Origin of the sequence: Cellulosimicrobium sp. 22598, from assembly GCF_052044445.1 — a bacterium.
In the GTDB taxonomy this organism is placed as follows: domain Bacteria; phylum Actinomycetota; class Actinomycetes; order Actinomycetales; family Cellulomonadaceae; genus Cellulosimicrobium; species Cellulosimicrobium cellulans_G.
The window spans coordinates 339318-452259 of record NZ_JBQEMZ010000001.1 but is presented as its reverse complement, the minus strand read 5'-3'; the positions used below and the strand labels follow the sequence as shown (position 1 = coordinate 452259).

Annotated in this window: 108 protein-coding genes, 7 tRNA genes and 1 riboswitch (2 of these 116 only partly in view); of the genes, 75 read left to right on the top strand and 40 right to left on the bottom strand. The window is 74.5% G+C overall.

What is annotated here, in order from left to right:
- A protein-coding gene (locus ACTJIY_RS02105; RefSeq protein ID WP_440672976.1) for a dihydrofolate reductase family protein crosses the window boundary here: on the bottom strand, positions 1-329 show its beginning. Its footprint begins 550 nt before the window's first position; only the first 329 of its 879 coding nucleotides appear in the window; the start codon lies at positions 327-329; the stop codon falls past the left edge of the window.
- A gap of 124 nt (positions 330-453) precedes the next feature.
- Here ACTJIY_RS02105 and zapE point away from each other — a divergent pair, with 124 nt between their 5' ends.
- On the top strand, positions 454-1494 hold the full coding sequence (gene zapE / locus ACTJIY_RS02100; RefSeq protein ID WP_440673202.1) for a cell division protein ZapE: 1041 nt from the start codon (positions 454-456) through the stop codon (positions 1492-1494).
- A gap of 37 nt (positions 1495-1531) precedes the next feature.
- On the opposite strand, the gene ACTJIY_RS02095 is transcribed toward zapE, so the two are convergent.
- The 4 genes from ACTJIY_RS02095 to glgX form a co-directional block, all read right to left on the bottom strand.
- Complete coding sequence (locus ACTJIY_RS02095; RefSeq protein ID WP_440672977.1) at positions 1532-2452, bottom strand: PPK2 family polyphosphate kinase; 921 nt, start codon at positions 2450-2452, stop codon at positions 1532-1534.
- Between the two features lie 14 nt (positions 2453-2466).
- Complete coding sequence (gene treZ, locus ACTJIY_RS02090; protein ID WP_440673203.1) at positions 2467-4296, bottom strand: malto-oligosyltrehalose trehalohydrolase; 1830 nt, start codon at positions 4294-4296, stop codon at positions 2467-2469.
- A 77-nt stretch (positions 4297-4373) separates the two neighbouring features.
- Positions 4374-7010 (bottom strand): malto-oligosyltrehalose synthase, encoded by a 2637-nt coding sequence (treY, locus tag ACTJIY_RS02085; protein ID WP_440672978.1) that lies wholly within the window; start codon positions 7008-7010, stop codon positions 4374-4376.
- On the bottom strand, positions 7007-9202 hold the full coding sequence (gene glgX / locus ACTJIY_RS02080) for a glycogen debranching protein GlgX (protein WP_440672979.1): 2196 nt from the start codon (positions 9200-9202) through the stop codon (positions 7007-7009). The genes treY and glgX overlap by 4 nt, the downstream gene beginning before the upstream one ends.
- A 218-nt stretch (positions 9203-9420) precedes the next feature.
- Here glgX and ACTJIY_RS02075 point away from each other — a divergent pair, with 218 nt between their 5' ends.
- Positions 9421-9636: a hypothetical protein gene (locus ACTJIY_RS02075; protein ID WP_087471935.1), complete on the top strand. Its 216-nt coding sequence runs from the start codon at positions 9421-9423 to the stop codon at positions 9634-9636.
- A gap of 68 nt (positions 9637-9704) precedes the next feature.
- Here the strand turns inward: ACTJIY_RS02075 and ACTJIY_RS02070 are convergent, their stop codons facing one another.
- The 9 genes from ACTJIY_RS02070 to ACTJIY_RS02030 all read right to left on the bottom strand — a co-directional run bounded on the left by ACTJIY_RS02070 (position 9705) and on the right by ACTJIY_RS02030 (position 12164).
- A complete protein-coding gene (locus tag ACTJIY_RS02070) occupies positions 9705-10022 on the bottom strand; it encodes a hypothetical protein (RefSeq protein WP_253049208.1) in 318 nt (105 codons plus the stop codon).
- Between the two features lie 87 nt (positions 10023-10109).
- Positions 10110-10433, bottom strand: coding sequence for a DUF2277 domain-containing protein (locus ACTJIY_RS02065; protein WP_253049210.1), 324 nt, complete (start codon positions 10431-10433; stop codon positions 10110-10112).
- A 47-nt stretch (positions 10434-10480) separates the two neighbouring features.
- Entirely contained in the window at positions 10481-11374 is an 894-nt protein-coding gene (locus ACTJIY_RS02060) for a hypothetical protein (protein WP_440672980.1), read from the bottom strand.
- A 60-nt stretch (positions 11375-11434) separates the two neighbouring features.
- Positions 11435-11506, bottom strand: a tRNA-Val gene (locus ACTJIY_RS02055).
- A gap of 19 nt (positions 11507-11525) precedes the next feature.
- A tRNA-Cys gene (locus ACTJIY_RS02050) sits at positions 11526-11596 on the bottom strand.
- A gap of 54 nt (positions 11597-11650) precedes the next feature.
- A tRNA-Gly gene (locus ACTJIY_RS02045) sits at positions 11651-11723 on the bottom strand.
- Between the two features lie 159 nt (positions 11724-11882).
- Positions 11883-11954 (bottom strand) — tRNA-Val (locus tag ACTJIY_RS02040).
- A gap of 19 nt (positions 11955-11973) precedes the next feature.
- A tRNA-Cys gene (locus ACTJIY_RS02035) sits at positions 11974-12044 on the bottom strand.
- 47 nt (positions 12045-12091) lie between these two features.
- A tRNA-Gly gene (locus ACTJIY_RS02030) sits at positions 12092-12164 on the bottom strand.
- Positions 12165-12339: 175 nt separating this feature from the next.
- Between ACTJIY_RS02030 and ACTJIY_RS02025 the strand changes: the two genes are divergently transcribed.
- From ACTJIY_RS02025 to ACTJIY_RS01995, 7 genes are all read left to right on the top strand, one after another.
- Positions 12340-13437: an anthranilate synthase component I family protein gene (locus tag ACTJIY_RS02025; RefSeq protein WP_440672981.1), complete on the top strand. Its 1098-nt coding sequence runs from the start codon at positions 12340-12342 to the stop codon at positions 13435-13437.
- Entirely contained in the window at positions 13434-14354 is a 921-nt protein-coding gene (locus tag ACTJIY_RS02020; RefSeq protein ID WP_440672982.1) for an aminotransferase class IV, read from the top strand. Before ACTJIY_RS02025 ends, ACTJIY_RS02020 begins: the two co-directional genes overlap by 4 nt.
- Positions 14355-14408: 54 nt before the next feature.
- Positions 14409-14480: transfer RNA gene (locus ACTJIY_RS02015), tRNA-Val, on the top strand.
- Positions 14481-14596: 116 nt separating this feature from the next.
- Positions 14597-14755: a hypothetical protein gene (locus tag ACTJIY_RS02010; protein ID WP_440672983.1), complete on the top strand. Its 159-nt coding sequence runs from the start codon at positions 14597-14599 to the stop codon at positions 14753-14755.
- Positions 14756-14882: 127 nt separating this feature from the next.
- Positions 14883-15977 (top strand): ABC transporter permease, encoded by a 1095-nt coding sequence (locus ACTJIY_RS02005; RefSeq protein ID WP_440673204.1) that lies wholly within the window; start codon positions 14883-14885, stop codon positions 15975-15977.
- Positions 15974-17785 (top strand): ATP-binding cassette domain-containing protein, encoded by a 1812-nt coding sequence (locus ACTJIY_RS02000; protein WP_440672984.1) that lies wholly within the window; start codon positions 15974-15976, stop codon positions 17783-17785. The genes ACTJIY_RS02005 and ACTJIY_RS02000 overlap by 4 nt, the downstream gene beginning before the upstream one ends.
- Positions 17782-18444, top strand: a complete 663-nt coding sequence (locus ACTJIY_RS01995; protein ID WP_440672985.1) for a TetR/AcrR family transcriptional regulator — start codon at positions 17782-17784, stop codon at positions 18442-18444. The genes ACTJIY_RS02000 and ACTJIY_RS01995 overlap by 4 nt, the downstream gene beginning before the upstream one ends.
- A 93-nt stretch (positions 18445-18537) precedes the next feature.
- Here ACTJIY_RS01995 and ACTJIY_RS01990 read toward each other — a convergent pair whose 3' ends face one another.
- From ACTJIY_RS01990 to ACTJIY_RS01980, 3 genes are read right to left on the bottom strand one after another with little or no spacing between them, the layout of a single operon-like run.
- A complete protein-coding gene (locus ACTJIY_RS01990; RefSeq protein ID WP_440672986.1) occupies positions 18538-19626 on the bottom strand; it encodes a hypothetical protein in 1089 nt (362 codons plus the stop codon).
- The gene (locus tag ACTJIY_RS01985; RefSeq protein WP_440672987.1) at positions 19623-20027 is read right to left on the bottom strand and encodes a hypothetical protein; all 405 of its coding nucleotides are present in this window, start codon (positions 20025-20027) and stop codon (positions 19623-19625) included. Before ACTJIY_RS01985 ends, ACTJIY_RS01990 begins: the two co-directional genes overlap by 4 nt.
- Positions 20020-20463 carry a hypothetical protein gene (locus ACTJIY_RS01980; RefSeq protein ID WP_440672988.1) on the bottom strand — a complete coding sequence of 148 codons (444 nt, stop codon included), beginning with the start codon at positions 20461-20463 and terminating at the stop codon, positions 20020-20022. The genes ACTJIY_RS01985 and ACTJIY_RS01980 overlap by 8 nt, the downstream gene beginning before the upstream one ends.
- Positions 20464-20648: 185 nt before the next feature.
- Here ACTJIY_RS01980 and ACTJIY_RS01975 point away from each other — a divergent pair, with 185 nt between their 5' ends.
- The 9 genes from ACTJIY_RS01975 (at position 20649) to ACTJIY_RS01935 (ending at position 28858) form a co-directional block, all read left to right on the top strand.
- Positions 20649-20828, top strand: coding sequence for a hypothetical protein (locus ACTJIY_RS01975; RefSeq protein ID WP_440672989.1), 180 nt, complete (start codon positions 20649-20651; stop codon positions 20826-20828).
- Positions 20829-20960: 132 nt separating this feature from the next.
- Positions 20961-22991 (top strand): threonine--tRNA ligase, encoded by a 2031-nt coding sequence (thrS, locus tag ACTJIY_RS01970; RefSeq protein ID WP_439158452.1) that lies wholly within the window; start codon positions 20961-20963, stop codon positions 22989-22991.
- A gap of 87 nt (positions 22992-23078) precedes the next feature.
- Positions 23079-23621, top strand: a complete 543-nt coding sequence (locus tag ACTJIY_RS01965) for an HIT family protein (protein WP_440697218.1) — start codon at positions 23079-23081, stop codon at positions 23619-23621.
- Positions 23621-24283, top strand: coding sequence for a phosphatidylinositol phosphate synthase (gene pgsA / locus ACTJIY_RS01960; RefSeq protein WP_253049269.1), 663 nt, complete (start codon positions 23621-23623; stop codon positions 24281-24283). The genes ACTJIY_RS01965 and pgsA overlap by 1 nt, the downstream gene beginning before the upstream one ends.
- Positions 24283-25257, top strand: a complete 975-nt coding sequence (locus tag ACTJIY_RS01955) for a phosphatidylinositol mannoside acyltransferase (RefSeq protein WP_253049271.1) — start codon at positions 24283-24285, stop codon at positions 25255-25257. The genes pgsA and ACTJIY_RS01955 overlap by 1 nt, the downstream gene beginning before the upstream one ends.
- A gap of 2 nt (positions 25258-25259) precedes the next feature.
- The gene (locus ACTJIY_RS01950) at positions 25260-26465 is read left to right on the top strand and encodes a glycosyltransferase family 4 protein (RefSeq protein WP_353709532.1); all 1206 of its coding nucleotides are present in this window, start codon (positions 25260-25262) and stop codon (positions 26463-26465) included.
- Complete coding sequence (locus tag ACTJIY_RS01945) at positions 26462-27112, top strand: hypothetical protein (RefSeq protein ID WP_253049272.1); 651 nt, start codon at positions 26462-26464, stop codon at positions 27110-27112. Before ACTJIY_RS01950 ends, ACTJIY_RS01945 begins: the two co-directional genes overlap by 4 nt.
- Before the next feature lie 178 nt (positions 27113-27290).
- Positions 27291-28232, top strand: coding sequence for a pyridoxal 5'-phosphate synthase lyase subunit PdxS (gene pdxS / locus ACTJIY_RS01940; protein ID WP_308202263.1), 942 nt, complete (start codon positions 27291-27293; stop codon positions 28230-28232).
- A gap of 62 nt (positions 28233-28294) precedes the next feature.
- Positions 28295-28858: an NUDIX hydrolase gene (locus ACTJIY_RS01935; protein WP_440672991.1), complete on the top strand. Its 564-nt coding sequence runs from the start codon at positions 28295-28297 to the stop codon at positions 28856-28858.
- Between the two features lie 52 nt (positions 28859-28910).
- Here the strand turns inward: ACTJIY_RS01935 and ACTJIY_RS01930 are convergent, their stop codons facing one another.
- Complete coding sequence (locus tag ACTJIY_RS01930) at positions 28911-29462, bottom strand: hypothetical protein (protein ID WP_253049275.1); 552 nt, start codon at positions 29460-29462, stop codon at positions 28911-28913.
- 201 nt (positions 29463-29663) lie between these two features.
- On the opposite strand from ACTJIY_RS01930, the gene pdxT reads away from it, so the two are divergent.
- The 14 genes from pdxT (at position 29664) to ACTJIY_RS01860 (ending at position 45151) form a co-directional block, all read left to right on the top strand.
- Entirely contained in the window at positions 29664-30314 is a 651-nt protein-coding gene (gene pdxT / locus ACTJIY_RS01925; RefSeq protein ID WP_253049276.1) for a pyridoxal 5'-phosphate synthase glutaminase subunit PdxT, read from the top strand.
- 6 nt (positions 30315-30320) lie between these two features.
- Positions 30321-31082 (top strand): YebC/PmpR family DNA-binding transcriptional regulator, encoded by a 762-nt coding sequence (locus ACTJIY_RS01920; protein WP_253049278.1) that lies wholly within the window; start codon positions 30321-30323, stop codon positions 31080-31082.
- A gap of 210 nt (positions 31083-31292) precedes the next feature.
- Positions 31293-31862 carry a crossover junction endodeoxyribonuclease RuvC gene (ruvC, locus tag ACTJIY_RS01915; RefSeq protein ID WP_253049280.1) on the top strand — a complete coding sequence of 190 codons (570 nt, stop codon included), beginning with the start codon at positions 31293-31295 and terminating at the stop codon, positions 31860-31862.
- A gap of 155 nt (positions 31863-32017) precedes the next feature.
- Positions 32018-32656, top strand: a complete 639-nt coding sequence (ruvA, locus tag ACTJIY_RS01910) for a Holliday junction branch migration protein RuvA (protein ID WP_253049282.1) — start codon at positions 32018-32020, stop codon at positions 32654-32656.
- 26 nt (positions 32657-32682) lie between these two features.
- Positions 32683-33735, top strand: coding sequence for a Holliday junction branch migration DNA helicase RuvB (gene ruvB / locus ACTJIY_RS01905; protein ID WP_440673205.1), 1053 nt, complete (start codon positions 32683-32685; stop codon positions 33733-33735).
- Positions 33736-33944: 209 nt separating this feature from the next.
- Positions 33945-34394, top strand: coding sequence for a preprotein translocase subunit YajC (yajC, locus tag ACTJIY_RS01900; RefSeq protein ID WP_253049286.1), 450 nt, complete (start codon positions 33945-33947; stop codon positions 34392-34394).
- A gap of 78 nt (positions 34395-34472) precedes the next feature.
- Complete coding sequence (gene secD, locus ACTJIY_RS01895) at positions 34473-36497, top strand: protein translocase subunit SecD (protein WP_253049288.1); 2025 nt, start codon at positions 34473-34475, stop codon at positions 36495-36497.
- Positions 36497-37612 (top strand): protein translocase subunit SecF, encoded by a 1116-nt coding sequence (gene secF / locus ACTJIY_RS01890; RefSeq protein ID WP_253049290.1) that lies wholly within the window; start codon positions 36497-36499, stop codon positions 37610-37612. The genes secD and secF overlap by 1 nt, the downstream gene beginning before the upstream one ends.
- The gene (locus ACTJIY_RS01885) at positions 37609-38214 is read left to right on the top strand and encodes an adenine phosphoribosyltransferase (RefSeq protein ID WP_253049292.1); all 606 of its coding nucleotides are present in this window, start codon (positions 37609-37611) and stop codon (positions 38212-38214) included. The genes secF and ACTJIY_RS01885 overlap by 4 nt, the downstream gene beginning before the upstream one ends.
- 74 nt (positions 38215-38288) lie before the next feature.
- Positions 38289-40634 (top strand): RelA/SpoT family protein, encoded by a 2346-nt coding sequence (locus tag ACTJIY_RS01880; protein WP_440672992.1) that lies wholly within the window; start codon positions 38289-38291, stop codon positions 40632-40634.
- A gap of 94 nt (positions 40635-40728) precedes the next feature.
- Positions 40729-41835, top strand: a complete 1107-nt coding sequence (locus tag ACTJIY_RS01875; RefSeq protein ID WP_253049295.1) for an ATP-dependent DNA ligase — start codon at positions 40729-40731, stop codon at positions 41833-41835.
- Between the two features lie 285 nt (positions 41836-42120).
- Positions 42121-42795 carry a hypothetical protein gene (locus tag ACTJIY_RS01870; protein WP_440672993.1) on the top strand — a complete coding sequence of 225 codons (675 nt, stop codon included), beginning with the start codon at positions 42121-42123 and terminating at the stop codon, positions 42793-42795.
- Positions 42792-44021, top strand: coding sequence for a tyrosine-type recombinase/integrase (locus tag ACTJIY_RS01865; RefSeq protein WP_440672994.1), 1230 nt, complete (start codon positions 42792-42794; stop codon positions 44019-44021). Before ACTJIY_RS01870 ends, ACTJIY_RS01865 begins: the two co-directional genes overlap by 4 nt.
- Before the next feature lie 38 nt (positions 44022-44059).
- Positions 44060-45151, top strand: a complete 1092-nt coding sequence (locus ACTJIY_RS01860) for a helix-turn-helix domain-containing protein (protein WP_440672995.1) — start codon at positions 44060-44062, stop codon at positions 45149-45151.
- A 1090-nt stretch (positions 45152-46241) separates the two neighbouring features.
- Here the strand turns inward: ACTJIY_RS01860 and ACTJIY_RS01855 are convergent.
- The 12 genes from ACTJIY_RS01855 to ACTJIY_RS01800 form a co-directional block, all read right to left on the bottom strand.
- Positions 46242-46727 (bottom strand): hypothetical protein, encoded by a 486-nt coding sequence (locus ACTJIY_RS01855; protein ID WP_440672996.1) that lies wholly within the window; start codon positions 46725-46727, stop codon positions 46242-46244.
- A 210-nt stretch (positions 46728-46937) separates the two neighbouring features.
- Positions 46938-48044, bottom strand: a complete 1107-nt coding sequence (locus ACTJIY_RS01850) for an AAA family ATPase (protein WP_440672997.1) — start codon at positions 48042-48044, stop codon at positions 46938-46940.
- Positions 48045-48171: 127 nt separating this feature from the next.
- A complete protein-coding gene (locus ACTJIY_RS01845) occupies positions 48172-48306 on the bottom strand; it encodes a hypothetical protein (RefSeq protein ID WP_277512948.1) in 135 nt (44 codons plus the stop codon).
- A gap of 124 nt (positions 48307-48430) precedes the next feature.
- Positions 48431-49081: a hypothetical protein gene (locus tag ACTJIY_RS01840; protein ID WP_440672998.1), complete on the bottom strand. Its 651-nt coding sequence runs from the start codon at positions 49079-49081 to the stop codon at positions 48431-48433.
- Positions 49082-49120: 39 nt separating this feature from the next.
- The gene (locus ACTJIY_RS01835) at positions 49121-49315 is read right to left on the bottom strand and encodes a hypothetical protein (RefSeq protein ID WP_440672999.1); all 195 of its coding nucleotides are present in this window, start codon (positions 49313-49315) and stop codon (positions 49121-49123) included.
- Between the two features lies 1 nt (position 49316).
- The gene (locus tag ACTJIY_RS01830) at positions 49317-50489 is read right to left on the bottom strand and encodes a hypothetical protein (RefSeq protein ID WP_440673000.1); all 1173 of its coding nucleotides are present in this window, start codon (positions 50487-50489) and stop codon (positions 49317-49319) included.
- A 2-nt stretch (positions 50490-50491) separates the two neighbouring features.
- A complete protein-coding gene (locus tag ACTJIY_RS01825; protein ID WP_440673001.1) occupies positions 50492-50812 on the bottom strand; it encodes a hypothetical protein in 321 nt (106 codons plus the stop codon).
- Between the two features lie 607 nt (positions 50813-51419).
- Positions 51420-52313 carry a tyrosine-type recombinase/integrase gene (locus ACTJIY_RS01820; protein ID WP_440673002.1) on the bottom strand — a complete coding sequence of 298 codons (894 nt, stop codon included), beginning with the start codon at positions 52311-52313 and terminating at the stop codon, positions 51420-51422.
- 58 nt (positions 52314-52371) lie between these two features.
- Positions 52372-53451, bottom strand: coding sequence for a non-homologous end-joining DNA ligase (gene ligD / locus ACTJIY_RS01815; RefSeq protein WP_440673003.1), 1080 nt, complete (start codon positions 53449-53451; stop codon positions 52372-52374).
- A 10-nt stretch (positions 53452-53461) separates the two neighbouring features.
- Complete coding sequence (locus tag ACTJIY_RS01810; protein WP_440673004.1) at positions 53462-54094, bottom strand: hypothetical protein; 633 nt, start codon at positions 54092-54094, stop codon at positions 53462-53464.
- A 101-nt stretch (positions 54095-54195) separates the two neighbouring features.
- Positions 54196-55992 carry a DUF349 domain-containing protein gene (locus tag ACTJIY_RS01805; RefSeq protein WP_440673206.1) on the bottom strand — a complete coding sequence of 599 codons (1797 nt, stop codon included), beginning with the start codon at positions 55990-55992 and terminating at the stop codon, positions 54196-54198.
- A gap of 179 nt (positions 55993-56171) precedes the next feature.
- A complete protein-coding gene (locus ACTJIY_RS01800) occupies positions 56172-56930 on the bottom strand; it encodes a peptidylprolyl isomerase (protein WP_440673005.1) in 759 nt (252 codons plus the stop codon).
- Positions 56931-57140: 210 nt separating this feature from the next.
- Between ACTJIY_RS01800 and ACTJIY_RS01795 the strand changes: the two genes are divergently transcribed.
- From ACTJIY_RS01795 to ACTJIY_RS01785, 3 genes are all read left to right on the top strand, one after another.
- Complete coding sequence (locus tag ACTJIY_RS01795; RefSeq protein ID WP_440673006.1) at positions 57141-57950, top strand: MBL fold metallo-hydrolase; 810 nt, start codon at positions 57141-57143, stop codon at positions 57948-57950.
- 73 nt (positions 57951-58023) lie between these two features.
- Complete coding sequence (gene hisS / locus ACTJIY_RS01790) at positions 58024-59418, top strand: histidine--tRNA ligase (protein ID WP_440673007.1); 1395 nt, start codon at positions 58024-58026, stop codon at positions 59416-59418.
- A 44-nt stretch (positions 59419-59462) separates the two neighbouring features.
- Positions 59463-60131: a M23 family metallopeptidase gene (locus ACTJIY_RS01785; RefSeq protein ID WP_440673008.1), complete on the top strand. Its 669-nt coding sequence runs from the start codon at positions 59463-59465 to the stop codon at positions 60129-60131.
- A gap of 50 nt (positions 60132-60181) precedes the next feature.
- Here ACTJIY_RS01785 and ACTJIY_RS01780 read toward each other — a convergent pair whose 3' ends face one another.
- Genes ACTJIY_RS01780 through ACTJIY_RS01770 form a run of 3 tightly spaced genes read right to left on the bottom strand, consistent with a single transcriptional unit; the run spans position 60182 to position 63517 of the window.
- A complete protein-coding gene (locus tag ACTJIY_RS01780) occupies positions 60182-60970 on the bottom strand; it encodes an energy-coupling factor transporter transmembrane component T family protein (protein ID WP_440673009.1) in 789 nt (262 codons plus the stop codon).
- The gene (locus tag ACTJIY_RS01775) at positions 60967-62799 is read right to left on the bottom strand and encodes an ABC transporter ATP-binding protein (protein WP_440673010.1); all 1833 of its coding nucleotides are present in this window, start codon (positions 62797-62799) and stop codon (positions 60967-60969) included. Before ACTJIY_RS01775 ends, ACTJIY_RS01780 begins: the two co-directional genes overlap by 4 nt.
- Positions 62792-63517 carry an ECF transporter S component gene (locus ACTJIY_RS01770; protein ID WP_440673011.1) on the bottom strand — a complete coding sequence of 242 codons (726 nt, stop codon included), beginning with the start codon at positions 63515-63517 and terminating at the stop codon, positions 62792-62794. Before ACTJIY_RS01770 ends, ACTJIY_RS01775 begins: the two co-directional genes overlap by 8 nt.
- Before the next feature lie 111 nt (positions 63518-63628).
- A riboswitch (TPP riboswitch) is annotated at positions 63629-63748 on the bottom strand.
- A gap of 183 nt (positions 63749-63931) precedes the next feature.
- Here ACTJIY_RS01770 and ACTJIY_RS01765 point away from each other — a divergent pair.
- Positions 63932-65593 (top strand): Rv2578c family radical SAM protein, encoded by a 1662-nt coding sequence (locus tag ACTJIY_RS01765; protein WP_440673012.1) that lies wholly within the window; start codon positions 63932-63934, stop codon positions 65591-65593.
- A 61-nt stretch (positions 65594-65654) separates the two neighbouring features.
- On the opposite strand, the gene ACTJIY_RS01760 is transcribed toward ACTJIY_RS01765, so the two are convergent.
- Entirely contained in the window at positions 65655-65969 is a 315-nt protein-coding gene (locus ACTJIY_RS01760; RefSeq protein WP_353709327.1) for a DUF1330 domain-containing protein, read from the bottom strand.
- Positions 65970-66004: 35 nt separating this feature from the next.
- Positions 66005-66472, bottom strand: a complete 468-nt coding sequence (locus ACTJIY_RS01755) for a PPOX class F420-dependent oxidoreductase (RefSeq protein WP_353709326.1) — start codon at positions 66470-66472, stop codon at positions 66005-66007.
- A gap of 205 nt (positions 66473-66677) precedes the next feature.
- Between ACTJIY_RS01755 and aspS the strand changes: the two genes are divergently transcribed.
- Both aspS and ACTJIY_RS01745 read left to right on the top strand, forming a co-directional pair.
- Entirely contained in the window at positions 66678-68474 is a 1797-nt protein-coding gene (gene aspS, locus ACTJIY_RS01750; RefSeq protein WP_253049323.1) for an aspartate--tRNA ligase, read from the top strand.
- On the top strand, positions 68471-69241 hold the full coding sequence (locus ACTJIY_RS01745; RefSeq protein WP_440697216.1) for a GNAT family N-acetyltransferase: 771 nt from the start codon (positions 68471-68473) through the stop codon (positions 69239-69241). The genes aspS and ACTJIY_RS01745 overlap by 4 nt, the downstream gene beginning before the upstream one ends.
- Before the next feature lie 34 nt (positions 69242-69275).
- On the opposite strand, the gene ACTJIY_RS01740 is transcribed toward ACTJIY_RS01745, so the two are convergent.
- On the bottom strand, positions 69276-71534 hold the full coding sequence (locus tag ACTJIY_RS01740; protein ID WP_440673014.1) for an MMPL family transporter: 2259 nt from the start codon (positions 71532-71534) through the stop codon (positions 69276-69278).
- 114 nt (positions 71535-71648) lie between these two features.
- On the opposite strand from ACTJIY_RS01740, the gene ACTJIY_RS01735 reads away from it, so the two are divergent.
- The 8 genes from ACTJIY_RS01735 to ACTJIY_RS01700 all read left to right on the top strand — a co-directional run bounded on the left by ACTJIY_RS01735 (position 71649) and on the right by ACTJIY_RS01700 (position 80257).
- Positions 71649-73115, top strand: a complete 1467-nt coding sequence (locus ACTJIY_RS01735; RefSeq protein WP_440673015.1) for a replication-associated recombination protein A — start codon at positions 71649-71651, stop codon at positions 73113-73115.
- A 195-nt stretch (positions 73116-73310) separates the two neighbouring features.
- Complete coding sequence (gene rpsD, locus ACTJIY_RS01730) at positions 73311-73937, top strand: 30S ribosomal protein S4 (protein WP_047234514.1); 627 nt, start codon at positions 73311-73313, stop codon at positions 73935-73937.
- 249 nt (positions 73938-74186) lie between these two features.
- Positions 74187-74582: a DUF948 domain-containing protein gene (locus ACTJIY_RS01725; RefSeq protein ID WP_253049331.1), complete on the top strand. Its 396-nt coding sequence runs from the start codon at positions 74187-74189 to the stop codon at positions 74580-74582.
- On the top strand, positions 74582-74941 hold the full coding sequence (locus ACTJIY_RS01720) for a hypothetical protein (protein ID WP_389270531.1): 360 nt from the start codon (positions 74582-74584) through the stop codon (positions 74939-74941). The genes ACTJIY_RS01725 and ACTJIY_RS01720 overlap by 1 nt, the downstream gene beginning before the upstream one ends.
- 72 nt (positions 74942-75013) lie before the next feature.
- Positions 75014-77701, top strand: a complete 2688-nt coding sequence (alaS, locus tag ACTJIY_RS01715) for an alanine--tRNA ligase (protein WP_440673016.1) — start codon at positions 75014-75016, stop codon at positions 77699-77701.
- Positions 77698-78234: a Holliday junction resolvase RuvX gene (gene ruvX / locus ACTJIY_RS01710; protein ID WP_440673017.1), complete on the top strand. Its 537-nt coding sequence runs from the start codon at positions 77698-77700 to the stop codon at positions 78232-78234. Before alaS ends, ruvX begins: the two co-directional genes overlap by 4 nt.
- Positions 78231-79385, top strand: a complete 1155-nt coding sequence (gene mltG / locus ACTJIY_RS01705) for an endolytic transglycosylase MltG (protein WP_440673018.1) — start codon at positions 78231-78233, stop codon at positions 79383-79385. Before ruvX ends, mltG begins: the two co-directional genes overlap by 4 nt.
- Complete coding sequence (locus ACTJIY_RS01700) at positions 79382-80257, top strand: shikimate dehydrogenase (protein ID WP_440673019.1); 876 nt, start codon at positions 79382-79384, stop codon at positions 80255-80257. Before mltG ends, ACTJIY_RS01700 begins: the two co-directional genes overlap by 4 nt.
- A 49-nt stretch (positions 80258-80306) precedes the next feature.
- Here the strand turns inward: ACTJIY_RS01700 and ACTJIY_RS01695 are convergent, their stop codons facing one another.
- On the bottom strand, positions 80307-81002 hold the full coding sequence (locus tag ACTJIY_RS01695; protein WP_440673020.1) for a prepilin peptidase: 696 nt from the start codon (positions 81000-81002) through the stop codon (positions 80307-80309).
- 177 nt (positions 81003-81179) lie between these two features.
- Here ACTJIY_RS01695 and aroC point away from each other — a divergent pair, with 177 nt between their 5' ends.
- The 3 genes from aroC to aroB all read left to right on the top strand — a co-directional run bounded on the left by aroC (position 81180) and on the right by aroB (position 84222).
- Complete coding sequence (gene aroC / locus ACTJIY_RS01690) at positions 81180-82397, top strand: chorismate synthase (RefSeq protein ID WP_253049342.1); 1218 nt, start codon at positions 81180-81182, stop codon at positions 82395-82397.
- On the top strand, positions 82397-83002 hold the full coding sequence (locus ACTJIY_RS01685; protein WP_253049344.1) for a shikimate kinase: 606 nt from the start codon (positions 82397-82399) through the stop codon (positions 83000-83002). Before aroC ends, ACTJIY_RS01685 begins: the two co-directional genes overlap by 1 nt.
- Before the next feature lie 101 nt (positions 83003-83103).
- A complete protein-coding gene (gene aroB, locus ACTJIY_RS01680) occupies positions 83104-84222 on the top strand; it encodes a 3-dehydroquinate synthase (RefSeq protein ID WP_253050698.1) in 1119 nt (372 codons plus the stop codon).
- 39 nt (positions 84223-84261) lie between these two features.
- Here aroB and ACTJIY_RS01675 read toward each other — a convergent pair whose 3' ends face one another.
- Positions 84262-85044 (bottom strand): glycerophosphodiester phosphodiesterase family protein, encoded by a 783-nt coding sequence (locus tag ACTJIY_RS01675; RefSeq protein WP_253049346.1) that lies wholly within the window; start codon positions 85042-85044, stop codon positions 84262-84264.
- Positions 85041-86063 carry an alpha/beta hydrolase gene (locus ACTJIY_RS01670; protein ID WP_440673021.1) on the bottom strand — a complete coding sequence of 341 codons (1023 nt, stop codon included), beginning with the start codon at positions 86061-86063 and terminating at the stop codon, positions 85041-85043. The genes ACTJIY_RS01675 and ACTJIY_RS01670 overlap by 4 nt, the downstream gene beginning before the upstream one ends.
- 122 nt (positions 86064-86185) lie before the next feature.
- Here ACTJIY_RS01670 and ACTJIY_RS01665 point away from each other — a divergent pair, with 122 nt between their 5' ends.
- The 25 genes from ACTJIY_RS01665 (at position 86186) to ACTJIY_RS01545 (ending at position 111761) form a co-directional block, all read left to right on the top strand.
- Positions 86186-86632: a type II 3-dehydroquinate dehydratase gene (locus ACTJIY_RS01665; protein WP_439157395.1), complete on the top strand. Its 447-nt coding sequence runs from the start codon at positions 86186-86188 to the stop codon at positions 86630-86632.
- 93 nt (positions 86633-86725) lie between these two features.
- Positions 86726-87376, top strand: coding sequence for a hypothetical protein (locus tag ACTJIY_RS01660; RefSeq protein WP_440673022.1), 651 nt, complete (start codon positions 86726-86728; stop codon positions 87374-87376).
- Positions 87373-87864, top strand: a complete 492-nt coding sequence (locus ACTJIY_RS01655; protein ID WP_439157393.1) for a hypothetical protein — start codon at positions 87373-87375, stop codon at positions 87862-87864. The genes ACTJIY_RS01660 and ACTJIY_RS01655 overlap by 4 nt, the downstream gene beginning before the upstream one ends.
- 110 nt (positions 87865-87974) lie before the next feature.
- Positions 87975-88538, top strand: a complete 564-nt coding sequence (gene efp / locus ACTJIY_RS01650) for an elongation factor P (protein WP_021482610.1) — start codon at positions 87975-87977, stop codon at positions 88536-88538.
- Between the two features lie 28 nt (positions 88539-88566).
- On the top strand, positions 88567-88986 hold the full coding sequence (gene nusB, locus ACTJIY_RS01645; protein WP_253049354.1) for a transcription antitermination factor NusB: 420 nt from the start codon (positions 88567-88569) through the stop codon (positions 88984-88986).
- 184 nt (positions 88987-89170) lie between these two features.
- The gene (gene pyrR, locus ACTJIY_RS01640) at positions 89171-89830 is read left to right on the top strand and encodes a bifunctional pyr operon transcriptional regulator/uracil phosphoribosyltransferase PyrR (RefSeq protein WP_440673023.1); all 660 of its coding nucleotides are present in this window, start codon (positions 89171-89173) and stop codon (positions 89828-89830) included.
- Complete coding sequence (locus ACTJIY_RS01635) at positions 89827-90918, top strand: aspartate carbamoyltransferase catalytic subunit (protein WP_353709311.1); 1092 nt, start codon at positions 89827-89829, stop codon at positions 90916-90918. The genes pyrR and ACTJIY_RS01635 overlap by 4 nt, the downstream gene beginning before the upstream one ends.
- Positions 90915-92279 (top strand): dihydroorotase, encoded by a 1365-nt coding sequence (locus ACTJIY_RS01630; RefSeq protein ID WP_440673024.1) that lies wholly within the window; start codon positions 90915-90917, stop codon positions 92277-92279. The genes ACTJIY_RS01635 and ACTJIY_RS01630 overlap by 4 nt, the downstream gene beginning before the upstream one ends.
- Positions 92276-92980 carry a PH-like domain-containing protein gene (locus ACTJIY_RS01625; protein WP_253049362.1) on the top strand — a complete coding sequence of 235 codons (705 nt, stop codon included), beginning with the start codon at positions 92276-92278 and terminating at the stop codon, positions 92978-92980. The genes ACTJIY_RS01630 and ACTJIY_RS01625 overlap by 4 nt, the downstream gene beginning before the upstream one ends.
- A complete protein-coding gene (gene carA / locus ACTJIY_RS01620; RefSeq protein WP_374613774.1) occupies positions 92977-94236 on the top strand; it encodes a glutamine-hydrolyzing carbamoyl-phosphate synthase small subunit in 1260 nt (419 codons plus the stop codon). The genes ACTJIY_RS01625 and carA overlap by 4 nt, the downstream gene beginning before the upstream one ends.
- A gap of 2 nt (positions 94237-94238) precedes the next feature.
- The gene (gene carB, locus ACTJIY_RS01615) at positions 94239-97607 is read left to right on the top strand and encodes a carbamoyl-phosphate synthase large subunit (protein WP_253049364.1); all 3369 of its coding nucleotides are present in this window, start codon (positions 94239-94241) and stop codon (positions 97605-97607) included.
- Positions 97604-98473, top strand: coding sequence for an orotidine-5'-phosphate decarboxylase (pyrF, locus tag ACTJIY_RS01610; RefSeq protein ID WP_440673025.1), 870 nt, complete (start codon positions 97604-97606; stop codon positions 98471-98473). The genes carB and pyrF overlap by 4 nt, the downstream gene beginning before the upstream one ends.
- 119 nt (positions 98474-98592) lie before the next feature.
- On the top strand, positions 98593-99483 hold the full coding sequence (locus ACTJIY_RS01605) for a tyrosine-protein phosphatase (RefSeq protein ID WP_440673026.1): 891 nt from the start codon (positions 98593-98595) through the stop codon (positions 99481-99483).
- Between the two features lie 222 nt (positions 99484-99705).
- Entirely contained in the window at positions 99706-100017 is a 312-nt protein-coding gene (gene mihF, locus ACTJIY_RS01600; RefSeq protein ID WP_021482878.1) for an integration host factor, actinobacterial type, read from the top strand.
- 61 nt (positions 100018-100078) lie between these two features.
- Entirely contained in the window at positions 100079-100741 is a 663-nt protein-coding gene (gene gmk, locus ACTJIY_RS01595) for a guanylate kinase (RefSeq protein WP_440673207.1), read from the top strand.
- 176 nt (positions 100742-100917) lie between these two features.
- Positions 100918-101196 (top strand): DNA-directed RNA polymerase subunit omega, encoded by a 279-nt coding sequence (gene rpoZ, locus ACTJIY_RS01590; protein ID WP_047234226.1) that lies wholly within the window; start codon positions 100918-100920, stop codon positions 101194-101196.
- Positions 101197-101303: 107 nt separating this feature from the next.
- Positions 101304-102593 (top strand): bifunctional phosphopantothenoylcysteine decarboxylase/phosphopantothenate--cysteine ligase CoaBC, encoded by a 1290-nt coding sequence (gene coaBC / locus ACTJIY_RS01585; RefSeq protein WP_440673027.1) that lies wholly within the window; start codon positions 101304-101306, stop codon positions 102591-102593.
- Positions 102594-102657: 64 nt separating this feature from the next.
- Complete coding sequence (gene metK, locus ACTJIY_RS01580) at positions 102658-103854, top strand: methionine adenosyltransferase (RefSeq protein WP_440673028.1); 1197 nt, start codon at positions 102658-102660, stop codon at positions 103852-103854.
- Positions 103855-103990: 136 nt separating this feature from the next.
- On the top strand, positions 103991-106315 hold the full coding sequence (locus ACTJIY_RS01575; RefSeq protein ID WP_440673029.1) for a primosomal protein N': 2325 nt from the start codon (positions 103991-103993) through the stop codon (positions 106313-106315).
- The gene (locus ACTJIY_RS01570; protein WP_353709302.1) at positions 106312-106962 is read left to right on the top strand and encodes an HAD family hydrolase; all 651 of its coding nucleotides are present in this window, start codon (positions 106312-106314) and stop codon (positions 106960-106962) included. The genes ACTJIY_RS01575 and ACTJIY_RS01570 overlap by 4 nt, the downstream gene beginning before the upstream one ends.
- Positions 106963-107085: 123 nt before the next feature.
- Entirely contained in the window at positions 107086-107457 is a 372-nt protein-coding gene (locus ACTJIY_RS01565) for a hypothetical protein (RefSeq protein ID WP_253049381.1), read from the top strand.
- Positions 107458-107509: 52 nt separating this feature from the next.
- A complete protein-coding gene (gene fmt / locus ACTJIY_RS01560; RefSeq protein WP_353709301.1) occupies positions 107510-108463 on the top strand; it encodes a methionyl-tRNA formyltransferase in 954 nt (317 codons plus the stop codon).
- Positions 108460-110178 (top strand): RsmB/NOP family class I SAM-dependent RNA methyltransferase, encoded by a 1719-nt coding sequence (locus tag ACTJIY_RS01555; protein WP_440673030.1) that lies wholly within the window; start codon positions 108460-108462, stop codon positions 110176-110178. Before fmt ends, ACTJIY_RS01555 begins: the two co-directional genes overlap by 4 nt.
- Positions 110179-110265: 87 nt before the next feature.
- Positions 110266-110493 (top strand): helix-turn-helix domain-containing protein, encoded by a 228-nt coding sequence (locus ACTJIY_RS01550; RefSeq protein ID WP_253049387.1) that lies wholly within the window; start codon positions 110266-110268, stop codon positions 110491-110493.
- Positions 110490-111761 carry a type II toxin-antitoxin system HipA family toxin gene (locus ACTJIY_RS01545; RefSeq protein ID WP_374613780.1) on the top strand — a complete coding sequence of 424 codons (1272 nt, stop codon included), beginning with the start codon at positions 110490-110492 and terminating at the stop codon, positions 111759-111761. The genes ACTJIY_RS01550 and ACTJIY_RS01545 overlap by 4 nt, the downstream gene beginning before the upstream one ends.
- 97 nt (positions 111762-111858) lie before the next feature.
- Here the strand turns inward: ACTJIY_RS01545 and ACTJIY_RS01540 are convergent, their stop codons facing one another.
- Complete coding sequence (locus ACTJIY_RS01540) at positions 111859-112464, bottom strand: GNAT family N-acetyltransferase (protein WP_353709298.1); 606 nt, start codon at positions 112462-112464, stop codon at positions 111859-111861.
- A gap of 52 nt (positions 112465-112516) precedes the next feature.
- On the opposite strand from ACTJIY_RS01540, the gene rpe reads away from it, so the two are divergent.
- A protein-coding gene (gene rpe / locus ACTJIY_RS01535) for a ribulose-phosphate 3-epimerase (protein ID WP_353709297.1) crosses the window boundary here: on the top strand, positions 112517-112942 show its 5' portion. 243 nt of this gene lie beyond the right edge of the window; 426 of the gene's 669 nt are visible here — the first part of the coding sequence; its start codon is at positions 112517-112519; its stop codon lies beyond the right edge, outside the window.

Below are 112942 nucleotides of genomic sequence, written 5' to 3'. Positions count from 1 at the left end.
TCGGCACGGGCGGTCCCCGCGCCGACGAGCACGACGTCGGCGAGCGCGCGCAGCACCCGGAAGACGCGCCAGTCCGCGTCGTCGTTGATCGACCCCGAGCGGTGGTCCGGACCCCACGCCGCGCCGTCGACGCTCGCGACCATGTTGGCGCGCACGACGTGCGCCCCGCGCGCGGGCGGGCCGTACGCGTAGAGCGCCGCGAGGCGTTCCTCGCGCGGGTCGGGCGGCAGGTGCTCCGCGGCGGGCAGGAGCACGTCGAGCGGGGGCAGGTCGGTGCGTCCCGCGGGTGCCGCAGGGGGCTCGTCGGAGGGCGCCGTGGTGGAGGTCACAGCGGCCAGGCTAGCCGCAGGCGTAGGCTGGATCCTCGTGACTGCGCCCGTCGCCGGTGGCGCCTCGGCCCCGGCAGCCCTCCCCGGCACCGCCCGCGCGTCGGCCTCCGACGCGGCTCCCGCCGTGCCCGGACGTGCGCGTGCCCTTGCCGACGTCCGCCCGTCCGTCCCGCCCGCACGGCTCCTGGCCGACCTCCTGCCGCCGCGGCACTTCGCTGACGCACGCTTCTCGACCTACCGCGCGAACCCCGCCTACCCGAGCCAGGCGCGCACCGTCGCGCGGCTCGAGGAGGTCGCGGCCGCCGTCGCCAAGCCCGCGCGCAAGGGGCTCTTCGGCACCCGGAAGCAGACCGCGCCCGCGGTCTACATGGACGGCGGCTTCGGCGTCGGCAAGACCCACCTCCTCACGTCGCTCGCGCACGCCGTGGGCCTCGACGTGAGCGCCTACGGCACGTTCGTCGAGTACACGAACCTGGTGGGCGCGCTCGGGTTCCAGGCGACGGTGGACGCGCTCGCGACGAAGAAGCTCGTGTGCATCGACGAGTTCGAGCTCGACGACCCGGGCGACACCGTGCTCATGTCGCGCCTCCTGCGCGAGCTCGCCGACCGCGGCGTCGCGCTCGCGGCGACGTCGAACACGCTGCCCGAGGCGCTCGGCGAGGGCCGCTTCGCGGCCGAGGACTTCCTGCGCGAGATCCAGGCGCTCGCGGCCCGGTTCGAGGTGCTGCGCGTCGACGGCGAGGACTACCGCCACCGTGCGGTCGTCACCGACTCGGCCCCGCTGCCCGAGGACGCCGTGCGGGCCGCCGTTGCGGGCCGGCCCGGTGCCACGCTGGACGCGTTCGACGACCTGCTGGCGCACCTCTCGCACGTGCACCCCAGCCGTTACCGCGCGCTGCTCGACGGCGTCGAGGTCGTCGCGCTCACCGGCGTGCACACCGTGGCCGAGCAGTCCGCCGCCCTGCGCCTCGTCGTCCTCGTCGACCGCCTCTACGACCGCGACGTGCCCGTGCTGCTCGCCGGGTCGGGCGACTACACGGGGGAGCGGAGCCTGTTCACGGAGGAGATGCTGCGCGGCGGGTACCGCAAGAAGTACTACCGCGCGCTCTCGCGCCTCGGCGCGCTCGCCGAGGACGGCCGCGCGGTCGCGCGCGCCTCCGCCTGACGGCCGGCCCGAGCGGGCACGTCGCCGCCCGGGCGGCTCATGTCGCGGCGAGGCGCTTCTTCTCGACCTCGATGTCGAAGTCGGCCGGGGGCCAGCCGAGGTCGAGGCGGCGCAGCGCGTCGAGCAGGAGCTCGCTCACCGCGAGGCGCGCGAACCACTTGCGGTCGGCCGGGACGACGTGCCACGGCGCGACCTCGGTGCTCGTCCGGTCGAGGACGGCCTGGTAGGCCTCCTGGTACGCGGGCCACTTCTGGCGCGAGTCGACGTCGTTCGGGTTGTACTTCCAGTACTTGTCCGGCCGCTCGAGGCGCTCCATGAGCCGCGCCCGCTGCTCCTCGTAGGAAACGAGCAGCGCGACCTTGACGATGGTCGTGCCCGCCGCGACGACCTCCTCCTCGAACCGGTTGATCTCGTCGTACCGCGCCTCCCAGACCTCCGGGGGCACGAGCTCGTCGACGCGCGCGACGAGCACGTCCTCGTAGTGCGAGCGGTCGAAGACGCCGATGTACCCGGGCGCGGGCAGCGCCCTGCGGATCCGCCACAGGTAGTCGTGCTCGCGCTCCTCGGGCGTCGGGACGCCGAACGACCGGTGGGCGACGCCCTGCGGGTCGACGAGCCCGACGACGTGCCGCACGATGCCGCCCTTGCCCGCGGTGTCCATGCCCTGCAGCACGAGCAGGACCGAGCGCGACCCGCCCGAGCGGCCCTCGGCGAACAGGCGCTCCTGCAGCTCGGAGAGCTCGTCCGCGTGCCGCGCGACGAGCGCCTTGCCGGCCGCCTTGTCGCCGGCGAACCCCGGCGTGGACCCGCGGTCGAACGCCGCGAGGTCGAAGCCGGCGGGCACGCGCAACGACTTCGTGGGGGCGACCTCCCAGTCGGCGTCGAGCGCCGGCACGGATCCTGAGCCGGACCGAGCGCCCTTGCCGTGCTTCTTCTTCGGCTTCTTCGTCGTCGACATGGGCGTGAGCGTAGTCACACCCAGGACAGGACGGCGACCGAACGCGCGGGCAGGTCCACGTGGCGCCGGTGCACGGTCGTCTCCGGGTCCCACGCCGCGAGCAGGCGCGGCGTGCCGCCGAGCGCGAGCCGGAGCCGACGGCGCTCCTCGCCGAGGTTGACCGCGACCGCGACGGTCCGACGGTCCACGACGAACGCGGGACCGCCGCGCGGCGCCGACGCCGACGCCGTCTCCTCGCCCGAGGCGTCGTCGTCCACGCCCCCGGGGCCGTGCACGCGCACGACCGAGAGGTCGCCCGAGCGGACGTCCGGTCGCGACCGCAGCGCCACCAGCGTCCGGTACCAGGCGAGCAGCCGTGCGTGCTCGCCGCGGTCGCGCTCGGACCAGTCGAGGACGCTCGCGTCGCGGGTCGCCGGGTCCTGCGGGTCGGGCACGGGCGCGCCGTCGCCCCACCCGTGGTCGGCGAACTCCGCGGCCCGCCCGCGCCGGACCGCCTCGGCGAGCTCCGGCTCGGCGTGGTCGGTGAAGAACTGCCACGGCGTCGACGCGCCCCACTCCTCGCCCATGAAGAGCAGCGGGGTGAAGGGCGAGACCAGGACGAGCGCGGCGGCCACGGCGAGCCCGCCGCCGTCGAGCGTGGCCGACGTCCGGTCCCCGGACGCGCGGTTGCCGACCTGGTCGTGGTTCTGGGAGCTCACGACGAACGCGTGCCCGTCGGTCCCCGCCGGGACCGGGTGGCCCCACGTGCGGGCGCGGAAGGTGGAGTACGTGCCGTCGTGCACGAACGCGCCCGTGAGCGCCTTGCGCAGCACCGCGACGGAGCCGAAGTCGACGTAGTAGCCCTGCCGCTCGCCCGTGAGGAGCGCGTGCACGGCGTGGTGGACGTCGTCGGCCCACTGGGCGCGCATGCCGCGACCGCCCTGCTCCACGCCCGTCACGGTCGCCGGGTCGTTCTCGTCCGACTCGGCGACGAGCGTGAGCGGGCGCCCCAGCTCCTGCTCCACGCGGTCCACGCGTCGCGCGAGCTCCGCGAGCAGGTGCGTGGGGGAGTCGTCGACGAGGGCGTGCACGGCGTCGAGGCGCAGCGCGTCGACGTGGAACTCGACGAACCACCGCTCGGCGTTGTCGATCACCCACTCGCGCACCTCCCGGCTTCCCGGCCGGTCGAGGTTCACCGCCGCGCCCCAGGGGGTCGTGTGCGCGTCGGTGAAGTACGGGCCGAACTCCGGCAGGTAGTTCCCCGACGGCCCGAGGTGGTTGTAGACGACGTCGAGCACGACCGCGAGGCCCCGGGCGTGGGCGGCGTCCACGAACCGCTGCAGGGCGCGGGGGCCCCCGTACGGCTCGTGCACCGCGTACAGGTGCACGCCGTCGTAGCCCCAGCCCCGCTCGCCGCCGAACGCCGCGACCGGCAGGAGCTCGACCGCGCCGACGCCCAGGTCGACGAGGTGGTCGAGCCGGTCGATCGCGGCGTCGAGCGTGCCCTGCGGCGTGAACGTGCCCACGTGCAGCTCGTAGACGACCTCGCCCCCCACGTCGCGGCCCGTCCACGCGTCGTCGGTCCAGGCGTACGTCGCGTCGAACGTGCGGCTCGGACCGTGCACGCCGTACGGCTGCCACGGGCTGCGGGGGTCGGGCCGGCCTGGTCCGCCGTCGACCGCGTAACCGTAGTCCGTGCCCCACGGCAGCTCGTGGTCGTAGCCCCACCACCCGGGCACGTGCGCGCCCACGAGGCGCAGCGGGAGCCGCTGCGCGCCCTCGAACGTCCCGGAGCCCGGCTCGGGCAGGAGCAGCTCGACGCTGCGCGCCGTCGGCGCCCACACGACCGGCCGCGGCCCGGGCACCGAGAGCACGGGGGTCGACCGAGGCGGGGGGACGCGGGGAGGCGGGATCCCGGGCGCCTGGCTCGTCGGGTCGGTCGTCACGGCGCGTCCCCCGCGGGCTCCCGGGCCTCGCCCGGGCTCGCGACGGCGACGGCCGCCGCGTCGTCCTGGTCGACGAGGAGCGCGACCGGCAGGTCGGCGAGCAGGTCGGCCACGCGCACCGTGCCGGACGCGTGCTCCCGCCCGGTGAGCACGTCGACCCACGCCCCCGTGCCCGGGGGGAGCGCGACGACGTGGTCGCGCCACCCGCCCAGCCGGTCGACCGTGCCGGCCAGCCGCGTGGCGACGGTCACGACGCGCGCGACGTCCGCCTCGCCGCGGCCCCGCGCGGTGCGCGCGAACGCGAGCGCGCACGGCGTCGACGACGCGACGGGCGCGTACCCGGCGCCGTCGCCGACGAACGCGCCGGCCAGGGCGCGGCGCAGCCGCAGCGCGCGCGCCGTGACGAGCAGCTTCTCGTCCGCGAGCGTGCGTGCGGGGGCCCCGCCGTCGAGCCGCGCGAGCCGCTCGGTCAGCGCGCCGATGTCCACCGGGCGGCGGTTGTCGGGGTCCACGAGGGTCGGCGCGTACGACTCCGCGCCCTGGTACACGTCCGCGACGCCGGGCGCCGTGAGCCGCACGAGCGTGATCCCGAGGCTCGCGGCGCGCAGCTCCTCGCGGTGGTCGCGGGACCACCGGGCGAACGCGCGGGTCACCGCGGGGTCGGCGAGCGCGCGCCGCGCGAGGTCCGCGACGGCCTCCTCGTAGGCGTCGTCCGGGCTCGTCCACGACGTCGCGACCTTCGCCTCGCGCAGCGCCTTGCGCAGGTAGTCGACGAGGCGGTCGGGCGCGATCGACGCGCCGGACGGGCCGTCCGACGCGCCGTCGGCCGGGTCGGCCCCGGCGCCCGCGTCGGGCAGCCACGTCCCCGCGACCGTCTGCCACAGCAGGTTCTCCGCGAGGCCGTCCACGAGCGCCCCGCGGTACGGGGCCGTCGCCGCGCGGACCTCGTCGACGAGCCGCGACCAGCCCGCCGCGTCCTCGGACAGCACCCCGAGCGCCGCGCGCGTGTCCTCACCGCGCTTGGTGTCGTGCGTCGACCCCGCCGTGAGGGCGTGCGGGGTGAGCGCGGCGAACCGCTGCGCGAACGCGTGCCAGTCGTGCACGCCGAGGCTGAACCGGTCCGGCTCGCCCCCCACCTCGCACAGGCTCACGAGCTCGGTCCACCGGTAGAACGCGGTGTCCTCCACCCCCTTCGCCGTCACCGCGCCGCAGACCTGCTGGAACCGCACCACGAGCTCGTCGCGGCGCGCCTCGCGGCGCCGACCCGCGCTCCCGACCTCCCGGCCCAGCACGAGGTCGACCACCACGTCGAGCGTCTCCGCGCGCTGCGGGTCGAGGCGGGCCCGGGCGCGCGCGGCGGCGTCCTCGACCGCACGGACCGCCTCGTGCCGTGGCGGGGTGCCCGGCACCACGTAGGCCCGGTACCGGTCGAACGCGACGAGCAGCTCGCGCAGGCACTGGTGCAGTCCGCGCCACGTGTGGTCGCGCAGGCGCGGGTCGTCGTGACAGACGGCGGCCGCGAGGTCGGTCAGGCGGTGCAGCTCCGCGTAGAGCGGGCCCGCGACGACCTCGCGCTTCGCCTCCTCGACGAGCGCCCCCAGCCCGCCCGGCACGGCGCCCGTGAGGCGGGTCATCACCGCGTCCAGACCGGACCGGCCGCCGGGGTCGACGAAGAGCTGCTGCAGCCGCCACGCGACGTCGTAGCCCGTCGTCCCGACCGTCGCCCAGTCCGGGGGCACCTGCTCCTCGCCCGCGAGGATCTTCTCCACGACGACCCACGCGCCGTCGGTACGGTCGGCGAGACGCCGGAGGTACTGCGCCGGGTCGGCGAGGCCGTCCGGGTGGTCGATGCGCAGGCCGTCGACCGTGCCGTCCGTGACGAGGCCGAGCACGAGCGCGTGCGTCGCGTCGAACACCTCCTCGTCCTCGACCCGGACTGCGACGAGCGACCCGACGTCGAAGAAGCGCCGGTAGTTGAGCTCCTCGTCGCCCACGCGCCAGTACGCGAGGCGGTAGTGCTGACGCTCCACCAGCTCGGTGAGCGGCAGGTCCTCGGTGCCTGCCCGCACCGGGAAGACGTGGTCGTAGTACCGCAGCACGGGCCGCGGCTCCGGCGACCCGGGGACCTCGACCTCGTCGACCGTGATCTCGCCCGCCGCGAGCACGTCGCCCAGGCGCGCGCCGAGGACCGGCATGAGCACCGCGCCCTCGCCCGCCGACCAGTCGACGTCGAACCACCGGGCGTACGGCGAGTCGGCGCCGTCCTCGAGGACCGACCACAGCGCGTGGTTGTGCCACGCGGGCGTCGGCACCGCCATGTGGTTCGGCACGACGTCGAGCACCAGACCCAGGCCCGCCGCCCGGGCGCTCGCGGCCAGGCGCCCCAGGCCCTCGCGCCCGCCGAGCTCCGCGCTCACGCGCGTGTGGTCGACGACGTCGTAGCCGTGGGTCGAGCCGGGCGCGGCCTGGAGCACGGGGGAGAGGTAGAGGTGCGTGACCCCGAGGGACGCGAGGTACGGCACCTGGCGCGCGGCGTCGTCGAACGTGAGGCCGGGGCCGAGCTGCAGGCGGTACGTCGAGACGGGGACGCGGGGCGGCGCGCCGGGCGTGCCGACGTCGGGCGTGGCCGTCATCGCAGCGGGGGCCGGGTCAGGACGATGACGCTGCGGCCCGTCACGGAGACCGTGTCGCCCGGGCGCAGGGCGTCGCCGACGTCCACCGTGCCGTCGGTGTCCAGCACGACGTCCCAGCCCTCGCCGTACCGCGCGGGCGGCACGGTGAACTCGAGCGCGTCGGAGTGGGCGTTGAGCAGCAGGAGGAACGAGTCGTCGACGATCGGCTCGCCGCGCCGGTCCTTCTCGGGGATCGCGTCGCCGTTGAGGAACACCATGACGGTGCGCGCGTAGGCGTGGTCCCAGTCCTGCTGGTCCATGCGCGAGCCGGTGATGTCGAGCCACTCGATGTCCGGCAGCTCGTCGTCGACGGTCCCGGAGCCGCCGCGGCCCAGGAAGAAGCGCCGCCGGTGCAGCACGGGGTGGTCGCGCCGCAGCCACACCACGCGGCGGGCGAAGTCGAGCAGCGCGGCCCGCTCGTCGTCGAGGCCCTCCTCGCCGCCCCAGTCCATCCACGTGATCGCGTTGTCCTGGCAGTAGCCGTTGTTGTTGCCGCCCTGCGTGCGCGCGATCTCGTCGCCGTGCGCGAGCATGGGCACGCCCTGGGAGAGCAGGAGGGTCGCGAGGAAGTTGCGGCGCTGGCGCGCGCGGAGCGCCCGCACCTCGGGGTCGTCGGTCGGCCCCTCCGCCCCGCAGTTCCAGGACCGGTTGTGGCTCTCGCCGTCGTTGTTGCCCTCGCCGTTGGCCTCGTTGTGCTTCTCGTCGTAGGACACGAGGTCGTTGAGCGTGAAGCCGTCGTGCGCGGTGACGAAGTTGATCGACGCGATGGGCTTGCGACCGCTGTGCTCGTAGAGGTCGGACGAGCCGGTGAGGCGGCTCGCGAGCTCGGGCAGCGTGGAGGGCTCGCCGCGCCAGAAGTCGCGCACGGTGTCCCGGTACTGCCCGTTCCACTCGGTCCACAGCGGCGGGAAGCCGCCCACCTGGTAGCCGCCGTCGCCGAGGTCCCACGGCTCGGCGATGAGCTTGACCTGGGAGATCACCGGGTCCTGCTGGACGATGTCGAAGAAGGCCGAGAGGCGGTCGACCTCGTGGAACTGCCGGGCCAGGGTCGCCGCGAGGTCGAAGCGGAACCCGTCCACGTGCATCTCGGTCACCCAGTACCGCAGCGAGTCCATGATGAGCTGGAGCACGTGCGGCGAGCGCATGAGCAGCGAGTTGCCCGTGCCCGTGGTGTCGAAGTAGTGCGCCTCGTCGCCGTCGACCAGGCGGTAGTACGCCTTGTTGTCGATGCCGCGGAAGCTCAGCGTCGGGCCGAGGTGGTTGCCCTCCGCGGTGTGGTTGTAGACGACGTCGAGGATGACCTCGATGCCCGCCTCGTGCAGGGCCTTGACCATGGTCTTGAACTCCATGACCTGCTGCCCGCGCGTGCCGTACGCCGCGTACCCGTTGTGGGGCGCGAAGAAGCCGATGGTGTTGTAGCCCCAGTAGTTCGACAGGCCCTTCTCGACGAGCGTGGGGTCGTTGACGAACTGGTGCACCGGCATGAGCTCGACCGCCGTGACGCCGAGCGTCACGAGGTGCTCGACGACGGCCGGGTGGGCCATGCCGGCGTACGTGCCGCGCAGGTCGTCCGGCACGTCCGGGTGGAGCATCGTCATGCCCTTGACGTGCGCCTCGTAGATGACGCTGTCGTGGTAGTCCCGGTTCGGCGGGCGGTCGTGACCCCAGTCGAAGTACGGGTTGATGACGACCGAGACCATCGTGTGCCCGGCCGAGTCGTCGTCGTTGAGCGGGGGAGCGGGCGGGGGCGCGTCGTCCGCGTCGGCGCCCTCGGGTGCCTCGTCCGCCGGTGCCGCGTCGCCGGCGTCGGCGAAGCGGTAGGAGAACAGCGCCTCGTCGCCGTCGACCTGCCCCTCGATCGCCTTCGCGTACGGGTCGAGGAGCAGCTTGGCCGGGTTGCACCGGTGACCGTTCGCCGGGTCGTAGGGCCCGTGCACGCGGTAGCCGTAGCGCGTGCCGGGGCCCTTCCCGGGCAGGTAGACGTGCCAGACGTGCGCGTCCACCTCCTCGAGGTCGACGCGCGTCTCGGTGCCGTCGTCGCCGAGGAGGCAGAGCTCCACGCGCTCCGCGACCTCGGAGAACAGGGCGAAGTTCGTCCCCGTCCCGTCGTAGGTGGCGCCGAGCGGGTAGGGGTGGCCGGGCCAGGTCTGCATGCCCCTGAGGATTCCACGCACCCCGGGTCGCTGTCGTCGCAGACGACGCCCGACGCCGGGTGACGACGGACACTCGCCATCAAATAGTGTGCCAAGCGCCCATAGGTCCCGCGGCTCGGCCCGCGCTCGTCTCACCGCCCCAGCCCGGAACGGGTCTCCACGACGACGCGGCCGCGGACGGTCGTGCATCGGGGCGTCGGACCTGGTAGACCCGTGCCATGAGCACCCACGCAGACCACCGCGACGACCTCAACGAGTCGGACGTCGCCTCCGCACGACTGTCCCCGCGCCGCGAGGAGGAGGGGGAGGCCGTGGGCGACGTGCTGACCGGTGGGGACGCGACCAAGGCCCCGCAGTCGCTGTCGGAGAACGAGCGCCGGCCGATCGACGGTGCGTCGTCGGGCACGTCCTGGGACGACCCCGACGAGCTCTGAGCGTCACTGGTGGACCGTAGGTCTAGACAGGCGTGGAAACGTCTTGTCTGCACCCCGGTGCTGCCGGGTCAGTCGACGCGCGGCAGCCGGTCGGCGTCGACCGGGATGAGGCGGGGCATCCCGGCGGGGGCGACCGCGCTGAGCGCGAGGTAGCGGGCCTCCGCCCGATGGAGGCGGATGTGCTCGTCGACGGTCCAGTCCGGGCCGTTCGTGAGCGACATGCCGCACGAGCAGTCGATCGCCACCCGCCCGGCCCCCTCCTCGCGGACCTGCCCGATCGTGACGTGCGCGGACCGCGCGTCCGCCTTCGCGCGGCGCATGCTCGCGCTGACGGGTTCGGGGCGCGTGGCCTCCGGCGACGGGTTCGGGGCGGGTGCGGCACTCACAGGTCCCGAGCCTAGACGGCCTCGTCGCGCTGCCGCGCACGCACGGTCGCCGCGCTCCGACCGTGCGGGCGCCGGACCTGCTCCCGCTCAGTGGGTGTGCGCGATCCCCAGGGCGTGCGCCCGCTCGTGCTCCCGCTCGGCGGCCTCGCGCGCGGCGATGCGCGCCCGGACCTCCTCGCGACGGAGCGGAGGCACGGTCGACGGCGGGTTGCGGCGCTCCGGCAGCTCGCCGAGCAGCCGCGCGACGACGGCCGTGACCTCGTCGACCGCGCGCTCGAACGGCTCCTGGGTCGCGGCGCTGGTCCGCTGGATCCCGGTGACCTTCCGGACGAACTGGCGTGCGGCCGCCTCGATCTCCTCGTCCGTGGCAGGGGGCTCGAGGCCGCGCAGGGTCGTGATGTTCCGGCACATGCCCTCGACGCTACGTGCGAGCGAGGAGCATCACAAGGGCGGCCCCGTCAGGCGAAGCGTGCGGTGACGGCAAGCGTCTCCCCGACGTCGACGCGGACGTCCGCGAGCCGCACGCCCGGGGGCAGGTCGGACACGAGGTCGACCCGGTGCCCCTCCGCCTTGGCGAGCTCGCCGCGCGCGGCCAGGAGCAGCGCCGCGACGACGGGGTTGCGGCTCGACAGCTCGAGGTCCCGGACGGTGAGCACCATGTGCGCGTCGACCTCGGCGGTCCCTGCCGCGCGCACGCTCGCGGAGAGGATGCCCTTGCGGACCCGGGCGAACCCGCGGAGCGTCACGCTGCGAGGCCCCGCGGACTCGAGGTCGACGTCGAGCGACGCCAGCGTGAGGCCGAGGTTCTGGAGCTCCGTCGCCACGAGGCGCCGGGCGGTCTCGACGAGGGCGTCGCGGGGTGCGGCGACGCGGACGTGGCCGCTGAGATGCGCGGCGTCGTCCGGCTCGACGGGCTCGATCCCCAGACCGCCGGCGGTGTCCTCGACCCAGCGGAACCGCAGGCCCTCGGCCTCCGCGACGACGTCGACCGGTACGTCCTCGACGAGGAGGGGGTGCGCGTCGACGCGCACCCGGCGCAGGACCGCGTCCTCGCGCGCCCGCACGTCCTCGACGTCGCGGGTCTCGTGCCCGTCGGTCGAGGCGCGCTCCGCGCCCGGAGCGGTTCCCTGGCCTCCGACGCGCACGCGGACCCCTGTCAGGTCGACGTCGAGCCGGGAGACGTCGGGGCCGTCGAGCTCGGCGTCGAGGCGGGCCCGGTCGGCACCCTCGACGGTCGGCCCGAGCAGGTCGAGCAGGGCGGGGCGCAGCCGGGCGCGGAGGTCGACGGAGGTCGTGGGTCGCGGGGCGGCGCCGAACGGCAGCACGTCGTGGGCGGGGCTCAGGTCGGGCATGGGCCGAGGGTAGTGGACGACGAAGGCCGCCCCGGGGAACCGGGGCGGCCTTCGAGCCGGTGGGCGATACTGGGATCGAACCAGTGACCTCTTCCGTGTCAGGGAAGCGCGCTACCGCTGCGCCAATCGCCCGGGGTGCTGCACTGCTGCGAGGTGGAGATGGGATTCGAACCCACGTATACGGCTTTGCAGGCCGCTGCCTCGCCTCTCGGCCACTCCACCTTGAGACGCGTCCTCTCACGCTCCCGGAGGAGCAGGCCAGAGAGTGGGCCTCCGAGCGGATGACGGGACTCGAACCCGCGACCCTCACCTTGGCAAGGTGATGCTCTACCAACTGAGCCACATCCGCGCGCCCGGTCCTGCGAGAGCTCTCGCGAGCCCTCCGGTGTTCCGGCGCGAAGCACATACTAGCCGACTTCCGACCTGAACCGTGCATCCGGTCCGGGAGGCGGTCGGCACGCGAGAGGCCGCTCCGGACGGTGCCGGGGCGGCCTCTCGCAGGTGCTCGTGGGCGATACTGGGATCGAACCAGTGACCTCTTCCGTGTCAGGGAAGCGCGCTACCGCTGCGCCAATCGCCCAAAGGGTGGTGCTGTTGCGAGGTGGAGATGGGATTCGAACCCACGTATACGGCTTTGCAGGCCGCTGCCTCGCCTCTCGGCCACTCCACCGCGACCTGCCCTCCGCCGCCGCGAGGCGGACGGAGAGTGGGCCTCCGAGCGGATGACGGGACTCGAACCCGCGACCCTCACCTTGGCAAGGTGATGCTCTACCAACTGAGCCACATCCGCGCGGCCGGTCCCTGGAAGGTGGCGAGGAATCGGTTCCTGCTGCCCTCCGGCGTTCCGGCGCGTCCCAGACATTAGTCCACGTTCGCGCCCGGCGTCCAACCGGCGCCGTCCCGTGCGCGTCGAGGTCGTCCGGGCGCCGGGCGAGCGGCGCGCTGGCGGTCGGTAGCGTGGTCCCGTGCCAGGACCTGGGAGAACGTCGTCGAGGCCGGGGCTCGCCCTCTTCGCGGACCGCGCCGCCACCGGCGCCGTGGAGGTCGTCGACCTGTGGCGCGAGCCGGAGCGGCTCGCCGACGACGGGCCGTGGTTCGTCGTGGCGGACTTCGACGCGCCGGCCCGCGGCGGGCGGGCGCGCGCGTGGCGGTTCGCCGAGCGCGTCGACCCGGCCGCGCTCTCCCGGGAGGGCGGGGGCGCGTGGCGCGGACCCGCGCCGTCGGGCTGGACGAGCTCGATGGACCGGGCCGCGTACGAGGCCGCGGTCGCCCGGGTGCGCGACGAGGTCCGCGAGGGCGAGGTCTACCAGGCCAACGTCTGCCGGGTGCTGTCCGCCCCGCTCGTCGGCCCGGACGCGGGCGAGCCGGACGCCCTGGCCCTCGGCCGGCGTCTGGCCCGGGGGAACCCGGCGCCGTACGGGGGCGTCCTGCACGTCCCGGCCGGCTCCGGCGTCGACCCGGCGTGGGTCGTGACGGCGTCGCCCGAGCTCTTCCTCCGCGTCGCGGGCGGGACGGTCACCTCCGGCCCCATCAAGGGGACGGCGCCCGCCCCGGACGGGCTCACCGCCAAGGACCGGGCCGAGAACGTCATGATCACCGACCTCGTGCGCAACGACCTCCAGCGCGTGTGCGACCCGGGGACCGTCGAGGTCACGGACCTGCTCGCGGTCGAACCCCACCCGGGCCTGGTGCACCTCGTGAGCACGGTCACCGGCCGCCTGCGTCCCGGGCTGCGCTCCGGCCCGTCGCTGTGGCCGGCGCTGCTCGACGCCACGTTCCCGCCCGCGTCCGTGTCCGGCGCCCCGAAGTCGTCGGCGCTCCGGATCATCGACGCGCTCGAGCCCGTTCCGCGCGGCCCGTACTGCGGCGCGGTCGGCTGGGTCGACGGCGACGAGGCGGTGCTCGCGGTCGGGATCCGGACCTTCTGGTGGGCCGACGGCGTGCTCCGGTTCGGCACGGGGGCCGGGATCACGTGGGGGAGCGACCCGGCGCGGGAGTGGGAGGAGACCGAGCTCAAGGCGCGGCGCCTCGTCGGCCTCGCCTCCGGCACACTGGACCCATGAGCTCCGCTGCCGCCACGACGCCGACGTCCGACCGCCCGTCCGAGAACCTCGTGATCTGGGCCGACGGACGTCTCGTCCGCCCGGGCGAGGAGGCGCTGAGCGCCGTGGACCACGGCCTGACGGTCGGGGACGGCGTGTTCGAGACGTGCGCCGTGTTCGAGGGGCGGGCCTTCGCGCTCACCCGCCACCTGCGCCGGCTCGCGCGGTCCGCCGCGGGTCTGGGCCTCGACGCGCCGGACGAGCAGCGCGTGCTGGACGGCGTGGCGGCCGTCCTCGCCGAGGCCGACGCCCGGACGCGCGCGGGGGCGGGTGACGTCGGCCGCCTGCGCATCACCGTGACCGCGGGCGTCGGCCCGCTCGGGTCCGGCCGGACTCCCGGCGCGCAGACGGTCGTCGTCGCCGCGGGACCCGCGACCCTCAGCCCCACCGGGCGAGCCGTGCGCTCGCCGTGGACGCGCAACGAGCGGTCGGCCGTCGCCGGGCTCAAGACGACGTCGTACGCCGAGAACGTCGTCGCGCTCGCCGACGCCGTCGCGCGGGGCGGAGACGAGGCGCTCCTCGCCAACACCGCGGGCGACCTGTGCGAGGGCACGGGCGCGAACGTGTTCGTCGAGCGCGGGGGCGAGCTCGTCACGCCGCTCCTGGCGTCGGGGTGCCTCGCCGGTATCACGCGCGAGCTGCTGCTCGAGTGGGCCGCGGAGGACGGGCTGCCCGTGCGCGAGGCCCGCCCCGGAGAGCTGCCGTTCGCGGTGCTCGACGAGGTGACCGCGGGGGACGCCGCGCTGCTCCTCACCGGCTCGGTCCGCAACGTCCAGCCCGTGACCTGGCTCGACGGCGTCGACGTGGCGGCCGGGGAGCTGTCGCTCGCCGCGCGCGAGCTCTTCGAGCGGCGCCGTCGCGACCGTCTCGACCCCTGATCCGGGCCGGTTTTTCGATCCGGTCCGTTTCAGGCTAGTATCGACCACGCACTCGGGCGATTGGCGCAGTGGTAGCGCGCTTCGTTCACACCGAAGAGGTCACTGGTTCGAACCCAGTATCGCCCACCGAGATCGAGGCCCGGAACCGCATGGTTCCGGGCCTTTGTCGTGTCGGGGACGCGCGTCTGGGCGGCCGGTGGACGTCCCGGCACGGTTGCTGGGGACACCTGGTCGTCCCGCCGTTGTGGGTCGCGTACGACGCCAACATCAGCATCCTCCTGCGCACGCGCGACGCCGTGGGGGCGCGTCTCGCCGCGCCGAGCACACCGCACCACCGGCGGACCCTCGCCGTCGGCGACGCGGGCAGCCTCGTGCTGGAGCGCCTGGCGGGCCTCGCCTGACGGGCGGGCAGGCCGGTCGTCGGCCGTTGACCTCGCGCGAGTCCGGTTCTAGCGTGGAGTTCAACAGTCGTTGAATTCCGTCCCAGGACTCTGGGCGGTCGCCCCTGGGGAGGTCGCCGTGCGCGCCATGGTCGTCAAGGAGTTCCGCGAGCTGCGCCGGGACCGGCGCACGGTCGCGATGCTCGTCGGGATGCCGCTGCTCCTGCTCGTCGTGTTCGGGTTCGCGGCGAACTTCACGGTCGAGACGCTGACCGTCACGGCCGTGGGCCCGGGCGCGGAGCAGGCGGTCGCCGCGATCGAGGCGAACCCGGCCGCCGCGGACGCGCTCGACGTCGTGAGCGTCGACCCCGCGGGGACCGACGCCGACGCCCGCGCCGCGCTGCGCGACGACCGCAGCGACGTCGCGGTCGTCGCGCCCGCACCGGGGGACGACCGCCCGACCGTCTACGTCGACGGGTCCAACCTCTTCGCCGCGCAGTCGGCGAAGGTGCTCGTCGCGTCCCTCGGCGACGCCGTGGACTCGGAGATCCTCTTCAACCCCGACCGCGACACCTCGTGGGTGATGGTGCCCGCGCTGATCGGCCTCATCCTCACGTTCATCGGGACGATCATCACGTCGATCGGGCTCGTCAAGGAGCGCGAGGCGGGGACGTTCGAGCAGCTCGCGGTGATGCCGCTCGGCCCCGCCGCGGTGATCCTCGGCAAGATCACGCCCTACTTCCTGCTCGCCTGCCTCGACATGGTCGCGGTGACGCTGCTCGGCATGTGGATCTTCGACGTGCCGTTCGCCGGACCGGTGGCCCCGTTCGTGGTGGGAGCCGCGCTGTTCCTCTTCGTCGTGCTCGGCATCGGCGCGCTCATCTCCACCGTGTCGCAGACCACCGGGCAGGCGGTGCAGGTCGCGCTCATGACGATGCTCCCGCAGGTGCTGCTCTCGGGCATGATCTTCCCGCTCGACGCGATGGCGGCCGGGGTGCGCTGGATCGGGTACCTCCTGCCCCTCACGTGGTTCACCGAGGTCTCGCAGGGCGTGATGGTCCGCGGGGCGTCGTGGTCCGCGCTGTGGCTGCCGCTCGCGGTGCTCGCGGTGATGGCCGTGGTCGTGTTCGGGATGGCCGTCCTGCGGCTCTCGCGCGAGCTCTCGCCCGCACGGGAGCACCGCCGACGCCGCGCCGACGCGCCCGCGGCCGTCGCACCCACGACGAGCGGAGCGGTCCGGTGACCTGGGGCGCACGCGGTCTCGACGTCACCTTCCGCCCCGGGCGCGGGCACGTGGTCCGCGCCCTCGCGGGCGTGGACCTCGACCTCCCGCGCGGACAGGTCACCTCGGTCGTGGGCGGCGACGGCGCCGGCAAGACCACGCTGGTGCGCGCGCTGCTCGGGCAGGTGCCGGTCGCCGGCGGCACCGTGGACGTCCCGGCGCGCGAACGGGTCGGCTACCAGCCGTCGTCGAGCGGCGTGTGGCCCGGGCTGACCGTGGCGGAGAACGTCGAGCTCGTCGGCGACGCGTACCGCATGCCGGCCGCGCGCCGGGACCGGCGCGCGGACGAGCTGCTCGAGCGCGCGGGGCTCGCCGAGGCGCGGGACCGGCTCGGGTCGCAGCTCTCCGGGGGGATGCGGCAGAAGCTCGGCGTGTGTCTCGCGATGCTGCACGAGCCGGAGGTCCTGCTCCTCGACGAGCCGAGCACCGGCGTCGACCCGGTGAGCCGCGTCGAGCTGTGGCGGCTCGTGGCCGAGTCGGCGGCGTCCGGCGCAGCCGTCCTCGTCACGACGACCTACCTCGACGAGGCCGAGCGGGCGGCCGACGTCGTCGTCCTCGACGCGGGCACGGTCCTCGCCGCGGGGACGCCCGACGACGTGCGCGCCGCCGCCCCCGGCCGGATCACCGTCGCGTCCGTCGCGCCCGCGGGCGCGGCCGACCGGTCGTGGCGACGCGGCCGGACCGTCCGCACCTGGTGGCCCGACGGCTCGTCCTCGCCGACCGGGGGTCCCGTGGACGCCGACCTGGAGGATGCCGTCGTGGCCCTCACGCTCGGTCGCGGCGCGCACGGCACGGCCGGCGCGGAAGAGGCGCACGGCACGGACGACGCCGCCCGCGACGCGGTGGGCCCGGCGCCGCACGGCCCGGGCTGGCTCGCCGCCGGGGCGGACGCTCCCCTCGTGCGGGTCGACGGCGCCGAGCGGCGGTTCGGGGACGTCGCGGCCGTCGACGACGTCTCGCTCGTCGTGCGCCCCGGCGAGGTGGTGGGCCTGCTCGGCGCGAACGGCGCGGGCAAGACGACGCTCCTGCGCATGGTCCTCGGCCTCGACCGGCTCGACGGCGGGCGGGTCGAGGTCCTCGGCGCACCGCCGGACCGCGCGGGCCGCCGGGCGGTCGGCTACGTCCCGCAGGGCCTCGGGCTCTCCGGCGAGCTGAGCGTCGAGGAGAACGTCGAGTTCGTGGCGGCGGTGTACGGGGTGCGGGACGTGCCGACGCTGCCGCCGGCGCTCGCGGCCGTCCGCCGTCGGCCCGTGGTGGAGATCGGGCTGGGGCGCCGGCGCCAGCTCGCGTTCCACTGCGCCCTGCTGCACGCGCCACGCCTGCTGGTCCTCGACGAGCCGACGTCCGGCGTCGACCCGCTCGCGCGGGCGCGCGCGTGGGACGCGATCCACGCGCAGGCGGACGCGGGCGTCGGGGTCCTGGTGACGACGCACTACCTCCAGGAGGCCGAGCAGTGCGACCGCCTGCACGTCCTCTCGCGCGGACGCTCCGTGGCGTCGGGGACCGTCGTCGACGTCGTCGGTGGGCGCGAGGCGGTCGGCGTGCGGTCCCGGGAGTGGCAGGCGGCGTTCGCGGCGCTCGACGCCGCGGGCCTGCCCGTCATGCTCGACGGCCGGGCCGCGCGCGTCGCGGGGACGACGCTCGCGACGGTCCGGGACGCGCTCGCCGCGGCGGGCGTGGTCGCGACCTGCGACGTCGTCCCGGCGACGCTCGAGGAGACCATGGTGCTCGTGGACCGCGCGGCCACGACCCGGGCGGGAGCGGCGTGACGGGCCGGCGGGGGCGGCGCCCGGGCAGGTCCGACACGCGGTCCGACGTCCTGTCCGCCGCGCGGGACGCGTTCGCGGAGCACGGCTACGACCGTGCGACCGTCCGCGACATCGCGGCCCGGGCGGGCGTGGACGCCGCCATGGTGCACCACTGGTTCGGGACGAAGGAGAAGCTCTTCCAGGCAGCCGTCGACGTGCCCTTCGACCCGCAGGAGCTCCTGCTCGACGGTGCGCCCGAGGACACGGCGCGACTGGGGGAGCACGTCGTGCGCACGCTGCTGCGCGCCTGGGACTCCCCGCGCGGCCGGGTCGCCCTCGCGCTCCTGCGCTCGGCCACGAGCTCCGAGCGGGCGGCGCGCATGCTGCGCGAGTTCGTGCTGGCCCGGGTCGTGCGGCCGACCGTCGCGCGGAGCGAGGCGGACCCGCACCGGGCCGCGTGGCGCGGCGCGCTCATGGCGAGCCAGCTCGCAGGGCTCGTCGTGGCGCGGTACGTGCTCCGGGTCGAGCCGCTCGCGGGGTCTCCCGCGGAGACCGTGGTGCGGGCGGTCGGGCCCACGATCCAGGGCTACCTCACCGGTCCGCTCCCGGGCGTCGTCGCCGAGACCGCTCGTGGCACCGGGAACGTTGAGATTTCAACTGAGAGGCATGTTGCGCCGTAGGTGGTCTGTCTGTAGGTTGAGGCCCGCCGGCCGAGGCTCGGCGCGGGGCCAAGCGCGCAGGGGGAGCTTGGCGTCGAGCCACGGCGGCCCGTCTCAGACGCCCACGAGGACGCGGGTCGTCCCCTCCCGGTTCGTCCGGTCGCGCAGCGCACGACCCAGCCGGCGGAGCGCGTCGTCGTCGGCGAGGAGCCCGGACCAGTCGTCCGGGTCGTCGCTCGGGGCGTCACCCCGGGTCTTGCGGATCGCGGCGACCTGGAGCTGGTAGGCGAGGATCACCTCGCGCGGGCTCCCGGGCACGGCGATCCGGACGTGGTCCACGTCGTCGCGGCGCGAGTGGAGCGCGAGCGTGGTGAGCCCGTCGAAGATCTCGATGGTCCGGTGGTACTCGTCCACCGCGGCGCTCGAGCCGCGCAGGCCGCCGTCGCCCACGACGGCGCGGAGGAACGTGTGGAGGTAGCCGAGGTCGCGTCGGCGCTCGCGCGCGAACGCGGCGGACGACGCGAGCTGGCCCACGATGCCGGCGGTGAGCAGGATCGTGGCGGCGAGCACGAGGTACCGCGTCCGTAGGCCGAGGACCAGGTACGGCTCGGTGCTGCCCGGCTCGTGCTGCACCATCGCCACGAAGCTGACGACGGCCCACACGACGGCGACGACCGCGCCCGCCCCCGCCACGTCCATGCCCCAGCGCAGCCGCAGCGGCCGGTCCGAGCGCGTGCGCAGGCAGGAGACGGCGAAGGTCGCGGTCGCCGTCAGGAACGTCCCGTAGTAGAGCGCCCAGTAGCCCCACATGAGGGGGCGGTCGTGGACCTGCGCGTCGAGGTCGTGGGTGGCCCACGGTCCGCTCGCCGCCGCGAGGGCGACCAGGGCGGTCCCCACGGCGACGGCCGCGAGCGCCACGTGCCGGGTGCGCGGAGCCCGGCCGGTGGTCGCGCTGTAGGCCCACACGCCGACGAAGAGACAGCCGATGACGAGCGCGACGTGCTTGGCGACCTCGTGCGTCCCTCCGGGGGCGTGCTCCTTGAGGAGGTCGGCCACGACCGGCGCCCGCAGCGCGTTCGCGACCGCGACGAAGCCCAGGCCGAGGGGGAGGGCCGCGTCGGCGCGCGTGCGCGCGCGCAGGCCGGTCCACACGGCCGCGGTGGCGAAGAGCGCGACGGCGAGGACGTCGAGGGCGTGGTTCACCGGTACAGCTCCAGGGACGTGAGCCGGGTCCCCGAGCTGCCGTGGGACGCGATCGAGATCATGAGCTCGCTCGCGAGGCGCTCGACGCGCAGCTCGTCGGGGTCGTCGTACCCGTCGCGGCACGCGCCGACGCGGGGGGCGCCCGCCGTGGCGGCCGCGTCGAGGACGTGCACGAGCTCGTGCGCGACGACGTGGTCGCGGTGCGGGCCGGGCAGGGTCTGGCGCGCGTCGACGAGCACGAGGTCGCGCTCGGGGAATGCGAGCCAGAGCCCGCTCACGCCGGGGCCGAGGTCGCCCTCGACGACCTCGAGGGGCCGGCCGCGTACCGCCGCGACCAGACGGCAGGCCTCCTCGAGGCTGCGTGCGCGGTCGAGTCCCGCGGCGCGCAGGAGGTCATCCACGGCCGTCGTCCGACGCGGGCGGTGTCACGGGAGGCAGCTGCTCCAGGCGTCGCACGCGGTCGACGATCTCGATGATCGCCCGGACGTTCTCGGGCGACAGGCCCTGGGCGCGCAGCGCGAACTGCTCGACGCCCTCGTCGGCGAGCGCGGCCCGGAGGCGGTCGTCGGGGTTCTCCTCGGGGTCGACGAGGCTGCCCGTGCTCACGTGGAAGAACGCGGCGATACCCTCGACGACGCGCAGGCTGGGCGAGGTGCGGTGCCCGCCGCGCAGCGCGCTGAGGTACGCCTCGTTGATCGAGTACCCGCGCTCCGTCATCCACTGAGCGGCCTCGCGGTTGGTCACGGGCCGTCCGCTGCGCCCGCGGGCGAAGAGCTCGTTGAGCCGCCGGCGGAAGACCCGCGCCGTCCGCTCGCCGGGTGCCACGTCGTCGTCCATGGCGACGATTGTGACAGGCCGCGGCACGTGGCGGCACGGGCGCGGTGCGGGTGCACGGTGCGGGCGGCCGACGTCGCGGCTCCCGTCGCGGGGCGCCGCGGGCGCGGGTAGCCTTCCGGACGGGCGCGGGACGGTCCGACGCCCGGGCGCGGGACGCGCGCACCACCACCCTCGAGGGAGCCGACATGAGCGAGCAGACACCGAAGGACGAGGGGGGCCTCGGCGACCTTCTCGGCAAGGCGAAGGAGTTCCTCACCGACGACCGGATCGACGACGTGGCGGAGAAGATCAAGTCCGTCGCCCCGGACTCGGTCGACCAGCACATCGACACCCTGGCCGAGAAGGCCAAGGAGGCGAACGACTGACCTGCGGGTCGGTACGATCGAGGGGCGCCGTCCACGACGGCGCCCTTCGTGCTGTCGGGCAGGGCCCGCCGGCCGCAGGACCTCGACCGGGCGCGCGCCGCGCGCCTCCCGCCAGCAGATCGGAGCACGGACGTGTCTGACGTCGTCTCGTCACCCCTCACCATCACCCTCGACGCCGAGGAGACCACGGTGACGACGGGCACGACGGGGACGGACCTGTTCGCCGCTCGTCGCGACGTCGTCGTGATCCGCGTCAACGGCGTCCTCAAGGACCTCGACACGCCGGTCGCCGACGGCGACGTGGTCGAGGGCGTGACCGTCGACTCGCCGGACGGGCTCGCGGTGCTGCGCCACTCGGCGGCGCACGTGCTCGCCCAGGCGGTCCAGCAGGTCAACCCGGACGCGAAGCTGGGCATCGGCCCGCCGATCACGGACGGCTTCTACTACGACTTCGACGTCGAGACGCCGTTCACGCCGGAGGACCTCAAGGCCCTCGACAAGGCGATGTCGCGGATCGTCAAGGAGGGCCAGACCTTCCGCCGCCGCGTCGTGACCGAGGACGAGGCGCGGGCAGAGCTCGCGCACGAGCCGTACAAGCTGGAGCTCATCGGGCTCAAGGGCTCCGGCACCGCGGACGACACCGAGGGCGCGAGCGTCGAGGTCGGTGGCGGCGAGCTGACGATCTACGACAACGTGCGCGGCGCCGGGCGCGAGAGCGAGACGGTGGTCTGGAAGGACCTGTGCCGCGGCCCGCACCTGCCGAGCACGCGCCTGATCGGCAACGGCTACCAGCTCATGCGCTCGGCCGCGGCCTACTGGCGCGGCAGCGAGAAGAACCCGCAGCTCCAGCGCATCTACGGCACGGCGTGGCCGACGAAGGACGAGCTCAAGGCGTACCTCGAGCGGCTCGCGGAGGCGGAGCGGCGCGACCACCGCCGGCTCGGCAACGAGCTCGACCTGTTCTCCTTCCCGGAGGAGATCGGCTCGGGCCTGCCGGTGTTCCACCCCAACGGCGCGACGATCCGCATGGAGATGGAGGAGTACTCGCGCAAGCGGCACGTCGAGGCCGGCTACTCGTTCGTCAGCACGCCGCACATCACCAAGGCGAACCTGTTCCAGACGTCGCGCCACCTCGACTGGTACGCGGACGGGATGTACCCGCCGATGCACCTCGACGAGGAGCTGGACGACGAGGGCAACGTCAAGCGCGCCGGCCAGGACTACTACCTCAAGCCCATGAACTGCCCGATGCACAACCTCGTGTACCGCTCGCGCGGGCGGTCGTACCGCGAGCTGCCGCTGCGCCTGTTCGAGTTCGGCACGGTGTACCGCTACGAGAAGTCGGGCGTCGTGCACGGGCTCACGCGGGCCCGCGGCTTCACGCAGGACGACGCGCACATCTACACGACGCGCGAGCAGATGCGCGACGAGCTGAGCTCGCTCCTGTCGTTCGTGCTCGACCTGCTGCGCGACTACGGGCTCGACGACTTCTACCTGGAGCTGTCGACGCGCGACCCGGAGAAGTCGGTGGGCGACGACGCGACGTGGGAGGAGGCGACCGAGGTCCTGCGCCAGGTCGCCACGGAGTCGGGCCTCGAGCTCGTCGCGGACCCGGGCGGTGCGGCGTTCTACGGCCCGAAGATCTCGGTCCAGGCGAAGGACGCGATCGGCCGCACGTGGCAGCTCTCGACGATCCAGCTCGACTTCTTCGAGCCGGAGCTGTTCGAGCTCGAGTACACGGCGTCCGACGGCACGCGCCAGCGCCCGGTCATGATCCACCGCGCGCTGTTCGGCTCGATCGAGCGGTTCTTCGGCATCCTCGTCGAGCACTACGCGGGCGCGTTCCCGGCGTGGCTCGCGCCCGTCCAGGTCGTCGCCGTCCCGGTCGCGGAGCCGTTCAACGACTACGTGGCCGACGTCGTCGCGCAGCTCCGGGCCCAGGGGATCCGCGCGGAGGTCGACTACTCCGACGACCGCTTCGGCAAGAAGATCCGCAACGCGAGCACGCGCAAGGTGCCGTTCGTCCTCATCGCGGGCGGCGAGGACGCCGAGGCGGGCGCCGTGTCGTTCCGCTACCGCGACGGCCGGCAGGACAACGGCGTGCCCGTCGCCGAGGCGGTCGAGCGCATCGTCGCCGCCGTCCGCGACCGGGTCCAGGTCTGACGGCGCGTGAGCGACGAGCGCACGGGGGCGCCCGGCACAGGCGCGACGGTCGAGACGCCGGACGCCCACCCGCGGTTCGACGACGGCCTGGACCGGCTCTGGACGCCGCACCGCATGGTGTACATCGGCGGGCAGGACAAGCCGGCGGACGACTCCCGCGGGCAGTGCCCGTTCTGTCGCATCCCGGACCGCTCCGACGCGGACGGGCTGATCGTCGCGCGCGGCGAGACCGCGTACGTCGTGCTCAACCTCTACCCGTACAACCCCGGCCACCTCATGGTCGTGCCCTACCGCCACGTGTCGGACTACACGGACCTCACGGAGGCGGAGACGGTCGAGGTCGCGCACCTCACGCAGACCGCGATGCGCGTCGTGCGCGAGGTGTCGGGACCGGACGGGTTCAACCTGGGCATGAACCAGGGCGCCGTCGCCGGGGCCGGCATCGCCGCGCACCTGCACCAGCACGTGGTGCCGCGCTGGGCGGGCGACGCCAACTTCCTGCCGATCGTCGCGCAGACCAAGGCCGTGCCCGAGCTCCTCGGCGACACCCGGGCGCGTCTCGCCGCCGCCTGGCCGGACCTCGCGGGGCCGGGCGGAGCGGGTGGCCCCGCGGACGGGGAGGGTGCCTGATGTTCGGACGCCTGCGCGCGCTCACGACCCGTCTGTTCACGCCGCTCGCCGCGCTCCTGCTCCGCCTGGGCGTGAGCCCGGACGCGGTGACGGTCGCCGGGACCCTCGGCGTCGTCGTCGGCGCCCTCTGGCTCTTCCCGACCGGACACCTCTTCGCCGGGGTGATGGTCGTCATGGTCTGCGCCTTCGCCGACGTGCTCGACGGCGTCATGGCGCGCCGCGCGGGCCGGTCCGGCCCGTGGGGCGCGTTCCTCGACTCGACGCTCGACCGGCTCGCGGACGCGGCCGTGTTCGTCGGCCTCACCCTGTGGTTCGTCCGGGCGGACGACCCGCGCCTGACCCCCGACCTCGCTGCCTGGGGGACCGGCGTCGCGCTCGCGTGCCTCGCGCTCGGCGCGGTCGTGCCCTACGCCCGCGCCCGGGCCGAGAGCGTCGGCATGACGGCGCAGGTCGGGATCGCGGAGCGTGCCGACCGGCTCGTCGCCGCGCTCGTCGCCGCCGGCATCGTGGGCCTGGGCGTCCCGCCCGTCGTGCTCGTCGTCGTCCTCGGGCTGCTCGCGCTCGCGAGCGCGGTCACCGTCGTGCAGCGGGTCGCCACCGTGCGCCGCCAGGCCCTCGCGCTGGTGGCCGCACGCCCCGAGGAGAAGGAGGACGGTCGCTGATGGCCCTCGACGCCGGCAAGGCGTTCACGTTCGCCTGGCGCAACGCGCGCAAGGTCCCCGAACCGGTCCTGCGCGGGCTGTTCACCGCGATCGCCGACGTGACGTGGCTCCTGCGCGGCGGGGGAGTGCGCCAGCTCGAGCGCAACCTCGCGCGCGTGCGCCCCGAGCTCGCGCCGCGGGCCCTGCGCCGGCTCTCGCGCGCCGGGATGCGCTCGTACATGCGCTACTACCGCGAGGCGTTCACGCTGCCCGCCTGGGGCCCCGAGCTCGTCCGGGCCCGGGTGCGGGTGGTCGGGCTCGACAACCTCGCGCCGCACCTCGACGGCGACCGGAGCCCGGTGCTCGCGCTGTCCCACCAGGGCAACTGGGACCTGGCGGGTGCGTACGCGACGCCGAACATCGCGCCCGTGCTCACGGTCGCGGAGCGGCTCGAGCCGGAGGAGCTGTTCGAGGAGTTCCTCGCGTTCCGGAACTCGATCGGCCTCGAGATCCTCGCCCTCGGCGACGGCGACGTCTTCCGCGACCTCGTCCGCGGGGCGAGCAGGCCGGGACGGATCATCCCGCTGCTCGCGGACCGCGACCTCACCCACCGTGGCGTCGAGGTCGACCTGTTCGGCCACCGCGCGCGCGTCGCCGCCGGCCCCGCGGCGCTCGCCGTGACGACCGGCACGCCGCTCGTCCCCGCGGGCATCTACTACGAGCGCCTCCACGGTGCGCGCCGACGCGCCGCGCGGTCGCCCTGGGGCCTCGTCATCCGCTTCTTCCCGCGGGTCGAGGTCGCGCAGGACGTCCCCCGCGCCGAGCGGGTGGCCGCCGCGACCCAGGGCTGGGTCGACGCGCTGAGCGTCGCGATCCGCGAGCACCCCGAGGACTGGCACATGCTCCAGAAGGTGTTCGTCGACGACCTCGACCCCGAGCGGTACGCCCGGACCCGGGTCGCGGCGGGCGAGCAGGACGCGGAGCGCGCCGCATGAGCCTGCGCGTGGGGATCGTGTGCCCCTACTCCTTCGACGCGCCCGGCGGGGTCCAGTTCCACGTCCGCGACCTCGCCGAGGCGCTCATGGCCCAGGGTCACGAGGTCTCCGTCCTCGCTCCCGCGGACGACGACACCCCGGTCCCCGAGTACGTGACGCCCGCCGGAGGCGCGGTCCCGGTCCGGTACAACGGCTCGGTCGCGCGCGTGACGTTCGGGCCGCGCACCGCCGGCCGGGTCCGCCGCTGGCTCGAGGCGGGCCGCTTCGACGTGCTCCACATCCACGAGCCGGTGAACCCCTCGCTGAGCATGGTCGCGCTGTGGATCGCGCAGGGCCCGATCGTCGGGACGTTCCACACCTCCATCGTGCGCTCGCGCGCCCTCCAGGTCGCCTACCCGCTCGTCCGGCAGAGCCTGGAGAAGATCGACGCCCGCATCGCGGTCTCGGAGGACGCGCGCCGCACGCTCGTCGACCACCTCGGCGGGGACGCCGTCGTCATCCCCAACGGGGTGTACGTCGACACGTTCGCGTCCGCGACCGCGAACCCCGCGTGGCAGGGGACGCCCGACGCGCCCACCATCGGGTTCCTCGGACGCCTCGACGAGCCGCGCAAGGGCCTGCCCGTGCTCGCGGCGGCGATCCCGGCGATCCTCGAGAAGGTCCCGGGCGCACGCTTCCTCGTCGCCGGACGCGGGGACGACGGCCGTGAGGCCGCGATCGAGGCGCTGGGGGCGCACGCCGCGTCCGTCGAGTTCCTCGGCGGCGTGAGCGACGAGGACAAGGCGAGCATGCTCGCATCCGTCGACCTGTACATCGCGCCGCAGACCGGCGGGGAGAGCTTCGGCATCGTGCTCGTCGAGGCGATGAGCGCCGGCGCGTGCGTCGTCGCGAGCGACCTCGGCGCGTTCCGCCGCGTGCTCGACGACGGCGCCGCGGGCGCGCTGTTCGCGGTGGGCGACCCGGACGCGCTCGCCGCCGCGGTGCTCGACGTGCTCGCCGACCCGCCGCGGCGCGACGCCTACCGCGCCCGGGCGAGCGAGTTCGTCCGGCGCTTCGACTGGTCCGCCGTGACCGCGCAGGTGCTCGCCGTCTACGAGACGGTGCTCGCGGCGTCCGAGGCGGTCATCCCGGTCCACGAGGACCCGCGTTCGCGCCGGGGCGGTCGCCTCCTGGGCCGGGCGCGCGACGACGAAGGGGCTCGCCCGTGACCTGGTCCGAGATCACCGTCCTCGTCCTCGTGGTCGCCGCGCTCGTGGCGTGGGTCCTGTGGGTCGCCGCGTCTCGGCTCGACCGGCTCCACCGCAAGGTGATGGCCTCGCGCCTGGCGCTCGACGCGCAGCTCGTGCGGCGTGCCTCGGCCGCCGTCGACCTGGCGGCCTCCGGCGAGCTCGACCCGGCCAGCTCGATGCTCGTCGCCGAGGCCGCGCACGCCGTCCTGGACGACGACGACGACACGCGCCGGCTCGCGGACCAGGTGCCCGGCCTGGCGGGCGGCGAGGGACCCCGGCCCCGACGCCTCCTCGGCGGCATGGCCGAGTCCCGCGCCCTCGCCGAGAGCGACCTCACGGCCACGCTGCGCTCGGCCCTCGAGGACGCCGACGACGTCGCCGAGCTCCGGTCGGGTCCCGTCGGCGACGAGCTCCTCGGCACGCTCTCCGCGGCCTGGTACCGCGCGCAGCTCGCGCGGCGGTTCCACAACGAGGCCGTCGCGCAGGCCGAGCGGGTGCGGCGCAAGTGGTGGGTGCGCCTGTTCCACCTCGCCGGGCACGCCCCGATGCCGGCGACCGTCGAGCTCGACGACGCCGCACCCGACGCCCTCGTGCGCCCGGCCGCGTCCGCCACGACGCCGGACTGACCCCGTGCCGGCGGGTGTCAGCGCGCTCCGCGCGAGCCCCGGCGGCCCGGTCGGGTGGACGCCCCGGCGATAGGATGGGAGCGCGTGGGAGCATGTGCCGTCGAGCCTGTTCGACGGCGTCCGCGCGCGTGCGCGCGACGTTCCCCTGACCTGAAGGTGTGAGGTACCGGTGACCAACGTGGCCGACCAGAACGTCCCTGCCGAGAGCGCCCCGGGCGCCGCGACCGCGGAGGGCGCCGGCGCCGTCGGCACCGCCAAGGTCAAGCGCGGGATGGCCGAGATGCTCAAGGGCGGCGTCATCATGGACGTCGTCACGCCCGAGCAGGCGAAGATCGCCGAGGACGCCGGCGCGGTCGCGGTCATGGCCCTCGAGCGCGTCCCCGCGGACATCCGTGCGCAGGGCGGGGTCTCGCGCATGTCCGACCCCGACATGATCGACGGCATCATCGAGGCCGTCTCGATCCCGGTCATGGCGAAGGCCCGCATCGGCCACTTCGTCGAGGCGCAGGTCCTCCAGTCGCTCGGCGTGGACTACGTCGACGAGTCCGAGGTGCTCACGCCCGCCGACTACACCCACCACATCGACAAGTGGCAGTTCACGGTCCCCTTCGTGTGCGGGGCGACGAACCTCGGCGAGGCGCTGCGCCGCATCGCCGAGGGCGCGGCGATGATCCGCTCGAAGGGCGAGGCGGGCACCGGCGACGTCTCCAACGCGACGACGCACATGCGCACCATCCGCGCCGAGATCCGCCGCCTCGCCTCGCTCCCCGAGGACGAGCTGTTCGTCGCGGCGAAGGAGCTCCAGGCGCCGTACGACCTCGTCCAGGAGGTCGCCGCCACGGGCAAGCTGCCCGTCGTCATGTTCACCGCGGGCGGCATCGCGACGCCGGCGGACGCCGCGATGATGATGCAGCTCGGCGCCGAGGGTGTCTTCGTCGGCTCCGGCATCTTCAAGTCCGGCAACCCGGAGCAGCGTGCCGCCGCGATCGTCAAGGCGACGACGTTCTACGACGACCCGGACGTCGTCGCGAAGGTCTCGCGCGGTCTGGGCGAGGCGATGGTCGGCCTCAACGTCGACGAGCCGGCGCGGTCGATCCAGTTCGCCGAGCGCGGCTGGTGACGGAGCGCGCCACGGGCCATCCGTCCGTCGCCGTGCCGGCGACGGACGGCTGACGCGCGCGCATGGCCGAGGCCGCCGGAGCGCCGTCGTCCCTGGGACCCGACTGGGTTCTCGGGGACGACGGGCTCTACTTCCGTCGGGGCGCCCGCGTCCTGCTCCTCGACGACGCCGACCGGATCCTCTTGGCCCGCGGGCACGACGTGGACCAGCCCGAGCGCTCGTGGTGGTTCACCATCGGCGGGGGCGTCGACCCCGGTGAGAGCGACCGCGACGCGGCGCTGCGCGAGGTCCACGAGGAGACCGGGATCCGGCTCGACCCGGACGCGCTCGTGGGTCCGGTCTACACGCGCAGCGCGATCTTCGACTTCTACCGCCGGCACTGCCGCCAGGACGAGGTGCTCTACCTCGCGCGCACGGACGGCGCCACCGCCCGCGGCGAGCTGAGCCGGGACGGGTGGACCGACGTCGAGCACGACGTCGTCGACGAGATGCGCTGGTGGCCGCTCGACGACCTGCGCGGCGTCGAGATCGAGGTGTTCCCCGAGGGCCTGGCCGACCTCGTCGCGCCGCTGCTGCGCGGGTGGGACGGCGTCACGCACCACCTCGGGACCGCTCGCGAGGACTGAGGTCCGGGCCGACGCGGCAGTCCCGCCGCGGCGCGCGAGTGCCTGCCCGGTGCTACGGACGACGGGCGACGACCCGCCACACGATCCCGCCGACGAGGAGCCCCAGACCGAGGACCGCCCCGCCGATCGCGACGAACCACAGCAGGATCGTGCCGCCGACCGTCGCGAAGAACTCGCCGAACTGCCAGCCCTCGGTGACGACGAAGGTCGCCCCGGGGGACGCGTCGCCCTGGGCGACGGCCACGGTGCACGTCTGGGCCGACGGCGAGGTCACCTCGGCGACGGTCGTCGCCTCGTGCGAGCCGAAGCCGGAGCTCCCCGAGACGGAGGGGTGCCGCACGTCGAGGTCGCCGTCGGGGCAGGTCACGGTGACGTCGTCCGCGTCGAATCCCTCGGCGCCGATCGGCACGACCGCCCACACGCTGTACGGTCGACCGCCCGAGAGCGCGACGTCCGCCTCGCCCGGGACGTCGCCGGAGGCGAGCGCGGCCGAGCCGGGGGCGCCCGTGCTGTCGACGACGCCCGTCGGCAGCGCCCGCAGGAAGGTCGTGGCGCCCAGGACGCCGGCGACGAGCGCGACCACCAGCAGGACCGCGCCGACCACGATCAGGACCGTCGCGCCGCGCGTGCTCCGCGGCGGACGGGGCGGGAGACCGGGGTACGGGACCGAAGGACCGGGATACCCGGACGGCGGCTGGGCAGGATACGGCGGTGTCGGTCCGGGGCCGGTCGGAGTGGTCACGACGGCGAGGCTAGCAACCGGCGTGGCGGGGTGCGGGCGGCGACGGACGTATCATTCCCGTTCGTGACGATCACGATCGGAGTCCTGGCGCTGCAGGGCGACGTGCGCGAGCACCGCGCCGCGCTCGAGGCCGCCGGCGCGCGCACGGTCGGCGTGCGGCGCCCCGAGGAGCTCGCCGCGGTCGACGGGCTCGTGCTCCCCGGGGGCGAGTCGACCACCATCGAGAAGCTCCTGCGGATCTTCGAGCTCGACGAGCCGCTGCGCGCACGCATCGCCGAGGGCCTGCCGGTCTACGGCTCGTGCGCCGGCATGATCCTGCTCGCGGACCGCATCCTCGGCGGCACGGCCGACCAGCGGACCATCGGCGGGCTCGACGTGACGGTCCGGCGCAACGCGTTCGGCCGGCAGGTCGACTCGTTCGAGACCGACCTCGCGTTCGCCGGCATCGCCCCCCAGGACGGCGGTCGCGCCGGGGCCGAGGGGGCGGGCACCGTGCACGCGGTGTTCATCCGCGCGCCGTGGGTCGAGGAGGTCGGCCCTGGCGTCGACGTGCTCGCCCGCATCCCCGATCACGAGGCGCCCGGCATCCCCGCGGCCGCCGCCGGTAGGATCGTCGCAGTCCAGCAGGGATCGCTGCTCGCCACCTCGTTCCACCCGGAGATCTCCGGGGACGCGCGCGTGCACGAGCTGTTCGTCAGAATCGCGAAGGGGTAGGAACGCATGTCAGGGCACTCCAAGTGGGCCACGACCAAGCACAAGAAGGCGGCCATCGACGCCAAGCGCGGCAAGCTCTTCGCGAAGCTCATCAAGAACATCGAGGTCGCGGCGCGCACGGGCGGCGGCGACCCCGCGGGCAACCCGACGCTGTTCGACGCCATCCAGAAGGCGAAGAAGTCGTCGGTCCCCAACGACAACATCGACCGCGCCGTCAAGCGCGGGTCCGGCACGGGCGCCGACGCCGTCGACTACCAGACGATCATGTACGAGGGCTACGGCCCCAACGGCATCGCCGTGCTGGTGGAGTGCCTCACGGACAACAAGAACCGTGCGGCCTCCGAGGTGCGCCTCGCCTTCAGCCGCAACGGCGGGAACCTCGCCGACCCCGGCTCGGTGTCGTACCTGTTCTCGCGCAAGGGCCTCGTCGTCGTGCCGAAGTCGGACGGCGTGACCGAGGACGACGTCATGCTCGCCGCGCTCGAGGCGGGCGCCGAGGAGGTCACCGACTCCGGCGAGGTCATCGAGGTCCTGTGCGAGGCGAGCGACCTCGTCGCCGTGCGCACGGCGATCCAGGAGGCGGGGCTCGAGTACGACTCCGCCGACTCGATCTGGCACCCGTCCATGGAGGTCGAGGTCGACGCCGACGGCGCGCGCAAGATCCTGCGCCTCATCGACGCGCTCGAGGACAGCGACGACGTGCAGAACGTCTACGCGAACTTCGACGCGTCGGACGAGGTCATGGCGGAGCTCGAGAACGACGACTGACCGCTGGGTTCGCCCGAGGTGAGATCTGGTCGCCCTGGGTGCGGGGTGGGTGGGACGGGCGCGGTCTACCATCCGCCGCTCGTCCCTCGCGGCTCCCGCCAGGCCCGCCACGACCGCGCGCGTCCCACCCACCCCGCCGGTGTCGGCTCACCTCGGTGCGTGCCCGCGAGGCGGCGAGGTTCCGTCGTCGGCTCGTGGGAGGGTAGCGGGGTGCGCGTTCTCGGTGTGGATCCTGGGCTGACCCGGTGCGGTGTCGGGGTGGTGGACTCCGCCCGGGGGCGGCGGGCCGAGCTCGTGGCTGTCGGCGTGATCCGGACGGACCCGGACCTCAGCGTGGACCTGCGGCTGCTGCGGATCGCGGAGCGGCTCGACGCGTGGTTCGAGGAGCACGTTCCGGACGTCGTCGCGGTCGAGCGCGTATTCGCCCAGCACAACGTCGGGACCGTGATGGGCACGGCCCAGGCCGCAGGTCTCGCGATGGTCGGCGCGGCAAAGCGGGGCGTCCCCGTCGCGCTGCACACGCCGTCCGAGGTCAAGGCCGCGGTCACGGGGAGCGGGCGCGCGGGCAAGGAGCAGGTCCAGCGCATGGTCGCGAGCATCCTGGGGCTCGCGGAGCCGCCGAGGCCCGCGGACGCCGCCGACGCGCTCGCGCTCGCGATCTGCCACCTGTGGCGACCCTCGGGCGCGCTCCAGGGCGGCGAGCGGCACGAGCTGACGCCGGCGCAGCGCGCCTGGGCCGCGGCCGAGCACGCGGCGAAGGCCCGGCGGGCACCGCGCTGACGGCGCCCGTGTCGGTCGGCCCGGGCGTGGGCGCACCTTGCTAGAGTGACCGCGGTCGTACGGGTGTTCGACACACCTTCTCGGCGCCGTCCGCGGTCGTCGCGCCGGCGGACCATCGGACCAGGTCGGCGGAGCCGACCGGGAGAGGAGCCTGGGTGATCGCGTCGCTGAGCGGAGTCGTGGCGAGCGTCCAGCTCGACCGCGCCGTGCTCGAGGTCGGGGGAGTGGGCTACCTCGTGCACGCCACGCCGGCGACCCTCGCGGGCCTGCGCGTGGGCGAGGACGCTCGGCTCGCGACGAGCCTCGTGGTCCGCGAGGACTCCTTCACCCTCTACGGGTTCGCCGACGACGACGAGCGGACCGTCTTCGAGACCGTCCAGACCGTCAGCGGCGTCGGGCCGCGGCTCGCGCTCGCGATGCTCGCGGTGCACACGCCCGACGCCCTGCGACGCGCCGTGGGAGGTGGCGACATCGCCGCCCTGGTGCGTGTCCCCGGCATCGGTACCAAGGGCGCGCAGCGGATCGCGCTCGAGCTGGGCGACAAGCTCGGGCCGCCCACCGGGGCCGACGCCCCCGAGGCGGGCGCGCCGGCCACCGGGACCGGCCCGCGCCCGGTCGACGACCGTCGGGACCAGGTGGTCGAGGCGCTCGTCGGGCTCGGCTGGAACCTCAAGGCCGCGGACGACGCCGTCTCCACCGTCCTCGCCGAGGCCGGTGTCGACGTCGTCGAGGCGCCCGACGTGGCCGGCGCGCTGCGTGCCGCGCTGCGCGTCCTCGGCGGACCGAGGGGCTGACCGTGGCGAACTTCGACCAGGTGGGCGTGGACGGCTTCGGCGAGGACGGCACGTTCTCGTCCGAGCGGATCGTCGCGGCGGGAGCGGACGACCTCGAGCGCGCCGCCGAGGCGGCGCTGCGCCCCCGCAGGCTCGAGGAGTTCGTCGGGCAGGCCGTCGTGCGCGACCAGCTCTCGCTCGTGCTCCAGGCCGCGCTCGCCCGCGGGAGCTCGCCGGACCACGTGCTGCTGTCCGGGCCACCCGGGCTCGGGAAGACGACGCTCGCCATGATCATCGCGGCGGAGCTCGGGACGTCGCTGCGCGTCACGTCCGGGCCGGCGATCCAGCACGCCGGGGACCTCGCGGCCGTCCTGTCCTCGCTCGAGGAGGGCGAGGTGCTCTTCATCGACGAGATCCACCGCCTCGCGCGCCCCGCGGAGGAGCTCCTCTACATGGCGATGGAGGACTTCCGGGTCGACGTCGTCGTGGGCAAGGGCGCGGGCGCGAGCGCGATCCCGCTCTCGCTGCCGCCCTTCACCGCCGTCGGCGCCACGACGCGCGCGGGCCTGCTGCCCGCGCCGCTGCGCGACCGGTTCGGGTTCACCGGGCACCTCGACTTCTACTCGAGCGAGGAGCTCGAGCGCGTGCTCTCCCGGTCCGCCGGGCTGCTCGGCGTCGTGCTCGACCCGGACGCCGCGCGCGAGATCGCCGGTCGCTCGCGGGGCACGCCCCGCATCGCCAACCGCCTGCTGCGGCGCGTGCGCGACTGGGCGCAGGTCCGCGGCGACGGGAGCATGGACCTCGCGGCCGCGCGCGCAGCGCTCGAGGTCTACGAGGTGGACCCCATCGGCCTGGACCGCCTCGACCGGGCGGTCCTGACGGCCCTGTGCACGCGCTTCAACGGCGGCCCGGTCGGGCTGACGACGCTCGCCGTGACGGTCGGCGAGGAGGCGGAGACGGTCGAGACGGTCGCCGAGCCGTACCTGGTGCGCGAAGGTCTGATCGGACGGACTCCCCGGGGCCGGGTCGCGACGCCCGCCGCCTGGGCGCACTTGGGGCTCACGCCGCCGCGCGAGGGCGGCACCCTGTTCGACGCCTGACGGCGGTCCCGTCGGGAGCCCGGAGGCGAGCCCGTCCGCGCGTCCGGCGCGCGTCCCGTGACGACGGTCACAGGTGCGCCGAACGTGGTCCTAGAATGGGTGGGGCCCGAGCGGGCGGAACTCCCCGGCGGGACGGCTCGTTGGTGAACCGTGCGCGCACGCCTAGACTGCGCGCAGATCCCGCACAGAACAGGACACGAGACTCCGTCATGGATATCAGCTTCATCCTCATCCTCGCCCTCGCGGCGGGCGCGATGTTCCTCATGACCAGCCGCACCCGCAAGCAGCAGCGCGAGGCCCAGAACTTCCGGGCGAACCTCGCCCCCGGGCAGGAGGTGATGACGGGTTCCGGCATGTTCGGCACGATCGTCGACGTCGACGAGGACGCCGACGTCATCACGATCGAGTCGACGCCGGGCAACCAGTCCCGGTGGCTCCGGGCCGCCATCGCGAAGCTCGTCGACCCGCCGGTCGAGCCCGAGGAGGAGGAGTCGGCGTCCGACGAGGCGACCGACGGCGACGCGCTCTACGGCAGCGCGCCGTCCGGGTCCAAGGAGGACGTCGACGACCTCGTCGTCCCCGACGACCTGTCCGGCCTGACCGGCGGGCCCACGGACAAGGACCGTGACCGTCGCGACGAAGGCACCGAGAGCAAGTGACCGTGCGCCGGTCGCCCCGAGCGACCGGCGCCTGACCTGGTCGGCCTCCCGGCCGACCGCACGAGAAGAGACAGACAGTTGGCCAACTCCAGCACGCGCCGTTCCCGGCCCGTCCGGACGATCGTCCTGTTCCTGCTCCTGAGCGTCGTCCTATTCGGCGTGCTCTTCGCAGGGACCAAGACGGACGGCCGCTCGGCGGACAACCCGGGAGGCGCCTCCTTCGCCCCTGCGCTCGCGCTCGACCTCGAGGGCGGGACGCAGATCGTCCTGCAGCCCGTGACGGAGGACGCGTCCGCAGTCACCCCCGAGACGATCAACCAGGCGATCAACGTCATCCGCCAGCGCATCGACGCGCAGGGCGTCTCCGAGACGGAGATCACGAGCCAGGGGCGCGACAAGATCGTCGTCGGCATCCCGGGCCAGCCGTCCCAGGAGACGATCGACCTCGTCAGCGCCTCGGCGCAGATGCGGTTCCGGCCGGTCCTCGCGGTCGGCATGCCGACCGCGACGCCCGCCGAGGACGCGACGGGCGACGAGGCGGCGACGGAGGAGAGCGCGGACCCCGCGACCGAGTCCGCGGACCCCGCGACCGACGAGGCGACGGACCCCGCGGCGGACGAGGCCACGGACCCGGCTGCTGACGAGGCCACCGATCCCGCGGCGGACGAGGCGACGGACGCCCCCGCCGACGACGCGACGACCGGGACCGACACGGAGGCGACCCGCCCGGAGAACCCCAGCGACCTGGCGCAGATCACGCCGGAGCTGCAGGCGGAGTTCGACGCGCTCGACTGCACCCTGCCGGAGAACCAGGTCGGCGGCGACAGCGGCCCGACCGACTCCGCGTTCGTCTCGTGCGCCGACGACGGCTCGGCCAAGTACATCCTCGGCCCGGTCGAGATCGAGGGCACCGACATCTCGAACGCGAACTCCGGCCTGCGCGTCGGGCAGAACGGCGTCGTCACGAACGAGTGGGTCGTCAACCTCGAGTTCGACTCCGAGGGCACCAAGGAGTTCCGCGAGGTCACCACGCGCCTCACGTCGCTGCCGGCCCCGCAGAACCAGTTCGCGATGGTCCTCGACGGGCTCGTCATCTCCGCCCCGGTCTCCCAGGCCGTCATCCCCGACGGCAAGGCGGAGATCTCCGGCAGCTTCACGCGCGACTCGGCCGCGACGCTCGCCAACCAGCTCAACTTCGGCGCCCTCCCGCTGACGTTCGAGGTGCAGAGCCAGGAGCAGATCTCGGCGACGCTCGGCAGCGAGCAGCTCCAGAAGGGCCTCATCGCCGGAGTCATCGGTCTGCTGCTGGTGTTCATCTACTCGCTCTTCCAGTACCGGATGCTCGGGTTCCTCACCATCGCGTCGCTCATCGTGGCGGGCGTGGTCACCTACCTGACCATCGCGCTCATGTCGTGGGGGATCGGCTACCGGCTCTCCCTGGCGGGCGTCGCGGGCCTCATCGTCGCGATCGGCTTCACCGCGGACTCGTTCATCGTGTACTTCGAACGTATCCGCGACGAGCTGCGCGACGGGCGCACGCTCCAGCAGGCGGTCTCCAAGGGCTGGGGGCGTGCCCGCCGCACGATCCTCGCCGCGAAGGCCGTCAACCTCATCTCCGCGATCGTGCTCTACTTCCTCGCGGTGGGTGGCGTCCAGGGCTTCGCCGTCACGCTCGGTCTCACGACGATCATCGACGTCGCCGTCGTCTTCTGGTTCACGCACCCGGTGATGGAGCTCGTCGCGCGCGTCCCGTTCTTCCGGGACGGGCACAAGTGGTCGGGCCTCTCGCCGGACCGGCTCCAGACCCGCGGACCGCGCTACGTGGGCGCGGGGAAGGTGGTCGGGCCGGGTCAGCCCGCCGACCGTCGCACCCCCACGGCCGCGCAGGAGCCCACCGGTGCGAAGGGCGAGGACGAGCTCGTCCTCGCCGGCTCCGCCCCGCGGACGCCGGCGCGCACCGAGGACGGACGACGACTGACGATCGCCGAGCGGCGCGCGGCCGAGCGTCGCGCGGCCGCCCAGGAACCGGCACCCGGTGGAACGGACGGGCCGGCGGACGCCGCGCCGTCCGCCATCGACGGTGAGAACGAGGAGAACCGCTGATGGCCGCCCGTAGCTTCGCGCAGTGGGGCAACGACCTCTACACGGGGCGCAAGTCCTACCCGATCGTCCAGCAGCGCAAGCGCTGGTTCATCGTCGTGGGCGTCCTCAGCCTGCTGTCCGTCATCGTGATCGCCGTCCAGGGGCTCAACCTGGGTCTCGACTTCCGCGGCGGCTCGGAGTTCACGGTCACGAGCATCACGGACAAGTCGCAGGAGCCGGCCGTCGACGCCGTGCACTCGGTCGCGCCCGACGCCGAGCCGCGCGTGTCGAGCGTCGGCGAGAGCGCGCTCCGCGTCCAGACCGCCGAGCTCGCCGACGAGGACCAGGTCAACGCGGTGCGCCAGGCGCTGGCGGACGCCTACGGCGTCGACGTGAACGAGGTCGCGAGCGCGTTCGTCGGCCCGACCTGGGGCGCCGACGTGTCGTCGCGCGCGCTGTGGGGCGTCGTCGTGTTCATCGGCCTGGTCGCGGTCTTCATGGCGATCTACTTCCGCGCCTGGCGCATGTCGCTCGCCGCGATCATCGCGCTGCTCGCCGACCTGCTCATCTCCGCGGGCGTCTACGCCGCGGTGGGGTGGGAGGTCACGCCGTCGACGATCATCGGGTTCCTCACGATCCTGGGCTACTCGCTGTACGACAAGGTCGTGGTCTTCGACAAGGTCCGCGAGAACACGGCGGGCATCCTCGACCAGACCCGCAGCACCTACGCCGAGCGGGCCAACCTCGGTGTGAACCAGACGCTCGTCCGGTCGATCAACACCGGTGTGGTCGCGCTGCTCCCGGTCGCGGGCATCCTCTTCATCGGTGCCTTCGCCCTCGGTGCGGGGACGCTGCGGGACATCTCGCTCTCGCTCTTCGTCGGCATCGCCGTGGGCACCGCGTCGTCGATCTTCCTCGCGACGCCGCTCGAGGTCTGGCTCCGCACGCGGGAGCCGGCGATCGCCGCGCACACGCGCAAGGTCGAGGCGCTGCGCGCCGAGCGGCTCGCGGACGCGGGCGAGGAGTCGGACGACGACGCCGTGCTCGCCGCGGCGGGCGTGGCGGGTCACCGTCAGCTCCAGCCGGGCGAGCACCTGGGCAACAAGGCGCAGCCGCGTCGCCGTCGTCCCCGATGACGGACCTGCACCACACGCCGACCGGCGAGGTGGACGGCCTGCGGGCCGTCGGCCTCGCCGGTCTCGGCGCACAGCGGGCCTCCCGCGTGCTCGAGCTCGTCCGCGCCGTGCCCGACTACCCCGGGCCCGGCATCACGTTCCGCGACATCACCGGGCTCCTCGCCGACGGCGCCGCCTTCGGGCACGTCGTCGAGGCGCTCGGGGACGTGGCCCGCGCGGCGGGCGGCATCGACCTCGTCGCGGGCATGGAGGCGCGGGGCTTCCTGATCGGAGCCCCGCTCGCGACGCACCTGGGCGTCGGCTTCGTGCCGCTGCGCAAGGCCGGCAAGCTGCCGCCGCCGACGGACGCCGTGACCTACGACCTCGAGTACGGCACCGCGACGATCGAGCTCCGGTCGGGAACACTGCCGCCCGGTGCGCGTGTTCTGGTGGTGGACGACGTGCTCGCGACCGGGGGCACGGCGGCCGCGGGCGCCGAGCTCGTCGAGCGCGGGGGAGGCGTCGTCGTCGGCCTCGCGTTCCTCCTGGAGCTCGAGGGACTGGGTGGTCGGGAGCGGCTCGCGGGCCGCGACGTGACCACGCTGGTCCACGTCGAGTCGTAGGATTGCCACTCCGGTCGTCTCGGCTGGTCGCCGACACGGTGTCGGCGATCGCCGGCCTGCGGAAGGAGGCGCGCATGAGCGAGAACACCCGGACGTCGCGCGCCCCGGAGAAGGCGGGCGCGCAGCCCGCTCCCGGCGCGGGCGGTTCCGGCGGTCGCGGGGTGCGGTCGCGCCTCGTCCGCTTCGGTGCCCGACCGAACGCGGGCAGCCCCGCGCTCGAGCCCGTGCTCCAGGCCGTCCGCACCAACCACCCCCGGACCGACCTCACGGTCATCGAGCGCGCCTACGAGACCGCGGAGCGCGCGCACCGGGGGCAGCTGCGCAAGAGCGGCGACCCGTACATCACGCACCCGGTCGCCGTCGCGACGATCCTGGCCGAGCTCGGCTTCGACGGGTCGACGCTCGCCGCCGCGCTGCTGCACGACACGGTGGAGGACACCGACTACTCCCTCGCGCAGCTCACCGAGGAGTACGGCGAGGAGATCGCCATGCTCGTCGACGGCGTGACCAAGCTCGACAAGGTGACGTACGGGGACGCCGCGCAGGCCGAGACGGTGCGCAAGATGGTCGTCGCCATGGCGCGCGACATCCGCGTGCTCGTCATCAAGCTCGCCGACCGTCTGCACAACGCGCGCACCTGGAAGTACGTCTCGTCGTCGTCGGCGGGCCGCAAGGCGCGCGAGACGCTCGAGATCTATGCGCCGCTGGCGCACCGCCTCGGCATGAACACGATCAAGTGGGAGCTCGAGGACCTGTCCTTCCAGGCCCTGTACCCCAAGGTCTACGACGAGATCGTGCACCTCGTGGCGGAGCGGGCGCCGGCGCGCGAGGAGTACCTGGCCGTCGTGCGGGAGCAGGTCACGGCGGACCTGCGCAGCGCGAAGATCAAGGCGACGGTCACCGGCCGACCCAAGCACTACTACTCGATCTACCAGAAGATGATCGTGCGCGGGCACGACTTCGCGGAGATCTACGACCTCGTCGGTGCGCGCGTCCTCGTGGACAGCGTCCGGGACTGCTACGCGGCGCTCGGCGCGCTGCACGCGCGGTGGAACCCCGTGCCCGGGCGGTTCAAGGACTACATCGCGATGCCGAAGTTCAACATGTACCAGTCGCTGCACACGACGGTCATCGGCCCCGGCGGCAAGCCGGTCGAGATCCAGATCCGCACGCACGAGATGCACCGGCGCGCGGAGTACGGCGTCGCGGCGCACTGGAAGTACAAGGAGACCGCCAAGTCGGGCGGGAAGACCGCGAAGGACGACACCGCGGCGAACGACATGCGGTGGCTGCGCCAGCTCGTCGACTGGCAGCGCGAGACGGCGGACCCCGCGGAGTTCCTCGACTCGCTGCGGTTCGAGATCGGCGGCGCCGAGGTCTACGTCTTCACGCCCAAGGGCGACGTCATGGCGCTGCCCGCCGGCTCGACCCCGGTCGACTTCGCGTACGCGGTGCACACCGAGGTCGGGCACCGGACCATGGGCGCGCGCGTCAACGGGCGCCTCGTGCCGCTCGACTCGACGCTCGAGAACGGCGACTCGGTCGACGTCCTCACCTCGAAGTCGGAGAACGCGGGCCCGAGCCGGGACTGGCTCGCGTTCGTCAAGAGCCCCCGCGCGCGCAACAAGATCCGCCAGTGGTTCTCCAAGGAGCGCCGCGAGGAGGCCGTCGAGCACGGCAAGGACGCGATCGCCAAGGCGATGCGCAAGCAGAACCTGCCGATCCAGCGCCTGCTGTCGCACGAGTCGCTCGTCGCGCTCGCCAACGAGCTCCGCTTCGCCGACGTCACGGCGCTGTACGCCGCGATCGGCGAGGGGCAGGTGTCGGCGGCGAACGTCGTCTCCAAGCTGGTCCAGGCGATGGGCGGCGAGGAGGGCACGGTCGAGGACGTCGCGGAGACCGCGCGCCCCGGGCACACCGCGCGCCGCGTGCGGACCGGCGACCCGGGAGTCATAGTCAAGGGCGTCGACGACATCTGGGTCAAGCTCGCCAAGTGCTGCACCCCCGTCCCGGGCGACGAGATCATCGGGTTCATCACGCGCGGCCAGGGCGTGAGCGTGCACCGCGCGGACTGCGGGAACGTCGTCGGGCTGCGCAACCAGCCGGAGCGCATCGTGGACGTCTCGTGGACCACCGGCAGCAACGCGATGTTCCTGGTCCAGATCCAGGTCGAGGCGCTCGACCGGGCGCGCCTGCTCTCCGACGTCACGCGCGTCCTGTCCGACAACCACGTGAACATCCTCTCGGCCACCGTGTCGACCTCGAACGACCGCGTCGCGATGTCGCGCTTCGTCTTCGAGATGGCCGAGCCGGCGCACCTCGCGCAGGTGCTCAGCGCGGTCCGCAAGGTCGACGGCGTGTTCGACGTCTACCGCATCACCGGGACGAAGGCCGCCGAGGCGACGCAGCTCCCGGCCTGACCCGGAGCCGCCCGCCCGTGCAGCGCGGCATCCCGGAGCGGCGCCCCGGCCGCGTCGTCGTGCCGCGCCGCGCGCCCGGTGGCAGCATCGGCACATGGACCTGCCCGTGATGCCTCCCGTGCTGCCCATGCTCGCGAAGTCCGTGCCGGCGGTGCCCGAGCCCGACGCGGTCGAGGGCGGGTACGTGTACGAGCCGAAGTGGGACGGGTTCCGCGCGATCGTGTACCGCGACGGCGACGAGGTACGGCTCGACAGCCGCAACGCGCGACCGATGGAGCGCTACTTCCCGGAGGTCGTCGAGGCGGTGCGTGCGGCGCTCCCGGCGCGCTGCGTGGTCGACGGCGAGATCGTCGTCGCGCGCGGCGGTCGCCTCGAGTTCGAGGTCCTGCAGCAGCGCATCCACCCGGCGGCGTCCCGCGTGCGCCTCCTCGCCGAGCAGACGCCGGCCGCGCTCGTCGTCTTCGACGTGCTGGCGCTCGGCGACGACGACCTGACGGGTCAGCCGCTCGCGCGCCGCCACGAGGTGCTGGACTCCCTCGGCCTCGACGGCCCCGACGTGCACGCCACCCCGCGGACCCGCGACGTCGCGGTGGCGCGCGACTGGTTCGACACGTTCGAGGGGGCGGGCCTGGACGGCGTGGTCGCCAAGCCGCTCGACGGGACGTACCAGCCGAACAAGCGCGCGATGCTCAAGATCAAGCACGGGCGCGAGGCGGACGTCGTGCTCGCCGGGTACCGGCTGCACAAGACGTCGACGCCCGCGAAGCCGCTGCTCGGGTCGCTGCTGCTCGGGCTGTACGACGACGCCGGCCAGCTCCAGTTCGTGGGCGTCGCCGCGTCGTTCCCGGCGGCGCGCCGGGCGGCGCTCGTCGCCGAGCTCGCGCCGCTCGTCGTCGAGCCGGGCACGCCGGAAGCCGACGCGCACCCCTGGTCCGGGTGGGAGAACCCCGCGGGCGAGAGGATGCCGGGCGCGGTCTCCCGGTGGAGCTCCGGCAAGGACCTGTCGTTCACGCCGCTGCGCGTCGAGCGCGTCCTCGAGGTCGCGTACGACCACATGGAGGGCACACGGTTCCGGCACACGGCCCAGTTCCGGCGCTGGCGCGACGACCGCGACCCGTCGTCGTGCACGTACGACCAGCTCGAGGAGCCGGTCAGCTACGACCTCACCGACATCCTGCCAGGCGCTCCCGGCGTCGTCTGACGGGTGGGTCGTGCCGCGGCCGGGCGTCGGGACGCTCGGGGCTAGGCGCGGGGCCGGTCGCGATCCTTGCTCGGTTGGACGCGCTTGGGCTCGCCCGGCATCTTCGGGGTGCTGACCCGCTCAACGCTGTGCGGACCAGCGGAAACGTTGGGATCGGTGGCTAGCAGACCTAGCGCTGTGGTCGAGGTTATCGGGAGTGCCTACCCGGCCTCGTAACAGGTCGGCCCGCCAGGTGCGCGAACACCTGACGGGCCTAGGCGAGAGACCTTGCAGGAGGTCGCTGCCATGTCCTACGACTCTACCGCGCGCGAGAGCTTCGACGACGACGTCACCGCGCTCCTGGACTACGAGCACGCCGTGACGGACGTCCTCGCCCTCGTCGGCCGCGCCCGGCGTACCAGCGGGACGTACCAGCGCGGCCACGAGGGCCGGGGTGTCCTCGTGGCGCGGCTCGTGTCCGACGCTGGACGCTGGGCCGTCCGCATCTTCGACGAGCACCCGAGCGTGAGCATGGTCGCGGCGCTGCTCCCACTCGACCCGGACCTCGACGACGAGCCGTTCGACGCCGTGCTCGTCGACGCGGACCACGCGCTCATCGCAGCTGACTACCACCGAACGACGGTCTGGGACGACGCGGGGGAGCGGGGCGGCCTCCCCCTGGCGCTCGTCGAGCCGCTGCCCGACCTCGCCCCGCCGCCATGGGCGCACCGTTCCGACGTCCTCCCGCTGGACCACGAGGGCGGCGCGCTCGTCACGTTCGAGCGCTCGATCGGGACTCGTGGCGACGTCGGGGTGTACGTCGACGCCGAGGTCGTCGTTACTGCGGACGGGCACATCTCCAGCGGCCCACGCGTCATCATCGCCGACGAGCAGGACGCCATGTCACCGGCCGACGCCCGCGAGCTTGCAACTCGACTGCTCGCCGCCGCCGACATCGCGGAAGCCGAGGACGAGCGGTGAGCCCCGCACCGCGACTCTCTGTCGCGTGGACGGAGGCACTGGACACCTGGACGGACGCGATGCGGGTCGAGGGACGCGCCGCGTCGACCATCGCCGCCCGGGTGAAGTACGTGCGCGGCTTCGCCCGGGACACCGGCGCGACGAACCCGTGGTCGGTCGTGCTCGAGGACATGACGGCCTGGGTCGCGACCCGGGCCGGGACAGAGAAGAGCGCCTACGCTCACCGCCAGGCGCTGCGCATGTTCTATGCCTGGGCCGAGCGGGTCGGGCACACCGACCGGAACCTCGCGCTCTACCTCGACGCGGCCAACGGTGGGCGCCCGATCGCCCGCCGTCGAGAGCGCCCGATCGGGGCGAGCGGACCCCTGCCAGCATGGACGCCGTCCGCGTGGGAACGGGCACTGGCCGGTTGGGAGCGCGAGTGCCGGGCGCGCGGCCTGTCACGGAGCACGATCACCTCGCACGGTGCGTACGTGCGACGCCTCGCACGCGCTTACCCACACCTCGGGCCGTTCGACGTATCGGGCTACGACCTCGTCGACTGGCTCTCCGGCCACGACGGCTGGGCGAACGAGACACGACGCATGGCACGCGCCGCGCTGCCCAGCTTCTACCGGTGGGCGCACGAGGCAGGCCACGCCGTCGACGACCCTTCGGCACGACTGCCGAAGGTCGCGGCGACAGCGCCCATGCCGCGCCCGGCGTCAGAGACCGCGGTGCAGTTCGCGGTCATGACCGCCACCCGCCGCGAGCGGCTCATGGTACGGCTCGCCGCCGAGCTCGGGATGCGTCGCGGCGAGGTCGCGGCCGTTCACTCGCGTGACCTGGTCGAGCAGGACGGCGGCTGGTCCCTCGTCGTGCATGGCAAGGGCGCCCGCACCCGCATCCTGCCACTGCCAGCGGAGCTCGTGGCAGAGCTGCACGCGCTGCCACCCGGGTTCGCGTTCCCCTCACGCACCGGAGGGCACCTCACCCCGCGATACGTGGGCAAAGTCGTCGCCCATCTCTTGCCGGCAGGGGTCACGATGCACGCCCTGAGGCACCGGTTCGCGACCCGGCTCTACGAGCGCGAGCGGGACGTGTTCGTGGTCCAGCAGGCTCTCGGGCACGCCCGGCCCGAGACGACGCGCCGCTACGTCGAGGTCGCCGACGACCGCCTCCGCGAGGCCGTCGTCGGGCTCGCGCGCGCCACCACGCGCAGCCCCGAGCCGGTCGGCGCGAGGTAGTGGGACAGGCTCACACCGGGGCGGCTACGGCCGCCCCGGTGGCCTCCCGTACCCGTGCGCGCCCGGCCCGCCGTCGTTGGTGGTCGGTCGAGGTTGCGCCGGGGGAGTACGCGCGCGTCGTCGCCTGGACCTCACGGGACTCGCAGCTCGCCGCGATCGACGCAGCGGCCGCCGCCTCGGGCTGGCGCTCACCGCGACGGGCGTCGTTCGTCGACGTCGTTCGCGTGCTCGTCGACGTCGCCGACCCGACGACGGGCCGCGACGTCACGGTCAGCGCCGCGAGCATCGGCGAGCGCGTCGGCGTCAGCGTGCGCACGGTGTTCCGTCGCCTGGCCGACGCGCGCGCGGCCGGGCTGCTCGTCGACGTCGTCCGCGGTCGGCACACCACCCGTGACGAGCGGCAGCGTGCCCACGACGCCACCGGCCGGCTTGTGCACCGGTTCGCCACCGTGCGCGCGCTCACGCACCCTGCCGGAGTTGCTGTCACCCCTACCCGCTCACGTAGTGAGCGAGGTATTTCCAGCAGGACTACATCACCAAGCGCGCGACGCGCGAGAACGACGACGACCCGACGACGAGCCCGGACGACGGCGCAAGCGCCGCGTCCCCTTGCCTTGCAGCGCGAGGCCGCGCACCTCGCCGCGCGGTGGCCCTGGCTCGCGCCGAGCGGCACGCGACACGTCGGCCACGTCGTCGCCGTCCTCCAGCGCCACGACCTCACCGCTCACGACGCCGTCGAGCTCGTCGACGCCTGGCACACGACAACGCATCGCACCTCGCTCGGCCGGGACGCCGCGCAGCCCGTCGCGTGGTTGGCCTGGACGATCCGCCAGGCACGAGCTGCAGGCCATGAGACTGCGCGCGAGCGACGACGCCGAGACGACGCCGAGCGGACCGAGCGACGGGCCCTTCGCGCTGCCGAGCGCGCCGAGGACGAGCAGCGTCGGATCAGTGGGCAGAGCGACGCCGCGCGCACCGCTCGGATGCGCATCCGTCAGGCGATCGCGGACGTAGGTTCATCGACCTCGCGGCCAGTCCCACCCCTCAAGCTCCCCGACGCGCATTGCCTCCACACGGGCAGCCAGCTCACGGTGATACCGCTCAGTCTCACGAATGGCGGACGTCCGTGAAGTTAGGTCGCCATGCTCCCGCCGCTCGACGAGGGCCATGCCTGCGTTGCTCAGGAAGCACGCGGACAAGAAGAGCGTGCTGGCGAGTACCCGCAACGAGCCGACTGTGGTCTCGACATCGGGACGCGAGCCCCACCGCGCAGCGGCCGACCCGCGAATGGCGCCCGGATTCTCAACTGTCGGCACAGGGTCCCAAACGTCATGGACGACGCGGTTACGCAAGGACGCAAGCCAGGAGAGGGCCGACAGGGAGGACAAGATCATCTCGCGCGTACCTGCGTGGACAGGAGGGTGTTCGATCCACTCGTTCGTCCCGGCCTTCTCGACCCACACTTTGACCTGCTTGACCTGCGAGCCGAGAGTCATGTCCTGGAGCGTGAAGTGCACCAGACCCGTCCCGGTCACGTGCTCAGCGACCTGCTGAAGCGCCATGGACGCATGAGCGCTGTTCATGGCCACGGCACCGATGGCTGCCAGCATCGACGTTCGAGGATTCCCGGTCATCGGAGCATCCTCCCAGGAGTTCCGTCGCGACCTGCCTGAGATCCGGTTTTTTTCTGGCGATTCGGGGGGAAATGGAAACGGCGAGCGGGGTTTCCAAGACCCGCACCGGAAAAACGGACCCGCCTCGCGAGGCGAGGCAACACGACCGACGCGACCACGCGGGCGACCGACGCTCCGAGATGGACGGCGACGCCGTCCCTCGGACATACCTCCCCCACCACTCCCACCCTCGTGGGCGGAGCGCTACCGCGAGGAACATACACCACCCGGACCCACACGGCGCGTCACCCGGCACGGCGAGGACGCGCACGACCACGGGCCGCGGGCCGCTCGTGCAGGTCGCGACACCGCGACGTCAGCGGCGGCTCGCTCGTCCACTCGCCGCACACCGGGCAGCGATCCTGCCGGGCCAGGTAGGCAGCGACGACGGGCGACGCGGTCGGGACGGGCGAGTGATCGTGGTCGTTCATCGAGCGGGACTCCTGTCGTCTTGGGCAGCGGCGCGTCTGAGCGACGGGCCGAGGTTTGCTGACAAATCGGGGGTGTCGTGTGGTCCCGGGTCCACAGGCCACCTGTGGACGTTGTCTCACCTCGCTGGTCCAGGGCGAGTAAGCGAGTGCGCGATCGCGTCGAGCTGCGCCAGGGCGAGGGCCGCGACGCGGTACGCGGGCGCGAGCGCGAGCACCCGGCACGCCGTGTCGAGGTCTACCGGCCAGCCACCCGGGGGCATCACCACGACCGAGGTCAGCCCATGCGCGAGGACCAAGCGCCGGGCCGCGGCGAGCGAGACCGCGCGGGCGTCGTGCGACGGCGCGACCGCGGGCAACGCGAGCGCGGTCGCCTGGACCGCCAGCACCCGGCCCGGGCCGGACCACGACGAGGTCGCCGGACCAGACGCCGGCCACGCCTCGACCGACGCGTCATGGTGCTCGACGAGCGCCCACACCGCCGCGGCAGGACCATCGAACGCGTCCGGGGGCAGCGTCACGCGCAGCTCGTCCGCCGTCGAGCGGTCCCACAGTGCGGCGTACAGCACGCGCCGCTCGGCCGCCCGCACCAGCTCATCCCGCACCGCGCGAGCACCCTTGCCAGGATTCTGACGAATAGGTCGTCCCGTGTCGTTACCCATTACCGACACCAGGGGTAGGGAAACGGGTAACGCTCAGGAACCGCGGAATCTCAACGATCCCGCCGTGCGCGTTACACGCGTCAGGGTAACGACACATGAGGGCCGATTTGTCATTACCCGTTACCGAGAAACGGTCGGGTAACGGGTAACGCATCATGACGGCTGCGACTGCCGCCAGTCGCGCATCGCGTTCACCGTGCGCTGCATGTTCCACCCCAGGCGGTCGCGTGCACCCTTGACCGACGTCGGTGGAGGGTCCATGGCCGCGATCGCCGCGACGTCCTCGGGCGGTGCCATCAGCGCGGGATCTCGCTCGTCCGGCTTCGGGGCGTAGAGCGCGAAAGACGCGTCGTCGTGCAGCCGGAACACCGCGGCCAGCGGCTCCTTGTCCCCGGTCCCGGGTCGCCGGGCGCGCAGCCCGCCGTGGCGGTCTTTCGAGATCGCGAGGTAGCACGACCCACCCCGGCCAGGGGCGAATGCGGTGCCGACCGTGACGCGCAGCGAGACGCCACCGATCGCGCGCTTCTTCGCCGCAGTTCCCGTGGCGCCCATCGCGCGCGAGCTCTCGCTCTTGGCCAGGTGGTCGATCGCGAGCACCGCTGCACCGACCCGGGCAAGCGGCTTCATCACCAGGGCGTGCACGCGGGTGAAGTCGTCCGGGCTGTTCGACGAGGCGTCGAACAGGGGCAACACCTCGCCGAGGCTGTCGAGCACGACGACATCGGGGCGCCACTCGACGAGCGCGAGGACGACCTGGCGCAGCTGCGCGCCGTCCTCGGGCTCGGAGTACCGGAACCGGTCCGGGTCGCGCAGGGACGACGTCGGCGCGCCCAGGTCGAGCAGACGCGTCACGGTCGCGGCGACGCCGTTGTGGTCGACGTCGATCACGGCGGCGCGCTTCCCGGCCTGGAGGTCGGTGGCGACGGCCGCGAGGCACACCCACGTCTTGCCGGACTCCGGGTCGCCGTACACGTGGTTGAGCTGGGACCGGTAGAAGAGGGCCGCGCCGTCCGAGCACACCATCAGCTCGGGGCGTGGCGGTTCGGGCATCGTCCCGTCGAGGAGGGCGGCGACGTCGGCGAACAGGGGAGGCTCGTCGGGCTCATTTTGGCCGAGGTCTGCCCCGGTGATCGGGTGACCGGTCGCGGCGGCGAACGCTTCGAGCGCGCGCGCCGCGAGGACGTCGGAAGGTGCGTCGTCGAGCGGCTCGGGGACGAACCACGACGAGTCGTCCGTCGCGGGAGCCGGTGGGTGGGTCACGGGCCGTGTAGCCTCTCTTGCGCAGCGGTGCAGTGACGAGCCCGGCCCGCCTACGGCACGGTGCTCGATTCGAAACTCGGGGTGTCATGTGGGGCCTGGCGCGGGAACGCCAGGCCCCACACGACCGTCAGCCGGACAGAGTCCGCGCCAGGAACTCCGCGATCCGTTCACGGCGCGACCGGCCGTTCACGATCGAGTCGGCGAACACCAACGGCACGAGCAACCGGCACGCCGCGCACGCCAGCACCTCGACGTCCAGCACCCGGTGACGGCGGCGGGGAACCGCCGTGGCCTCGCACACCTCGCATACGCCCGTGGACGGTGCCGACCGTGGCGGTACGGGCTCGTCCAGGGCGTCGTGGAGCGCTGACTCGTAGGTCGGCTCGTCAGCGGGTGCCACGCGCCACCCACTCGGCTACCAGCTCACGACGCGAGTGGCCGTTCACGAGCGTGTCCGCCCGAACGACCGGCACCAGCGCCGCGCACGGGCGGCACAGGAACGGGCTCCGCAGGGTGTTGTCCTTCACGACCGGGATCGCATCGACCTGGTACGACGACACCTCGGCCACGTCGTGCAGCCCGCACACCTCGCACGTCTCCCGGAGCCGGTCACGCTCGGCGACCCGGACAGCGGCGCGCGCGTACTGGTGCGCGGACAGGGCCGCGGGAAGCCGCAGCGAGTGGTGGATCCACCACGCCTCGTCGTCGTACGTCATGGTGTTGACGAGGGACGACACCCGGCGCTTGTACTCCTCACGCAAGGTGGGGAGCTTGTAGCGGTCGTCGCGGTGCTCCCGGAACTTCTCCGCCCACTCCTTCGCCTCACCGCTCTGCTCCAGGACGAAGAGCGCGTACTCGTGCCGGTTGGGGTTCCATCCGGTGCCCACCTCCCTCGTGGAGGAGTCGAACACCTTGTGCTCCTGGTCCTTGTCGACCGGGCCGTAGTACGGGCGCGCTTCCTCGGGCACGAACCAGCGCGAGCCCTTGTCGTCGTAGCCAGCGGGCAGGTGAGCGTTCTCGCTCAGGGTCTTGGCCATGGGGTGGCCCTCTCTACTCGGGGTGTCCGGGCGCGCTGGTCAGCGCGCCCACAGGCGCGCACGCATGCGCGCGTCGTCCAGGTCGCTCATCGCGACCCGGATGGTCTCGGGGTCGCCGCCCGCCAGGGCGGCGGCGTAGGTGTCCTCGGCGTCGCGCACGCGGCGGCGGTGCGTCATCTCCAGGCCGGCCGAGGGGCGGGCGTGGCCGAGGGACCGGATGTGCATCGGTGCCATGTCACACGGCCTCGCGGCCAAGGCGGGGCGTGATCACGACAGACGGTGGCCGGATCGCGGCCATCGCACGGTCAACGGCAGCCTGGGCAGCCTCGACAGCGAGGAACGGCACGATCTCGACGCGCTGGTCCTCGGAGAGCCCGTCGAGCGCGCTGCGGACACCCTCGACGTCGCCAGCGTTCATCTTGGTGCGGATGTCAGTGACCTGTTCATCGGGCAGGGCCATGATGGCGGCGCGGTAGCTGTTGACCATGTCCTGCGCCTTGAGGAGCTCGCCGTCCTGCCGCTCGAGGTCCTTGATCATCGACTCGTATCGGAACTCGGCGTCCTTGAACGTCTGGGAGTGCTCCAGGTCAAGACGCTTCGCGTCGTCCGCGACCTCCTGGTGCTTCTGGCGCAGGGTGTCGAGGAGACTGGCGCGAGCCTGCGCGTCGCCAGCGAACGCGAGGGCGACCTCCTGCTCGGTCGCGCCCGTCCATTTCACGATCTCTTCGAGGCGTTCCCAGGAGACCGCCATGTCCTCGGTCTGCTTGTAGATGTCCTGGAGCCGCTGGGCGATGAAGTCTCTGGACAGGTACTCCGCGCCGGATTCGAGCAGGTCATCGAACATCTCCTGGACGCGCTCTTCGGTCTTCTCCGCGTTCTCCTGGGCCGAGGCGTACCACGCTCCGAAGATGCCCGCACCGAGACCAGCGATCGCGCCGACCGGCCCGGCGATCGATCCCGCCAGACCACCGAGCGTGCCCTGGACGAGGTCGGCCGCCGAGTCGATCTCGCCCGAGAACGACGCTGCGACCTCGCCGAAGTTCTGCCGCGCCTCGTCCTTGAACTCGGCGACCGAGTCACCAGCGCGCCGGAACCCGCGCTCCGAGTCGTCCCCGACCCGCTTGCCGGTCCGCTCGGCCTGGTCCTCGACGCTCTCAAGCGCCTTGGTGAGGTCGCGGTCGAGGGTGCGGGCAGTGTCCGACGCGGCGTCCTCGACGTCCTTGAGTCCGCGCTCGGCGTCGCGGGCCGCGTCCGCGACGTCGTCGAGCCCGCGGTCCGCGTCCCGGGTCGCCTTGTCGACGTCGTCCAGGGCGTCCGAGACGTCGTCCAGGGCGTCCGCGGTGCGGTCGAGCCCGCGCTCCGCGGCGGTGGTCTCCGCATCCAGTTCGATCTTGATCGGGCGGCCCATGGTCAGCGACCCCCGATCACGGCGTCGGGGTCGGCGAGCTCGGCCTCCGCGGCACGAGCCTCCGCGTCCGCCGCCTCGGCGGAGCAAGCCGCAACTACGGACGCCGACGAGAGAGCGTCCGCCTTCTCTGCCAGCTCTCGGGCGCGACGACGAGCCCGCGCCGACTTCAGCGCGAGCCTCTGGAAGTGTGCGCGGCGCAGATTCTCGGCGCGCTTCGGGTCGCCACCCGCCTCGGCGAGGAATCGAGCCTCAAGGGCGCGTCGGGCGGGTGCTGTGCGGGCGGTGCGATCTTCGGTGTTAGCCCACGAGATGTTGGCGCCCATCTGGGAGGCCAAACGTCGCTCGGATGCGGTGGCTGGCATGGCGGAGAGACCCTTTCGAGGGACTCTCGCGGGTACCAGTCGCGAGCAGTTCTAGCGGGCAAATCCGCCGGGACGTTGCACCGAACGTAGCACTAGCGGTGTGGTTTCATCGAACGGACACTTCCCTACATCGTCCTTGCATGGAGTGCTACGTGGGCAGCCCCGGCGTCGTCGACTTCGACGGTGATCCATTGCAGGGCCTTGCACCTGGGGCAGACGGTTCGGAACCCGATTGGCGCGCGGCCTGGCGCGACGGGCGCGTAAACGTTGGGGTCGAGGTCGTTGAGTGAGAGCGACCAACCTTGAAGTTGCTGTGCGAGCTCGGAAGGCTCGAACTCATCGAGTCTCGCCCGAGCTTCCCTCCAGGCCGGCGTCGCGGGAGAGAAGGAACTCAGCGACTCCTCCAGGGCGGACACATGGTGCTGTCGCAGTGTCGCTCCATTACCTGTCCTGCCGCCGCGCAGGTCTAGGTGTCGCACGCCGTTCCGGACGACAACTCGCGCGATCCATGGCCGGTCCCGGCATCTTCCGGGGCATCGGATGGTCTGTTCGACTCGCTCGGCGGTGTTCATACCCGGTCTCCTCGCTTGAGTCGCTGGGCGGCAACGCGGGCGCGGGCGTCGGCGGCGCTGGACCCGTAGCGGTCGAGCATGACGTCCGAGGACCATCCGGCCAGGCGCTTGAGGTCGCGCTCCTGGCCACCGGCCATGAGGTAGTCGTGGGCGAAGGTGTGTCGGAAGCGGTGTGGGTGCAGGCCCGCGATACCGGCTTGGGCGCCACGCTGCCGGACGAGCTCGCGCACGCCGTCGGCGCTGAGCGCGCCCCGCTGGGACAGGAAGTACGCGCCGAGCTGCGCGTGCGGGGACGTGCGGCGCGCCCGCTCGTACCGATCGAGCGCGGCCGTGGTGCGGTTGCCGAAGTAGACGGGACGGGTGCCGGTCTTGCCGTGCACGATCGCCATGCCAGCGTCGAGGTCGACGTCGGCGGTCGTCAGCGCGCACAGCTCGCCGACCCGGACGCCGCAGTCGAGCAGGAACCGGATCACGGCCTCGTCGCGACGGTCGCGCAGCGTAGGGCCCTTGCACGCCTTGACGAGCGCGGTCAGCTCGTCGTCGGACAGCACCGGGACGGGCTTGTTCTCGGCTTTGGGCAGCGACACGCCGTCGAGCGGGTTCGCGGCGATCTCGCCCTCGGCGACGGCCCATCCGGCGAACCGGTACAGGCCGCGGTGCCGGGTGCGGACGGTCGAGGCCTCGCGGTCGGTGCGCAGGTCGGCGAGCCAGTCGACGACGTTGCGGCGGTTGAGCTGGTCGGCGGTCGTCGGGTGCCCGTTGGCGGCGAGCCAGTCGGTGAAGAACCGGACGGACTGTCCGTAGAGGCGCACGGTCGCGGGGGAGCGCCCCTCGGCGCGCAGATGGCGGGCGAACGAGCGCGCCAGGTCGTCGAGACTCGCGGGTTCCATGGCGGTACGTTATCGCGAGAACCTACGGTATGGTGCTCACACCACACACCGAGACTGACTAGTTTTCGTTGGAATCGCGCCGCTCGCGGGAAGGCTGGACCCTCTTCGGTTCGCCCGGCATCTTCGGGTACTCCGGGGGATAGGGGAGATCGCCGAGCCCGTGCTCGGCCTCGTCCCTCCGGGACAATTCGAGCGCTGCCTCGAGCGACGCCCCCGCGTCGTCCCGGTCGGCGCGCAGCGGCGCGAAGAGGTCGCCCACCTCGGCGAAGCGCGCGGGCATCGACAGCACGTCGAAGTCGTCCGGGTGGACGTCGCCGAGCTCCTCCCAGCGCAGCGGCGCCGAGACGGTCGCGCGCTGGTTGGAGCGGATCGAGTACGCCGAGGCGATGGTGCGGTCGCGCGCCATCTGGTTGTAGTCGACGAAGATCTTGGCGCCGCGCTCCTCCTTCCACCACTTGGTGGTGACCTGGTCGGGGAGGCGACGCTCGAGCTCGCGCCCGATCGCGATCGTCGCGCGGCGCGCGGCGACGAAGTCCCACTCGGGCGCGATCGGCACGAAGACGTGGATGCCGCGGCCGCCGGACGTCTTCGGGTAGCCAGGCAGGCCGAGCTCGTCGAGCAGCTCGCGCAGGTGCGGCGCGACGCGCACGGCGTCGTCGAAGTCGGTCCCGGGCTGCGGGTCGAGGTCGATGCGGAGCTGGTCGACGGCCTCCACGTCCTCGCCCCGGACGGGCCACGGGTGGAACGTCAGCGTGCCGAGGTTGGCGGCCCAGACGACGACGGCCAGCTCGGTCGGGCACACCTCGTCGGCGGTCCGCCCGCTCGGGAAGGCGATGCGGGCGGTGCGCACGTAGTCCGGCGCGCCCTTGGGGACGCGTTTCTGGTAGAACGCGTCGCCGGTGTTGTCAGTGCGCGTGCTCATCCGTGCACCCTCGAACACGCCCTTGGGCCAGCGTTCGAGCGTCGTCGGGCGGTCGACCAGGGCGCCGAGGATCCCGTCCCCGACGCTGAGGAAGTACTGCACGACGTCGAGCTTGGTCACCCCGCGGGCGGGGAAGACGACGCGGTCCGGGCTCGTGACGCGCACGGTCCGGCCGCGGACGTCGAGCTCGACGGGAGGGGTCGTGGCTGCGGCCATGCCGACCAACCTAGACCGGGTCGTCCTCCCCGGCGAGCAGGAGCGCGAGGGTGCGCCGTGCCTGCGGTCGTCCGGCCCACCGGTGGCGCAGCTCGAGCGACCGTGTCGCGACCCGCGGCTCCAGCCCGCACACGTCGCGCAGCCGGCGGAGGGTCGTGAGCGCCTCGGCGGGCTCGCAGCGCGTGGCGACGTCCAGGGCGGTCCGCACGACCGACGTCACCAGCACCCCCGCGACCAGGGTGCGGTCGTCGCGCAGCACGTGGGACTGGCGCGGGGCCCGGCCCGTGAGCGGCGCGGGACGGTGCCGACCGGGCGGGTACACGACGTCGAGCACGCGCGGCGCGGTCGACCCGCACAGCACCCAGGCCGCGGCGCTCCCGGCGAGGACGGTCCCCGGCGGGACGAGGTCACGGACGGCGAGCGCGCGGAGGGTCGGCGTGTCCGGCACGAGCGCGGGCGCGGCGACGTCGCCCCAGAGGAGTCGGAGCGCACCGGACCGTACGAGGTCCTGGAAGGCCGCGTGCCCACCGACGTCGGCGGGCACGACCAGGAGCCCCACGTCGGTGCTGCGGGGCGCGAGGAGGCGCGCCAGGGTCGCGGCGGCTCCGGCAGCGGGTGCGGCGGTGCGAGGGGCGGGAGGCATGCGCACACCGTGCACCATCGGCCCGGGCACGCGGAAGGGGCCGGCGCTCGCCTGTGGACGAGTGCCGGCCCCTCCGGACCGAGCAGCAGAAGGACGGCGCGTCAGCCGCGCGAGTCCTCCGCCGCGCGCACGACCTGCTCGAGCCAGGCGCGGCGCGCGGTCAGCGCGGTCTCGAGATCCTTGACCGCGCGGGCGTCGCCACGGGACTGCGCGGCCGCGAGGTCCGCCTCGAGGCCCTCGATCGCCGCCTCCAGCTGCGCCGCGGCACCCTCGGCGCGCGCACGCGTCTCGGGGTTGGTCCGCGTCCACTGCGCCTGCTCGGCGTCGCGGACGGCGTTCTCGACAGCGCGCAGGCGACCCTCGACGCGCTGCAGGTCGCCGCGGGGCACACGGCCGGCCTCCTCCCACCGCTCCTGGAGGTCGCGCAGCGCGGCCTTCGCCGCCCCGAGGTCCTTGACCGGGACGAGCTTCTCCGCCTCGGTCAGGAGCGCCTCCTTGACCTCGAGGTTGGCGGCGTACTCCGCGTCCGTGGCCGAGTTCACCGCGTCGCGGGCCTGGAAGAACGTGTCCTGCGCGGCGCGGAACCGGGCCCACAGCGCGTCGTCGTCCTTGCGGCTCGCGCGCCCCGCGGCCTTCCAGCGCGCCATGAGGTCGCGGTACGCGCCGGCGGTCGGGCCCCAGTCGGTGCTCGCCGAGAGCGCCTCGGCCTCGGCGACCAGCTTCTCCTTGGCGGCCTTGGCGGAGGCGTTGCGCTGCTCGAGCTCGGCGAAGTAGTGCCGGCGCTCCCGGTCGAACGCGGTCCGCGCGTGGCTGAACCGCTTCCAGAGGGCCTCCTCGCTCGCCCGGTCGATGCGCGGGCCGGAGCGCTGCGCCTCCTTCCAGCGGTCGAGCAGGCCGCGCAGCTCCTCGCCGGCGGGGCGCCACTGCATGCGGCTCGGGTCGGTCGCGGCGATCTTCTCGGCCGCCTCGATGATCTCGGTCCGCGCCTCGAGGGCCGCGGCCTTCGCGGCGGCCCGCTCCGCCTCGAGCTGGCTGCGGCGCTCGGCCGCGGCACCGCGCAGCGACTCGACCTGCGCGCGCAGGCCGTCGAGGTCGCCGACGGCGGACGGCTCGGCGGTCTCCTCCGTCAGGCGGGCGATCGTCTGGTCGATCTCCTTGACCGACAGGTCCGTGCTCGTCAGCCGCGCCTCGAAGAGCGCGACCTTCGCCTGGAGGTCGAGGTAGCGCCGCACGTACAGCGCGAGCGCCTCGTCGGTGTCGACGCCGGGGAACTGACCCACGGAACGCTCGCCGGCGCTCTCGCGGACGTAGACGGTGCCGTCCTCGTCGACCCGGCCGAACTCGGCCGCGGCCTTCGCCGCCGCGGAGTCGTCGGCGAGCGCCGGGACGGCGGGCACCTCGGGCACGGCGGCCGGCGCGGCCGGGGCGCCCCCGGCCGCGGGAGCGGGCTTGCGCGGCGGGCGGGGTACGGCCGAGGGCTTGGGGCGCGGGCCCGGCCGCGGGGCGGCGGGCTTCGCCGCAGCCGGAGCCTCGGCGGAAGGCGCGGTCTCGGCCTCGGCCCCGGTCTCGGCCTCGGCGGGTGCCGGGTCCTCGGCTGTCTCGGCGTCCTGCGCGACGGTGGTCGACGCGTCGCCGGGCTCGGTCTCGACGGCGGCCTCGTCCGTCGGCTCGGCGCCGGCGGCGGGCTCGTCGGTCGGCTCGGCGTCCGGGACGGGCGCGTCACCCGGCGCGCTCGCGGTCTCGGCGACGGCCGGCGCGGTCTCCTCGCCGCTCGGCGCGGACCCCGGCGCGTCGGCTGCCTCCGAGGCAGCGTCCGGCCGCTGCTCGGTGACGACAGGCTCCTCGGCGGGTTGCTCGGTCGTCGGCGCCTCGGCGGGCTCCTCGGCCGTGGGCTGCACGGCCGCGGGGACCGGGGTCTCGGTCGTCGAGACCTCGCTCGCGTCGGCGCTCCCGGCGGAAGCGTCGGTGACGGCCGCGGAATCCGTCGTCTCCACGTCTGTTGCGTCGACCCGTCCGGTCTTGCTCGCCTCCGCGGGCTCCGGTGCCGGTGCGCTCGCCTGGTCCTTGGCGGGATCGCTCACTGGGTCTCAACTCCTTCGATGGTGACCGGGGTGGCGGGGGACCCGTCGCCGGATCCGTCCTGCGTCCCCGCGTCAGCGACTGCCTGGACGACGTCCAGGCCGGACGTGATGGTGCCGAACACCGTGTAACCACCCGCCGCGTCGGACGGGATGGTCGAGTCCTCGTAGACGAGGAAGAACTGGGAGCCCATCGACTCGGCGTTGCCGCCCTGGCGCGCCATGGCGACGGTCCCCGCGGGGTACACGTCGTCGGACGGAGGGTTCTCGATGGGGCCGAACGAGTAGCCCGGGCCGCCGGTTCCGGTGCCGGTCGGGTCGCCGCACTGGAGCACGTAGATGCCCGACGTGGTGAGGCGGTGGCACGACGTGCCGTCGAAGTACCCGGACTCGGCGAGGGACACGAAGCTCGCGACGGCCTGCGGCGCGTCCGCTCCGTCGAGGGTGAGGGTGATGTCGCCCGCGCTCGTGGTGAGCGTCGACGTCCAGTCGCGCCCCTCGGCGGCGGAGGCCGGGGGCAGGGTGTGCTCGCCGGACGCCGACGGAGCGGTCGCGTCGCCGTCGCCGCCGGCGTCGGTGCCGGGTGCCTGGGTGGCGGACAGCGCCCACCACACGGCGACGCCGATCACGACGAGCGCCGCGACGACGCCGACGATCGACCAGGTCCGCTGGCGCTTCGCGCGGAGCTGGGCCACGTGGCGGTCCCACTTCTCCTCACGACGGCGCGCCTGCTCGCGCTCGCGACTCTTCGTCGACACCCCAGCTCCTTCGTCCGGCGCCGTCGTGGCGCGCACGGTCGACCCCGGTGCGGCCGCGGTCGGTACGGGACAGTCTAGGCACCGAGCGCCCTGGTGGCGGGTGGATTTGCCGCGCGCAGGTCACGGTCCGGTATCGACCGCTCCGGCCCCGCCCGGGCGCGAGCCCGTCGCCGGAGACCGGGCGAGGCGGCGCGGGCTACCCTCGGGCGCGTGGACCGACCCCGTGGCAACCCGCCCACGCCCCCGTCCGACGCCCCCTCCGACGAGCCCGGTGCCGAGCCCCGCGACGTGCCTGCCGTGACGGTGCGCGTCGTCGTGGCGCCCGTCTTCGGGACGAACTGCACGGTGCTGAGCGCCCCGGGCGGCGACTGCGTCGTGGTCGACGCCGGCGCGGGAGTGGCGGACGCCGTCGTCGCCTTCGTCGAGTCCGCGGGGCTCGTCCCGCGTGCCGTGCTCGCGACGCACGGGCACGTGGACCACACGTGGGACGCCGCGGCGCTCGCGGACCGGTTCGACGTGCCCGTCGTCCTGCACGCGGCCGACGCCTACCGGCTCGCCGACCCGTTCGGCAGCCTCGAGCACGGCTCGCCTACCGGCGATCGGGGCGCGCGCTCGCTCGTCTCCGGTCCGCTCGGCGCGGCCCTCGCCGCGGCCGGGGCCCGGCCGGAGGACTACCGCGAGCCGACCCGCGTGGAGACGTTCGACGTCGCGGCGGGTGAGGAGCGGGTGCTGCGCTGGGGCGACCTCGTGCTGCGCGCCGTCGGGGCCCCGGGGCACACCGAAGGGTCGACCCTCTACCTCGTGGGCGAGCCCGGGACGGGGATCGTGCTCAGCGGCGACGTGCTCTTCGCGGGCTCGGTCGGCCGCACGGACCTGCCCGGCGGGGACGGCGCGACGATGGCCCGCACGCTGCGCGACGTCGTCGGGCGCCTCGACCCCGCGTGGGACGTGCTGCCGGGCCACGGGCCCGCGACCACGGTCGCGCGCGAGCTCGCGACCAACCCGTTCCTCGCGGCCTGACGTGCGCGGGCCGGCCCGTCCGTCGGCCGGGACGATGCGGACGACCCTGCCAGCGTCTGGGAAGATCTGACCCATGGCCAGGCCCACACCCCTCTCCGGTTTCCCCGAATGGCTCCCCGACGGTCGGATCGTCGAGCAGCACGTCCTCGACACCCTGCGCCGCGTGTTCGAGCTGCACGGGTTCGGGGGGATCGAGACGCGCGCGGTCGAGCCGCTCGACCAGCTCCTGCGCAAGGGCGAGACGTCCAAGGAGGTCTACGTCCTGCGGCGCCTGCAGGAGGAGGCCGGCGACGCCGACGACACCCGCCGGGACAAGGGCGACAAGCAGCTCGGCCTGCACTTCGACCTCACGGTCCCCTTCGCGCGCTACGTGCTGGAGAACGCCGGGCACCTCGCCTTCCCGTTCAAGCGCTACCAGATCCAGAAGGTGTGGCGCGGCGAGCGCCCCCAGGACGGACGCTTCCGCGAGTTCACCCAGGCCGACGTCGACGTCGTCGGCGCGGGCGAGCTGCCCTACCACTACGAGGTCGAGCTGCCGCTCGTCATGGCGGAGGCGCTCGGCGCGCTGCGCGACATCGGGGTGCCCGAGGTCCGCGTCCTGGTGAACAACCGTCGCGTCGCCGAGGGCTTCTACCGCGGACTCGGGATCGACGCCGTGGACGAGGTCCTGCGCCAGATCGACAAGCTCGACAAGATCGGGCCGGAGAAGGTCGCGGGGCTCCTCGTCGCCGAGGCGGGCACCACCCCGGAGCAGGCCGAGGCGTGCCTCGCGCTCGCGGCGATCAGCGGGAGCGACACGGGCGTCGTCGACCGCGTGCGGGCGCTCGCGGCCGAGCACGGCGTGGTGAGCGATCTGCTCGAGACGGGTCTCGGCGAGCTCGGCGCGCTGGTCGAGGCGGCGAGCGTGCGCGCCCCGGGCGTCGTCGTCGCCGACCTCAAGATCGCGCGCGGGCTCGACTACTACACGGGCTCGGTCTACGAGACCGTGCTCGTCGGGCACGAGCAGCTCGGGTCCATCTGCTCGGGTGGCCGGTACGACACGCTCGCGTCTGACGGCGCGAACACCTACCCGGGCGTCGGCCTGTCGATCGGCGTGTCCCGCCTCGTCTCGCGCCTGCTCTCGGCGGGCCTGGTCCGGGCGACGCGCTCCGTGCCGAGCGCCGTCGTCGTCGCGGTGACGAGCGAGGAGACGCGCGGTGCGTCCGACGCGGTCGCGACCGCGCTGCGCTCGCGGGGCGTCCCGGTCGAGGTCGCGCCCGCCGCCGCCAAGTTCGGCAAGCAGATCCGCTACGCCGACCGGCGCGGGATCCCGTTCGTCTGGTTCCCGGGGCGCGTCGAGGAGGACGGGACGCGCTCGCCCGACCAGGTCAAGGACATCCGCTCGGGCGAGCAGGTGGACGCCGACGCCGCGACGTGGGCGCCGCCCGCCGAGGACCTGCACCCGCGGGTGGTGCCGGCGGGCGGCTGACGGACCGACCGGACGGCGTGCGAGGCGAGGGGAGGCGCGACGACGTGGCGGACGCGGTCGAGCTCGCCCTGCCGTTCGCGGGCACGTGGCTCGTGCAGAACAGCCCGGCACGGCGCGTCCCGAGCCACGGGACGCACCTGTTCGCCACGACCTACGCGATCGACTTCGTCGCGGTCCGCGGCCGCCGCACCGCGGACGTGCGCGACTGGCGCACCGTGCTCGGCACCGAGCCGCCCGAACGGTTCCTCGGCTTCGGCCTGCCCGTCCTCGCGCCCGGCGCGGGCACGGTCGTCGCGGCGCACGACGGCGAGCCCGACCACGAGGCCCGGCGCTCGCCGCTCGCGCTGCTCGGGTACGCGCTCACGCAGGCGTCCCGGGCGCGTGCCGGCGGCGCGGCGCTCGCGGGCAACCACGTGGTGCTCGCGCTCGACGTCCCGGGCGTGTTCGTGGTCCTGGCCCACCTGCGTCGCGGGTCGGTCGAGGTGCGTCTCGGGCAACGGGTGACGACGGGCGACGTGGTGGGTCGGTGCGGGAACTCGGGGAACTCGACGCAGCCGCACGTGCACGTGCAGGCCATGGACGGGCCCGACGCGCACGTCGCGCGCGGCGTGCCGCTCGCGTTCCGCACGTACCGCGAGCACGGGCGCGACGCGGGCGTCCGCGGCGTCGCGCTCGGGGTCCCGGGCGAGGGGACGGTCGTCGAGCCTGCGTGACGCGGCCTCGCCCCGGTGGGTTTCGCCCGGGAGGCGACGGCGGTGTCGTCTCACGCGGTGAGCGCGCCGATCCCGGTCACCCACCCCCCGAGGACGCCCGCCGCGACCACCGCGCCGGCGACGGCCAGGACGGCGCCCGCCGCGACGACGTCGGGCACGCCGAGCGGGACGGGCCGCGAGGACGTCCGGGGGCCGGAGCCCAGCCCGCGCGACTCGAGCGCGACCGTCAGCCGTTCGGACCGGCGCACCGCCCCGACGAGCAGCGCGAAGGCGGCCGCGCCGAGCGACCGCGGCGACCGGGGGAGCCGGCCGGGCCGGCGCCGGGGGTCGCGGACCGCCTGGGCGCAGCGGATCGTCTGCCACGCGTCGGGGAGCTCGACGAGGAGGCGGTGCGCGGCGAGCACCGCGAACGTCCAGGTCGCGGGCAGGCGGGCGTGCTGGTGCAGGCTCGTCATGAGGCGCACGGGGTCGGTCGTCAGGACGAGCGCGAGGGACAACGCGCCGACGAGCAGCGTGCGCAGCGCGAGCGCCGCGCCGATGGTCAGGCCGTCCGCACCGACGGTGAACGGACCCAGCGGGACCGCGGCGCCCCCGGGCCGGGTGACGACGTTGACCACCAGGAGGCTCGTCGCGAACACCACGAACGGGACGTGGGCGAGCGCGAGGGTCCGGACGGGAACGCGTCCGAGCGTCAGCAGCGCGGCGACCGTGAGCACCCAGCCGGTCGCGGGCGTGACCGGGTCGGTGACGAGCAGCGCGGCCGTCGAGACGACGAGCACCGTCGCGAGCTTGACCGTCGGGTTCCACCGTTCGAGGGCCGTCGGGCGGGGACCGGTCACGGGGCGACCTCCGCGGCGACCGCGGCTGTGGGCGCGGGGAGTCTCGCGGTCCCGGGATCGGCGCCCGGCACGACGTCGTGCCGGGTGTCGCACGCGGCGTCGAGCGCGCGGACGAGCGCTCCCGGGTCGAGGCCGCGACCGCGGCCCGCGCGTGCCCACCAGTCGAGCAGCGGGGGCCGGCGCAGGCCCGCGAGCGCGCACAGCGCGTCGTCGGCGAGGACCGTCGACGGCTCGGCGACCGTCGCGAGGGTGCCGCCGACGACCACGGCGACCCGGTCGGCGACCGCCGCGACGAGCGAGAGGTCGTGCGAGACGACGACCACGGCGCCGCCCGCGTCGGCGCGCCCCCGCAGCACGTGGGCGACCGCGGCGGCCTGGGCCCGGTCCAGCCCGAACGTGGGCTCGTCGGCGAGGAGGACCGGCGGGTCCAGGACGGTCGCGGTCGCCAGGGACAGGCGCCGCTGCCCGCCGCCCGAGAGCCGGTACGGGTTCGTGTCGGCGAGGTGCGCGAGCCCGAACGCGGCGAGGGTCCGGGCCACGCACTCCTCGACGTCGTCGACGCGGGCGAGCCGGGCCGACCAGGCGACCTCCTCGCGCACCGTGCGGGCGACGAGCTGGTGCTCGGGGTCCTGGAACACCATCGCGACGGGCTCGCCGGTCGCGGTCGCCACCTCGCCCGTGGTGCGCTCGAGCCCGGCCAGGCCGCGCAGGAGCGTCGACTTGCCGCCCCCGTTGGGACCGACGACGGCGAGCACCTCGCCCGCGCGGACGTCCAGGTCCACACCGCGCACGACGGCCGGGTCGTCGCTCCGGGACCGCCCGGCGCGGAGTCCGCTGCGGCGGACGGAGAGACCGCGCGCCCGGAGCGCGACCGGTCGCGCCGTGCCGGACGGGGGCCGGTCCGTGGTCGTCGAGCGCGACGGCGAGGACCGCACGAGGTCGACCAGCCAGTCGTCCGTCTCGGGGGAGCCGAGCGCCCCGGGCGCGCCCGCCTGCTCGAGGCGGACGGCGAGGGGTAGCCAGCACCCCAGCCCGGAGAGGTCGTGCGCGTGCTCGCGCAGGACGCGGTCGGTGGGGCCGTGCGCGACGACCCTGCCGTCGCGCCCGAGGACCAGGGTCGCGTCCGGCAGCGCGCCCAGGTCGTCCAGGCGGTGCTCGACGAGCACGACCGAGCGGTGCCGCGGCGCGGCGTCGTCACGGCCGTCGGGTCCGGGGCGGCGCGCGAGGCGGGCGACGAGGGCCCCGACGTCGTGGGCGGCGGCGGGGTCCAGCAGCGCGGTGGGCTCGTCGAGGACGAGGAGCTCCGGCTCGGCGACGAGCGCCGCGGCGACCGCGACGCGCTGCGCCTCGCCGCCCGACAGCGCGTGGGTCGCGCGGTCGTGCAGGTGCGCGGCGCCGACGGCGGCGAGCGCCGCGGTCGCGCGGGCGTCCGTGGTGCCGGGGTCGGCGCCACGGTTCTCGAGCGCGAACCGCAGCTCCTCGTCCACGCGCGCCAGGCAGAGCTGGTCGCCGGGCCGCTGCTGGACGAGGCCCACGCGGGCGGCGAGCACGGGCGGCGGCACCTCGCGCGGGTCGGCGCCGGTCACGCGGAGGCCGCCCAGGACGACGCCCGGGAGGGTGTGCGGGACGACGCCGACCAGCGCGCGCAGGAGGGTCGACTTCCCGCACCCGGACGGGCCGAGGACCAGCAGGCTCGTCCCGGCCGGGACGGTGACGTCGACGCCGTCGAGCACCCGGGTGCCGTCGTGCCCGAGGTGCACGGTCACGTCGGCGACCGTGACGGCGTCCGGAGCGACGGCGTCGCGCACGCGCGCGGTCGCCTCAGCCACGGCGGGCCGTGCCGATCGCGAACGCGTCGAGGGTGCCCGTGCGGGCGAGCGCGTCGCCGAGGAGGCGGGCCGCGAGGCCGCACAGCACGACGCACGACACGACCTGGATCCCGAGCCGGAGCATCGCGTAGTCCTGACCGAGCCAGCCGAAGCGCACGGCGTTGAAGGCGAACGTGACCAGGGCCGCGCTCACGCCCGACGCGACGAAGACCCACCATCCGAACCGGCGGTAGCGCGTGAGCGCGAACGGCAGCTCGGCGCCGACGCCCTGGACCAGGCCCACGACGAGCAGCAGCGGCCCCGCGGGGGACGCGAGGAAGACGACCTCGACGAGCGCGGCGAGGGTCTCGGCAAGGATGCCGACCCCCGGCTTGCGCACGATGTACGTGGCGAGCGGGCCGACGACGATCCACGCGCCCGCGAGGACGTTCGCGGCGAGGTCCGCGAGGGGGCCCATCGCGAGCTGGAGCGGGGCCCAGAGCTGGACGAACGCCCAGTACACGAACCCGAAGACGACGCCGAGGACGGCGACGAGCACCGTCTCGTGGAGCGTCAGCCCGCGGCGCCGTGCGGGGCGCCCGGTCGGGCGGACCGCGAGATCGGGCACCCCGCCGGCCGACAGGTCGGCCGGCACGCCGGCCGATCCGGTGGGCGGCTGGTCGGTGGGTGCGGCGGCAGTCGGGGTCGCCTGCTGCGGGGTGGTGCGGGGCTCGGCCATGCGGGTTCCCTCCGTCGGGCCCCCGGGGCGAGGGGTGCACGACGGCGCGCCACCGCCGGGCCCCGGCGCGCCCGGCCGCGTGCGGGGTGCACGGGCACGAGCGCGCAGGGGACGGTGACGTCGGCCCTGCTCCCTTCGCTGGTACGAACCAGATCAGGTTCCACGGGTCTGCAGGTGGGACGGGTGTCCGGCCTGCACTCTCAGCGCTCGTGCGCTCCCCGGGGGCGTTCGGCCCGACCCTAGGCCCTCGGGGCCACGCGGACAATCCCGGCGTCTCAGCCCGCGGGACGGGCCCTGGGCCGCCCGTGCACCGGCCCTGCGCAGGGTGCGGGTCGCCGCTGACGCGGAGCAGGCGTCCCCCGGGGAGGACCGCGGGGCTTGACCTGAGGATCGAACACCTGTTCGAATGTGCGGATGAGGTGGGACGGACAGGCGCTCGGCGCGGACGACGGCGCTCTCCCGGGGCTAGAGCGGGCGGGCCTCGTGCGCAGCGTGCGCACGCCCGACTTCGCGGGCATCACGTTCCACGAGGTGACGGCCAAGAGCGCGCTGTCGAAGGTCCCGGCGATGTCGCGCATGCCGTTCCGCTGGACGGTCAACCCGTACCGCGGCTGCAGCCACGCCTGCTCCTACTGCCTCGCGCCGTCGACCCCGGTGCTGCTCGCCGACGGCACGCAGCGCCCGATCGGCGAGCTGCGCGTCGGCGACGAGATCGTGGGGACCGCACCGCACGGCGCCTACCGGCGCTACGTGCGCACGCGCGTGCTCGACCGCTGGACCACCCGCAAGCGCGCGTACCGCGTGACCCTCGCGGACGGCACGCGCCTCGTCGCGAGCGGTGACCACCGGTTCCTCACCGAACGGGGCTGGCGCCATGTCGTCGGCGGGTCCGGGCGCCGCGCCCACCTGGCGCTGGGCGACGTCCTCGTCGGCCCGGGGTCGGCCGCGCTCGCGGGCGGCCGGGTCGCGCTCGAGGGCCGGGACGTCACGGGCGACGAGGCGCTGCGCGTCGACTCGCTCGAGGCGCTCGACGGGCCGGGGGAGGAGACCGAGCTCGTCGACATCACCACCGGGACGCGGGACTTCGTCGCCGCCGGGGTCGTGAGCCACAACTGCTTCGCCCGGCCCACCCACCAGTACCTCGACCTCGACGCGGGCGACGACTTCGACCGCGAGGTCGTGGTCAAGGTGAACGTCGACGAGGTGCTGCGCGCCGAGCTCGCCCGCGCGTCGTGGGGCCGCGAGCCCGTCGCGCTCGGCACGAACACGGACCCCTACCAGCGGGCCGAGGGGCGCTACCGCCTCATGCCGGGCATCATCGACGCGCTCGCGGGCTCCGGCACGCCCCTGTCGGTCCTCACCAAGGGCACGCTCCTGCGCCGCGACCTGCCGCTCCTCGCCGACGCCGCCTCGCGCGTCGAGGTCGGGATCGGCGTCTCGCTCGCGCTGCTGGACCCGACGCTCCAGGCGAGCGTCGAGCCGGGCACGCCCTCACCGCGCGCCCGCCTCGACCTGATCCGCGCCGTCCGCGAGGCGGGCCTGCCGTGCGGCGTCATGGTCGCGCCCGTGCTGCCGTGGCTCACCGACTCCACGCGCGCGCTGACAGACCTGCTCGACGCCGTGAAGGACGCCGGGGCCACGGGGGTCACCGTGCTGCCGCTGCACCTCAAGCCCGGGACGCGCGAGTGGTACCTGGGCTGGCTCGCGCGGGAGCACCCGCAGCTCGTCCCCGGCTACGAGCGGGTCTACGCCCGTGGCGCGTACGCCTCGAAGGCGTACCGCTCGTGGCTGTGGGACCGCGTGCGCCCGATGCTCGAGGCGCGCGGCTTCGCGGTGTCCGGCCACCGCGGTCCCGCGGGCGTCGAGGGGCGGTACCGCCGGGGCGAGCTCGGCGGTCTCGGGGACGGTCACCGCGACCCGGGGCCGCCGACGGACGGCGCCTACCCGAGGGGGAGCCTCGCCGGGTCGCCTCAGGAATCCGACCGGCGTGGCCACGACGGCGCGCTCGCGGGCATGCCGGTGGACGGCGGGGGTCTGGACGTCGTCGGCGGGGGAGTGGAGCAGGTCCTGTTCTGACCTGGTGGCGCCGTCCGGGCGACACCGCGACCGCGACGCCGGCGCGCGTCCGGCGGCCGGGTCAGGAGGGCTGGTCGCGGTGCGGGACGGCACCGACACGGACGATGTCCGTCCGTGCCACAGCCCGGTCCCTGAGGTCGGCCAGCGCCACCCGGGCGGGGTCGGCCAGGTACGCGGCGAGCGCGTCGTCATCGGGCAGCTCGATGACCTGCACCTCGGTCGGCAGCGACGCCTCCTGACCGGGCAGCGCGCGCACGCGCGACAGCACGCGCCCGCCGTGCGCGGGTACGAGCGCGAGGACGTCGTCCTCGTACTCGCTCAGCAGGTCGGCGCTGCCCTCGGTGGGCCACAGCATCACGCACAGGGTGATCGGCATGGTCGGCACGCTACGCCGCCGCGCCGGCGGGATCGTCAGCCGTCCGCGAGGCGCGCCGGGAACCCGCCCGTCGCGACCGGGCCCCAGCGCGTGATCGTCAGGCGCACGAGCGACTTGCCCTGCGTCACCATGGCCTCGCGGTACTCGTCCCAGTCCGGGTGCTCGCCGCTGACGGAGCGGTAGTAGTCGACGAGCGGCTCGACGGACTCGGGCAGGTCGATCACCTCGGCCTCGCCGTCGACCTGCACCCACGGGTCCGAGAAGCGCTCGCCCAGCGAGAGCAGCGACGCGCGCGGGTCGCGACGTACGTTGGCCGCCTTGGCGCGCTCCGGGTATGTCGACACGACGACCCGGCCCGCGTCGTCGACCCCGTACGTGACGGGGCTGAGCTGTGGCCGCCCGTCGGCGCGCGTCGTGACGAGGACGCCGTCGTGCCGGGACCGCAGGAACTGCTCGAGCTCGTCGCGCTCGACGCGCCGGTTCGTCGCGATGGTGCGTGCCACGATCACCCCTTCTGTGCGGGCGGCGGGCCGGTCGGCGCGCGCCGGTGCCGCCGGCCCGGACGCACGACACGGTCGGAGCGCGGGTGGAGCGGCGGCACCGCCACGGTATCCGGTCGAGCAGCGCGCCCGCCCGCACTAGACTCGTGCGGACGCGCGCCCGCCCCCGGGAGCGCCGCCCCCACCGCCCACCTGGAAGGAACCCTCCGTGCTGCGCACCCGAACGGCCGGCTCACTGCGGGCCGAGCACACCGGTCAGACCGTCACCCTCACGGGCTGGGTCGACCGTCGGCGCGATCACGGAGGCGTGGCCTTCATCGACCTGCGGGACGCGTCCGGCATCGCCCAGGTCGTCATCCGCGACGAGGCCGTCGCGCACCCGCTGCGCAACGAGTTCGTCCTCCAGGTCACGGGCGAGGTCTCGCGCCGACCCGACGGCAACGAGAACGCGGCCCTGCCCACGGGCGAGATCGAGGTCGTCGCGAGCGACGTCGTCGTGCTCAACACGTCCGAGGCGCTGCCGTTCCAGGTCTCCACGGCGCTCGCGGACACCGAGACGATCGGCGAGGAGGCGCGTCTCAAGCATCGCTACCTCGACCTGCGCCGCCCCGCGCCCGCGCACGCGCTGCGCCTGCGCGCCAAGGTCAACCAGGCCGCGCGCCGCGTGCTCGACGCGGAGGAGTTCGTCGAGATCGAGACGCCGACGCTCACGCGCTCGACGCCCGAGGGAGCGCGCGACTTCCTCGTGCCGGCACGCCTCGCGCCCGGCTCCTGGTACGCGCTGCCGCAGTCGCCGCAGCTCTTCAAGCAGCTCCTCATGGTCGCGGGCATGGAGCGCTACTACCAGATCGCGCGCTGCTACCGCGACGAGGACTTCCGCGCCGACCGCCAGCCGGAGTTCACGCAGCTCGACGTCGAGATGAGCTTCGTCGAGCAGGACGACGTCATCGCGCTCGCTGAGAAGATCCTCGTCGCGCTGTGGGAGCTCATCGGATACACGATCCCGACCCCGATCCCGCGCATGACGTTCCACGACGCCATGCGCCTCTACGGGTCGGACAAGCCGGACCTGCGCTTCGGCAACCCGCTCGTCGAGCTCACGGACTACTTCCAGGACACGCCGTTCCGCGTGTTCCAGGCGGAGTACGTCGGCGCCGTCGTCATGGCGGGCGGGGCGTCGCAGCCGCGTCGCCAGTTCGACGCGTGGCAGGAGTGGGCCAAGCAGCGCGGCGCTCGCGGCCTCGCGTACGTGACGTTCGGCGAGGACGGCACGCTCGGCGGCCCCGTCGCGAAGAACCTGTCCGACGCCGAGCGCGAGGGTCTGCGCGACGCGACCGGCGCGCAGCCGGGTGACGCCGTGTTCTTCGCCGCGGGCAAGACGTCGGACTCGCGCGCCCTGCTCGGCGCCGCGCGCCAGGAGATCGCGAAGCGCACGGGTGCCATCGACGAGGACGCCTGGGCGTTCGTCTGGATCGTGGACGCGCCGCTCTTCAAGCCGACCGGCGAGGACGACGACGTCGATCTCGGCAACTCCGCCTGGACCGCCGTGCACCACGCGTTCACGTCGCCCACGCCCGACTGGGTCGACACGTTCGAGCAGAACCCGGGCGAGGCGCTCGCGTACGCGTACGACATCGTCTGCAACGGCAACGAGATCGGCGGCGGCTCCATCCGTATCCACCGCCGCGACGTGCAGGAGCGCGTGTTCGACGTCATGGGCATCGGGCCCGAGGAGGCGCAGGAGAAGTTCGGCTTCCTCCTCGACGCGTTCAAGTTCGGCGCGCCGCCGCACGGCGGGATCGCGTTCGGCTGGGACCGCATCGTCGCGCTGCTGACGAAGTCGGACTCGATCCGCGACGTGATCGCCTTCCCGAAGTCGGGCGGCGGGTTCGACCCGCTGACGCAGGCGCCCGCGCCGATCACGCCCGAGCAGCGCAAGGAGGCGGGCGTCGACGCGAAGCCCGTACCGAAGAGCGACCCGGGCGAGCCGACGCCGGAGGCGTGACGACCCGCACCGCGCCCTCGCGCGTCGTACCGAGCCTCGGCCGCTGGGCGGACCACCCGGTCGTCCGTGCAGAGCGGGACGGCTGGGACGTCCTGGACGCCGTGGCGCGCGACGACGCGCTCGTCGTGCGACGCGCGTTCGACGCCGGGTCCGCCGCGCTGTGGGGCCTCGGCACGCCGACGGGGGTCGCGGACCTCCTCCTCGACCGGCCGGACCTGGCCGCCGGGGAGGTGCGGTCGTCGCTCCCGCGCGGGACGACGACGGCTGCGGCCGCCCTCGGCGGTCGCACCGGTCGCGCGGTCCCCGAGCACCTGCGCGCGGAGCCCGTCTCGCGCTGGGACTGGTTCACCGCGACGTCCGAACCGCCCGCCCAGCCGGGGGAGCAGCGGGTCGTGGCGCTCGACGGCGACGAGGGTCGCGCCCGCGTGCGCGCCGTGCTCGACGTGGCGAACCCGTCGGCGGAGCTCGACCCGTCCGAGCCCGGGACCCGCTGGTGGGGCTGGCGGGACGAGACGGGGACGGTCCGCAGCGTCGCGGGTGCGCGGCGCTCGGGGCCGGGCGTCCCGTGGTCGCTCGGTGGTGTCGCCACGGATCCCGCGGCGCGCGGCCGGGGTGCGGCCCGGGCGGTCGTGGCGGTCGCGACGCGGGCGTGCCTGCACGAGGAGGGGATCGTCGTGCTCGGCATGTACGCCGACAACGACGCCGCCCGCCGCGTCTACGCCGCGCTCGGGTTCGTCGTGACGCAGGAGTTCGAGTCGCGCCGCTGAGGGCGGCGTCCGGCGGCGCTGTCCGCGAGGACGCTCAGTGCGTGATCGCGAGCCTGCGGTGCACCCAGCGCAGCGGGCGGGGCGCCCACCAATTGAACCGGCCGAGCAGCGTCATCGTCGCGGGGACCAGGAGCAGGCGGACGATCGTCGCGTCGATGAGCACCGCGATTGCGAGCGCGAACCCGACCTCCTTGATGACGAGGAGGTCGCCGAAGACGAAGCCCGCGAAGACGACGATGATGATCGCCGCCGCGGACGTGATGATCCGCCCGGAGCGCTGGAGCCCGAGGCGCACGGCCTCGTCGTTCGGGTGGCCGGCGTCGTAGAGCTCCTTGACGCGCGCGAGCAGAAACACCTCGTAGTCCATCGCGAGGCCGAACGCGAACGCGACGACCAGCGCGACCACGTAGGTCTCGATCCCGCCGACCGAGGAGAAGTCGAGCAGGCCCTCCAGGTGCCCGTCCTGGAACACCCACACGAGCACGCCGAGCGAGGCCGCGAGCGAGAGCGCGTTCGTGAGCAGCGCCTTGACCGGCACGACGACCGATCCCGTCATGAGGAACAGCAGCACGAGCGTCGCGCCCACGACGATCCCGACGGCCCACCACACGCGCTCGCCGAGCGCGTCGAGGAAGTCGACCTGCCCGGCCGCCTGCCCGGTGACCCACACCTCGAACCCCGGGTCGGTAGCACGGACCTCCCGCACGACCGACACCGCCTCCGGCCCGCCGGCGTCGTCCGCGTCGACGTGCACGCCGACGACGGCGTAGTCGCCGAGCGGTGCCGCGGGGTCGACGCTCGCGACGCCGTCGAGCCCCGTGACCTCGTCGGCCCACGCCTGGGCGTCCTCGACGCTCGCGTCGACCACGGCCACGACCTGGGCGCTCTCGCTCGACGGGTACTGCGCCGCGAGCTCGTCGACGAACTCCCGCTGCGGGGACCCCTGGGGCAGCAGCTCGATGCCCGAGTTGCGCATGTGCAGGCCGAGCACGGGCAGCGCGAGGACGACGAGCACGACGACCGTCGTCAGCAGCACCCACACCGGGTGGCGCTGCACGCGCGCGGCGAGGCGGGAGAAGGCACCCTCGTCGGACTGCACGTCCGCGGTCCGGGCGAGGACGCGGCGCAGGCCGGGGATCCGGCCGAGGATCCCCGGCTTCGCGAGGCGGCGGCCGGAGAACGCGAGGAGCGCGGGGACGAGCGTGAGCGCCGTCGCCACCGCGACGAGGACGACGCCGAGGCCGCCCGCGCCGACCGACCGCAGGATGTCCGGGCGGAACACCATGAGCCCGGCGATCGAGATCGCGACCGTGAGCGCCGAGAACGCGACCGTGCGGCCCGCCGTCTCCATCGTCCGGATCAGCGCCGCGTGGACCACGCCGTCCCCGCGCCGTCGGCGCAGGGACGGGTCGTCGCCCGCGGCGACCAGCCGGTGCAGCTCCTCCCGGAACCGCGACACGACGAGCAGCCCGTAGTCGATCGAGAGCCCGAGCCCGAGCAGGGTGACGACGTTGACCACGGACGCGTCGACGTCGAGCACGTACGTGAGGCCCAGCAGCACGCCCAGGCCCGTCCCGATGGACGCGACGGCCCCCGCCATCGGCATCGCGGCGGCGAGGAAACCGCCGAAGACGAGCACCATGATGAGCAGCGCGACCGGCAGCGCGACCTTCTCGCCCGTCGTCAGGTCCTCCTCGACCTGCCCCGTGATGGCGTCGACGATGAGCGCGTTCGAGCCCACGAGGCCCGTCGCGTCCCCGGCCGCGTCCGGAGCCGCCTCCGCGAGGACGCCGGGCACCGCCTCGAGCTGCTCGACGACGCGCTCGGCCACGGCGTCCGTGCGCTCGGCGTCGAGGTCGGTGCGCAGCGTCACCACGGTGAGGAACCCGTCCCCGTCGCTCGCGACGAGCGACTGCGCGGCCGGGTCCTCGACCCCGCCGGGGATCACGTACGGGTTGATGACCGTGTCCACGCCCTCGATCGCCACGAGGTCCGCGTTCACCTCGGTCATGGCCTCCACGACCTGCGCGTCCCCCGGGTCGACCTCGCTCACCAGCAGCGTGATCTCCGGACCGCCCTCGTCGTTCTCGGCGAGGATCTCGGTCGCGCGCTCGCTGTCCGAGCCGGGGATGGAGGGCGCCCCCGTGGTCACCCGGTCGAACACGCTCTCCCCGTGCACGCCGAACAGCGCGAGCGCGAACCCGAGTCCGGTGAGGACGACCCACACGACGACCGTGAGGCGGGGATGGCGGGCGACACGACGACCGAGGCTCGAGAACACGAGCGCCAGCATCCCATCCGTCCGCGCCGCGTGTCAGATCCCTCGCGGCGCTGTGGACGACGTTCACCCGACCTCCCCACGCCGGCGGTGGCCGGGCGCGTGGGCGGCGGTGCGTAGGCTCGGGGCATGTCCACCGGTGATCTGTTCGGCGGCGACCTCTTCGGCGCCGCCACCTCCGGCGCGCAGGGCACGCCGCGACCCGGACCGGGGGCCCCGCTCGCCGTGCGCATGCGTCCCGCCGCCCTCGACGAGGTCGCGGGCCAGGCGCACCTGCTCGTCCCCGGCTCGCCCCTGCGGCGCCTCATCGAGTCGGACGCGTCCGGCGGCCGGGCCGCGCCCGGCTCCGTCATCCTCTGGGGCCCGCCCGGCACGGGCAAGACGACGCTCGCCTACCTCATCGCGACCGCGTCCGGCCGCCGCTTCGTCGAGCTCTCCGCCGTCACCGCGGGCGTGAAGGACGTGCGCACCGTCGTCGAGGACGCCCGCCGCCGCCTCGCGACCGGCGGCGAGGAGACCGTCCTGTTCATCGACGAGGTGCACCGCTTCTCCAAGTCCCAGCAGGACGCGCTCCTGCCGAGCGTCGAGAACCGCTGGGTCACGCTCGTCGCGGCGACCACCGAGAACCCGAGCTTCTCCGTGAACTCGCCCCTGCTCTCCCGCTCGCTCCTGCTCACGCTCCAGCCCCTCGGGGACGACGACGTCCGCGCCCTCGTGCGCCGCGCCGTCGCCGACGACCGGGGGCTGGGCGGCCTCGTCGCGCTCACCGACGAGGCGGAGGACCACCTCGTGCGCCTCGCGGGCGGCGACGCGCGCAAGGCGCTCACCGTGCTCGAGGCGGCGGCCGGCGCCGCGCTCTCCGACGCCCCGGTCCCGGCCCCCGTGGCGGCCTCCGAGGACGCGACGACCGACGAGGACGGCGAGCCCGGCCCGGCGGACGGCTCGCCGGTGAGCGTGGACCTCGAGGCCGTCGAGCGCGCCGTGGACGTCGCCGCCGTGCGCTACGACCGCGACGGCGACCAGCACTACGACGTCGTGTCCGCGTTCATCAAGTCGATGCGCGGCTCCGACGTCGACGCCTCCCTGCACTACCTCGCCCGCATGATCGCGGCGGGGGAGGACCCGCGCTTCATCGCCCGGCGCATCGTCATCGCCGCCGCGGAGGACGTCGGCATGGCCGACCCGTCCGCGCTCCAGACCGCCGTCGCCGCGGCCCAGGCCGTCCAGCTCATCGGCATGCCCGAGGGACGGATCGTCCTCGCGGAGGCCGTCGTGCACCTCGCGACCGCGCCCAAGTCCAACGCCGCCTACCTCGGGATCGACGCGGCGCTCGCGGACGTGCGCGCCGGGAAGGCCGGGTCCGTCCCGTCGCACCTGCGCGACGCGCACTACCCGGGCGCGAAGCAGCTCGGCCACGGCACCGGGTACCGGTACGCGCACGACGCGCCCCACGGCGTCGCGGCGCAGCAGTACCTGCCCGACACGCTCGTCGGGTCGCGGTACTACACGCCGACCGACCGCGGGTACGAGCGCCAGGTCTCCGACCGCCTCGGGCGGATCCGGGACATCCTGGCGCAGGACGAGCCGGCGCGCTGACCCGTCGGGGGATCGCCACCCGGGCGTGCGGTAGACTTCTCAGGTTGCCTTCACGGCGACCACCTGGGACCTCGGCCCCGACCCGCACTCTCCCTCGGAGAAGCGCGCGGTCCATCGGCTGGTCCCGCACCCGGACCCGGACTCCCGGGACCAGGTGTGACGTCAGTACCCACACGACAGGAATGAGATACCGCTGTGACGTCTGTCAAGCGTTCGCGCCGCCAGGTCCGCCTGAGCCGCGCCCTGGGCATCGCCCTCACCCCGAAGGCCGTCAAGCACTTCGAGAAGCGCCCGTACCCCCCGGGTGAGCACGGCCGCGCCCGCCGCCGCACCGAGTCGGACTACGCGGTCCGTCTCCGCGAGAAGCAGCGTCTGCGCGCCCAGTACATGCTCCGCGAGAAGCAGCTCGCGCGTGCGTACGAGGAGGCCCGCAAGGACAAGGGTCTGACCGGTGAGGCGCTCGTCGAGAACCTCGAGACCCGTCTCGACGCGCTCGTGCTGCGCGCCGGCTTCGCCCGCACCATCCTGCAGGCGCGCCAGGCGGTCACGCACCGCCACATCCTCGTCGACGGCAAGATCGTGGACCGCCCGTCGTTCCGCGTGAAGCCCGGCCAGACCCTCCAGGTCAAGCCGAAGAGCCAGGCGACCACGCCGTTCCAGGTCGCGGCCGCGGGCGCGCACCGCGACGTCCTCCCGGCCGTCCCGGGCTACCTGGACGTCCAGCTCGAGAAGCTGAGCGCGATCCTCACGCGTCGCCCCAAGCGCGCCGAGGTCCCCGTGCAGTGCGAGGTCCAGCTCGTCGTCGAGTACTACGCTCGCTGACCCTCGCTCCGGACGCCTCGCTCACCGCTTCGTCGGCGAGCGAGGCGTTCGTGCGTCCGGACCGGTGCGCGCGCCGCACCGCGGCGACGGCGTCGTCGTGTCGTGCCCGACGGCGGTCCCCGCCCTGGTGCGGGTAGTGTTTCGCGGAGTCGTGGGCACGTCCGCGAGGACCCCGCGACGAGGAGGACCGTCCCGCGCACGACGCGCGACGTCCGTGCACGACGCACCCTGACTGGCACTGGAGGAAGAATGTCCCTGGGAGACGTGGCCGGCCTCATCGCAGCCATCGCGTTCGTGCTGCTCGTCGGCCTGCTCGCCGTGCCGCTCCTCAAGCTCGGCCGCGTGCTCGACGAGGCGCGCGCGAGCATCAAGGAGGTGACGGACCACTCGGTCCCGATCCTCGACGAGGCCGCGACCACGGTCGCCACGACCAACAGCCAGCTCGTCAAGGTCGACACGATCACGACGTCGGCCGCCCAGGTGAGCGAGAACGTGTCCGCGCTCACGGGGCTGTACGCCGCGACGTTCGGCGCCCCGCTGGTGAAGGTCGCCGCGTTCACCTACGGCGTGCGCCAGGCGGCCGCCCGCTCGTTCGGCCGACGCCGTTCGTCGGACGGCACCGGACGTGCCGAGGGATCGCGCTGATGCGCCGCGTCTTCTGGATCGGCGTCGGGGTCGCGATCACGGTCGTGGTCGTCGTCCGCGGGAAGAAGATCCTCGCGCGGTACGCACCCGCGTCGCTCGTGGACCAGGCGACGGAGCAGGTCAACGGTCTGGGCGAGAAGGTCGTCGAGATCGCCCGCGACTTCCGCACCGAGTTCACGCTCGCGCGCGACGCGCGCGAGCAGGAGCTCATGGCGGCGCTCCTCGCGGAGGGCCAGGAGGACCCGGACGTCGTCCGAGCGCGGCGCGCGTCCGGCCGCCACACGCGCCCGGCCGCGGGAGACCCCAGCCCGTTCGACGACACGGACGACGTCGAGGACCTCCTCGGTTACTCCTTCTAGGACCCGCGCGGCCCGGCCGCCGCGACCCACAGCAAGCACCCCGCACGACCCACCGACTGCCCGAAGGACATCATGCGCACCGCCGAGATCCGCAAGCGCTGGCTCGACTACTTCGCCGACCGCGACCACACCGTCGTGCCCTCGGCGTCGCTCGTCTCCCCGGACCCGTCCACGCTGTTCACGATCGCGGGCATGGTCCCGTTCATCCCGTACATGACGGGCGAGCAGACCCCGCCCTGGGACCGCGCGACGAGCGTCCAGAAGTGCGTGCGCACGCTCGACATCGACGAGGTCGGCAAGACGACCCGTCACGGCACGTTCTTCCAGATGAACGGCAACTTCTCCTTCGGTGACTACTTCAAGGAAGGCGCGATCACCTACGCGTGGGACCTCGTCACGGGTTCGCGCGAGGAGGGCAAGTACGGGTTCGACCCGGAGAGCGTCTGGGTGACCGTCTACCACGACGACGACGAGGCGCGGCAGCTCTGGAAGCGCATCGCCGGCCTGCCGGACGAGCGCATCCAGGCCCGCGGGAAGAAGGACAACTACTGGTCCACGGGCCAGCCCGGTCCCGCCGGCCCGTGCTCGGAGATCTACATCGACCGCGGCCCGGAGTTCGGTCAGGAGGGTGGCCCCGTCGTCGACGAGGACCGCTACCTCGAGATCTGGAACCTCGTGTTCATGCAGTACGCGATCGACGACGTGAAGTCCAAGGAGGAGTTCCGGATCGTCTCGGAGCTCGCGCGCAAGAACATCGACACGGGCATGGGCCTGGAGCGCGTCGCCTACCTGCTCCAGGGCAAGGACAACCTCTACGAGATCGACGAGGTGTTCCCCGTCATCGCGGCCGCCGAGGCGCTCTCGGGCCGGCGCTACGGCGCGAACCAGGAGGACGACGTGCGCATGCGCGTCGTGGCCGACCACGTCCGCTCGGCGCTCATGATCATGAGCGACGGCGTGCGTCCCTCCAACGAGGGTCGTGGCTACGTCCTGCGCCGCCTGCTCCGCCGCTCCGTGCGCGCGATGCGCCTGCTCGGCGTCGAAGACCGCGCGATGCCCGCGCTGCTCCCCGTGAGCCGCGACGCGATGGCGCCGTCGTACCCGGAGGTCGCGACCGACTTCGAGCGCATCTCGAACGTCGCCTACACGGAGGAGGACGCGTTCCGCCGCACCCTCACCTCGGGGACGACGATCCTCGACACGGCCGTGTCGAAGGCGAAGTCCGCGGCGGGGACCGGCGGGGTGCCGGTGCTCGGGGGCGACCAGGCGTTCGCGCTGCACGACACCTACGGCTTCCCGATCGACCTCACGCTCGAGATGGCCGCCGAGCAGGGCGTCCAGGTCGACGAGAAGGCGTTCCGCGCGCTCATGACCGAGCAGCGCCAGCGCGCCCGCGCCGACGCGCTCGCCAAGCGCTCGGGCGGCGTGGACACGGCGGCCTACGAGTCGCTCGCGTCGGAGCTGTCCGCTCCGGTGGAGTTCCTCGGCTACACCGAGTCCTCGGCCGCCGTGCGCGTGGCCGGGCTGCTCGTCGACGGCGTGCCCGCGCCCGCCGCGACCGCGCCCGCCGACGTCGAGGTCGTGCTCGACCGCACGCCGTTCTACGCGGAGGCCGGCGGCCAGCTCGCCGACCACGGCACGATCGTGCTCGACGGCGGCGCGACCATCGAGGTCGACGACGTCCAGCGCCCGATCAAGGGCCTGTCGGTGCACCGCGGCCGCCTCGTCGAGGGGACCGCGGCGCTCGGCGACCCGGGCACCGCGACGATCGACCGTGACCGTCGCAAGGCGATCAGCCGCGCCCACTCGGCGACGCACATGATCCACAAGGCCCTCCAGGAGTCGCTCGGCAAGGACGCGACCCAGGCCGGGTCGGAGAACGCGCCGAGCCGCATCCGGTTCGACTTCCGGCGCTCGTCCGCCGTTCCGGCGGGCGCGCTGTCGGAGATCGAGGAGCGGGTCAACACCCAGCTCCAGGAGAACCTCGAGGTCACGGACCAGCTCATGCCGATCACCGAGGCGCGCGCGCTGGGCGCGATGGCGCTGTTCGGCGAGAAGTACGGCGACGTCGTGCGCGTCGTGTCGATCGGCGGCGACTGGTCGCGCGAGCTGTGCGCGGGCACGCACGTGCGGCAGACGGGCCAGCTCGGCCTCGTCACGCTGCTCGGCGAGTCGTCGATCGGCTCGGGCGTGCGTCGCGTCGACGCCCTCGTCGGCGACGGCGCGTACGGCTTCCAGGCCAAGGAGCACGCGCTCGTCGGCCAGCTCACCGGTCTGCTCAACGTGCGGACCGAGGAGCTCCCGGACCGCGTGGGCGCGCTCGTGTCCCGCCTGCGCGACGCGGAGAAGGAGCTGGCGCAGCTCCGGCAGTCCCAGCTCCTCGCGGTGGCGGGCACGCTCGCCGCGGGTGCGGAGCTCTCGGGCGGCACGCGCGTCGTCGTGCACGACGCCGGCGAGGTCGCCTCCGCGGACGACCTCCGTGCGCTCGCGCTCGACGTGCGCGGCCGCCTCGGCGAGTCCGAGCCGGCGGTCGTGGCGGTCGGGGGGGTCGCGAAGGACCGCCCGCAGGTGGTCGTCGTGACCAACGCGTCGGCCCGTGCCGCGGGCCTTCGCGCCGGCGTGCTGGCCAAGGCGGCCGCCCAGACCCTGGGTGGCGGTGGCGGCGGCAAGGACGACATGGCCCAGGGCGGCGGCACGGACGTGTCGGCGCTGCCGGCCGCCCTCCAGGGCGTGCGCGACGGCGCCGCGGCGGCCGCGTGACGGCCGTCCCTCCACCGCCCGGTGACGACGGGCGCGTCCCCCTCCCGCGGGGGGCGCGCCTCGGCGTCGACGTGGGCAGCGTGCGCGTCGGCCTCGCGGCGAGCGACCCCGACGGGCTCGTCGCGACCCCCGTCGAGACGCTCGCGCGCGACACGAAGGCCGGGGCTGCGGTCCCGGCGGACGTCGCGCGGATCGCGGCCGAGGTCGACGAGCGCGGCGCCCGGGTGGTCTACGTCGGCCTCCCACGGCACCTCTCCGGTGGCGAGGGTGCCGCCGCCCAGGGGGCGCGGGCGTACGCTGGACTCGTGGCACGCGCCGTCGCGCCGGTGCCGGTCCACCTCGTCGACGAGCGGATGACGACGGTCAGCGCGCACCAGGCGCTGCACGCGTCGGGGCGCGCCGGTCGCAAGCACCGGAGCGTCGTCGACCAGGCGGCCGCCGTTATCATTCTGCAATCCGCTCTCGACGCCGAGCGGGGCGCGGGGGCGCGCGCCGGAGAACCTGTAGACCCGACAGGAGACCACCGACCGTGACCGACCTGTTCGAACGGCCCGCCGTCCAGGGCGAGCAGCAGCCCGCGCGCTCGTCGCGCTCGGAGCAGCGCGCCCGCCGGGCGGCGAAGAAGCGACGCCAGCGCCGGCGTCGCCGCGCCCTCGTGGTGCTGCTCGTCTCCCTCCTCGTGGTGGGCGGCGCGGGGTACCTGCTGCTCGACAACGCCTCCGAACTCTTCGGGTTCGACAACCCTCTCGAGGCGAAGGACTTCGAGGGCCCGGGCACCGACCCCGTCGACGTGGTCATCGAGCCCGGCTCGACCGGCCGCGACATGGGCGCGGTGCTCACCGAGGCCGGCGTCGTCGCCAGCTCGGCGGCCTTCGCGAAGGCGTTCGAGGAGAACCCGAACGCAGGGAAGATCCAGCCGGGCACCCACACCCTGCTCCTCGGCATGTCGGCCAAGGACGCCGTCGCGCGCCTCGTGGCGAACGACTCGCGCGTCGAGACCAAGATCACGATCCCCGAGGGCTACACGGTCAAGCAGATCCTCGAGCGCTCGTCGTCGGTCACCGGTATCCCGGTCGCGGACTTCGAGGCGGCGATGGCCGACATCGCCGCCACCGGCCTGCCGGCCGAGGCCAACGGCAACTACGAGGGCTGGCTCTACCCCACGACGTACGTCCTCGAGCCGGGAGACGTCAACGCGACAGGCATCATCCAGGGCATGGTCAGCCAGACCACGAGCGAGCTCGCCGATCTCGGGGTCCCGCCGGAGCGCTTCCAGGAGGTGCTCACGATGGCGTCGATCGTCGAGTGGGAGGGGAAGAACGCGGAGCAGCGCGGGATGGTCGCGCGCGTGATCTACAACCGCATCGAGGACGGCATGCCGCTCGGCATGGACGCGATCGACGTCTACGGGCTCGGCAAGCCGGCCGACCAGATCACGACCGAGGAGTTCCAGAACCCCGACCTGCCCTACGCGTCGCGCGTCCACCAGGGCCTGCCCCCGACGCCGATCGGCAGCCCGAGCCGCGAGAGCGTGGAGGCGGTCATGAACGCCCCCGAGGGCCCCTGGCTCTGGTACGTGACCGTCAACCTGGACACGGGCGAGACGAAGTTCACCGACACGTACGCCGAGTTCGAGCAGTTCAAGCAGGAGTACCGGCAGTGGCTCGCGGAGAACGGCGGGTGAGCGCCGCGCGCGCTCCGCGACGGGCGGCCGTCCTCGGCCACCCCGTCGCCCACTCGCTGTCCCCGGTGCTGCACCGGGCCGCGTACGAGGCGCTCGGCCTCGACGGCTGGTCGTACGAGGCGATCGACACGACCGAGGAGCAGCTCCCGACGCTGGTCAACGGGCTCGACGCGTCGTGGGCGGGCCTGAGCCTGACCATGCCGCTCAAGCACGCCGTGATCCCGCTGCTCGACCACATCGACCCGCTCGCGAACGTCGTCGGCGCGGTGAACACGCTCGTCGTGCAGCCCACGGGCGGGCGGCGCCCGACGTTCGTCGGGACGAACACCGACGTGCACGGTCTCGTCGCCGCGCTCCGTGAGGGACTGGGGGAGCGGGGCGCCCGGACTGCCGTCGTGCTCGGCGCAGGCGCGACCGCCGCGTCGACGCTCGCGGCCCTCGCCGAGCTCGGGTGCACCGCGCCGACGGTCCTGGTGCGCTCGCTCGGGCGCACGGGCACCCTCCAGCGCGCCGCGCACCGCATGGGCGTCGAGCCGCGGTTCGAGATCCTCGACTCGTCGCCCGCGCTCGTCGCCCGCCTCAGGCAGGCCGAGGTCGTCGTCGCGACCCTTCCGTCTCGCGCGGCCGACCCGGTGGCCGACGCGCTGGCGCAGGCGGCCCCGCGCGTGACGGGAGTGCTGCTCGACGTCGTCTACGACCCCCGTCCCACGGCGCTCTCGGCCGCCTGGGCTGCGGCGGGAGGCATCGTCGTGGGCGGCGAGCGCATGCTCCTGCATCAGGCGGCCGAGCAGGTGCGCCTCATGACGGGAAAGGTGGCCCCGCTCGCCGCGATGGACCAGGCGCTCGAGGCCGCGCTCGGCGTCGCGGCCTGACGGCCGGTCGGAGACCGTCGGACAGGGTCGCGCGCGCCGGACGCCGCTGTCAGGCGATCGCGTACGCCCGGAGCGCTGCGTCGCCGAGCACGGCGGCGACCCCCGCCCCGACGACCATGAACGGGCCGAAGGGGACCGCGGTGTCACGGCGCGCGCGCCGCGTGACGACGAGCGCGAGCGCCCACACGCCGCCGAGCAGGAACGGCAGGACGAGACCGGCGACGAGCTCACCCCACCCGAGCCAGGCGAGCGGCGTGCCGAGCATCCCCGCGAGCTTCACGTCGCCGAAGCCGAGGCCCGGCGGGTAGGCGATCCGGAGCGCGGCGTAGGCCCCGAAGCCCAGGAGACCGCCGGCGACGGCACGGCCGAGGGCGGCGCCGTCACCGGTGGCGACCGCGCCGGCGCCGATCAGGAGCGCGGACGCGAGCCAGGACGGCAGGACGATCATGTCGGGCAGCCGGTGCGTGCGCGCGTCGACCACGGCGACGACCGCTCCGGCCGCGGCCACGAGCACGAGGGCCGGCGTGGCCCACGACGGACCCGACCACCACGCCGCGCCGGCCGCGGCGAGCCCCGCGAGGACGGCCCCGAGCCGCCCGGCGATCCGGAGCTCGCGGACGAGGTCGTCGCCCCGGCGTCGCGCCCAGGGCGGCTCGTCGTCGGCCGTCACACGCTCGACCGCCTCCGGTGCGGCGACACGCGCCGGCGTGCCGTCCGTCGTCGTCCCGTCCCCCTGCTGGACCATGCGCGGCACCGTAGCGTGCCCGCCACCGCGCGCGCCGCCGTCGTCCACAGCGCGCCGGACGGTGTCTCCGCCTCCCCGATCCCCGGGTGTCGGCCGTCCGGGACCTCGTCGGCGACCGCCGGTCCGCACTGCGGGCGCCCGCCGGGACGTGCGTGCCGACGTGGGAGGATGGCGATCATGCTGCGTTGGTTGACATCGGGTGAGTCGCACGGTGAGGCGCTGGTCGGGATCCTCGACGGGCTGCCCGCGGGCGTCGAGCTCACGACGGACGACGTGAAGGCCGCGCTCGCGCGCCGTCGCCTCGGGTACGGGCGCGGGTCGCGCCAGAAGTTCGAGCAGGACGTGCTGCGTGTCCTGGGCGGGCTGCGCCACGGCGTGACCCAGGGTGGCCCGCTCGCGCTCGAGATCGCGAACTCCGAGTGGCCCAAGTGGGTCGACGTCATGTCCGCGGACCCGGTGCCGCCCGAGGCGCTGCTGGTCGACGCCGGCACGGGCGACGCGCGCGAGATCGCGCGCAACCGGCCCCTCACGCGCCCACGCCCCGGCCACGCCGACCTCGTGGGCATGCGCAAGTACGGCTTCGACGACGCCCGCCCCGTGCTGGAGCGCGCATCGGCGCGCGAGACGGCGACGCGCGTCGCTCTCGGCGCGGCGGCCGCGAAGTTCCTCGAGCAGGCGCTGGGCGTCCGCCTCGTGTCGCACGTCGTCGGCATCGGTCCCGTCGAGGTCCCCGAGGACGCCGCGGTGCCGGGGCCCGACGACGTCGCCGCGCTCGACGCCGACCCGGTGCGCTGCTTCGACGCCGCCACGTCCGCGGCGATGGTCGCCGAGATCGACGCGTGCCAGAAGGCCGGTGACACGCTCGGCGGCGTCGTCGAGGTCCTGGCCTACGGCGTCCCGTCCGGGCTCGGCACCTACGCGCAGAGCGACCGGCGCCTCGACGCGCGGCTCGCCGCGGTGCTCATGGGCATCCAGGCCATCAAGGGCGTCGAGGTCGGCGACGGCTTCCGCACCGCGCGCCGCCGCGGGTCCGCCGCGCACGACGAGATCGAGCGCGGCGCCGACGGCCTGATCCACCGCCTGAGCAACCGCGCGGGCGGCGTCGAGGGCGGCATGTCGAACGGCGAGGTCGTGCGCGTGCGCGCCGCGATGAAGCCCATCTCGACGGTGCCGCGCGCGCTCGCGACGGTCGACGTGGTCACGGGCGAGGTCGCCAAGGCCCAGCACCAGCGCTCGGACGTGTGCGCGGTCCCGCCGGCGGCGGTCGTCGCCGAGGCGATGGTCGCGCTCGTGCTCGCGGAGCAGGCGCTCGAGAAGTTCGGCGGCGACTCCGTCGCGGAGGTCCGCCGCAACGCCGAGGCCTATCTCGCCGCGATCCCGGAGCTGCAGCGCTGATGACGCCCGTCCCTCCGGGCACGCGCCCGGTCGTCGTCCTCGTCGGCCCGCCCGGCAGCGGCAAGTCGACGGTGTCGCGCCACCTCGCGGACCTGCTGGGCCTCGCGCAGCGCGACACGGACACCGACGTCGAGACCACGGCGGGCAAGCCCGTCGCCGACATCTTCGTCGACCACGGCGAGCCGCACTTCCGCGAGCTCGAGCGCGAGGCCGTGACGACGGCGCTCGCGACCCACGACGGCGTGCTCGCCCTGGGCGGCGGCGCCGTCCTCGACGAGCACACCCAGGCCGCCCTCGCGGCGTACGTCGCGGCGGGCGGCGCCGTCGTGTTCCTCGACGTGAGCCTCGCGCACGCGGCCCCGCGCGTCGGGCTCAACCAGTCCCGCCCGCTGCTCCTGGGCAACCCCCGCGCGCGGTGGGCCGCGCTCATGGAGGCGCGGCGTCCCGTCTACGAGCGGGTCGCGACGCTGCACGTCGTCACCGACGCGCGCACGCCCGCGCAGGTCGCCCAGGAGATCCGTGCGCACCTCGCGGGCGGCGCCGACGCGGACCGCGCCGCGGCGCCCACCCCCGCCGACACCCCGGCCGAACAGGAGAACGCGTGAGCGACACGACCCCCGTCCCCGACGCCCAGGCTGGCACCCGGGCAGCCACCGAGCCCGTCGTCGGGCCGGCCGACGCGCAGCCCGCCTCCGTCCCGACGCGCGTGCGGGTCGCCGGGGACCAGCCGTACGACGTCGTCGTGGGACGGCACCTGCTCGGCGAGCTGCCCACCATGCTCGGCGACCGGGTGCGCCGCGTGCTCGTGGTCCACCCCGCGGCCCTCGCCGCGACGGCGGAGGTGATCCACGAGGACCTCAAGGCGTCGGGGTACGAGGCGTACGTCGCGGAGGTCCCGGACGCGGAGGAGGCCAAGACCGCGCAGGTCGCGGCGTTCCTGTGGGGCGTGCTGGGGCAGCTGGACTTCACGCGCACGGACGCGGTCGTGACGGTCGGCGGCGGCGCGACGACCGACCTCGGCGGGTTCGTGGCCGCGACCTGGCTGCGCGGCATCCGCGTGGTGCACGTGCCGACGACGCTGCTCGCGATGGTCGACGCGGCGGTCGGCGGCAAGACGGGCATCAACACCGCGGAGGGCAAGAACCTCGTCGGGTCGTTCCACCCGCCCGCGGGCGTGCTGTGCGACCTCGCCGCGCTCGAGTCCCTCGGGCGCTGGGACTTCGTCGCCGGCATGGCGGAGGTCGTCAAGACGGGCTTCATCGCCGACGAGCGCATCCTCGAGCTCGTCGAGGAGCACGCGGACGCGCTGAGCGCGTGGGGCACGCGCCCGACCACGGACGAGACGTGGGCCGTCGTCGCCGAGCTCGTCGAGCGCTCGATCGCGGTCAAGGCGCGCGTCGTGGGGGAGGACCTCAAGGAGGCCGGCCTGCGCGAGATCCTCAACTACGGGCACACGCTGGGCCACGCGGTCGAGCTCACGGAGCGCTACCAGTGGCGCCACGGCGCGGCCGTGTCCGTCGGCATGGTGTTCGCGGCGGAGCTGTCGCGCCTCGCCGGGAAGCTCGACGACGCGGTCGTCGAGCGGCACCGCGCGATCCTGGGCTCGCTCGGGCTGCCGCTCACGTACCGCGGCGACCGCTGGGAGCAGCTCCTGTCCGCCATGCGCCGCGACAAGAAGTCGCGCGGCGACCTCCTGCGTTTCGTCGTGCTCGACGACGTCGCGCGGCCCACGCGGCTCGAGGGCCCGGACCCGACGCTCCTCGCTGCGGCCTACGCCGAGATCGCGGCCGACGCGCCGGTGGGACGCGGCCCCGTCGCGCTCTGACGCGGCGCCCGGGGAGCGCCGCGGGGAGCCCGGAGCCGCTCACGCCCACAGGCCGCGTGCGCGGAGCACGTCGCGCAGCAGGTCCGCGCGGTCGGTGACGATCCCGTCGACCCCGAGGTCCAGCAGCCGGTGCATCGTCGCGCGGTCGTTCACGGTCCACGCGTGCACCGCGACGCCCGCCCGGTGCGCGGCCCGGACGAACCCCGAGTCGACGACGCGCACCCAGCCCCCGCGCACGGGGACCTGGAGGCAGTCGACCGAGCGCGCCGCGAGCCGGGCCAGGGCGTCGGTCCGCGCCCGCCCGGCGAGGAACATGCCCAGGACCGCGCCCCGCGCCCCCGACACGGTGACGGGGCGCGAGAGCCGTGCCACCGTCGCCTCCCGGCGCGACGCCGCGAACGACGCGACGCACACGCGGTCGTGCGCGCGCGTGCGCTCGATCGCCCGCGCGACCGGCTCGGCGGCCGCCGCCGACTTCACGTCGACGTTCACGCGCAGGTCCGGCCACGTGCCCAGCACGTCCTCGAGCGACGGCACGGGCTCGGTCCCGCCGATCCGGGCCGCGCGCACGGTCCGCCACGGGAGGTCGGCGACGAGCCCGCGCGCGTCCGTCGTGCGGTCCAGCGACGCGTCGTGGAGCGCGACCGCCACGCCGTCCGACGTCGCGTGGGCGTCCGTCTCGACGTACCGCAGCCCGAGGTCGCGGGCGGCGGCGAAGGCCGCCATGGAGTTCTCCAGGCCCGCGCGCGAGAAGCCGCGGTGCGCGAGCGCGACGAACGGCGCCTCCAGGTAGCCGCCGGTGCGGCCCGCGGCGACGCTCACGCCGCGACCCGCACGACGCGCTCGTCGAGCCAGCCGGCGAGGGCCCCCAGGTAGCTCGCGCGCGGCCCGTCGGCGGAGAGCGTGAGGTCGTGCACCGCGCCGGGGACGACGAGCTCCGTCACGTCGCGCCCGAGCCGCGGGGCGAGCCGGGCGATCTGGGCGACGTCGAGCACGGTGTCGCTCGCGTCGAGGTCCCGCTCGCGGTCCGGGCTCGTCGGGTCGTCCGTCCCGGACCGCTCGGCCCGGGCGACGAGCACCGGGCACGCGACCTCCAGGCCGCGCGCCACGCGCGCGTGCCCCTGGCGCACCGCCCGCAGCCAGCCGGCCCGCACCGGCACGCCCTCGGGGCGCTTGAGCGTGGTGTCGAAGGTCCACCGGCCGCCCCGGTCCGCGAGCAGGTGCCCGGTGTACGCGGAAGGCCCCGCGCTGACGACCGTCAGCGGGCTCCACGGCCCGACGGCGTCCAGCACCCGCGTCCCCACGGTCCGCTCGACCCACGACGCGCGCAGGTCGAGGAACGGGCTGTCGAGCACGAGCGCGTCGCACCCGCCCCCACCCCGGTGAGCGTGGGCCCACAGCGCCGCGACGAGGCCGCCCGTCGAGTGCGCGTGCACGACCACCGGGCCCGGCGTCCGCCGCGCGGCCGCGACCGCCACGCCGAGGTCCGCCGCGGTCTCGCGCAGGTCGTCCACGTAGTGCGGCACCTGCCCGGGGCGCAGCGACCGGCCCGCCCGCCGCAGGTCGACGCCCAGCGCGTCCCACCCCGCCTCGGCGAGCGCCCCGACGACGTGGTCCTGGAAGACGTAGTCGTTGTAGCCGTGGACGAGGACGACCGTCCCGACAGGTCGGGCTGGCCGGTGCGCGCGCCGCACGAGCGTCAGGACCGGCGGGACCGCCTCGCGCGCGCTGCCCGGGGTGGCGACGCCCGGCAGCCGCGGGGCCGGGAGCCCGAGCGACTCCCACCCCTCGACCAGCGCGTCGGGCTCCCAGCGGGCACGGGTGGCGGCGACGAGGCTCACCCCGCCAGCGTGCCCGACGGCGCCGGCCGCCGCGCGTCGAGAAGCCCGTCGCGTGCCGTGGGCCCGACCACGGCACGAGCACCCACGCGCCGCGCCCCGCGGCGCCGCTAGGCTCGGGCGCCATGGAACGCGTGCTGGTCCTCAACGGACCCAACCTCGGCCGGCTCGGAGTCCGCGAGCCAGAGATCTACGGCTCGGCGTCGATGGCCGACCTCCAGGAGTCCGCGGTCGCGTGGGGGAGCGCGCTCGACCTCACGGTCGACGTGCGGCAGACCGACGACGAGTCCGAGCTGGTGGGCTGGCTCCACGAGGCCGTCGACGCCCGCACCCACGTGGTGCTCAACCCGGCCGCGTTCACGCACTACTCCTACGCCGTGCGCGACGCCGCGGCGCAGGTCACGACCTCCGGCCTCCTGCTCGTCGAGGTGCACCTGAGCAACCCCGCGGCGCGCGAGTCGTTCCGCAGCCAGTCCGTCGTCGGCGCGGTCGCCACGGGGACGATCGCGGGGTTCGGGTTCGACTCGTACCGGCTCGCGCTCGAGGCGCTCGCGGCCCGGCTGCGGGGCTGACGCGGCGCCCTCCGTGCCGAGCGTCGGCCTTGATCCCTCTCTCTCAAGCCCTCATGCTTGATTAGACCTTCTCAAGGGCCTAGCCTGGATCTCATGTTCGTCCTCACCGTCGACCAGCGCGGGAGCACGGGGCACCCGGACCGGGTGCCCGAGGTGCTCGCGCGCCTGGGCGAGCTCCTCGACGGACGCCCCGGCGTCGTGGTCCCGTTCGACCGGACCGTGGGCGACGAGGTGCAGGGCGTGCTCGACGACGCCGGCACCGTGGTCGAGGTCGTGCTGGACCTGCTGCGCGACGGCGGCTGGAGCGTCGGCGTCGGCGCCGGGAGCGTCGACGAGCCCCTGCCCGCCGTCTCGCGCGAGGCGTCGGGAGAGGCGTTCGTGCGGGCGCGCGAGGCGGTCGAGCAGGCCAAGTCGCGCACGGCGACGGCGCCCGTCGCCGTCCGGGGCGAGCCGTCGGCGCGGGCGGCCGAGGTCGAGGCCCTCCTGCGCCTCCTCGCGGCGGTCGTGGACCGGCGGACCGCGCCGGGGTGGGAGGCGGTCGACACGCTCGCGCGCGTGGGTGGCACCCAGAAGGATGTGGCCCGCGTGCTCGGGGTCTCCGAGCAGGCCGTGAGCCAGCGGCTGCGCGTCGCGCTGTGGCCCGAGGAGGCGGCGGTGCGGCCCGTGGTGGCGAGGCTGCTGGGCGAGCTCGGGGCGAGCCGACGGGGTGAGCCGTCGGAGGATCTGCGGGAGGGCGGGAGATGACGGACCCGGTGTCGGTCGTGCTGGTCGTGCTGGTGTGGGTCGTGGCGCTCGCGGTGAGCGTCCTCGGCGGAGGGACCGTGACGCAGTGGGTGCTGCGCGCCGCGGCACGCTCCGGCGACCCGGCCCGGGCGGGCTCCCGGCGGGCGGGGCGCGCGAGGTCGCGGGCCGCCGCGGCGGACCCGGCCTCCGTCCCCGTCCCCCCGCCGCCGCCTCCCACGACGGGACCCATCGGGACCGAGGCCGTGAAGGCGCTGCGCGGTGGCACGTGGATCGGGATCCTCGAACGGTTCGCCATCACCGGCTGCCTCCTCGCCGGGGAGCCCGGCGGGATCGCCTTCGTCGTGGCGATCAAGGGCCTCGGGCGCTACCCGGAGCTGCGGGAGCACCCGGTCGCGTCCGAGCGGTTCGTCATCGGCACGCTCGCCTCGATGTGCTGGGCGGCGACCGTGGGCGTGGTCGCGAACGCGGTCCTCGTCGCGCTCCGGTAAGATCGTCAAGGCCCATTTCCGCATCCCGTCCTCGAGGACCCTGTCGTGCCGTCCCGGCACGCGGCTCCGCGTGGGGCGGAGACCGCAGACCCTCCGACAGGAAGACGAACGTGGCGACCACCAACGACATCAAGAACGGCACCGTGCTGCGACTCGACGGCCAGCTGTGGACCGTGATCGAGTTCCAGCACGTCAAGCCCGGCAAGGGTGGCGCGTTCGTCCGCACCAAGATCAAGAACGTCATGACGGGCAAGACGATCGACAAGACGTTCAACGCCGGCCTCAAGATCGAGACGGCCAACGTCGACCGCCGTGACTTCCAGTACCTGTACCAGGACGGCGCGGACTACGTGTTCATGGACACCTCGACGTACGACCAGATCACGGTGGGTGCCGAGATCGTGGGCGACGCCAAGGACTACATGCTCGAGAACCAGAACGTCCTCATCGCGTCGAACGACGGCCAGCCGCTCTACATCGAGCTGCCCGCCTCGGTCGTCCTCGAGATCACGTACACGGAGCCGGGCCTCCAGGGCGACCGCTCCACGGGCGGCACCAAGCCGGCCACGCTCGAGACGGGCGCGCAGATCCAGGTCCCGCTCTTCCTCGAGCAGGGCACCAAGGTCAAGGTCGACACGCGCGACGGCTCGTACCTCGGCCGCGTGAACGACTGACCGCCGGCACGACGGGCTGACGACACACATGGCCGCACGCACCAAGGCGCGCAAGCGCGCGCTCGACGTCCTCTTCGAGGCGGAGCAGCGCCAGGTGGACCCGGCGACCCTCCTTGCGGAGCGCGTCGCCGACCCCGGCACCGCGCAGACCGCCCTGCCGCAGTACGCGGTCGACATCGTCGAGGGCGTGCTCGCGCACCGCGACCGCATCGACGAGCTGATCGAGACGTACTCCCACGGGTGGACGCTCGAGCGGATGCCGGCGGTCGACCGGGCCCTGCTGCGCATCGGCGGCTGGGAGATCCTCTTCAACGACGACGTCCCGGACGTCGTCGCGATCGACGAGGCCGTCGACCTCGCGCGCTCCCTGTCGACCGACGACTCGCCGTCCTTCGTCAACGGGCTGCTCGCCCGCATCGTCGAGATGAAGCCGACGATCACGGCCTGAGCGCTCCACGGCCCCGCTGCGGGCCGGCGCGACCCTCGACGCGGCGTCGGTCACGGGTGTGACCGACGCCGCGTCTTATCCGGCGGGACGCGTACCCGCCGCCGCGGCCCGCGGCGGTAGGGTGGGTGACCGTCAGACATCCTTTAAGGCCCGTCCCGTGAGGCGGGGAAGGAGGTCGCCGGACATGAGCTCTGGCGCTGCTGTGCCCACACCACCCCCATCGACCCCGGAGACGACGCCCGAGGCCGGGACCGTCGTCCTGACGGCCGCCGACATCTCCCGCGCGCTGACGCGCATCGCCCACGAGATCGTGGAGCGCAACAAGGGGGCCCACGACCTCGTGCTCCTCGGGATCCCGACGCGCGGCGTCCCGCTCGCGACGCGGCTCGCCGAGCGCCTCGCCGCGATCGAGGGGACGCCCGCCGACGGCGCGCCGGACCCGCACGCCATCGTCGGCGAGCTCGACGTGACGATGTACCGCGACGACCTGCACCGCCACCCGACGCGCACGATCGGCGCGACGCGCCTGCCCGCGTCGGGCATCGACGGCAAGGTCGTGGTCCTCGTCGACGACGTGCTGTACTCCGGGCGCACGATTCGGGCCGCGCTCGACGCGATCAGCGACCTGGGCCGCCCGCGTGCCGTGCAGCTCGCCGCGCTCGTCGACCGCGGCCACCGCGAGCTGCCGATCCGCCCCGACTTCGTCGGGAAGAACCTGCCGACGTCGACGTCCGAGCGCGTCAGCGTGCGCCTCGCCGAGGTCGACGGCGCGCCCGCGGACGGGTCCTCGACGGACGCGGTCGTGATCCGGTCCGCCACCACCGGGACGGAGGCCCCCGCATGAGGCACCTGCTGTCCACCCAGGACCTCGCGCGCGCCGACGCGGTGCGCATCCTCGACACGGCCGCGCAGATGGCCGCGACGCAGGCGCGCGAGATCAAGAAGCTCCCGACGCTGCGCGGCCGCACGGTCGTCAACCTCTTCTACGAGGACTCGACGCGCACCCGCATCTCGTTCGAGACGGCGGCCAAGCGCCTGTCGGCCGACGTCATCAACTTCTCGGCCAAGGGCTCGAGCGTGTCCAAGGGCGAGTCGCTCAAGGACACGGCGCTGACCCTCCAGGCGATGGGCGCGGACGCGGTCGTCGTGCGGCACCAGGCGTCCGGCGCTCCGCACCTGCTCGCCCACGCGGGCTGGCTCGACGCCGCGGTCCTCAACGCCGGCGACGGCACGCACCAGCACCCGACGCAGGCGCTGCTCGACGCGTACACGCTGCGCCGCCACCTGTCCGGGACGGGCCTCACCGCTCCCGGCGCGAGCGGCCCGGACGACGCGGCCGCGCGCGGCGCGGGCCTCGACGGGCGTCACGTGGCGATCGTCGGGGACGTGCTGCACTCGCGCGTCGCGCGCTCCAACGTGCACCTGCTGCACACGCTCGGTGCGCGCGTGACCCTCGTCGCCCCGCCGACGCTCCTGCCGGTCGGCGTCCAGACGTGGCCGTGCGCGGTCTCCTACGACCTCGACGCGACCCTCGCCGGCGACACCGCGCACGGCGGCCCGGACGCCGTGATGATGCTGCGCGTGCAGCGCGAGCGCATGAGCGGCTCGGGTGCCGGCGGGGGAGCGTTCTTCCCGAACCCCCTCGAGTACAGCCGCAAGTACGGGCTCGACGCCCGGCGCCTCGGGCTGCTCGCCGAGCACGCGATCGTCATGCACCCCGGCCCGATGAACCGCGGGCTCGAGATCTCCGCGCAGGCGGCGGACTCGCCGCGCGCCGTCATCGTCGAGCAGGTCGCGAACGGCGTCGCCGTGCGCATGGCCGTGCTCTACCTCCTCCTCGCGGGCAGCGACGAGACCGACGCCGCTCCGGCCACGGCCGTCCCGCACCCGCCCGTCCAGCCTCCCGTCGTCGAAAGGGTCCCCGCCTCGTGAGCAGCGCCGCAACCACCACGTACGTCCTGCGCGGCACGCGCCCGCTCGGGGGCGACCCCGTCGACCTCGTGCTCTCCGGCGGCGTGATCGCCGAGATCGCGCCGGTCGGTGCCGCGCGGGCCGGGTCCGCGGACGACGAGACGGTGGTCGTCGACGCGACCGGCCTCGTCGCGCTGCCGGGCCTGGTCGACCTGCACACGCACCTGCGCGAGCCGGGCCGCGAGGACGCCGAGACGATCGAGTCCGGCACCCGCGCCGCCGCGGCGGGCGGGTTCACCGCCGTGCACGCCATGGCGAACACGACGCCCGTCGCGGACACGGCCGGCGTCGTCGAGCAGGTGTGGCGCCTCGGGCGCGACGCGGGCTGGGTCGACGTGCACCCGGTCGGCGCCGTCTCCGTCGGCCTCGCCGGCGAGCAGCTCGCCGAGCTGGGCGCGATGGCCGACTCCGCCGCGCGCGTGCGCGTGTTCTCCGACGACGGCAAGTGCGTCGACGACCCGATCCTCATGCGCCGGGCGCTGGAGTACGTCAAGGCGTTCGACGGCGTCGTCGCCCAGCACGCGCAGGAGCCGCGCCTCACCGAGGGCGCCCAGATGAACGAGGGCGTCGTCTCTGCCGAGCTCGGCCTCGCGGGCTGGCCCGCGGTCGCCGAGGAGGCGATCATCGCGCGCGACGTGCTCCTCGCGGAGCACGTGGGCTCGCGCCTGCACGTGTGCCACCTGTCCACCGCGGGCTCGGTCGAGATCGTGCGCTGGGCCAAGGGCCGCGGGATCGACGTCACGGCCGAGGTCACGCCGCACCACCTCGTCCTCACCGACGACCTGGCGCGCGGCTACGACCCGACGTTCAAGGTCAACCCGCCGCTGCGCACGGCCGCGGACGTCGAGGCGGTGCGCGAGGGCCTGGCCGACGGCACGATCGACATCGTCGCGACCGACCACGCGCCGCATGCGCGCGAGGACAAGGACTGCGAGTGGGCGGCGGCCGCGTTCGGCATGACGGGCCTGGAGACGGCGCTCAGCGTCGTCCAGCAGACCATGGTCGACACCGGCCGACTTACGTGGGCCGACGTGGCGCGCGTGCTCTCGAGCGCGCCCGCGCGCATCGGCCGCATCGACACCGGCGCGCGCGCCCAGGGCCGCCCGCTCGAGGTCGGCGAGCCCGCCAACGTGACGCTCGTCGACCCGGCCGCGCGCCGGGTCGTCGACGGTGCGGGGCAGGTCACGGCGAGCACCAACACGCCGTTCCAGGGCCGCGAGCTGCCCGGCGCCGTCGTCGCCACGTTCCTGCGGGGGCGCGCGACCGTGCTCGACGGCGCACCCGTCCCGGCACCCGCGGACGCGCAGGGGGTGGGGGCGTGAACCTGCCCCAGCCCGTCGCGGTCGGCATCTGGGTCGTCCTCGGCGTCGTCCTCCTGACGCTCGTCCTCGTCGGCCGCCGGCGCCTCGTGCGTCGCTCGGCCGGCGTCGTCCCGACGCCCCCGGCGGTGCCAGCCGAGGCCGCGCGGGGTGCCGTGGTGCTCGGGCCGCTCGACGCGCTCTACGTGTCCAGCACGCTCGCGGGCGACTGGCTCGCCCGCGTCGGGGCCCACGGGCTCGGCGACCGGTCCCAGGCCCAGGCCACCGTGCACGACGGCGGCCTGCTGGTCGAGCGCAGCGGCGCCCCGGACCTGTGGGTGCCCGCCGCCGCGGTCGGGGGCGTGGCCCTCACGCCCGGGATGGCCGGCAAGTTCGTCGGCAAGGAGGCCATCGTCGTCGTGACGTGGACCGTGCCCGGGGAGCCGGTCCCTGCCGACGCGCCCGAGGCTCCGGCGAACCCCGAGGTCCGGCTCGACACCGGCCTCCTGCCCCGCCACGACCACGACGTCGCGCGCCTCCTGGAGGCCGTCCGCGGTCTCGCCGGACGAGCCGACGCCGACCGCGACGAACCCGTAGCCGCCGGCACGCACGAGCGACGACCCGGGGCGCCGAGCGGCGCCGCCCCCGCAGACCCCGCAGACCCGGCGCCGACGCGCGAGAGCGCGGCCCCCGGCACCGACGAGAACGACGAGGAAGCACCGTGACCGCCCCAGTGAACACAGCGACCACCCTGGCCTCAGCGACCGCACCGCCCGCCGAGCGGGCCCTGATCGTCCTCGAGGACGGGACCGTGCAGACCGGGCGCGCCTACGGCGCGCGCGGCACCACGGTCGGCGAGATCGTCTTCAACACCGGCATGACCGGCTACCAGGAGACGCTCACCGACCCCTCCTACCACCGGCAGATCGTCGTCATGACGGCGCCCCACATCGGGAACACCGGCGTCAACGACGAGGACCCCGAGTCGGGCAAGATCTGGGTCGCCGGGTACGTCGTGCGCGACGCGGCCCGCCGCGCGTCGAGCTGGCGCGCGCAGCGCACCCTGGACGAGGAGCTCGCCGCGCAGGGCGTCGTCGGCATCAGCGACGTCGACACGCGCGCCCTCACGCGCCACCTGCGCGAGCTCGGCGTGATGCGCGCCGGCATCTTCTCCGGCGACGCGCTCGTGCGCGACGGCTACCCGCGCACCGTGGAGGACCTCGTCGCCGAGGTGAAGGCGGCGCCCGCGATGGCCGGCGCCGACCTCGCGCGCGAGGTGAGCACGGACACGGCGTACGTCGTCGAGCCCTTCGAGGGCACGACGCCCGACGGCGAGCCCGTCGCCACCGTCGTCGCCGTCGACCTCGGCATCAAGTCCATGACGCCGCAGCGCCTCGCCCAGCGCGGCGTGCGCGTGCACGTGGTCCCCGCCGCGTCGACGATCGAGGACATCGAGGCGTACGCGCCCGACGGCGTGTTCTTCTCCAACGGCCCGGGCGACCCCGGGGCGGCGACGCACGAGGTCGAGCTGCTGCGCGGCGTCCTGGACCGCGGCACCCCGTTCTTCGGGATCTGCTTCGGCAACCAGATCCTCGGGCGCGCCCTCGGGTACGGCACGTACAAGCTCGCGTACGGACACCGCGGCATCAACCAGCCCGTCATGGACCGCCGCACCGGCAAGGTCGAGGTCACCGCGCACAACCACGGGTTCGCCGTGGACGCGCCGCTGGACGGCGAGTCCGTCGCCCCGCACGACGGCGGCCGCTACGGGCGCGTCGTCGTGTCCCACGTCGGGCTCAACGACCAGGTGGTCGAGGGGCTCGAGTGCCTCGACCTGCCCGCCTTCTCCGTCCAGTACCACCCCGAGGCCGCGGCCGGCCCCCACGACGCCGCGTACCTCTTCGACCGCTTCGTCGAGCTCATGGCGTCCCGACGCGCTCAGAGCTCCGCAGCCGCCGACCAGAACACCAAGGAGAGCTGACCGTGCCTCGCAGAACCGACATCTCCAGCGTCCTGGTCATCGGGTCCGGCCCGATCGTCATCGGCCAGGCGTGCGAGTTCGACTACTCCGGCACCCAGGCGTGCCGCGTGCTCAAGGAGGAGGGCCTGCGGGTCGTCCTCGTGAACTCGAACCCGGCCACGATCATGACCGACCCCGAGTTCGCCGACGCGACGTACGTCGAGCCCATCACGACCGAGGTCCTCACCTCGATCATCGCCAAGGAGCGCCCCGACGCGCTCCTGCCCACGCTCGGCGGGCAGACCGCGCTCAACGCGGCGATCGCGCTCGACGAGGCGGGCGTCCTCGCCGAGTACGGCGTGGAGCTCATCGGCGCGAACATCGAGGCGATCCAGAAGGGCGAGGACCGCCAGCAGTTCAAGGACGTCGTCGAGAAGTGCGGCGGCGAGTCGGCGCGCTCGGTCATCGTCCACACGGTCGACGAGGCCGTCGCGGCCGCGGGCGACCTCGGCTACCCGATGGTCGTGCGCCCGTCGTTCACGATGGGCGGCCTCGGCTCGGGCTTCGCGTACGACGAGGAGGAGCTGCGCCGCATCGTCGGGCAGGGCCTGCACTACTCCCCGGTGACCGAGGTGCTCCTCGAGGAGTCGATCCTCGGCTGGAAGGAGTACGAGCTCGAGCTCATGCGCGACAAGCACGACAACGTCGTGGTCGTGTGCTCGATCGAGAACGTCGACCCCGTCGGCGTGCACACGGGCGACTCGATCACGGTCGCGCCGTCGCTGACGCTCACGGACCGCGAGTACCAGAAGCTGCGCGACATCGGCATCGCGGTCATCCGCGAGGTCGGCGTCGACACGGGCGGCTGCAACATCCAGTTCGCCGTCGACCCGGACACGGGCCGCGTCATCGTCATCGAGATGAACCCGCGCGTCTCGCGTTCGTCGGCGCTCGCGTCCAAGGCGACCGGGTTCCCCATCGCGAAGATCGCGGCGAAGCTCGCCGTCGGCTACACGCTCGACGAGATCCCCAACGACATCACGCAGGTCACGCCGGCCTCGTTCGAGCCGACGCTCGACTACGTCGTCGTCAAGGTGCCGCGGTTCGCGTTCGAGAAGTTCCCGGCCGCCGACCCGACGCTGACGACGACCATGAAGTCCGTCGGCGAGGCCATGGCGCTCGGGCGCAACTTCACGGAGGCGCTCGGCAAGGCGCTGCGCTCGATCGACAAGGGCGGCTCGGTCTTCCACTGGGACGGCGACCCCGTCTCCGGCGCGGACCTCGACGAGCTCCTGGTGCGCATCGCGCGCCCCACGGAGAACCGGATCATCGGCGTCCAGCAGGCGCTGCGCGCCGGGGCGAGCGTGGAGCAGGTGTTCGAGGCCACGAAGATCGACCCGTGGTACCTCGACCAGATCCAGCTGGTCAACGAGGTGGCGGCGGCCGTCGCCGACGCGCCCGCGCTCACGGAGGACGTGCTGCGCGAGGCGAAGAAGCACGGCCTGTCCGACGCGCAGGTCGCGCGCCTGCGCGGCATGGGCCCCGCCGGCGAGGCGACCGTGCGCGAGGTGCGCTACGCGCTCGGCGTGCGCCCCGTCTACAAGACGGTCGACACGTGCGCGGCCGAGTTCGCGGCCCGCACGCCGTACCACTACTCGTCCTACGACCTCGAGACCGAGGTCGCACCGCGCGAGCGCGAGGCCGTGATCATCCTCGGCTCAGGCCCCAACCGCATCGGCCAGGGCATCGAGTTCGACTACTCGTGCGTGCACGCGGCGCTCACGCTGCGCGAGCGCTACGAGACGGTCATGGTCAACTGCAACCCGGAGACGGTCTCGACCGACTACGACACGTCCGACCGTCTCTACTTCGAGCCGCTCACGTTCGAGGACGTGCTCGAGGTCTACCAGGCCGAGCTCGCCGCGGGGCCGGTCAAGGGCATCATCGTGCAGCTCGGCGGGCAGACGCCGCTCGCGCTCGCGCAGCGCCTCGCGGACGCGGGCCTGCCGATCCTCGGCACGAGCCCCGAGGCGATCGACGCCGCCGAGGACCGCGGGGAGTTCGGCCGCGTGCTCGTCGAGGCGGGCCTGCCCGCCCCGGCGTTCGGCACGGCGCGCTCGCTCGACGAGGCGAAGGACGTCGCGGCCGGCATCGGCTACCCGGTGCTCGTGCGCCCGTCCTACGTGCTCGGTGGTCGCGGCATGGAGATCGTCTACTCGGCCGAGCAGCTCACGGGCTACGTCGAGCGTGCGCTCGCCGCGGCCGCCGCCGAGGACCGCACGGCAGGCACGCTGCCTGCGCCGCTGCTCATCGACCGCTTCCTCGACGACGCGATGGAGATCGACGTCGACGCGCTCTACGACGGCACCGAGCTGTTCCTCGGCGGCGTGATGGAGCACATCGAGGAGGCGGGCATCCACTCCGGCGACTCGGCGTGCGTCCTGCCGCCCGTGTCCCTCTCGGAGCAGGAGATCGAGCGCATCCGCCGCTCGACCGAGGCCATCGCCCAGGGCGTCGGGGTGCGCGGCCTGCTCAACGTGCAGTACGCGCTCGTCTCCGACGTGCTGTACGTCCTGGAGGCCAACCCGCGCGCGTCGCGCACGGTGCCGTTCGTCTCGAAGGCGACGGGCACGTCGCTCGCGAAGGCCGCGGCGCGCGTCATGGCCGGCGAGTCGATCGCCGAGCTGCGGGCCGCGGGCGTGCTGCCCGCCGACGGCGACGGCGGCACCCTGCCGCTCGACGCGCCGATCGCGGTCAAGGAGGCGGTCCTGCCGTTCAAGCGCTTCCGCACCGCGGACGGCGTCGTCGTGGACACGGTCCTCGGCCCGGAGATGCGCTCCACGGGCGAGGTCATGGGCTTCGACCGTGACTTCCCGCACGCGTTCGCCAAGTCGCAGGCCGCCGCGTTCGGCGGGCTGCCGACGTCGGGCCGCGTGTTCGTCTCGGTCGCCGACCGCGACAAGCGCTCGATCGTCTTCCCGGTCAAGCGCCTCGCGGAGCTCGGGTTCGAGATCCTCGCGACGGACGGCACGTCGAGCGTGCTGCGCCGCAACGGCATCGCGTCGCGCGTGGTGCGCAAGTTCTCCGCGGGCCGCGGGGCGGACGGCGAGCCGACGATCGTCGACCTCATCACGGCCGGCGAGGTGGACATGGTCATCAACACCCCGTCCGGCCAGGGCGCGCGGGCCGACGGCTACGAGATCCGGGCCGCCACGACCGCGGCGGACAAGCCGATCGCGACGACCGTCGACCAGCTCGCCGCGGCGGTGCAGGGCATCGAGGCGGTCCTCGCGGGACCGTTCGCGGTGGCCAGCCTCCAGGAGCACATGGCGGGCGAGGGCCTGACGGCCGGCGTCACGCTGCCCGCCGCCGCGGAGCGGGTGGGCGCGTGAGCGCGGGCTTCGGCGCGCGGCTCGCTGCCGCGACGGACGACCACGGGCCGCTCTGCGTCGGGATCGACCCGCACCCGGGCCTGCTCGCGGACTGGGGCCTGCCCGACGACGCGGCGGGGCTGCGCGAGTTCGGGCTGCGGGTCGTCGAGGCGGTCGGCGGGCGCGTGGCGGCGGTGAAGCCGCAGTCGGCGTTCTTCGAGCGGCACGGGTCGCGTGGCGTCGCGGCGCTCGAGGAGGTGCTGGCGGCGGCCCGTGCGGCGGGCACGCTCGCGATCATGGACGCCAAGCGCGGCGACATCGGCTCGACCATGGCCGCCTACGCGGACGCGTACCTGCGCGACGGCTCCCCGCTGGCGGCGGACGCGCTGACGGTCTCGCCGTACCTCGGCTTCGGTTCGCTCCAGCCCGCGGTGGACGCCGCCCTGGAGACCGGGCGCGGGCTGTTCGTGCTGTGCCTCACCTCGAACCCCGAGGGGGCCGAGGTGCAGCACGCGCGCCGCGGCGCCGGGGCCGACGTGGAGTCGGTCGCGGCGCACGTGGCGCGCGAGGCCGCGCGGCTCAACGTGCCCGTCGTCGAGTCGGGCGACGCGCTCGGACCGGTCGGGCTCGTCGTCGGTGCGACCATCGCCGACGCCGCGGCCCGCACCGGCACGGACCTCGCGGCGGTGCGGGGCCCGCTCCTGGCCCCCGGCGTGGGTGCGCAGGGCGCGGGAGCGGCCGAGCTCGCCGCCGTGTTCGGGGACGCGCGGCGCCAGGTGCTCGCGTCCTCCTCGCGCGGCGTCCTGCGTGCAGGACCGGACGCCGACGCCCTGCGCGCCGCGGCGCGAGCGGCCACGGACGAGGCGGCGCAGGCCCTGCGCGGCTGAGAGACCGACCCGGGCGGCGGGGCCGGCACCTGCGGGTGCCGGCCCCGCCGTCGTTCCGGGACGTGGTCGGCGAGGGTCCGGGCACGCTGGTCGTCGTCGTGCCGTGCGAGACTGCGCCCATGACCTCCCACGACACGTCCCACGACGCGGGCCCGCGCGGCTCCGGCACGCCCACGGAGGCGGCTGCCGCCGTACCGGCACCCGAGGGCGCGGCCGTGCCGGGCGCGCTGGACGTGCCGGGCACGTGGAACGCGCGCGACGTCGGAGGACGGGCGGTCCCGATCGGCCACGACGAGCCCCTGCGCACCGGCGTCCTGCTGCGGACGGCGAGCCTGTCGCGCCTGACCCCGGCGGGCCAGGCGGCGCTCTCCGACCTCGGGGTGACGACGGTCCTCGACCTGCGCGGGGACGACGAGCTCGAGCGCGACGGTGCGGACGCGGTGCCGGGCGGCGTGCGGGTGCTGCGCCGCGGCATGGACCCCGCGCAGGGCCTGCAGGCCGGGGGCGGCGGGGGAGCGTCGGCCGACCCCGCGGCGCTGATCGCGGGCCTGCTGGCGGCGGACGACCCGACCGCGGTCGCGCGCCGCATGATGCACGGCGTGTACGCGACGTTCGTCCAGGACCCGGGCATCCGCGCGACGGTCGGGCGCGTGCTCGGCGAGGTCGCGTCGTCGGACGGCGCCGCGGTCGTGCACTGCTCGGCGGGCAAGGACCGCACCGGGTGGGTGGTCGCCCTCGCCCAGTACGTCGCGGGCGTCGGGGAGGAGGACCGCCTGGCGGAGTACCTCGCGAGCCGGTCGGCCGTGGGTGGACTCGCCGCGCTCGTCCCGCCCATCCCGGGCCTGTCCCCGGACGCGCTGGCCCCGGTCCTCACGGTGGAGCCGGAGTACCTCGAGGCGGCGTGGGAGCTCGCCGCCCGCGAGCACGGGAGCGTGGACGGCTACCTCGTCGCGTGCGGGGTGACCACGGCCGTGCGCGACGCGCTCGTCGCGCGCCTCGTGGCGTCCTGACGGTCCCCCTCGGTCACCTCACGACGCCCCTCGCTGCGCCGACGGCGCGCGACGCGCCCTGCCCAGTCGTTGCCCGATCCGTCGAGGCTCGCTACTTTCGAGGGGTCGGCTCCGTGCGTCGGCGCAGGTCGCCCGGGTGATTCACCCGATTAGGGCTCCTCGTCGGGGCACGCCGGGACGACTGAGTGGGCCCATCCGCCTGACGACGAGTAGGTGACTTGCGTGGCACTTCCACCCCTGACCCCAGAACAGCGCGCGGCGGCGCTCGAGAAGGCCGCAGAGGCCCGACGCGTGCGCGCCGAGGTGAAGAACAGGCTCAAGTACTCCCAGGGCTCCCTGAAGGAGGTCATCGAGCGCGGGCAGACGGACGACATGATCGGCAAGCTCAAGGTGGTCTCGTTGCTGGAGTCCCTGCCCGGCGTGGGTAAGGTGAAGGCTCGGGCGATCATGGAGGAGATCGGGATCGCCGAGACACGTCGTGTCCGCGGCCTCGGCCCCCACCAGTCCGCGGCCCTCATCGAGAGGTTTGGCTGACATTTCCGCGCACCCGTCCGACCCGACGCCGCACGCCCCCGCCGAGGGGACGTCGGCGTCGGTGGTCTCACCCGGCCCCGCCCGCCTGACCGTCCTTGCCGGTCCGACCGCCGTGGGGAAGGGGACGGTGTCGGCGGACATCCGGGCCCGGTACCCGGAGGTGTGGCTGTCCGTGTCCGCCACCACGCGCGACCCGCGACCGGGGGAGGTGGACGGCGTCCACTACCTGTTCGTCGGCGCCGACGAGTTCGCCCGCATGGTCGCGGACCGGGAGCTGCTCGAGTGGGCGGTGGTGCACGGTCGCAACAGCTACGGCACGCCCCGGCGTGCGGTCGAGGAGAAGCTCGCCGCGGGCGTGCCGGCGCTCCTGGAGATCGACCTCCAGGGCGCCCGCCAGGTGCGGGCCTCGATGCCCGAGGCGCGCTTCGTGTTCCTCGCCCCGCCGAGCTGGGACGAGCTGGTGCGCCGGCTCGTCGGCCGCGGCACGGAAGACGCGGAGGAGCGCGAGCGTCGGCTCACCACGGCGCGGGTCGAGCTCGCGGCGGAGTCGGAGTTCGACCACGTCATCGTCAACGACGAGGTGCATCGCGCGACGGACGAGCTCGTGCGCGTCATGGGGCTCGAGCCCCGGCCCGTCGTGGGCGGGACGGGTGACGCCGCGCGGTCGGCGGATCCTGCGCCGTCCGAGCGCACCGAGCAGCACACTCAGCAGCACACCGAGTAGACTGTCCTGCGGTGCCCGCGCGCGGGCCCGCTCCCCGGTGGGCCGCAGGCCCGGTCCGCGGACCCGGCGACTGCCCGGGGCCGCGCCGCCCGGCCCCGGACGGAGCGGTCGGCGCGCCGCCGCCATCGACCAGCTGCAGCCGTCGGCTGCAGACCCTTGAACCCACGGAGCGAACTGTGTCCGGAACCGTCGCCGCCCCCGAGGGCATCACCGACCCGCCGATCGACGACCTGCTGGAGCACGTCGACTCGAAGTACGCGCTCGTCATCTACTCGGCCAAGCGCGCGCGCCAGATCAACGCGTACTACTCGCAGCTCAGCGAGGGCCTGCTGGAGAACGTCGGGCCGCTGCTCGAGACGCGCAACCAGGAGAAGCCGCTGTCGATCGCGATGCGCGAGATCAACGCGGGCCTGCTCACGATCGAGGCCGAGCCCGACGAGGCCGACGAGGCCTGAGCCCGTACGCCGCGCCCCTCACGACGAGGGCGCGGCGTTCGTGCGTCCACGGCCGTCCGCCCCCGGGGTGGACGCGGAGTTCGAGCGGGACCGGCGGGAGGAGCGACATGCGGATCGTGCTCGGGGTGAGCGGCGGGGTCGCGGCCTACAAGGCCGTGCTGCTGCTGCGGCTGCTGCGCGAGCAGGGTCATCGGGTGCGCGTGGTGCCCACGGCGTCGGCGCTGCGGTTCGTCGGCGCGCCCACGTGGGAGGCGCTGTCGGGCGAGCCGGCGACGGACCAGGTGTTCGAGGACGTGGAGCACGTCCCGCACGTCGCGCTGGGCCAGGGCGCGGACCTGGTGGTCGTGGCGCCCGCGACCGCGGACCTGCTCGCGCGGGCGGCGTCGGGCCGGGCGGACGACCTGCTGACCTCGACGCTGCTGACCGCGCGCTGCCCGGTCGTGATGGCACCCGCGATGCACACCGAGATGTGGGAGCACCCGGCCACGCGCGCGAACGTGGCCACGCTGCGCGAGCGCGGCGTGCACGTGATCGAGCCCGCGTCGGGCCGTCTGACGGGTGCCGACACGGGCCCGGGGCGCCTGCCCGAGCCCGACGAGATCGCGCGCGTCGCCCTGGCCGTCGCGGGGGGCGCCGCCGACGAGGCGGGCGCCAGCGGGGAACCGGCGCCGGTGCGCGACCTCGCGGGTCGTCGGGTCGTGGTCTCCGCGGGCGGCACGCGCGAGCCGATCGACCCGGTCCGCTTCATCGGCAACCGGTCCAGCGGGCGCCAGGGGGTCGAGCTCGCGCGGGCGGCGCGGGCGCGGGGCGCCCACGTGACGCTCGTCGCGGCGAACCTGGCCCCGGACGTCGCCGCGCTGGTGCGGGACGCCGGCCTGGACGACGTGGTCGGGGTCGAGACGACGGCCCAGCTGCGCGACGCGGTGCGCGCCGCGGCGGCGTCGGCGGACGTCGTCGTGATGGCCGCTGCGGTCGCGGACTTCCGCCCGGCGCACGCGCCCGGGGCGAAGATCAAGAAGGTGCCGGGCCGCGGGCCGGAGCCGATCGCGCTCGTCGAGAACCCGGACGTGCTCGCCGAGCTCGCGCACGACCGGCTGCGCGCCGGCCAGGTCGTCGTGGGGTTCGCGGCCGAGACGGGCGACGCGGACGGCTCGGTGCTCGACCACGGCCGGGCGAAGGCGCGCCGCAAGGGCGCGGACCTGCTCGTCGTGAACGCGGTGGGCGAGAGCCTCGGGTTCGGCGTCGACGCGAACGACGTGACCGTCGTCGACGGGTCCGGCGACGTCGTCGCGACGGCGGGGGGCACCAAGCGCGCGGTGGCGGACGCCGTCTGGGACGTCGTCGCGGGCCGGGTGGCCGCGGCGACGGAGGACGTCGGGGCCGCACGGGTCGAGTAGACGCCCGTCTCGTCTCGCGTGCCGGATGCCCGCGCCCACGCCTCGGGACAGTAGGCTGTGCGGCATGGCTGATCTGCGTCTGTTCACGTCCGAGTCCGTCACCGAGGGGCACCCGGACAAGGTCTGCGACCAGATCTCCGACTCCATCCTCGACGCGCTCCTGACGCAGGACCCGACGTCCCGCGTGGCGGTCGAGACCATGGTCACCACGGGCCTCGTGCACGTCGCGGGCGAGGTGACCACGGACGCGTACGTCGAGATCCCGCAGATCGTGCGCGACGTCGTGCGCCGCATCGGGTACACGTCGTCCGCGATCGGCTTCGACGCGGACTCGTGCGGCATCTCCGTGTCGATCGGGCAGCAGTCGCCCGACATCGCGCAGGGCGTCGACAAGAGCCTCGAGGAGCGCGACGACCAGCGCGACCACGACCCCCTCGACGTGCAGGGCGCGGGCGACCAGGGCCTGATGTTCGGGTACGCGAGCGACGACACCCCGAGCCTCATGCCGCTGCCGGTCTGGCTCGCGCACCGCCTCGCGGAGCGTCTCGCGCTCGTGCGGCGCGACGGGACGGTGCCGGGGCTGCGCCCGGACGGCAAGACGCAGGTCACCATCGGGTACGACGGCGACCGTGCGGTCACGCTCGACACGGTCGTCCTGTCCACGCAGCACGACCCGGACGTGCGGCAGGACACGCTGCACCGGCTCGTCGCGGACGACGTCGTCGCGCCGGTCCTGGAGGCCGCGGGGGTGGACCTCGACACGCGCGAGACGCGCCTGTTCGTCAACCCGACGGGCACCTTCGTCGTCGGCGGCCCGCAGGGCGACGCCGGCCTCACCGGGCGCAAGATCATCGTGGACACCTACGGCGGCATGGCCCGCCACGGAGGCGGCGCGTTCTCCGGCAAGGACCCGTCGAAGGTGGACCGCTCCGCCGCGTACGCGACGCGCTGGGTCGCGAAGAACGTCGTCGCGGCGGGCCTCGCGCGCCGCTGCGAGGTGCAGGTCGCGTACGCGATCGGCAAGGCGCACCCCGTGGGCCTGTACGTGGAGACGTTCGGCACGGAGAAGGTGCCGGTCGAGCGCATCACGGCCGCGATCCGCGAGGTGTTCGACCTGCGCCCCGCGGCGATCATCCGTGACCTGGACCTGCTGCGCCCCATCTACGCCGCGACGGCCGCGTACGGGCACTTCGGGCGCGAGCTGGACCAGTTCACGTGGGAGCGCACGGACCGCGTCGCGGACCTGCAGTCCCAGGTGTGACGAGCCCGGCCCGGCTTCGCACGGCCGCGCCGGTTCGCCTGCCGGTCGACCTGCTGGCGTGCCCGAGCGTCCGCGCGCTCGGCGAGGTGCCGCCCGCCCGCCCGGTCGTGACGGCGGCGCGTGGTTCGATGACGTCGTGAGCGAGCCCGAGGACACGTCGCAGGCGGTGCAGGACACCCTGCCGGGCGTCTCGGCGCCCGCGGCACGGCGCCCGGCCGTCCCGGCGTCCCAGCAGGTCGCGGCGCACCTGCCCGTCGCGCGCCTGGCGCTCGACCTGGCGCCCCCGCACCTGGACCGCGCGTTCGACTACCTCGTGCCCGCCACGATGTCCGACGACGCGCAGCCCGGCGTGCGGGTCAAGGTGCGGTTCGCCGGCCGCGACGTCGACGGGTACGTCCTGGAGCGGACCGAGCGCTCCGACCACGACGGCCGCCTGCTGCCGCTGCGCCGCGTCGTCTCGCCGGAGCCGGTGCTCTCGCCGGCCGTGGCGCGGCTCGCGCGCTCGGTCGCCGACCACTACGCGGGCACCCTGTCGGACGTGCTCCGCCTCGCCGTCCCGCCCCGGCACGCGCGCGCCGAGCAGGCGCTCGCGGCCGCCGTCGCCGCGGCACCCGGGAGCGGCGCCGCGGGGGCCACGACGCCGGCGGGCGAGTCCGGCGCGGCACACCCCGCCCCGTCAGAGGCCGCAGGGTCCGGTGCGGCGTCCGGCGGGTCCGTGTGGGCCCCGTACCGCGCCGGCGCGGCGTTCCTCGCGCACGTCGCGGGCGGGGGCGCGCCGCGGGCGGTGTGGACCGCGCTGCCGGGCCTCGCGCCGCCCGCCCCTCCTGCCTCGGTGCCGGGGCAGGTCGAGCGCGGGAAGGGTGCCGCGCGGGTGCGCCGGGCGGCGGACCCGCTGCCCGTGACGCACTGGGCCGCGGCCGTCGCGGAGGCGGTGCGCGCGGCCCGGTCGGGCGGCCGGGGGGCGCTCGTCGTCGTGCCCGACGCGCGGGACGTGGACCAGGTCTGCGCCGCCCTGGACGCCGCGGGGCTGCCCCCGTGGGACGCCGCGACCGGGGGCGAGGTGGTGCGCCTCACCGCGGACGAGGGACCGGCGCCCCGGTACCGCGGCTTCCTCGCGGTGCTGCACGGCCGGGCGCGGGTCGTCGTGGGGACCAGGGCGGCGGCGTTCGCCCCGGTGGCGGACCTCGGTCTCGTGGTGTGCTGGAACGACGGCGAGGACACGCTCGCCGAGCCGCGTGCCCCCTACCCGCACGCGCGCGAGGTGCTCGCGCTGCGCAGCGACCAGGAGGGTGCCGCGTTCCTCCTCGGGTCGCACGGCCGCACGGTCGCGGCGCACGCGCTCGTGACCCGGGGCTGGGCGCACGATCTGGCGGCGCCGCGCGACGTCGTGCGGGCACGGGCGCCCCGGGTCCGCGCCCTGACCTCCGTGGAGCTCGCCGCCGAGGGCCCGGGCGCCGCGGCCCGCATCCCGACCGCGGCGTGGCGCGCGGCTCGCTCCGCGCTCGAGCAGGGGCCTGTGCTGGTGCAGGTGCCCCGCTCGGGGTACGTGCCCGTCGTCGCGTGCGGGCGCTGCCGCACGCCGGCGCGCTGCACCGTGTGCCACGGCCCGCTCGCGCTGTCCGGCCCGCAGGCGACGCCGCAGTGCGCGTGGTGCGGGGCGCTCGCGGGCGGGTGGTCGTGCGCGGAGTGCCACTGGACGGGGCTGCGGTCGGTGCGCGTGGGGTCGCAGCGCACGGCGGAGGAGCTGGGACGCGCGTTCGCGGGCGTGCCCGTGCAGGTGTCCGGCGCGGCCGCGGCGGGCGGCGTGCTGGGCGCGGTGTCGTCCCGACCGGCGCTCGTCGTCGCGACGCCGGGTGCGGAGCCGGTCGCCGAGGGCGGGTACGCGGCGGCGCTCCTGCTCGACGCCGCCGTGAGCACCGCGCACGTCGGGCTGGACGTCGCGCAGGACGCGCTCGCGCGCTGGCTCGCCGCGGCGGCGCTCGTGCGTCCGGCGACCGCGGGCGGGCAGGTGCTGCTCGTCGGCGACGCCGCCCCGGCGCCGACCAACGCGCTCGTGCGCTGGGACCCGGCGCTCCTCGCGGACCGGGAGCTCGACGAGCGGGCCGAGCTGTCCCTGCCGCCCGCCGTCCGGGTGGCGGCGGTGACGGGGGACCGCCCGGCCGTCGCGGCGCTGCTGGGGCGGGTGGAGCTGGCGCGGCCCGACGCCGTCCTCGGTCCCGTGGAGGTGCCCGCGCCCCCGCCGCGCGGGCGGGCGCCGGGGGCGGGCGGCCCAGGGAGCGGGGCCGTCGACGGCCCGGGGCCGGGGATGCTGGACGCCCCACCCGTGCGCGCCGTCGTGCGGGTGCCCGTGCGCGACGGCCGGCGGCTCGCGCGTGAGCTCGCCGCGTCCCTCGCGGTGCGGTCGGCGCGCCGGGAGCCGGGTAGCGTGCGGGTGGAGCTCGACCCGAAGGAGATCCTGTGACGACTCACCACCCCGCGCCGACCAGCGGCACCCCCGAGCGCGCGATCGACGCCGTGCTGTACGACTTCGGCAACGTGCTGGTGGGCTGGGACCCGTACGGCGCGTACGCCGGGCTGGAGCGGGAGGTGGTCGACGCGTTCTTCGCCGACGTCGACTTCCGGGTCCTCAACCACGAGCGCGACGCCGGGGCCACGTGGGCGGACGCGCGCGCCGCCGTCGCGGCGTCCCACCCGCACCACGTGGCGCTCCTGGACCGCTACGTCGCGGAGTTCCCCGCGACGCTCACCGGCCCCGTGGAGGGCTCCGAGGAGCTGGTGCGCGAGCTGCGCGACCTCGGGCTGCGCCTCTACGGGCTGACGAACTGGTCCGCCGAGCTGTACCCCCACGCCGGGCCCGCCGCCCCGGCCACGACCCTCATGGAGGACGTCCTCGTCTCCGGGCGCGAGGGTCTCGCCAAGCCCGACCCCGCGATCTTCGCGCTCGCGGTCGACCGGTTCGGCCTCGACCCGGCGCGCACGCTCTTCACCGACGACAGTCCCGCGAACATCGACGCCGCGGCCCGGCTCGGCCTGCGCACGCACCTCTTCGACGGCACGCCCGGCCTGCGCGCCGCCCTGCGCGACCTCGGCGTGCCCGTCGCGCGGTGACGGTCGCCGCGGGCGTCCGTGGCGCGTCCCGCACCGCGCGGGCCGGACGTGGTCGACCGGGGTCCCCGGGCTGACGGGCGCCGACCCTTCCGCGGGTGCGCGGCGTCTGCTGGGATGAGAGCCGTGCTCCCCGCTCGGCGACCGGCCCTCATGGCGTCCGCGCTGCTCGTGGTGGCGGCGCTCGCGGCCTGCTCCGACGGCGCGCCGAGCGCGACCGCACGGTGGCACGTCGCTCCGGACGCGGACCTCGCGGGGGACGTGCTGCCGATCGTGGTCGAGCACGGCGCCGCCTGCGAGGAGTACGCGGGCGTCGACGTCGTCGAGAGCGACGACGCGGTCGAGATCACCGTGCGGGTGGTCGTCCGGCGACCGGAGGAGGGGTCCGTGTGCACCGAGGCGGCGATCTCGCGCCGGGTGGACGTCCCCCTGGACGTGCCGCTCGGCGCGCGGACGGTGGGCGGACCAGGGCACGAGGAGACTCCCGCGCTCGGGTAGCGCGGCTCCCGACCGCGCGGTCGGGAGCGCCGCGCGACCTAGACTCGGGCCCATGCGCCTGCTGTTCGCCGGGACCCCGGATACCGCGGTCCCGTCCCTCGACGCCCTCCTCGACTCCCGCCACGACGTCGTCGCCGTCCTCACGCGCGCCGACGCGCCGTCGGGCCGGGGGCGGCGCCTGACCCCGAGCCCCGTCCGCGTGCGCGCGGAGGAGGCCGGGATCCCCGTGATCACCGACCGCCCCCGCGGCGAGGAGTTCCTCGCGCGCCTCGCGGAGCTCGACGTCGACGCGGCACCCGTCGTCGCGTACGGGGAGATCCTGCGCCCCGACGTGCTCGCCGTGCCGCGGCACGGGTGGGTCAACCTGCACTTCTCCGTCCTGCCGGCCTGGCGCGGCGCCGCGCCCGTGCAGCGCGCGATCATCGCCGGGGACGAGGTCACCGGCGCCACGACGTTCCTCATCGAGGAGGGCCTGGACTCCGGCCCCACCCTCGGCACGACGACCGAGACCATCCGTCCTCGCGACACCGCCGGGGACCTCCTCGGCCGCCTCGCCGTGTCCGGCGCGGGCCTGCTCGTCGCGACGCTCGACGCGCTCGAGGACGGGACCCTGCGCCCGCAGCCCCAGCCCGCCGACGGCGTCTCCCACGCCGCGAAGCTCACGCCCGCCGACGCGGAGGTGCGCTGGGACCACCCGGCGCTCGCGGTCGACCGCCTCGTGCGGGGCTGCACCCCGGCGCCGGGCTCCTGGACCACGGTCCCCGGTCCCGACGGCGCGCGCGCCCGCCTCGGCCTCGGCCCGGTGACGCCGCGCCCCGACGTCACGGACCTCGCCCCCGGGCAGGTGCGCGCCGGGAAGAAGGAGGTGCTCGTCGGCACCGCGACGCACGCCGTCCGGCTCGGGGACGTCGCGCCCGTCGGCAAGAAGCAGATGCCCGCCGCCGACTGGGCGCGCGGGGCACGCCTCCCCGAAGAGCTCGTGCTCGGCGCGGAGGTCGCCCGATGAGCGGCGGCACGCCCGCGGACCGCGACCGCGCCGCCATGGACCGCCGGCCGTCGACCAGGGGATCGAACGCACGTTCGAACGATCGGGCGAACGGATCCGCCCGGGACGGCCGCGAGTCGAACGCGCGTTCGAGCGCGCGCCGAGAGGCCGGGCGCGACGGCTCGAACGCCCGTTCGAACAGGTCGGACGGTGGCCAGGACCGCCGTGCCGACGATCGCCGCGACGCCCGCGGGCGCCAGCGCGGCGCCGCCCGCTCCCGGGGCGATACGTCCCGCAGCGCGCACGCACCCTCCCAGCGCCGCAAGGGCACCGACCCCGCCCGCGCCGTCGCCTACGACGTCCTGCGGCAGGTCGACGGCTCCGACGCCTACGCCAACCTCGTCCTGCCCCCGCTGCTGCGCGAGCGCGGCATCCGCGGCCGCGACGCGGGGTTCGCCACCGAGCTCGCCTACGGCACCCTGCGCCTGCGCGGGCGCTACGACGCGATCCTCGCGCTGTGCCTCGACCGCCCCCTCGAGCGCCTCGACCCGCCCGTGCTCGACGTCCTGCGGCTCGGCGCGCACCAGCTCCTCGGCATGCGCGTGCCCCAGCACGCCGCCGTGTCCGAGACCGTCGGCCTGGCCCGGGAGCGCACCGGCGCCGGCAGCGCCCAGCTCGTCAACGCCGTCCTGCGCCGCGTCGCCCGCACCCCCCTCGACGACTGGCTCACCACCATCGCCGACGACGCCCCGGACGCCCTCGCGGCGCTCGCGGCCACCCAGAGCCACCCCGTGTGGATCGCCCGCGCCCTGCGCGACGCCCTCGCCGGCAACGGGCGCCCCGTCGCCGAGCTCGACGCCCTCCTCGCCGCCGACAACGACGCCCCCCGCGTCACGCTCGTCGCCCGTCCCGGCCTCGCCGACCCCGACGAGCTGGCCGACGGCGACGACCGCGTCACGCCCTCGCGCTGGGCCCCCACCGCGCTGCGCCTCGAGGGCGGCGACCCCGCCGCGTTCGGCGCCGTGCGCGACGGCCGCGCCGGCGTCCAGGACGAGGGCAGCCAGCTCGTCGCGCTCGCGCTCGCCGCCGCACCGCTCACCGGACCGCAGCCCGGCTCCACCGGCGACGACGCGCGCTGGCTCGACCTGTGCGCCGGCCCCGGCGGCAAGGCCGCGCTCCTCGCGGCGCTCGCGGCCGAGCGCGGGGCCCGCCTCGTCGCCAACGAGGTCCAGCCGCACCGCGCACGCCTCGTGGAGAACGCGCTCGCCGCCGTGCCCGCGGACGCCGTGGAGGCCGTGCGCACGGGCGACGGGCGCGCCGTCGGGCAGGACGAGCCGGGTGCGTACGACCGCGTGCTCCTCGACGCCCCCTGCACCGGCCTCGGTGCGCTGCGCCGTCGTCCCGAGTCCCGGTGGCGGCGCACCCCGGCGGACCTCGCGACCCTCACCGGGCTCCAGCGCGAGCTCCTCGACTCCGCACTCGACGCCGTCCGGCCCGGGGGAGTGGTCGGGTACGTCACGTGCTCGCCCCACCTCGCCGAGACCCAGGTCGTCGTCGCCGACGTGCTCCGCCGCCGCGACGACGTCGAGGTCCTCGACGCCCCGGCCGTCGTGCGCGACGTCGTGCGCCCCGAGGCGCGCGACACGATCGAGCTCGGCGACCGCCAGGACGTCCAGCTCTGGCCGCACGTCCACGGCACCGACGCCATGCACCTCACGCTCCTCCGTCGCGTCTGACCAGGCCACAGTGCCTTTGTCAGGATATTCGGCGGAAGTCTGTGTCATGATAGTCGGACATGGTTCGCTGGCAGGAGGGAAGACGCGATGACAGGACACTGGACGGGCGCCCGGAGCGCGCGCGACATCGGCGCGGCCGTCCGCAGGGTACGGCGAGCGCAGGGCATCACTCAGGCGGAGCTCGCCGACGACCTCGGAATCACCCGCCAGTATCTCTCCGAGCTCGAGAACGGCGTCGACAACCTCTACATCACCCGGCTCTTCGAGGTCCTCGACCACCTCGACATCTCCCTCCGCCTCGAGGACCGATCGTGAGACGGGCCGAGGAGCTCGACCTCTGGCTCTACGGGACTCACGCCGGGCGCTTCACGCGACGACGAGACGATCGCGTCGACCTCACATGGACAGACGAGGCCTACGAACGGTGGGGGATCGGCGCGCGAACGCTGTCCCACCTCCTCCCGATGGAACCCGACGAACCACCACACCCCGCCCGGGCCACCGCATGGCTCGACGGGCTCATGCCCGAGGGCCGCGCCCGCGACCAGATGGCCATGGAAGCCGCCGTCGACCCCGAGGACCACCTCTCGTTCTTCACGGCGTACGCAGGCGACACCATCGGGGCCGTAGAGCTGCGCCCTCCAGGCCAAGCCGGCCATCGATCCGTTCCCGCCGAACGGCTCGACGACGCCGCGGTCGCCAGGCTCCTTCGAGAAGGCGTCGCGCGATTCGGCGGCGTCGGACGAAGCAAGCACCTCACCAGCTCCCTGCCCGGCATGGAACCCAAGATCACCCTCCTCCACGACGAGCACGGCTGGGCCCGCCCCCACGGATCCGCCCCCACCACCCACATCCTCAAGGTCGCCCGCCCCTCCGACTCACCCACCGCCGACCTCGTCAACACCGAGGCCGCCGCCCTCGACCTCGCCCGCCGCGTCGGCCTCACCACCGTCGACGCGCACGTCACCGAGTTCGACGGCGAACGCGCCATCGTCGTCACCCGCTACGACCGCATCCCCGACCCCCGCGAACCCAGCGGCACCGCCCGCCTCCACCAGGAGGACGCCGCCCAGGCCCTCGGCATCAACACCCGCGACCCCGAACGCAAGTTCCAGCACGGACGCCGCTTCCCTTCCCTCGCCGCCATCGCCCGCACCCTCCGCGACGACGGCACCCGCCCCGACCCCCTCCTCGCCCTCACCACCTTCAACCTCGCCCTCGGCAACACCGACGCCCACGCCAAGAACATCTCCGTCCTCCGCCACGCCGACGGCACCGTCCGCCTCGCCCCCGCCTACGACGTCTCCATGCACCTCCACCACGACCACGCCTCCCGCGTCTTCGCCATGGACGTCGCCGGAGAACGCGACATGGACCGCCTCACCGCCGACCACCTCGTCACCGAAGGCACCACCTGGGGCCTGCCCCGCCGCCGCGCCCAGCGCGCCGTCGTCCAGACCCTCGACGCACTCCTCGCGGCGCTCGCGGACGTCGACCGCGACGCCCACCCCGGCGTGAGCCGCCACGCCTGGCGCACCGTCGAGCAGCGCACCACCGACCTCCGCCGAGGCATCCTCGCCTGATCCCGGCTCGCCGAGGTAGAGCCCTGGTCGTGCCCGACGGCACGACCACGCCTCTACCTCGGCGCGTCGGGCGGGCTGTGAGGGTCTCGTCGCCGGGTCAGAGGGAGCGCTGGAGGAGGATCGTGTCGACCCAGCGGCCGTGCTTGAAGCCGACGGCGGTGAGGCGGCCGGTCTCGACGAAGCCGAAGCGCCGGTGGAGGGGGAGCGAGCCCGCCGCCTCGGGGACGTCGGCGACGACCGAGACGACCTGCCGGACGCCTGCGGAGACGCACGCGTCGAGCAGCGCGCCCAGCAGCGCGGTGCCGATCCCGTGCCCGGTGTGGTCGGGGTCGAGGTAGATCGTGTCCTCGGCGGTGTGTCGGTACGCGGGCTTCGGGCGCCATGCGGACGCGTAGGCGTAGCCAGCGACCACCGGGTGGCCCGTGCCGTCCGGACCTGGCGGCCCGTCGACCTCGGCGACGAGGAACGGCAGGCCGCGAGCGGTGACGTCGTCGAGCTTGCGCTCCCACGCGGGGACGTCCCAGACCTCCTCCTCGAACGTCACGCACGTGTCGCGGACGAAGGGCGCGGCGATCGCGGCGACGCGGCCGAGGTCGGCCCGCGTGGCGGCGCGCACCCGGACGCCCGCGGGGACCGGTGTCGGCCCTGTCGGCCCTGTCGGCGCAGGTGGGCGTCGGGTGCCGGGGGAGGGGAGGCTGCTCACGGGACGAGCCTACGAGCGTCGAGGGCGGGCGGAGGCACCCTAGGCTGGAGCCATGGCAGCCCTCATCGCACCGAGCATCCTGTCCGCCGACTTCGCGAACCTCGAGCGCGACCTGAACGCCATCTCGACGGCGGACTACGCGCACGTCGACGTCATGGACAACCACTTCGTGCCGAACCTCACGCTCGGGCTGCCGGTGTTCGAGCGCCTGGCGCAGGTGTCGCCGGTGCCGATCGACGCGCACCTCATGATCGAGGACCCGGACCGCTGGGCGCCGGCGTACGCGGAGGCGGGTGCCGCGTCGGTGACGTTCCACGCCGAGGCCGCTGCCGCCCCTGTGCGGCTCGCACGCGAGCTCCGGCGCCTCGGGTCCCGTGCAGGCCTCGCGCTGCGCCCTGCGACGCCCGTGGAGCCCTTCCTGGACCTCCTGGCGGAGGTCGACATGATCCTCGTCATGACGGTCGAGCCGGGCTTCGGC

What these genes read in the sequence shown, in the direction of transcription:
- ACTJIY_RS02095 (WP_440672977.1), bottom strand. Translation starts at nt 2,452, where the DNA reads ATGTCGACGACGAAGAAGCCGAAGAAGAAGCACGGCAAGGGCGCTCGG.
- treY (WP_440672978.1), bottom strand. Translation starts at nt 7,010, where the DNA reads ATGACGGCCACGCCCGACGTCGGCACGCCCGGCGCGCCGCCCCGCGTC.
- glgX (WP_440672979.1), bottom strand. Translation starts at nt 9,202, where the DNA reads ATGCAGACCTGGCCCGGCCACCCCTACCCGCTCGGCGCCACCTACGAC.
- ACTJIY_RS02075 (WP_087471935.1), top strand. Translation starts at nt 9,421, where the DNA reads ATGAGCACCCACGCAGACCACCGCGACGACCTCAACGAGTCGGACGTC.
- ACTJIY_RS02065 (WP_253049210.1), bottom strand. Translation starts at nt 10,433, where the DNA reads ATGTGCCGGAACATCACGACCCTGCGCGGCCTCGAGCCCCCTGCCACG.
- ACTJIY_RS02060 (WP_440672980.1), bottom strand. Translation starts at nt 11,374, where the DNA reads ATGCCCGACCTGAGCCCCGCCCACGACGTGCTGCCGTTCGGCGCCGCC.
- ACTJIY_RS02020 (WP_440672982.1), top strand. Translation starts at nt 13,434, where the DNA reads ATGAGCTCCGCTGCCGCCACGACGCCGACGTCCGACCGCCCGTCCGAG.
- ACTJIY_RS02005 (WP_440673204.1), top strand. Translation starts at nt 14,883, where the DNA reads ATGGTCGTCAAGGAGTTCCGCGAGCTGCGCCGGGACCGGCGCACGGTC.
- ACTJIY_RS01980 (WP_440672988.1), bottom strand. Translation starts at nt 20,463, where the DNA reads ATGGACGACGACGTGGCACCCGGCGAGCGGACGGCGCGGGTCTTCCGC.
- ACTJIY_RS01975 (WP_440672989.1), top strand. Translation starts at nt 20,649, where the DNA reads ATGAGCGAGCAGACACCGAAGGACGAGGGGGGCCTCGGCGACCTTCTC.
- pgsA (WP_253049269.1), top strand. Translation starts at nt 23,621, where the DNA reads ATGTTCGGACGCCTGCGCGCGCTCACGACCCGTCTGTTCACGCCGCTC.
- ACTJIY_RS01955 (WP_253049271.1), top strand. Translation starts at nt 24,283, where the DNA reads ATGGCCCTCGACGCCGGCAAGGCGTTCACGTTCGCCTGGCGCAACGCG.
- ACTJIY_RS01935 (WP_440672991.1), top strand. Translation starts at nt 28,295, where the DNA reads ATGGCCGAGGCCGCCGGAGCGCCGTCGTCCCTGGGACCCGACTGGGTT.
- ACTJIY_RS01920 (WP_253049278.1), top strand. Translation starts at nt 30,321, where the DNA reads ATGTCAGGGCACTCCAAGTGGGCCACGACCAAGCACAAGAAGGCGGCC.
- yajC (WP_253049286.1), top strand. Translation starts at nt 33,945, where the DNA reads ATGGATATCAGCTTCATCCTCATCCTCGCCCTCGCGGCGGGCGCGATG.
- secF (WP_253049290.1), top strand. Translation starts at nt 36,497, where the DNA reads ATGGCCGCCCGTAGCTTCGCGCAGTGGGGCAACGACCTCTACACGGGG.
- ACTJIY_RS01885 (WP_253049292.1), top strand. Translation starts at nt 37,609, where the DNA reads ATGACGGACCTGCACCACACGCCGACCGGCGAGGTGGACGGCCTGCGG.
- ACTJIY_RS01880 (WP_440672992.1), top strand. Translation starts at nt 38,289, where the DNA reads ATGAGCGAGAACACCCGGACGTCGCGCGCCCCGGAGAAGGCGGGCGCG.
- ACTJIY_RS01875 (WP_253049295.1), top strand. Translation starts at nt 40,729, where the DNA reads ATGGACCTGCCCGTGATGCCTCCCGTGCTGCCCATGCTCGCGAAGTCC.
- ACTJIY_RS01870 (WP_440672993.1), top strand. Translation starts at nt 42,121, where the DNA reads ATGTCCTACGACTCTACCGCGCGCGAGAGCTTCGACGACGACGTCACC.
- ACTJIY_RS01840 (WP_440672998.1), bottom strand. Translation starts at nt 49,081, where the DNA reads ATGGCCAAGACCCTGAGCGAGAACGCTCACCTGCCCGCTGGCTACGAC.
- ACTJIY_RS01835 (WP_440672999.1), bottom strand. Translation starts at nt 49,315, where the DNA reads ATGGCACCGATGCACATCCGGTCCCTCGGCCACGCCCGCCCCTCGGCC.
- ACTJIY_RS01830 (WP_440673000.1), bottom strand. Translation starts at nt 50,489, where the DNA reads ATGGGCCGCCCGATCAAGATCGAACTGGATGCGGAGACCACCGCCGCG.
- ACTJIY_RS01825 (WP_440673001.1), bottom strand. Translation starts at nt 50,812, where the DNA reads ATGGGCGCCAACATCTCGTGGGCTAACACCGAAGATCGCACCGCCCGC.
- ACTJIY_RS01820 (WP_440673002.1), bottom strand. Translation starts at nt 52,313, where the DNA reads ATGGAACCCGCGAGTCTCGACGACCTGGCGCGCTCGTTCGCCCGCCAT.
- ligD (WP_440673003.1), bottom strand. Translation starts at nt 53,451, where the DNA reads ATGGCCGCAGCCACGACCCCTCCCGTCGAGCTCGACGTCCGCGGCCGG.
- ACTJIY_RS01810 (WP_440673004.1), bottom strand. Translation starts at nt 54,094, where the DNA reads ATGCCTCCCGCCCCTCGCACCGCCGCACCCGCTGCCGGAGCCGCCGCG.
- hisS (WP_440673007.1), top strand. Translation starts at nt 58,024, where the DNA reads ATGGCCAGGCCCACACCCCTCTCCGGTTTCCCCGAATGGCTCCCCGAC.
- ACTJIY_RS01770 (WP_440673011.1), bottom strand. Translation starts at nt 63,517, where the DNA reads ATGGCCGAGCCCCGCACCACCCCGCAGCAGGCGACCCCGACTGCCGCC.
- ACTJIY_RS01765 (WP_440673012.1), top strand. Translation starts at nt 63,932, where the DNA reads ATGAGGTGGGACGGACAGGCGCTCGGCGCGGACGACGGCGCTCTCCCG.
- ACTJIY_RS01760 (WP_353709327.1), bottom strand. Translation starts at nt 65,969, where the DNA reads ATGCCGATCACCCTGTGCGTGATGCTGTGGCCCACCGAGGGCAGCGCC.
- ACTJIY_RS01740 (WP_440673014.1), bottom strand. Translation starts at nt 71,534, where the DNA reads ATGCTGGCGCTCGTGTTCTCGAGCCTCGGTCGTCGTGTCGCCCGCCAT.
- ACTJIY_RS01735 (WP_440673015.1), top strand. Translation starts at nt 71,649, where the DNA reads ATGTCCACCGGTGATCTGTTCGGCGGCGACCTCTTCGGCGCCGCCACC.
- ACTJIY_RS01725 (WP_253049331.1), top strand. Translation starts at nt 74,187, where the DNA reads ATGTCCCTGGGAGACGTGGCCGGCCTCATCGCAGCCATCGCGTTCGTG.
- ACTJIY_RS01720 (WP_389270531.1), top strand. Translation starts at nt 74,582, where the DNA reads ATGCGCCGCGTCTTCTGGATCGGCGTCGGGGTCGCGATCACGGTCGTG.
- alaS (WP_440673016.1), top strand. Translation starts at nt 75,014, where the DNA reads ATGCGCACCGCCGAGATCCGCAAGCGCTGGCTCGACTACTTCGCCGAC.
- ACTJIY_RS01695 (WP_440673020.1), bottom strand. Translation starts at nt 81,002, where the DNA reads ATGGTCCAGCAGGGGGACGGGACGACGACGGACGGCACGCCGGCGCGT.
- aroC (WP_253049342.1), top strand. Translation starts at nt 81,180, where the DNA reads ATGCTGCGTTGGTTGACATCGGGTGAGTCGCACGGTGAGGCGCTGGTC.
- ACTJIY_RS01685 (WP_253049344.1), top strand. Translation starts at nt 82,397, where the DNA reads ATGACGCCCGTCCCTCCGGGCACGCGCCCGGTCGTCGTCCTCGTCGGC.
- ACTJIY_RS01665 (WP_439157395.1), top strand. Translation starts at nt 86,186, where the DNA reads ATGGAACGCGTGCTGGTCCTCAACGGACCCAACCTCGGCCGGCTCGGA.
- ACTJIY_RS01660 (WP_440673022.1), top strand. Translation starts at nt 86,726, where the DNA reads ATGTTCGTCCTCACCGTCGACCAGCGCGGGAGCACGGGGCACCCGGAC.
- ACTJIY_RS01655 (WP_439157393.1), top strand. Translation starts at nt 87,373, where the DNA reads ATGACGGACCCGGTGTCGGTCGTGCTGGTCGTGCTGGTGTGGGTCGTG.
- nusB (WP_253049354.1), top strand. Translation starts at nt 88,567, where the DNA reads ATGGCCGCACGCACCAAGGCGCGCAAGCGCGCGCTCGACGTCCTCTTC.
- pyrR (WP_440673023.1), top strand. Translation starts at nt 89,171, where the DNA reads ATGAGCTCTGGCGCTGCTGTGCCCACACCACCCCCATCGACCCCGGAG.
- ACTJIY_RS01635 (WP_353709311.1), top strand. Translation starts at nt 89,827, where the DNA reads ATGAGGCACCTGCTGTCCACCCAGGACCTCGCGCGCGCCGACGCGGTG.
- ACTJIY_RS01605 (WP_440673026.1), top strand. Translation starts at nt 98,593, where the DNA reads ATGACCTCCCACGACACGTCCCACGACGCGGGCCCGCGCGGCTCCGGC.
- coaBC (WP_440673027.1), top strand. Translation starts at nt 101,304, where the DNA reads ATGCGGATCGTGCTCGGGGTGAGCGGCGGGGTCGCGGCCTACAAGGCC.
- metK (WP_440673028.1), top strand. Translation starts at nt 102,658, where the DNA reads ATGGCTGATCTGCGTCTGTTCACGTCCGAGTCCGTCACCGAGGGGCAC.
- fmt (WP_353709301.1), top strand. Translation starts at nt 107,510, where the DNA reads ATGCGCCTGCTGTTCGCCGGGACCCCGGATACCGCGGTCCCGTCCCTC.
- ACTJIY_RS01555 (WP_440673030.1), top strand. Translation starts at nt 108,460, where the DNA reads ATGAGCGGCGGCACGCCCGCGGACCGCGACCGCGCCGCCATGGACCGC.
- ACTJIY_RS01550 (WP_253049387.1), top strand. Translation starts at nt 110,266, where the DNA reads ATGACAGGACACTGGACGGGCGCCCGGAGCGCGCGCGACATCGGCGCG.